The following is a 110,809-nucleotide window of genomic DNA, read 5'->3' as shown; positions in this document are numbered from 1 at the left end:
GCCGCTCGCCCACCCGTACCGCATGATCGCCCACAACGGCGAAATCAACACGGTCAAGGGCAACTTCAACTGGCTGCGCGCCCGCGAAGGCATGATGCAGTCGGCCGTGCTGGGCGAGGACCTGAAGAAGCTGTATCCCATCGTCTATGAAGGCCAGTCGGACACCGCCACGTTCGACAACTGCCTGGAACTGCTGGTGAATTCGGGCTATTCGCTGGCCCACGCCATGATGATGATGATCCCGGAAGCCTGGGAACAGCACACGCAGATGGACGAAAGCCGCCGCGCTTTCTACGAATATCACGCCGCCATGATGGAGCCGTGGGACGGCCCGGCCGCGGTCGCGTTCACCGACGGCCGCCAGATCGGCGCCACGCTGGACCGCAACGGCCTGCGTCCCGCCCGCTACCTGGTCACCGATGACGACATGGTCATCCTGGCCTCCGAAGCCGGCACGCTGTCGATCCCCGAGAACCGCATCGTCAAGAAGTGGCGCCTGCAGCCGGGCAAGATGTTCCTGATCGACCTGGAACAGGGCCGCATCATCGACGACGCCGAAATCAAGCTGCAACTGGCCAACAGCCGCCCGTACCGTCAGTGGATCGAGCGCCTGCAGATCAAGCTGGAATCGCTGCCCGCCCCGCGCCAGGTCGCCGTGGCGACGCAATCGGCCGTGTCGCTGCTGGACCGCCAGCAGGCGTTCGGCTGGACCCAGGAAGACTACAAGTTCATCCTGGAGCCCATGGCGTCCAGCGGTGAAGAAGTCATCGGCTCAATGGGCAACGACGCGCCGCTGGCCGTGCTGTCGGACCGCGCCAAGCCGTTCTACAACTACTTCCGCCAGTTGTTCGCGCAGGTCACGAACCCGCCCATCGACCCCATCCGCGAACAGCTGGTGATGTCGCTGGTGTCCTTCATCGGCCCCAAGCCGAACCTGCTGGACATCAACAACGTCAACCCGCCGCTGCGCCTGGAAGTCTCCCAGCCGGTGCTGGATTTCGCCGCGATGGCGCAGATCCGCGACATCGACCAGGTCACGGGCAAGAAATTCCGCAGCTTCGAGCTGGACATCACGTATCCCGCCGCCTGGGGTCCCGAGGGCATCGAAGCCCGCGTGGCGGCCCTGTGCGCGCGCGCCGTCGATGCGGTGCGCAGCGGCTACAACATCCTGATCGTGTCGGACCGCCTGGTCGATAGCGAGCGCGTGGCCATCCCCGCGCTGCTGGCCACCTCGGCCGTGCACCAGCACCTGATCCGCGCCGGCCTGCGCACCAATACCGGCCTGGTCGTGGAAACCGGCTCGGCCCGCGAAGTGCACCACTTCGCGCTGCTGGGCGGCTACGGCGCCGAGGCCATTCACCCCTACCTGGCGCTCGAATCGCTGGGCAAGATGAATGACCCCGAAAAGGCCGTCAAGAACTACATCAAGGCGATCGGCAAGGGCCTGAACAAGGTCATGTCCAAGATGGGCATTTCCACGTACATGTCCTACACCGGCGCGCAGATCTTCGAAGCCGTGGGCCTGCAGAGCGCCCTGGTGAACAAGTACTTCACCGGCACCGCGTCCAACATCGAAGGCATCGGCATCTTCCAGGTGGCCGAAGAAGCGCTGCGCCAGCATCGCGCCGCGTTCAGCGCCGACCCGGTGCTGGCCAACGACCTGGACGCCGGCGGCGAATACGCCTACCGCGTCCGCGGCGAAGAGCACATGTGGACGCCGGATTCGATCGCCAAGCTGCAGCATGCTTCTCGCGCCAACAACTACCGCACGTACAAGGAGTACGCGCAGATCATCAACGACCAGAGCCGCCGCCACATGACGCTGCGCGGCCTGTTTGAATTCCGCTTCGAGCCGTCGCGCGCCATTCCGCTGGACGACGTCGAGCCCGCCAAGGAAATCGTCAAGCGCTTTGCCACCGGCGCCATGTCGCTGGGGTCGATCTCGACCGAAGCCCACTCGGTGCTGGCCATCGCCATGAACCGCATCGGCGGCAAGTCCAACACGGGCGAAGGCGGCGAAGACGAACTGCGCTACCGCGCCGAAATGCGCGAAGGCAAGAGCACCATCAAGGACGGCGACACGCTGGCCTCGGTGCTGGGTTCGGACCGCATCGAAGCCGACGTCGCGCTCAAGAAGGGCGACTCGCTGCGCTCGAAGATCAAGCAGGTGGCGTCGGGCCGTTTCGGCGTGACCGCCGAATACCTGTCGTCCGCCGACCAGATCCAGATCAAGATGGCGCAGGGCGCCAAGCCCGGCGAAGGCGGCCAGCTGCCCGGCCACAAGGTGTCGGAATACATCGCCAAGCTGCGCTACTCGGTGCCGGGCGTGGGCCTGATCTCGCCCCCGCCGCACCACGACATCTACTCGATCGAAGACCTGGCGCAGCTCATCCACGACCTGAAGAACGTCAATTCCAAGGCCTCGATCTCGGTCAAACTGGTGTCCGAAGTGGGCGTGGGCACGGTGGCCGCGGGCGTGGCCAAGGCCAAGGCCGACCACGTCGTGATCGCCGGCCATGACGGCGGCACGGGCGCCTCGCCGGTGTCGTCCATCAAGCACGTGGGCACGCCCTGGGAACTGGGCCTGGCCGAAACGCAGCAGACCCTGGTGCTGAACCGCCTGCGCAGCCGCATCCGCGTGCAGGCCGACGGCCAGATGAAGACCGGCCGCGACGTCGTCATCGGCGCGCTGCTGGGCGCCGACGAATTCGGCTTCGCGACGGCTCCGCTGGTCGTCGAAGGCTGCATCATGATGCGCAAGTGCCACCTGAACACCTGCCCGGTGGGCGTGGCCACGCAAGACCCCGTCCTGCGCAAGAAATTCCAGGGCAAGCCCGAACACGTCGTGAACTTCTTCTTCTTCATCGCCGAGGAAGTGCGCGAAATCATGGCCCAGCTGGGCATCCGCAAGTTCGACGACCTGATTGGCCGCGCCGACCTGCTCGACATGCGCTCGGGCGTCGAACACTGGAAGGCGCAGGGCCTGGACTTCACCCGCGTGTTCCACCAGACGCAGTCGGACGCCGAAGTGCACCAGACCGAAGAGCAGGACCACGGCCTGGCGGGCGCGCTGGACCACCTGCTGATCGAGCGCAGCAAGCCCGCGCTGGAACGCGGCGAGAAGGTGTCGTTCATCGTGCCGGTGCGCAACCGCAACCGCACCATCGGCGCCATGCTGTCCGGCGCCGTGGCCGCGCGCTACGGTCACGACGGCCTGCCCGACGACACCATCCACATCCAGTGCAACGGCACCGCCGGCCAGAGCTTCGGCGCGTTCCTCGCGCACGGCATCACCATGGACCTGGTGGGCGAAGGCAACGACTACGTCGGCAAGGGCCTGTCGGGCGGCCGCATCATCGTGCGCTCGCCCAACGACTTCCGCGGCTTCGGCCCCGACCACATCATCGCCGGCAATACCGTGCTGTACGGCGCGCTGGCGGGTGAAGCGTTCTTCAACGGCGTGGCCGGCGAACGCTTCGCGGTGCGCAACTCGGGCGCGGCGACCGTGGTCGAAGGCACGGGCGACCATGGCTGCGAATACATGACCGGCGGCACCGTCGTCGTGCTGGGCGCCACGGGCCGCAACTTCGCGGCGGGCATGTCCGGCGGCGTGGCCTACGTCTGGGATCCGGACCGCACGCTCAAGCATCGCGTGAACCTGTCCATGGTGGAACTGGAATCCGTGGTGCCGCATGCCGAACAGCAGTCGCAGAACAACATCGACATCTGGCACAGCGCACAGCGCGGCGGCGAGCGCGAGACGGACGAGACGATCCTGCGCCGTCTGGTGGAAGACCACTTCCGCTACACCGGCAGCTACCGCGCCCGCGAAATCCTGGGCGACTGGGAAGCCTCGCGCGGCAAATTCGTGAAGATCATGCCGACGGACTACCGCCGTGCATTGGGTGAAATGTGGCGTGCAGCCAACCCGCAACAACTGGCTGCGTGAGGGATACCATGGGAAAGATCACTGGCTTTATGGAATACCAGCGCCTGCAGGAGGCCTCCGAGGCCCCGCAGAAGCGGCTGAAGAACTGGCGCGAATTCGTGCTGCACCTGACTGACGACCAGGCCAAGCAGCAGGCGGCGCGCTGCATGGACTGCGGCATCCCGTTCTGCAACAACGGCTGCCCGGTCAACAACATCATCCCGGACTGGAATGACCTGGTGTACAAGCAGGACTGGCGCCGCGCGCTGGACGTGCTGCACTCCACCAACAACTTCCCGGAGTTCACGGGCCGCATCTGCCCGGCGCCGTGCGAAGCCGCCTGTACCTTGAACATCAACAGCGACGCCGTGGGCATCAAGTCCATCGAGCACGCGATCATCGACAAGGGCTGGGCCGAAGGCTGGGTCGCGCCCCAAGTGCCGGCGCGCAAGACGGGCAAGAAGGTCGCCGTCGTGGGCTCCGGCCCCGCCGGCATGGCGTGCGCGCAGCAATTGGCGCGCGCGGGCCACTCCGTGACCCTCTTTGAAAAGAGCGACCGCATCGGCGGCCTGCTGCGCTACGGCATCCCCGATTTCAAGCTCGAAAAGCACCAGATCGACCGCCGCATCTCGCAGATGGAAGCCGAGGGCGTGGAGTTCGCACCGTCGACCTACGTCGGCAATCCGAAGGATCCGGTGGCCGATGGCCTGACCGTGCGCACCCCGCAATCGCTGATGGCCGAGTTCGATGCCGTCGTGATGAGCGGTGGTTCGGAAACGCCGCGCGACCTGCCGGTGCCGGGCCGCGAGCTCGAAGGCGTGTACTTCGCCATGGACTTCCTGCGCCAGCAGAACAAGGCCGTGGCGGGCGACCGCCTGGCCAACCAGACGCTGGCCAAGGGCAAGCATGTCGTGGTCATCGGCGGCGGCGACACGGGTTCCGACTGCGTCGGCACCAGCAACCGCCATGGCGCGGCCTCGGTCACGCAGTTCGAACTGATGCCCCAGCCGCCCGAGTCCGAGAACAAGGACATGACCTGGCCCTACTGGCCGCTGAAGATGCGCACCTCGTCCTCGCACGAGGAAGGCTGCGACCGCGACTGGTCCGTGACCACCAAGCTGCTCAAGGGCGCCAACGGCAAGGTCGAGAAACTGGTCGGCGCGCGCGTCGAGTGGTTCAAGGACGAGGCCACCGGCCAGATGAAGATGCGCGAGGTCGAAGGCTCCGAGTTCGAGATCAAGGCGGACCTGGTGCTGCTGGCCATGGGCTTCGTGTCGCCGGTGCAGAACGTGCTGGACGCGTTCGGCGTGGATCGCGATGGCCGCGGCAACGTGCGCGCCAACACCGACGACTACCGCACCAACGTGGAAAAGGTCTTTGCCGCCGGCGACATGCGCCGCGGCCAGTCCCTGGTGGTGTGGGCCATCCGCGAAGGCCGCCAGTGCGCGCGTTCGGTCGACGCCTACCTCATGGGCAGCAGCGACCTGCCGCGCTGATAGCGCCCGCTTCATCAACGCCGCCGAGCGCCCCGCGCCGGCGGCGTTTTTTTGCGCGCCGGCTGGACTGACCCGCGTGTTGCGGCATAACCACTTTTTGAAAGCGGTCTTTTCAAGATTTGACACACGTCAAGTTGGGGGACGGGGCGGTCTGCGAATCTGTCGGCTCACCCCCCACGGAAAGATCGGAGAAGAAAATGTTTTCGCTGAATGGGCGTATCCGCGCCACCGCCATTGCCGGTTTGATCGCTGCCGGCGCATTTGCCGCTCCCGCCCATGCCCACGAAGCCGGCGACGTGCTGTTCCGCGTCGGCGTGACGCAAGTGCGCCCCTCGCAGAACAATGGCTCGGTGCTGGATGGCGCCGTCAAGCTGGATGTGAGCAACAACGTGCGCCCCAGCTTCACCCTGGCCTACATGGCCACCCGCAACATCGGTATCGAGCTGCTGGGCGCCTGGCCCTTCCAGCATGACGTCAGCGGCAGCGGCGGCCTGGGCAAGATCGGCTCCACCAAGCAGCTTCCCCCCACGCTGAGCCTGCAATGGCACATCCTGCCCGACAGCATGATCCAGCCCTACATCGGCGTCGGCATCAACTACACGCACTTCTTCGACACCAAGGCCGAAGGCGCGCTCAAGGGCTCGGACCTGAAGCTGGGCGACTCCTGGGGCGTGGCGGCGCAACTGGGCGCGGACATCAAGATCAATGACCGCTGGTTCATGAACGCCGACATCCGCTACATCGACATCAAGTCCAAGGTGAAGCTGGACGGCGAACGTGTCGGCACCGCGCGGATCGACCCGTGGGTGGCCACGGTGGGCGTCGGCTACCGCTTCTGAGTGCGGCGCTGGACGATGCGCGCGGACACCGCGCGCATCGATTCATTCCTGCGGCGCCTGCAGCCGGCTACGCAGGGCCTGCAATGCGGGCGTGTCATCGTCGGCGCGCCACACGAGCTGGGTCAGGGCCTGCCCATGCGGTCCGGACAGGGCGCCCACGCGCACCGTGTTCTCCGCCCCCAGCACCGCCAGCACCGACCGCGGCACGATCGCCACGCCCGTTCCCGCGGCCACGCACGCCACGATGGCGTGATACGACGCAAACTCCATCACCTTGCCGGGCGCGATGCCCTCCTGGTTCAGCCACGATTCCAGGATGCGCCGGTATGAGCACCCCGCCGCGAACGCGATGACGCTGCGGCTGCCCAGGTCCTTCGCGCCGCCGATCGGATCCCAGGCCAGCGGCGAGATCAGCGCGAGTTCCTCCTTGAAGGCATCCATCGTCGCCAGGCCGTCCGCCGGAAAGGGCTGCGCGACGAAGGCGGCCTCGATCTCGTAATTGCGGACCTTGGCGGCCAGGGCGCCCGAGGTGCCGGTAACCAGTTCGATGCGCACCTGCGGCCACGCCGCGTGATAGGCCGCCAGGATGGGCGGCAGGCGGGCGGCGGCCGTGCTTTCCATGGTGCCGATGCGCAAGACGCCCTGCAGCGCGCCTTCGCGCACCGCGGACTGGGCCTCGTCGGACAGGCGCAGCAGCCGGTCCGCGTAGGACAGCAGCACGCGCCCCTGGTCCGACAGCACCAGGCGGCGGTTCTGGCGCCGAAAAAGCGGCGTTCCCAGCGAGGTTTCCAACTGCTTGAGCCGGGTCGACACGTTGGACTGCACCCGGTTCAGGTGCGCGGCGGCGCGCGCAACGCCGCCCTGGTCCGCCACGGTCTTGAATATCTGCAGCGCGTCGAGGTCCAAGTTTCTCATTTAGGGAACTCACGTTCTTAATAATTCACTATTCAAGATATTAGTACAGCCGTAGAGTGGGGCCATGTCAACGCCTGCTTACCCTTCCCTCGACCCCACCGCCAGCGCCGCGCGCCTGGCGTGGCCCGCCGCCCTTGCGCTGGCGGCCGCCATGGGCATCGGCCGTTTCGCCTTCACGCCGGTATGGCCGCTGATGGCGCAGGAGTCCGGGCTGTCGCTCGCGCAGGGCGGCTGGATGGCGTCGGCCAACTATGCCGGCTACCTGCTCGGCGCGCTGGCCGCGATCGCCTGGCCCGTGCGCCGGTTGCGCGCGACGCTGGCGGCCAGCCTGGCCGCCGTCGCGGCGCTGACGCTGGCCATGCCGCTGCTGGACAGCGTGGCGGGCTGGTCGATGCTGCGGCTGGCCGCCGGTTATGCCAGCGCCAGCGCCTTCATCTGCGTGGCGGCCTGGCGCCCGGTTCCTCCCGGAGACCCGCGCGAGCCCTCCGCGTCGGCGGTGACGTACGCAGGCGTGGGCGCCGGGATCGCGCTGACGGGGCTGGCCTGCCTGGTCCTCATGGCCTGGGGCGCGAGCGCCAACCTGACCTGGATCGTGCTGGGTGCGCTGGCCTTGGCGCTGTCGGCGGCGGCCTGGCCCGGCCTGAGCCGGCAGTCGCCCCCGGTCCGGCGTGCCGCCGCGGGCGGTCCGTCCGCCGGACTGCCGCGCGGCATCGCCGCGCTGTCGCTGCACTATGGCGTCTTCGGCGTCGGTTACATCATTCCCGCCACCTTCCTGCCGGCGATGGCCAAGGAGGTCCTGCCCGATCCGGCCATCTTCGGCTGGGCCTGGCCCCTCTTCGGCCTGGCGGCGGCGCTGTCCTGCCTGCTGGTGCCCCGCCTGGCGCGCGGCCGCGACGACCGGCAGGTCTGGCGCGGCGCGCAGGCCCTGATGGCCGCCGGCATGCTGGCGGTGGCCCTGTGGCATCACATTGCCGCCGTGATCCTGGCGTCGCTCCTGGTCGGGGGCACGTTCATGGTGATCACGCAGGCGGGCATGCTGACCGCCCGGCGCCTGTCGGGCGCGGCGGCCCCGCGCGCGGCCGCCATCATGACGGCGGCATTCGCGGCGGGACAGATCCTGGGACCGCTGCTGGCGTCGTGGGCCGAGCACTGGGGCGCGGGGCTGCCGCAGGTGCTGGCGGGCAGCGCGGCGCTGCTGGCCGCGTCGGCCTGGGGATTGGGAAAAGTCACGACAGATGGCAATGGCGCTGGGCATAATGCCATCGGCCCTTCGGGCCCATCACACAGCAATTAGAAAGCAGGAAGAGGAGTCCCAGCATGAAAGCATTGCGCCCCCTGATCGCCGCCCTCGCGGCCGCCACCGCCTTCGCAGGCGCCGCCCAGGCCCAGACCGGCGACTGGCCCGCCAAACCCGTAACCATGATCGTGCCCTACGCGCCCGGCGGCTTTGCCGACACCCGCGTGCGCCTCCTGGCGCGCAAACTGGGCGAATCGCTGGGCCAGCCCATCGTGGTGGAAAACAAGGCAGGCGCGGGCGGGGTGGTCGGCACCAACCTCATCGCCAAGGCGGCCCCGGACGGTTACACCATCGGCACGGGCAACCTGGCCCCCATGGCGGTCAACCCGTCCTTGATGAAGGAAATGCCCTACAACCCGCAAAAGGACCTGGCCCCGATCATCCTGATCGAAAACAGCCCGCTGGTCCTGAGCGTGAACAATGAACTGCCGGTCAAGACGCTGGCCGACCTGATCGCGCTGGCCAAGAAGGAACCCGGCAAGCTGACCTTCGGTTCGTCCGGCGTGGGCGGCGCGCACCACCTGTCGGGCGAGATGTTCCGCGAGCAGGCCAAGATCGACATCGTCCACGTCCCCTATAAAGGCGGCAGCCTGGCCGCCACCGACCTGATGGGCGGCCACATCGCCATGATGTTCGAAATGGGCTATTCCGCGCTGCCCGCCATCCAGGGCAAGAAGATCCACCCCATCGCCGTCACGTCCGCCAAGCGCCTGGCCGTGCTGCCCGACGTGCCGACCATGGCCGAATCCGGCCTGCCGGGTTTCGAGTCGTACAACTGGCAGGGCATCGTCGCGCCCGCCGGCACGCCCGCGCCGATCATCGCCAGGCTCAACGCCGAGTTCAACCGCATCCTGAAGGATCCGGATGTGCAGAAGGCCATTGCCGACACGGGCAGCCAGGCCGGCGGCGGCACGCCCGAGGAGTTCGCCGCGTTCATCAAGAACGAAAGCGAAAAGTGGGCGCACGTCATCAAGGCTGGAAACATCCAGCTTCAATAACCTCCCAGGAGTTTTCCCATGGCTACCCCTTTGATTGAATTGCTCAAGCTGGACCACCCCATCATCCAGGCGCCCATGGCGGGCGGCGCGACCACGGTGGAACTGGTGTCCGAGGCATCGAAGGCGGGCGCCCTGGGATCGCTGGGCGCGGCCTACCTGAGTGGCGAACAGATCGAGGCGGCGGCCAGCGCGATCCGCGCGCGCACGGACCGCCCGTTTGCCATCAATCTGTTCGCCCCCGTGCCGCAGGAAGCCGCGACCGGCGACGGCGCGCGAATGCTCGCCCTGATGGCGCGCTACCACGCGCAACTGGGCCTGCCCGCGCCGCAAGCCCCCGGTCCGCAGGCCGATCCGCTGCCGGAACAACTGGAGGCCACGCTGCGGGCGCGTCCAGCCGTCCTGAGCTTCGCCTTCGGCCGCCTGCCGGCCGCGACGCTGGCCCGCTGCCGCGAACTGGGCATCCTGACCATCGGCACGGCCACGACTGTCCGCGAGGCCCAGGTGCTGGAGCAGGACGGCGTGGACGCGGTCGTCGCGCAGGGCGCCGAGGCCGGCGGCCACCGCAGCACGTTCCTCGACGCCTTCGAAACGTCCATGATCGGGACCCTGGCCCTGGTGCCGCAGGTGGCGGACGCCGTCTCGATCCCGGTCATCGCGTCGGGCGGCATCATGGATGGGCGCGGCATTGCCGCCGCCCTGGCGCTGGGCGCCGACCTGGCGCAAATGGGGACGGCCTTCCTGACCACGGATGAATGCGGCATCAGCGACGCCTACAAGGCGGTCCTGCCCGCCTCCCGCTCCGAACAGTCCCGCGTGACCCGGGCCTTTTCCGGCCGCCCGGCCCGCGGCATCGCCAACGCCTTCATGCGGGACGCGGATGCGATCGCCGCGGACATACTGCCGTATCCGCTGCAGAACGCGCTGACGCGGCCCATGCGGACCGCGGGCGGCAAAAGCGGCAACATCAACGTCCTGTCCCTGTGGGCGGGCCAGGGCGCGCCGCTGGCGCGGCGGGAAACCACGGCCGACCTGATCCAGCGCCTGGCCCGGGAAACTGAGGCCGCGCGGACGCGGCGCAACTGAATGGGTGTCTGATACCCGGGTGAGGTCGCCTATGCATGCACCAGTGTTCCGGGGGTGTCAGACACCGGACCGGCGGCGGCATCGCACAGGGAGCGGTCCGGGGATTGTTCCTGGAACCGAAAACACTGTTCCACGCACAGCCACTCGAATTGTGATTGCACAGCGTCGGGCTACAATGGCGCCTCGCCGCCGGGAGCCGATGCTCGAGCTCGTCCCCGGCATCTGAGTAACAGGGCGCTTCCCGACGCAGCCTGTCTTGCCCGCGCCGGCCAGGTTCTCTGCCCAGCGTGTCGACAGGACAGCGGGGCAAGCTCCGCCGCCGAAACTCCCTTTCGTTGCCCATGCCCGCTCAATCAAGCAGCACCCCGGAATTCGCCCTGCGCCTGGAAGGTGTGGCGCTAGGCTACGGTGATTTCACCGTCTTGCGCGACATTTCCATGGACGTCCGGGCAGGCCAGGTGGTGGCGGTCATGGGCGGTTCGGGTTCCGGCAAGACCACGCTGCTGCGCGCGGCGACCGGCCAGATCACCGCCCAGCAAGGCCGGGTGCTGGCATTCGACCAGGACATCGGCCAGACCTCGAGCACCGGCCTGCAGTCCCTGCGCAAGCGCATGGGCGTGCTGTTCCAGCAGGGCGCGCTGTTCACCGACCTGAACGTATTTGAAAACGTGGCCTTCCCGCTGCGTGAGCACACCAAAATCGACGAAGCCGAGCTCACCGACCGTGTGCTGGACAAGCTGGACGCCGTCGGCCTGCGCGCCGCCGCCCACCTGAAGGTGTCCGAGATTTCCGGCGGCATGGCCCGGCGCGTGGCGCTGGCGCGCGCCGTGGTGCTCGAACCCGAGCTCATCCTGTACGACGAGCCCTTCGCCGGGCTGGACCCGATCTCGCTGGGCATCACCGCCCGCCTGATCCGCAACCTGGCCGACCGCCTGGGCTGCGCCTCGGTGCTGATCACGCACGACGTGCAGGAATCCTTCGCCATCGCGGACCAGGTCTATCTGGTGGGCCGCGGCACGCTCGCCGCCGCCGGCACGCCGCAGACGCTGGCGGCCTCGCAGGACCCCTACGTGCAGCAATTCCTCAAGGGCCAACCCGACGGTCCCGTCGCGTTCCAGTATCCCGAAACGCCCGCCTTCCAGAAGTGGCTGTCCCAACAGAAAGGGCGCAAAGCATGAGCGGCTCCAACAACGCCATCGCCGTGCTGGGCCACTGGGTACGCTCCCGCGTCGCGGCCATCGGCTATTTCACCCGGTTCTTCGGCGCCATGCTGGCGCGCAGCGGCATCGCGCTGTCGCGGCCGCGCCTGGTGTCGCAGCAGGTCCATTTCATCGGCAATTATTCGCTGCTGATCATTGCCGTTTCCGGCATGTTCGTCGGCTTCGTGCTGGGCCTGCAGGGCTATTACACGCTGAACCGCTACGGCTCCGAAGAGGCACTGGGCCTGCTGGTCGCCCTGTCGCTGGTGCGCGAGCTGGGGCCGGTGGTCACCGCGCTGCTCTTTGCGGGCCGCGCCGGCACCTCGCTCACGGCCGAAATCGGCCTGATGAAGGCGGGCGAACAGTTGTCGGCCATGGAAGTCATGGCCGTGGACCCCATCCGCCGCGTGCTGGTGCCGCGCCTGTGGGGCGGCATCATCGCCATGCCCATCCTGGCGGCGGTGTTCTCGATGGTGGGCATCCTGGGCGGCTGGGTCGTGGGCGTGCTGCTCATCGGCGTGGACGCCGGCGCCTTCTGGTCGCAAATGCAAAACGGCGTCGACGTCTGGAAAGACGTCGCCAATGGCGTCATCAAGAGCGTGGTCTTCGGCGTCACGGTGACGCTGGTCGCGCTCTACGAGGGCTGGCAGGCCAAGCCCACCCCCGAAGGCGTCGCCCGCGCCACCACGCGCACCGTGGTCATGGGCTCCCTGGCGGTGCTCGGGCTGGACTTCCTGCTCACCGCCCTGATGTTTGGAAATTGATACGGATCGATCATGTCTCGCGAAAAAACCGACTTCTGGGTAGGCCTGTTCGTATTGCTGGGCGCGATCGCGCTGGCATTCCTGGCGTTGCGCGCCGGCAACTTGAGCACGTTTTCCTTTGCCCCGACCTATACGGTGACAGCCAACTTCGATAACGTAGGCGGCCTCAAGGTGCGCGCGCCGGTCAAGAGCGCCGGCGTGGTGGTGGGACGGGTCGCGGGCATCTCCTTTGACGACAAGACCTACCAGGCGATCGTCTCAGTCAACCTGGAGACGGCCTACCAGTTTCCGAAGGACTCCTCGGCCGCCATCCTGACCTCGGGCCTCCTGGGCGAGCAGTATCTGGGCCTGACCGCCGGCAGCGAAGAAGAGAACTTTACCGACGGCGGAAAAATCCGCTATACACAAAGCGCCGTGGTCCTGGAACAACTGATCAGCCAGTTCCTGTACGGGTCGGCGGAAAAGCAAGGCTCGACCGCCGCGCCGGAACCTGCCGCCAAGGCGCAGGATTAAGGCGCGGCTCATTCAGGCCGATACAACGCAGGCCGTTACAACGACAACGCTGTGCCTTGCCGTCGCAATAACATAAGAAATGTTGATAGGGATACCCGGATCATGAACAAGAAAGCAATTTCCCGCATTGCCACCGTCGCAGCGGCAGGCGCGCTGATGGCCGGTTGCGCCGCCCCGAAGAATCCGGATCCGCGCGACCCCTGGGAAGGCTTCAACCGCGGCGTCTACCAGTTCAACGACACGGTGGACCGCGCGGTGTTCAAGCCGGTCGCCCAGGCCTACACGTTCGTGACGCCGCAGCCGGTTCGCAGCTGCATCCACAACATCTTCAGCAACGTCGGCGACCTCTGGTCCGGCACCAACAGCTTCCTGCAGGGCCGCGGCCACGACTTCGTCAACACGCTGGGCCGGTTCCTCTTCAACACCACCATGGGCGTGGGCGGCTGCTTTGACGTCGCCTCGGCCAATGGCGCGCGCAAGATCCCCAACGACTTCGGCACCACGCTGGGCGTCTGGGGCTTCAGCCAGGGTCCGTACCTGGTGCTGCCGTTCTTCGGCGCGTCCAGCGTGCGCGACGGCGTCGGCCTGGTGGGCGACCTCTACGGCACGACCTACGGTTACATGGGCGTGGACTCTATCGACAACGTGCGCCTGCGCAACTCGCTGTGGGGCCTGCGCATCGTCGATACGCGCGCCAACCTGCTCGACACCACCGATACGATCGACCGCGTGGCGCTGGACCCGTACAGCTTCGTGCGCGACGCCTTCCTGCAGCGCCGCGCCGCAATGGTGCTGGGCCACCGCGTGGACGAAGAATCGGCCCTGCCCAACTACGAAGACGACGGCGAGGACGCCGCGCCGGCCGCGCCAGCGCCTGCGCCGGTCCCCGCGACCAAGTAAGCTGTCGGATTGCGCTTACGGTACTGAAGGAGTTTTGATGCGATTTTCCGTTCCCTCCCTGCTGCAGCGACTGGTGTTCACGGGCCTGCTCGGCCTGGCGGCCGCCACGGCCGCGCAGGCCAAGCCGGACCCCAATGGCCCGCCCGAACAGTTCGTGCTGGCCGCCGCCACCCAGGCCCTCGATGTCCTGAAGGCCGACGGCGCGGTGCGCGCCGGCAACATCGCCCGCGTCAACGAGGTCGTCGACCAGTACATCCTGCCGTACGTCAACTTCCAGAAGACCACGCGCCTGGCCGCCGGCCGCTACTGGCGCCAGGCCAGCGACCAACAGAAGACGGCGCTGGCCGAGGCCTTCCGCGGCACGCTGATCCGCACCTACAGCGGCGCGCTGACTCGCGTCACGTCCAGCACCAGCATCACCGGCCTGCCGTTCCGGGGCGACCCCAAGGCCGACGACGTCGTGGTGCGCACACTGATCAGCCAGTCCAACAGCCAGCCCGTCGGCGTGGACTACCGCCTGGAAAAGACGCCCCAGGGCTGGAAGATCTATGACATGAACGTCGAGGGCATCTGGCTGATCGAGAACTACCGCAACCAGTTCGCCCAGCAGATCAACCAGAACGGCATCGACGGCCTGATTCAGGCGCTGAACCAGCGCAACAAGTAAAGATCGGTCCCGCCTTGCATCGGCCCGGCGCCCCCCTTCGGGGGGCCGCCGGGCCGATTGTTTTGGGGACGCAACAATGCGCCGCCCACACCGCCCCTGGGGCCTTACGGGGTGGCTGTCACCTCGCGCTTATATAATGGTCAATTCGCTCTTTTCGGGCCCCTTACCCCCGTCATGTCCGCCGTCAGCCTAGAAAACGTCTCAAAGATCTACTCGCCGCGCCAGCGCGGCTGGCAGAAGCTGCTCGGGCGCACGCCCCGTCCCGGCTTCCAGGCGCTGGACAACGTCAGCCTGAATATCGAGCACGGCGAATTCTTCGGCCTGCTCGGGCCCAACGGCGCAGGCAAGACCACGCTCATCTCCATCCTGGCCGGCCTGGCCCATGCCACCGCGGGCCGCGCCACGGTCTGTGGCTACGACGTCGTGGCCGACTACAAGTCGGCGCGGCGCGCATTGGGCGTGGTGCCGCAGGAACTGGTCTACGACCCGTTCTTCACGGTCCGCGAGACGCTGCGCATCCAGTCCGGCTATTTCGGCCTGCGCAAGAACGACGACTGGATCGACGAAATCCTGTTCAACCTGGGCCTGGCCGACAAGGCCAATTCCAACATGCGCGCGCTGTCAGGCGGCATGAAGCGGCGCGTGCTGGTGGCGCAGGCGCTGGTGCACCGGCCGCCGGTCATCGTCCTGGACGAGCCCACCGCGGGCGTGGACGTGGACCTGCGCCGCACGCTGTGGGAGTTCATCTCGCGCCTGAACAAGGCCGGCCACACCATCATGCTCACCACCCACTACCTGGAAGAGGCCGAGGCCCTCTGCAACCGCATCGCCATGCTCAAGGGCGGGCGCATCGTGGCGCTGGACACCACCCAGGCCCTGCTGGCGCGCGTGGGCGGGGTGGACCTGGAAGACGCCTTCGTGCGCATCATGCACCAGGACGACGATGCCGCCCCCCGCGCCCTGCAACCCGAAGAGATCTCCTCATGACCCAGCCCGCCACGCCCGCCGGCCAGCCGCTGGTGCAGCCCCGCCTGGACGCCGGTTCCGGCTTTCCGACCCTGCTGCGCAAGGAACTGCTGCGCTTCTGGAAGGTCAGCTTCCAGACCATCGCCGCGCCCGTCATCACGGCGCTGCTGTACCTGCTGGTCTTCGCACACGTCCTGGAAGGGCGCGTCACGGTGTACGGCACCGTGCCCTACACGTCCTTCCTGATCCCCGGGCTCATGATGATGAGCATGCTGCAGAACGCGTTCGCCAACCCGTCCTCGTCGCTCATCCAGAGCCGCATCACCGGCAACCTCGTCTTCATGCTGCTGCCGCCGCTGTCGCACCGGGACATTTTCGGCGCCTACGTGCTGGCCGCCGTCGCGCGCGGCCTGGCGGTCGGGCTGTGCGTGTGGGCCGTGGCGCTGTTCTTCGTGCCGCTTGCGCCCGCCCATCCGCAGTGGGTCCTGGTCTTTGCCGTGCTGGCCTGCGGCATCATGGGCGCGCTGGGCCTGATCGCGGGCCTGTGGTCCGAGAAATTCGACCAGCTCGCGGCCTTTCAGAACTTCCTGATCATGCCGGCCACCTTCCTGTCCGGCGTGTTCTATTCCATCCATACGCTGCCGCCGTTCTGGCAAAGCGTCTCGCACTGGAACCCCATCTTCTACACCATCGACGGATTCCGCTACGGCTTCTTCTCGGTGTCGGACGTCTCGCCCTGGCACAGCCTGGCGGTGGTGACGGGGGTGTTCCTTGCGCTCTCGACTTACGCGCTGCGGCTCCTGGCCAGCGGCTACAAACTCAGGAACTGACGTCCATGCTTCCCACTCCCGCGCAAGTCCGCCAATACATCGCGGACGGCCTGCCCTGTGAACATCTCGACGTGCAGGGCGACGGATCGCACTTTGACGCCGTCATCGTCAGCACGGCCTTCGAAGGCAAACGCCTGATCCAGCGCCACCAGCTCGTCTACGCCGCGCTGGGCGACCGCATGAAAGCCGAAATCCACGCCCTGTCGATGCGCACCCTGACCCCCGCCGAATACCAGAAAGCGGGCGAATGATGGACAAGCTACGCATCACCGGCGGCGCGCGGCTGCACGGCGAGATCTCGATTTCCGGCGCCAAGAACTCGGCCCTGCCGATCCTGTGCGCGGGCCTGCTCACCGCCGACACGCTGGTCCTGTCCAACGTGCCGCGCCTGAACGACACCGGCACCATGCTGCGCCTGCTCGCCCGCATGGGCGTGCGCGCCGAGCGCGGCGACGACGGCGTGGTCACGCTGCAGGCGGGCAACATCGACAACCTGGAAGCGCCCTACGACCTGGTCAAGACGATGCGCGCCTCCATCCTGGTGCTGGGCCCGCTGGTCGCGCGCTTCGGCGAGGCCCGCGTCAGCCTGCCGGGCGGCTGCACCATCGGCCAGCGGCCGGTCGACCAGCACATCAAGGGACTGGCCGCGCTGGGCGCGGAAATCAGCATCGAGCACGGCTTCGTCGTGGCGCGCGCCAAGCGCCTGAAGGGCGCCTCGATCCGCACCGACATGGTCACCGTCACCGGCACAGAAAACCTGCTGATGGCCGCCGTGCTGGCCGAAGGCCGGACCGTCCTGGAAAATGCGGCGCGCGAACCTGAAGTCGTCGACCTGGCCGAGCTGCTCATCAAAATGGGCGCCCGCATCCAGGGCCACGGCACCGACCGCATCGTCATCGACGGCGTGGACCGCCTGCATGGCGCCGAGCACCGCGTCATCTCGGACCGCATCGAGGCCGGCACCTTCCTGTGCGCGGTCGGCGCGGCGGGCGGCGACATCCTGCTCAAGAACGCCGACGCCGGCATCCTGGGCGCTACCCTGGACAAGCTGGCCGAAGCCGGCCTGACCATCGAGACCGGCCCCGACTGGATCCGCGGCGCGATGGACAAGCGTCCCAAGGCCGTGGGCTTTCGCACGCACGAGTACCCGGGTTTCGCCACCGACATGCAGGCCCAGCTGATGGCGCTGGACGCCGTGGCCGAGGGCACGTCGGTCATCGTCGAAACCATCTTCGAAAACCGCTACATGCACGTGCAGGAGCTGCGCCGCATGGGCGCCCAGATCGACATCGACGGCCACACCGCCATCGTGCGCGGCGTGCCGCGCCTGTCGGGCGCCAGCGTCATGGCCACCGACCTGCGCGCGTCGGCCAGCCTGGTCATCGCCGGCCTGGCCGCCGACGGCGACACGCTGATCGACCGCATCTACCACCTGGATCGCGGCTACGACCAGATGGAAGTGAAACTGCGCGCCCTGGGCGCGGATATCCAACGCGTTACCGGCAAGGAACAGGCTCGATGAGCAATGCCCCCGTCACCCCCCTGACCCTGGCGCTGTCCAAGGGCCGCATCTTCGAAGAAACCATGCCGCTGCTGGCGGAAGCCGGCATCGAGGTCCCCGAGAATCCGGAAAGCTCGCGCAAGCTCATCCTGCCCACCAGCGATCCCGGCCTGCGCCTGATCATCGTGCGCGCCTCCGACGTGCCCACGTACGTGCAGTACGGCGCGGCGGACCTGGGCATCGCGGGCAAGGACGTGCTCATCGAGCACGCCAAGGAGCAGCCCGGCGGCCTGTACCAGCCCATCGACCTGAACATCGCCAAGTGCCGGCTGGCCGTGGCCGTACGCAACGGTTTCGACTACGAGGCGGCCGTCCACCAGGGCGCGCGTCTGCGCGTGGCCACCAAGTACGTGCAATCAGCCCGTGAACACTTCGCGGCCAAGGGTGTGTACGTCGACATCATCAAGCTGTATGGTTCGATGGAACTGGCGCCGCTGGTCGGGCTGGCCGACTGCATCGTCGATCTGGTGTCCACGGGCGGCACGCTGCGCGCCAACGACCTGGTCGCCGTGGAAGACGTCATGCCGATCTCCTCGCGCCTGATCGTCAACCAGGCCGCCCTGAAGACCCGCGGCGACCGCCTGCAACCGCTGCTGGACGCCTTCGCAAGAGCCGCCTCCCGCAACGTCTGACTCCCGCCCGCCGCGCCCGGCGCGGCGGCCGTTACCGTTACCTGCTTTGCTCCATGACGCCATGGCCCTGATCAATCGTCTCGACTCCCGCGATCCCGGATTCAAATCCGCCCTGTCCAAGCTGCTGGCCTTCGAGGCCACCGAGGACGAATCCATCGACCGCGCCGCCGCCAGCATCCTGGCCGACGTGCGCGCGCGCGGCGACGCCGCGCTGGTGGAATACACGCAGCGCTTTGACCGCATGCCGGACGCGACGGCCCATACGCTGGAAATCCCCAAGGCCGACTGGCATGCGGCCCTGGCCGCGCTGCCGGCCGCCCAGCGCAACGCGCTGGAAGCCGCCGCCGACCGCGTGCGCGCCTACCACGAGCGCCAGCGCGCCGAGACCTGGACCTACACCGAAGCCGACGGCACCCTGCTGGGCCAGCAGGTCACGCCCCTGGACCGCGTGGGCCTTTACGTGCCCGGCGGCAAGGCGGCCTACCCGTCATCGGTGCTGATGAACGCCATCCCGGCCAAGGTCGCGGGCGTGCAGGAGCTGATCATGGTCACGCCCACGCCCGACGGCGTGCGCAATCCCATCGTGCTGGCCGCCGCCGCCATCAGCGGCGTGGACCGCGTGTTCGCCATCGGCGGCGCGCAGGCCGTGGGCGCGCTGGCCTACGGCACCGACACCGTGCCCGCCGTCGACAAGATCGTCGGGCCGGGCAACGCTTATGTCGCCGCCGCCAAGCGCCGCGTCTTCGGCGTGGTCGGCATCGACATGATCGCCGGCCCCAGCGAAATCCTGGTCATCTGCGACGGCAAGACGCCGGCCGACTGGATCGCCATGGACCTGTTCTCGCAGGCCGAGCACGACGAACTCGCGCAATCCATCCTGCTGTGCCCCGACGCCGCCTTCATCGAAGAGGTCGAAGCGTCCATCGCGCGCCTCCTGCCCACCATGCCGCGCGCCGACATCCTGCGCGTCAGCCTGGCCAACCGCGGCGCGCTGATCCAGGTCCGCGACCTGGAAGAGGCCTGCCAGATCGCCAACGACATCGCCCCCGAGCACCTGGAGATCTCCACCGAGCAGCCCGAGGTCTGGACCGCCCGCATCCGCCATGCCGGCGCCATCTTCATGGGCCGCTTCAGCTCCGAAGCCCTGGGCGACTACTGCGCCGGCCCGAACCACGTGCTTCCCACCTCGCGCACGGCGCGGTTCTCGTCGCCGCTGGGGGTCTATGACTTCCAGAAGCGCTCCAGCCTGATCCAGGTCTCGCACGCCGGCGCCCAGACGCTGGGCCGCATCGCCGCCGAACTGGCGCTGGGCGAGGGCCTGCAGGCGCACGCCGCCAGCGCCCAGTACCGGGTCGACAAACCATGAGCCTGCCGGGCCGCCCCAAGGGCGAATACCGGAGTGCGCAGCACGAAGGCGGTCCAGTGCGCGCGGTTCCGGCGGCGGGCGTCGCCGGCCGCATCACCGGCACCGTCCGGGCCGACATCCTCGAACTGGCGGCGTATCCCGTCGCCCACGCCGAAGGCTGCATCAAGCTGGACGCGATGGAATGCCCGTACGAGCTGCCCGAGGCCGTGCGCGACGAGATCGCGCGCGCCGTCCGCGACACCCCGCTGAACCGCTATCCGTCCGCCGACCTGTCCGGGCTGCAGGCCGCCGTCAAGACGGCCTTCGGCATACCCGATGCGGCGGACGTGCTGTTCGGCAACGGCTCGGACGAGCTCATCCACATCATGGTGCAGGCCTGCTGCAACCCCGGAGATGTGGTCCTGTCGCCCTGGCCGTCGTTCGTGTATTTCGACATGGCGGCGCGCTTCGATCACGCCCGCTTCGTGGGCGTCCCGCTGGCCGATGATCTGACCCTGGATCTGCCGGCCATGCTGGCGGCCATCCGCGAACACCAGCCCAAGCTCGTGTTCCTGGCCACGCCCAACAATCCCACCGGCGGCCTGTGGTCGCCCGAGGACGTGGACGCCATCATCGACGCCGCGCCGGGGCTGGTGGTGATCGACGAGGCCTACCAGCCGTTCGCCGGCTACACCTGGATGCCGCAGGTGCTGGACGCGCCCAACGTGGTGGTCATGCGCACCGTGTCCAAGATCGGCCTGGCGGGCCTGCGGTTCGGCTACCTGGCAGGCCATCCTGCCTGGATCGCCGAGCTGAACAAGGTGCGCCCGCCCTACAACCTGAACGTGCTGACCCAGGCCACGCTGCATGCCGTGCTGCGCCACAAGCCGGTGCTGGACGAGCAGGCCGCCCGGCTGCGCGCCGACCGCGAACCGCTGGCCGCGGCCCTCGTGCAACTGCCCGGCGTCAGGGTATTCCCTTCCGCCGCCAACTTCATACTTGTTCGCTTTTCCGGCAAGCTGGACGGCAACGCCGTGCATCTGGCGCTGAAAGCGCGCAAAATATTGATTCGCAACTTCTCCAACGCCCACCCGCTGCTGGCCGACTGCCTGCGCATCTCGGTGGGCGCCCCGGCCGAGAACGCCGCCTTGCTATCCGCCCTGCAAGAGATCTTGAGTGCTTAACATGCGTACCGCAGAAATCACCCGCAACACCAACGAAACCCGCATCCGCGTGGCCATCAATCTGGATGGCACCGGCAAGCAGACGATCGACACGGGCGTGCCCTTCCTGGACCACATGCTGGACCAGATCGCGCGCCACGGCCTGATCGACCTGGACATCAAGGCCGAGGGCGACCTGCACATCGACGCGCATCACACGGTGGAAGACGTGGGCATCACGCTGGGCATGGCCATCGCCAAGGCGGCGGGCACCAAGGCCGGCCTGCGCCGCTACGGCCACGCCTACGTGCCGCTGGACGAAGCGCTGTCGCGCGTCGTGGTGGACTTTTCCGGCCGTCCCGGCCTGGAATACCACATCCCCTTCACGCGCTCGCACATCGGCAGCTTCGACGTGGACCTCACCCGCGAATTCTTCCAGGGCCTGGTCAACCACGCGCTCATCACGCTGCACATCGACAATCTGCGCGGTTTCAATGCCCACCACCAGGCGGAAACCGTCTTCAAGGCCTGTGGCCGCGCGCTGCGCATGGCCCTGGAAGTCGACCCCCGCATGGGCGACGTCGTGCCCTCCACCAAGGGCGTGCTGTAAGGTACGCCCCCCAGGTACGCAATCAACTCCGCACCGCACCAGGCAGACAGAAGTGACCACTATCGCCATCGTCGACTACGGAATGGGCAATTTCCACTCCGTCGCACGCGCCCTGAAATACGCCGCGCCTGACGCCGACATCCGCATCTGCAACCAGCCCCAGGAGATCGCCGCGGCCGACCGCGTGGTGTTCCCGGGCCAGGGCGCCATGGCGGACTGCATGCGCACGCTGAACGAATCCGGCCTGCGCGACGCCGTCGTGCGCGCCGCCCGCGAAAAGCCCCTCCTGGGCGTCTGCGTCGGCGAACAGATGCTGTTCGAGGCCAGCGAAGAAGGCGCCACGACCTGCCTGGGCCTGTTCCCGGGCGTCGTGCGCCGCTTTTCCGGCCCGCGCTTCGCGGACCTGATCCCCGCCGACGACGAGGCCTGCCTGGCCGACACCGGCGCCGCGGGCCTGGCCGACACCCGCCCCGAGCGCCTGAAGGTGCCGCACATGGGCTGGAACAAAGTCCGCCACACGCGATCTCATCCCATCTGGGACGGCATTCCGGACGACTCGCACTTCTATTTCGTCCATAGTTATTACGCCGATCCGGCCGATTCCGCACTGACAGTTGGTGAAACCGATTACGGCGTCACCTTTACCTGCGCGGTGGCGGCAGCTAACATTTTCGCGGTGCAGTTCCACCCCGAAAAGAGCGCCGAGCACGGTTTGCGCCTGTATCGCAATTTTGTAGACTGGCAGCCGTAGGCCCCGAGCCCGCGTGCGCCAGCCCGTTCAACCCCATTATTTTTCTTGCTGCCAACCATGCTGCTGATCCCCGCCATCGATCTCAAAGACGGGCGTTGCGTGCGCCTGCGCCAGGGTGACCTGGACGATGCAACGGTGTTCTCCGAAGACCCCGCCGCCATGGCCAACCGCTGGCTGGACCAGGGCGCGCGTCGCCTGCACCTGGTCGACCTGAACGGCGCCGTCGCCGGCAAACCCAAGAACGAAGCCCCCATCAAGGCGATCCTGGAGGCCGTCGGCGACGACATCCCCGTCCAGATCGGCGGCGGCATCCGCGATCTCGACACTATCGAACGCTATCTCGACGCCGGCATCTCCTACGTGATCATCGGCACCGCCGCGGTCAAGAACCCGGGCTTCCTGCAGGACGCCTGCGGCGCCTTCCCCGGCCAGATCATCGTCGGCCTGGACGCGCGCGACGGCAAGATCGCCACCGACGGCTGGAGCAAGCTGACCCGCCACGACGTGCTGGATCTGGCCAAAAAGTTCGAAGACTACGGCTGCGAAGCCATCATCTACACCGACATCGGCCGCGATGGCATGCTGTCGGGCGTCAACGTCGAAGCCACGGTCCGCCTGGCCCAGCACGTGCGCATCCCCGTGTACGCATCGGGCGGCATCGCCGGCATCCAGGACATCGAAGCCCTGTGCGCCGTCGAAGAAGAAGGCGTCGAAGGCGCCATCCTGGGCCGCAGCATCTACGAAGGCACGCTCGACTTCCAGGCCGCGCAGGCGCGCGCCGACGAACTGGCAAAATGACCACATCAAGCAGCACCCCCGGGGCCGGCGCACCTGTGCAGAACGCGCTGACCCGCCGCATCATTCCCTGCCTGGACGTCACGGCCGGCCGCGTCGTCAAGGGCGTGAACTTCGTCAACCTGCTCGACGCGGGCGACCCCGTCGAGATCGCCCGCCGCTACAACGAACAGGGCGCCGACGAACTCACGTTCCTGGACATCACGGCCACCAGCGACGGCCGCGACCTGATCCTGCCCATCATCGAGCAGGTCGCCTCGCAGGTGTTCATTCCGCTGACGGTGGGCGGCGGCGTGCGCCAGGTGTCCGACATCCAGCGCCTGCTCAATGCCGGCGCCGACAAGATCAGCATCAATAGCGCGGCGGTCGCCAATCCCGACCTCGTCCGCGCCGCCTCCGACTACCACGGCTCGCAATGCGTGGTGGTGGCCATCGACGCGCGTCGCGTCTCCGCGCCCGGCGAACCGGCACGCTGGGAAGTCTTCACCCATGGCGGCCGCAAGGCCACCGGCCTGGATGCCGTGGCCTGGGCGCGCCGCATGGCCGCCTATGGCGCGGGCGAAATCCTGCTCACCAGCATGGACCGCGACGGCACCAAGTCGGGCTTCGACCTGGAACTGACCCGCACCGTCTCCGACGCCGTGCCGGTGCCCGTCATCGCCTCCGGCGGCGTGGGCAACCTGCAGCATCTGGCCGACGGCGTCACCACCGGCCGCGCCAGCGCGGTGCTGGCCGCCAGCATCTTCCACTTCGGCCAGCATACCGTCGGCGAGTGCAAGCGCTTCATGGCCGAACAAGGTATCGCAGTACGATTGGACTGATTATGAGCAACGAACCCGCCTGGATGGCCGATGTCGTCTTCGACGAAAACGGCCTGATCCCCGCCATCGCCCAAGACGCCGAAAACGGCCAGATCATGATGGTGGCCTGGATGAATCGCGAATCCCTCGCCGAGACGGCCGCCACCGGCCGCGCGGTCTACTGGTCGCGCTCGCGCCAGCGCCTGTGGCGCAAGGGCGAAGAGTCCGGCCACGTCCAGGAAGTGCATGAACTGCGCCTGGATTGCGACGGCGACGTGGTCCTGCTGAAGGTCCACCAGGAAGGCGGCATCGCCTGCCACACCGGCCGCGCGAGCTGCTTCTTCCGCCGCCTGGAAGGGCAGACGGACCACGCTTCCTGGGTCACGGTGGATCCGGTGCTCAAAGACCCGGAACTCATCTACAAATGACCGATCAAACCCTGAGCGCGGCCGAGGTGCTGGCCCGCATTGCAGACACCCTGGAATCCCGCCGCCCCCAGAACGGCGGCGACCCCCAGGCCTCCTACACGGCCAAGCTGCTGGCCAAGGGCCCCGATGCCTTCCTGAAGAAAATCGGCGAAGAAGCCACGGAACTGGTGATGGCCGCCAAGGACGGCGTGCCCGAACGCATCGTCAGCGAAACCGCCGATCTGTGGTTCCATTGCATGGTGGCGCTGACGCATTTCAACCTGCGACCCGAAGACGTGCTGGCCGAACTGGCACGCCGCGAAGGCCTGTCGGGTCTGGCCGAAAAGGCCAGCCGCCCGCAAGACTGACCCCGGACCCCGAACTCATGAGCGACAACTGCCTGTTTTGCAAGATCGCCGCCGGCGACATCCCGTCCAAGAAGGTCTATGAAGACGAGGACTTTGTTGCATTTCACGATATCAATCCCGCCGCGCCGGTACATTTACTGCTGATCCCTCGACGTCATGTCACATCCATGCAGGATATTACGGGCGAGGACGCAGATTGGTTGGGTAGAATGATGTCGTTGGCGCCGCGGCTTGCCGCCGAGAACGGTTGCCGTCCGGGCCCTGATGGCGGATTTCGCATCATGATCAATTCTGGCGTCGAAGGCGGCCAGGAAGTCCCGCATCTGCATTTCCACATCATCGGCGGCTCGCGTCCCTGGAAAGGGCGCGTGGCTCCCACTGCGTAATTCGGAGAAACATCATGGGTAGTTTCAGCATTTGGCACTGGTTGGTCGTTCTGGTCATCGTTGCGCTGATTTTCGGCACCAAGAAGCTGCGCAACATTGGCGGCGACCTGGGCGGCGCGGTCAAGGGCTTCAAGGAAGGCATGAAGGACGCCAACAGCGACAAGCCCTCCGAACCCATCGCGCAACAGCGCGTGAGCGGCGACACCATCGACGTGCAGGCCAAGGAAAAATCCAACTCCTGAGCGCCAGCCAGCCTCCCTCCGGGCCAGCCCTGAACGGGCCGGCCCTCATTGCTTCAATTCCCGAGCGGCCGTCGAATGTTTGATGTCAGCCTCACTGAACTGATGGTGGTCGGCGTCGTCGCCCTGATCGTCATCGGCCCCGAACGCCTGCCCAAGGTGGCCCGCACTGTCGGCCATCTGCTGGGGCGCGCGCAGCGTTACGTCAATGACGTCAAATCCGATATCCAGCGCGAAATCGAGATCGACGAACTTCGCAAGTTCAAGTCCGAGATGGAAGACGCCGCCCAAGGCGTGCAGCAATCGCTGAACGAAACGCAGGCCTCGCTGCAGGAACCCGTGCAGCAGTTCCGCGCGGAACTCGACGAAGTCGCCCGTGAAGCCAGCGGCAAGGCCGCGCCGGCCGCCGCCGCCGCCACGCCCGCCGACGCCACGCGCACCATCGCCCCGCCGGGCCAGAATCAGAATCTGGACCTGGACCTGCCCGCCACGGAACCCGCGCCCGTTCCGGCAGCCGCCCCCCAACAACCCGCCCCGGCGCCCCTGGCGCCCAAGGCTGACGACGCCGCGCCCGCCGCCAAGCCCGTCTCGCCCTCCGGAACCCCGTCGTGACCCAGGACGCATCCCAAGAAGAAGGCCAGCAGGAGACGTTCATCTCCCATCTGGTCGAGCTGCGCACCCGCCTGCTGCGCGCCGTCGGCGCGGTGGTGGCCGTGTTCATCGTGCTCTTCATCTATCCCGGCGCCTCCGCCATCTATGACGTGCTGGCCGCGCCCATGCTGGCCTCGCTGCCGGAAGGCACGCGCATGATCGCCACGGGCGTCATCACGCCGTTCATGGTGCCGGTCAAAGTCACGATGATGGCCGCGTTCATCCTGGCGCTGCCCGTGGTGCTGTACCAGGCCTGGGCCTTCGTGGCGCCCGGTCTGTACCGGCATGAAAAGCGCCTCGCGCTGCCGCTCATCGTTTCCAGCACCTTCCTCTTCATCGCGGGCATGGCGTTCTGCTATTTCGTGGTGTTCCGCACGGTGTTCCACTTCATCGCGACGTTCGCGCCGCAGTCCATCACCCCGGCGCCGGACATCGAGGCCTACCTGAGCTTCGTCATGACGATGTTCCTGGCGTTCGGCATCACTTTCGAAGTGCCCGTGGCCGTGGTGCTGCTGGTGAAGATGGGCGTGGTCGAACTCTCCAAGCTCAAGTCCGCGCGCGGCTACGTGGTGGTGGGCGCCTTCGTCATCGCCGCCGTGGTCACGCCGCCGGACGTGGTCAGCCAGTTCATGCTGGCGGTGCCGCTGTGCCTGCTGTATGAGGTCGGGCTGATCTGCGCCCGGATGGTCACCCCGAAAGCGGGCGCGCCCGAAGAAGACGCCGCCTCCGGCTCCCTGACCGAACGTCACTGACGCCACCCGGGAAGCGGTTGGACGGCCTGGACGGTCTGCGCAAAATCAGACCGTTTCACCCTTGTCGACCCATGGCTGCAATCCTACATTGCAGTCATGTCGCTCTCCCAAAGACTGCGCACCCTCATGCGGTGGCGCGGCATCCATAGCCAGAACCAGCTCGCCCGCCTGTCCGGCGTGCCGCAGTCCTGCATCCATCGCATCCTCACCCGAGAAGACCGCTATTCGCCGTCCCGTCACACGGTCGTACGCCTGGCGCAGGCCCTGGACACCAGCGTGCCCTGGCTGACAGACGGCGTCGTGCCTGCCGCCGCGCCCGGGTCCGCTTCCACGCCCCGGCTGCAGGACGCCGCCACCGCCCGCCTCGACGGCTATTGCGCCGAAATCTGCGCGCGGCTGGGCCCGCAGCCCGACAGCACCAAAAAGCTGATCCTGGCCCTGGTGCGCGAAATCTCCGACAAGCAGGACGGCCGCGCCGCGCCCCCGCCGCTGCGCAAGCGTCTCTAGCGCGGCTTGCCCGGCCGCGTGCCCACCACGACCGCCAGCTCCGCCGGCTTGCCGGCCCGCAGCACGCCCAGCGTGGCGCGCTGACCCGGCGGCAGTTGCGCAATTTCCGACAACAGCGCCGTGGTGTCCGTTACCCGCTTGCCATTGACCGACTGGACGATATCGCCCACCCGCAAGCCGGCGCGCGCGGCCGGACCGTCGCGCATGATGCCGGCAATGATCACGCCCGTGGTGTCGCGCGACAGCTCAAAGGCCCGCGCCAGTTCCGGCGTTACGTCCTGCGGCTCGACGCCGAGCCACCCGCGCTTGACCGAGCCGGTCTTGACGATGTCATCCATGACCTTGCGGGCGATCTCAATGGGCGTTGCAAAGCCGATGCCCATCGATCCGCCCGATTCCGAATAGATCGCCGTGTTGATCCCCACCAGGTTGCCGTAGGCATCGACCAGCGCGCCGCCCGAGTTGCCGGGATTGATCGCCGCGTCGGTCTGGATGAAGTTCTCGTAGGTGTTCAGGCCCAGGCCATTGCGGCCCAGCGCCGAGACGATGCCCTGCGTGGTGGTCTGTCCGACGCCGAACGGGTTGCCGATCGCCAGCACCACGTCGCCCACGCGCAAGCCCTTGTCCGGCGCCAGCGTCGCGGCCGGCAGGGACCGCAGCTTTTCCAGCTTGAGAACCGCCAGGTCGGTGTCCGGGTCCGCGCCCACCACCTTGGCGGTGTCGCGCCGCCCGTCGCGCAGCGCCACCTCGATGGCGTCCGCGGCCTGCACCACGTGGTAGTTGGTCAGCACGTAGCCGTCCTGGTTCACGATCACGCCGGAACCCAGGCTGGTCGAGGCCTCGCGGCGGCTTACCCCCGGCACCTGCCCGAAAAGCTGGCGCAGCACCGGATCGTCGGGCAGCGGAATCAGCGGCACGTTCACATGCTTGGTGGTAAAGACATTGACGACCGAGGGCGCCGCCTTCGCCACGCCGTCGGCGTAGGACACCGCGCCCACGTCGCCCGCAGGCGGCCGCCCGCCCGCTACCGCGGCCTGCTGGACCGCGCCCGGTCCGTTCACCCGCAGCAGGTCGGGCCGCAACGTCGTCACCACGAATAGAATAGCCAGGCAGACCGTGACGGCCTGAGCAAAGATCAGCCAATATCGGCGCATGATTCTGATAGGACTAGCAATGAATAAAGTGGACTCCCGCGTCCTGGCCAACTGGCTGGACGACACCCTGCAGGCGGCCCGTTTCAAGGACTACTGTCCCAACGGGATGCAGGTGGAAGGCCGATCCGAGGTCGGACACATTATCACCGGTGTCACGGCCAGCGAAGCATTGCTGCGCGCCGCCGTCGAACGCGGCGCGGATGCGGTGCTGGTGCACCATGGCTGGATGTGGCGCAACGAAGACCGCCGCGTCATCGGAACGCGCCGCACGCGCATGGCCCTGACCCTGAAGAACGACCTGAACCTGTACGCCTACCATCTGCCCCTGGATGCGCATCCCACCCTGGGCAACAATGCCCAGCTCGCGCGCGTGCTGGGCTTGGCGCCCGCGCGGCGCGAGGACGGCGCGCCGCTGACCTGCGGGCAGGATGGACTGATCTGGCTGGGCCAGGCGACCGGCGTGCAGACGCTGGGCCAGCTTGGCGAGCGTGTCGCGCAGTCCCTGGGCCGCCAGCCGCTCGTCGTGGGAGACCCGGACCTGCCGCTGGGGCAGATCGCCTGGTGCACCGGCGGTGCGCAGGGCATGATGGGCGACGCCGTCGACGCGGGCGCCAGCGCATACATCACCGGCGAAGTCTCGGAATCCACCGTGCACCTGGCGCGCGAGACGGGCGTGGGCTTCATCGCGGCCGGCCACCACGCCACCGAGCGCTACGGCGTGCAAGCCTTGGGGCAGGCGGTGGCCGAACAGTTCGGCATCAAGGTCGAATTCGTGGATATCGACAATCCGGCCTGAAGCGGGCGTTGACCCGGCCCGAATCCGGCCCACGCAATAAACAAAGCGCCCGACGGGCGCTTTGCTGTTTTACGGCTGCGGCCGCTTGAGCAGGTCGCGGATCTCACGCAGCAGGGCCACGTCTTCCGGCGTCTTGGCCGGCGCCGGCGCTTCCTCCGCCTTGTTGCGGGCCTTGTAGATGGCCTTGACCATCCAGAAGATCACAAAGGCCAGCAGCACGAAATTGATGATGATGGTGACGAAGTTGCCCCAGGCGAACACGTTGGCGCCGGCCTTGGTCAGATCCGCGTAGGTCATCGGTCCGGCATAGCCTTCGGGCATCGACAGCACGAGGAACTTGTTTGAAAAGTCGACCGATCCGCCAAGCAGGAAATTGACGAGAGGCATGATGATGTCGCGGACCAGCGAGTCGACTATCCTGCCGAAAGCGGCGCCAATGATGACGCCGACGGCCAGATCAACCGCGTTGCCCTTGACTGCGAAATCTCGAAATTCTTTGACGAAACCAGTCGCTTTGCTCATAAAAGCACTCCATTCGTGATACGCCTGAGGGTAGGCTGGCCTATAATACGCGGTTGCTATGTTGTTACATATTCCCGCGAACCCGATGCCGCAGAAGTGATGCTACTCGTAGAGCGGGCGCATCAACAAGGATAGGAAGATGAGTCAGGATACGCTGGTGCATGATGATGACGGTGCGGTTGATCCCAACCTGCCACCTGATCCTTCGCGACGTTTCTGGGTTACCACCGCCTGTGCTGTGGGTGGCGTAGCAGGAGTCGCAACCGCAGTACCGCTTGTGAGCACGTTTTCCCCCTCCGAAAAAGCCCGCGCGGCCGGGGCGCCCGTTGAAGTGGATGTCGGCGACATTCCTGTCGGCTCCATGAAAACGGTCGAATGGCGCGGCAAGCCGGTGTGGATCATGCACCGCTCTCCCGAGCAGCTCGCCGGCCTGAAGACGCTGGACCCCCTGCTCGCCGACCCGCAATCCAAGCGGCCCGGCTTCACTCCTCCCTATGCCGAAAACGAAGGCCGCTCGCGCAAGCCCGAGCTCTTCGTCTGCGTCGGCATCTGTACCCACCTGGGCTGCTCGCCCACCGCGCACTTCGAAACGGGTGGCGGCGGCGGCCTGGGCGCGGATTGGCAAGGCGGATTCCTCTGTCCCTGCCACGGCTCCACGTTCGACCTGGCTGGCCGGGTCTTCAAGAACAAGCCCGCTCCCGATAATCTCGAAGTCCCGCCGTACCAGTACCTCACCGATACCCGCATCATCGTGGGCGTCGATGAAGACAACAAGGCCTGACGCTCGCGTCGCGCTTTTTTCCCGATCTACGTAAGTAAAAACAATACGCCACGTATTAGAGAAGGAGCCGTTACATGGCTGGCGAGAAAACCGTCGAGACGACAGGCCTGTTGGGCTGGCTGGACCGGCGCTTTCCGGTGACCTCCACCTGGAAAGCCCATCTGTCCGAGTACTACGCACCCAAGAATTTCAACTTCTGGTATTTCTTTGGCTCGCTGGCGCTACTGGTGCTGGTGCTGCAGATCGTGACCGGCATCTTCCTGGTCATGCACTACAAGCCGGACGCCGAGCGCGCGTTCCAATCCGTCGAATACATCATGCGCGAGGTCCCGTGGGGCTGGCTGGTGCGCTACATGCACTCGACCGGCGCGTCCATGTTCTTCGTCGTCGTGTACCTGCACATGCTGCGCGGCCTGCTTTACGGTTCCTACCGCAAGCCGCGCGAACTGGTGTGGATCTTCGGCGTGGCGATCTTCCTCTGTCTGATGGCCGAAGCGTTCTTCGGCTACCTGCTTCCCTGGGGCCAGATGTCGTACTGGGGCGCCCAGGTGATCGTCAACCTGTTCGCGGCCATCCCGTTCATCGGCCCTGAACTGTCGATCTGGATCCGCGGCGACTACGTCGTGTCCGACGCCACCCTGAACCGCTTCTTCGCCTTCCACGTCATCGCCATTCCGCTGGTGCTGATCGGCCTGGTGGCGGCGCACCTGGTGGCGCTGCACGAAGTCGGCTCAAACAACCCGGACGGCATCGAGATCAAGCAGGGCCCCAAGGACAAGTACGGCCGCCCCAAAGACGGCATCCCGTTCCATCCCTTCTACTCGGTGCATGACCTGGTGGGCGTGGCGGGCTTCCTGCTGGTGTTCGCGGCGATCGTGTTCTTCGCGCCGGAAATGGGCGGCTACTTCCTGGAGTTCAACAACTTCATTCCCGCCGATTCGCTGAAGACGCCTCCGCACATCGCGCCGGTCTGGTACTTCACGCCGTTCTACTCGATGCTGCGCGCCACCACCGACGAATTCACCTGGGTGCTGGCGGGCGCGGCGGTGCTGGGCGCCATCGTGCTGTTCGCCAAGAGCAACCTCAAGGGCTTCCTGCGCGTCGCCGTCCCCGGCATCCTGATCGTCGTCGCGGTGCTGCTGCGCGTCATCGACGCCAAGTTCTGGGGCGTGGTGGCCATGGGCGGCACGGTCGTGATCCTGTTCTTCCTGCCCTGGCTCGACCATTCGCCGGTCAAGTCGATCCGCTACCGCCCCACGTGGCACAAGTGGATCTACGGCATCTTCATGGTCAACTTCCTGGTGCTCGGCTACATCGGTACGCAGCCGCCCAGTCCGCCGTTGAACCTGACCTCGCAGATCGGCACGCTGCTGTACCTGGCCTTCTTCTTCCTGATGCCGGTATGGAGCCGCCTGGGCACCTTCAAGCAAGTGCCCGACCGCGTCACGTTCCACGCCCACTGAGCCCACGAGAATAACGGACTAACCATGATCAAGAAGCTGATTGGTGCCGTGGCCTTGATGCTCACGTGTACCGCTACATTTGCCGCCGGAGGCGGATTCCCGCTGGACAAGGCGCCTTACCGCGTCAACGACATGGCATCGCTGCAAAACGGCGCGAAGCTGTTCGTCAACTACTGCCTGAACTGCCATAGCGCATCCTCGATGCGCTACAACAAGCTCAAGGACATCGGGCTGACCGACCAGCAAATCAAGGAAAGCCTGCTGTTCACGGGCGACAAGATCGGCGACATGATGCACGTCGCCATGACGCCCAAGGACGCCAAGGCTTGGTTCGGCACGACGCCGCCGGACCTGTCCGTGATCGCCCGCGCCAAATCCGTGAACGCCGGCCCCTCGGGCTCGGACTACCTGTACACGTACCTGCGCACCTTCTATCGCGACACCTCGCGCGCCACGGGCTGGAACAACCTGGTTTTCCCGTCGGTCGGCATGCCCCACGCCCTCTGGCAGGAACAAGGTCCGCGCGAGCTGACCACCGTCGCCATGCACGAGGTCGAAGGCAAGAACGGCGCCCCCAAAACCTGGGAACGCGTCACGACGGTGTACGATTCGCAGGGTTTTGCCACGGTCAAGGCCGAACCGGTAGCCAACTACCACGGCCATGCCACCTTCGATGCCAAATTCAAGGCCGCCAACCCGGCCCAAACCGCAACATACGACAACGACGTCGCTGACCTGACCGCATTCATGTCCTGGATGGCTGAACCCGTCCAGACACTGCGTGTCCGCATCGGCGTCGGCGTCATGTTGTTCCTGCTCCTGTTCTTCTTTGTAACGTGGCGCTTGAACGCCTCGTACTGGAAACACGTGCGCTAACCGCAACGCCCCGCCAGGTTCCCCAGCCGCCTCCCTTTTTCTATCGGGGACGGAAGAGGCGGATAGGGCTGTACGCCTATCCCGCCTGGCAATTGGGGCCAGCGCCTGCTAGATTTAGGCGCTGGCCTTTCGTTTTTCATAAAGGACTTACCGCCATGATGGTGCTCTATTCCGGAACCACGTGTCCGTTTTCGCAACGCTGCCGCTTCGTGTTGTTCGAAAAGGGTATGGATTTCGAGATCCGCGACATCGACCTGTACAACAAGCCCGAAGACATCTCGGTGATGAACCCGTACGGTCAAGTGCCCATTCTGGTCGAACGCGACCTGGTGCTGTACGAATCGAACATCATCAACGAGTACATCGACGAACGCTTCCCGCACCCGCAGCTCATGCCCGCCGACCCGGTCATGCGCGCCCGCACGCGCCTGTTCCTCTACAACTTCGAGAAGGAACTCTTCGTCCACGTCTCGACGCTGGAAGACCGCAGCGCCAAGCCGGACGAAAAGAAGCTCGCCAACGCCCGCCAGAACATCCGTGACCGCCTGGCCCAGCTGGCGCCCATGCTGCTCAAGAACAAGTACATGCTGGGCGAGGAATTCTCCATGCTCGACGTGGCCGTCGCCCCGCTGCTCTGGCGCCTGGACCACTACGGCATCGAACTGCCCAAGAATGCGGCCCCGCTGCAAAAGTACGCCGAACGCATCTTCTCGCGCCCGGCCTACATCGAAGCGCTGACGCCTTCGGAAAAAGTGATGCGTCGTTGAGGCTGGCTGTGTGATGGGTGAAACTTCGACCAAACCGTATCTGATCCGCGCACTGCACGAATGGTGCACCGATAACGGCTACACGCCGTACATCACCGTGCAGGTCGACGAGCACACCATGGTGCCCGTCGCCCACGTGCGCGACGGCCAGATCACGCTGAACGTGGGCACGCTGGCCACCAACCGCCTGGTGCTGGGCAACGAATTCATCGAATTCCAGGCCCGCTTCAGCGGCGTGACCGAAAACGTCTACGTTCCCGTGGGCGCCGTCAGCGCCATCTACGCGCGCGAAACCGGCGCCGGCATGGGCTTCGAGGTCCAGCCCTACGAGCCTCCGGAAGCGGGCGCCCAGGGCGTCACGCCGGACACCGCCGCCCCCGAGGGCTCCGACGCCAATCCCGCCCCGGGTGGCGACGATGGCGACGACGACGAACCCAAGCGTCCGCGCCTGACCATCGTCAAATAACGTCCCCACAAGAGGGCCTGCATTTTTTTCATTACAATGCAGTCCCTGCGCGTGCCCCGGCACGCCGCGCCGGTGTAGCTCAGTTGGTAGAGCAGCTCACTTGTAATGAGAAGGTCGAGGGTTCGATTCCTTTCACCGGCACCAATGAAATACCCATGAAAAGGCCGATTCCGCGTGAATCGGCCTTTTTTTCATCACTGCCGCATCGCGCCTTTCAGTGCTGCGATGGACAGGTGGCAACGGGGCGCTCCGCCGTCTGATTTGGAGATCACCAAGCGTTCGAGCCGCCTTCGTTTGCACGGCCGCGAGCTAGAATCCTGCCTTCTCAGACCTGTGGAGGCCGGGCGGCATGAATTCCTCTCATCTTCCTGGCGCACAACGAAAGCGCTTCTGGCAAAAGAAGTGGCCGCGCGAAATGCTATTCAATGGTCCCCCGATAATCGTGGCCGGCTCAGCCGCAATAATGAGTTTTTTGAACGCGACGATGTGGTGGAAATTGTTGGTGCGGGCACCAAAGCTATCAGCGACTTCGTCACGAAAAGGTATTGATATGAAGACTGTCACCAAGCGCCCCGCCGACGCCTTCGTCAAAGAGTCCAAGCTCGTATCCAAACCGGGCGCGTTTATGAAGGTCAGGGAGCTTACGCTTACCGAATTCGGCCTGCAGGCGATTACTACCGGTAGCGCCGGCATCAGGCAAGGGGCGCGCGAAGATGCGGGTCCGCCTTCACCGCTGAACAGAATGGTTCCGGCGGGAAATTGAAAAAGGGAAGTCCTGGGACTTCCCTTTTTCGTTCCGCTGAGCAAATCAGACGTGCGTGTCTTGCCCCACGCCCGCTCGCCCATTACCCCAGCGGCGGCAACATATCAAACCCCAGCACCATCACTAGCCCCACGACCGCCACGATCGACTGCACCACCGAGATCGTCTTCGTCGCTTCGCCCATGGTCATGCCGAACGATTCTTTCACCATCCAGAAGCCCGCGTGGTTGGCGTAGTTGAAGAAGAGCGATCCGCAGCCGATCGACAGGGCGAGCAGCGGCAGGTTCAGGCTGGGGTCGGCGCCCGCCAGCGGCGCCAGCAGGCCCGCGGCGCCGACGATGCCGACGGTGGCCGAGCCGGTGGACACGGACAGCAGCATCGCGATCAGCCAGCCCAGGATCAGCGGCGGGAACGCAAACTGATGGGTCAGGTGCACGATGGCGTCGCCGACCTTGGCGCTCGTCAATACCTGCTGGAATGCGCCGCCGCCCGCGATGATGAGCATGATGCCGGCGATCGGCTTGAGGCTTTGCCCTAGCGCGCCGCGCAGCTTTTCCGGATCGCCGCCGCGCATGAAGACCAGCGTCACGGCCGCGAACAGCACGCCGAGCAGCATCGCGACCACCGGGTTGCCCAGGAAGGCGGCCACGTGCGTCACGCTGGAATCCTTGGGCAGCAGCATCTCGGCCAGCGCGTGCACCAGCATCAGCAAGGCAGGCAGCAGGGCCGCCAGGACGCCCAGGCCCACGCTGGGCGCGTCCTGGCCCGCGCCGCGTTCAGTGCCGGAGGTGAACTGTTCCAGCAGCGCCTCGTCCGGGCGCGTCGTCATGCGCGGCGCGATGAATGCGCCATACAGCGGTCCGCCGAAGATCATGGCGGGCAGCGCGGCGATGAAGCCGTAGATCATGGTCGGCCCGACCGTGGTCTTCAGCGTGGCGATCGCGGTCAGCGGACCGGGATGCGGCGGCACCATGCCGTGCATCGCAGCCAAGGCCGAGATCACCGGCACGCCCACATAGACATAGGCGGACCCCTTGAAGCGTTCCTGGCTTTCCAGCTTGCGCGCCACGCTGAAGATCAGCGGCAGCATCACCACCAGGCCCACTTCGAAGAACATCGGAATGCCGATGACGAATGCCACCAGCGTCATCGCCCAGGGAATCATGCGGGGCGAGGTGTGGCGCAGGATCGCATTGGCCAGGCGCTCGGTCGTGCCGGAATCCGCCAGGATCTTGCCCAGCATGGCGCCCAGCGCAATCACCACGCCGACGGCGCCCAGCGTCTTACCGGCGCCGTCCGTCAGATTCTTGACGATGGCAACCGGAGCCATCCCGGTTGCGAAGCCGACGCCGATGGACACGATCAGCAGCGCCAGCAAAGGATGCATGCGGATACGGGAGACGATCAGCCCGACCAGGACCAGAACGCTCACCAAGGCGGTGAGCAGCAATTGAATGTCGAACGAAGACATGGTTGAACCCAGAAAAATCGAGAGAGGTCGCGAGCCTTTCCGGGGCCATGATACGGGATCAGCTTGACGCCCGGCTGGCAAGCGCGGGGGCCGAAGCATCGGGGCGGGTCTGCGCAGGCGCATCGCGCCTGTTCCCTACAGACAACTGAACGCGACGCCGTCGTTCGCGGGTCGTCGCGTGCGCGGTTTGCCTATTCGCGCGCCTCAGTCCGGCTTGATCCCCGCGGCCTTGATGATCGCCACATTGCGCTCGAGCTCGGATTCCACCTTGCGGCGGAACGTGGCCGGGTCGGAAAAGGTGGCGTCAAAGCCCAGATCCCGCAGCTTGGCGCGCGTGTCGGGTTCGGCCATGACCGCTTCGATCTCCTTGGACAGCCGCGCCACGACGGGCGCCGGCGTGCCGTGCGGCATGACCACCCCGAACCACGTCTCGAAGTCGTAGCCCGCGACGCCGCTTTCGGCGACCGTGGGCACGTCCGGCACCAAGGACGAACGCACGTTGCCCGTCAGCGCCACCGCGCGCGCCTTGCCTGCCTTGATCTGCGGAAGACTGGCCACCAGCGTGTCGATCGACAACGGAATCTGGTTGCCGATCAGATCCGTCATCGCGGGTGCGCTGCCGCGGTAGGGCACGTGCAGCAGCTTGGCGCCCGTGCGCTGGGCCAGGGATTCGCCCGCGATGTGCGGCGTGGATCCGTTGCCGAAGGACCCGAAGCTGAGCGGCTGCGACGCCGATTTGCTGGTGATGTCGGCCACGGTGCCGATGCCGGTCTGCGGATTGGTCAGGATCACGAACGGCGTGCTGCCCGCAATCGCGACGTACTCGTAGCTCTTGAGCGGGTTGTAGTTGAGGTTGGAGTAGAGCAGCGGATTCAGCGTGAAGGTGGGCGCGCCCGTGATCATGAACGTATAGCCATCGGGTGCGGCGCGGGCGACGGCCGTTGCGCCGATGCTGGTGTTGGCGCCCGGCTTGTTCTCGACCACCACGGTCTGGCCCATTCGCGCGCCCAGCTTGGCGGCGAACAGGCGGCCGATGACGTCCGTCGATCCGCCCGGCGGGAAGGGCACGACCATGGTGATCGGCTTGCTGGGATAGTCCTGCGCCAGGGCCAGCACCGGCGCGGCGGCCAGTGCGCACAGCGCGATCGCGCGAGCGATGGGTTTGCTCATTGAAATTCCCCTTGTGTGGTTTGTCAGGTGTTCAGTTGGGCAGCACGGGCGCCTGGCGCCAGTACTGCGTGGCCTGTTCGAATGCGTGGGCCAGTTGCAGCAGGGCGCGCTCTTGCCGATAGCGGCCGACGATCTGGATGCCGACGGGCAGGCCGGTCTCGGTAAAGCCACAGGGCACCGAGATCGCGGGGTGGCCCGTCAACGACAGGTAATAGCCCGAACGCATCCAGTCGATGTAGTTCTGCATCGGCGTGTCTTCGATGCGATGCACGGTTTCCTGCTCCACCGGGAAGGGCAGCACCTGGCTGACCGGCCCGATCATGAACTCATACGTCTGCATGAACGCGTGCATGCGGGCAAACAGGGCGGCGCGGTCGCGCTCGGCCTGCACGACGGCGGTTGCCGGCTGCGTGAGCCCCAGTTCGATGTTCCAGATCACCGAGTCCTTGAGCAGATGACGATGCTCGCGCAGCGCGGCCTCGTAGCCCACGGCGAAGGTCTGCGCGCGCAGCGCCTGAAACGACGCGTCCGCGCCGGTGAAGTCGGGGCAGGCGGGTTCCACCACGGCGCCCAGGTCGGCAAAGACCGGCAGATGGCGCTCCAGTGCGCGCTCGACGGCGGGCTCGACGGGCAGGCCGCCCCATGTCGGCGCGTAGGCGATGCGCACGCCCTTGAAATCGCGCGCCAGGCTGTCCAGGAATCGATTTGGGTCCTGGTCGATGGCCAGCGGGTCGCGCGCGTCGACACCGGCCGTGGCGGAGAGCAGGAGCGCCACATCGGCAACGGTACGCGCCATCGGCCCGGCGACCGTCAGGGTGTTGTACGGGCTGGCGGTGGGCCATTGCGGCACGCGTCCCGGAGACGGGCGCAGGCCCACCACGTTGCAGAACGAGGCCGGATTGCGCAGGGACCCGCCCATGTCCGTTCCGTCGGCCAGCGGCGCCATGCGTGCGGCCAGGGCGGCAGCCGCGCCGCCGCTGCTGCCGCCGGCGGTCATGCGCGGATCGTAGGGGTTGCGCGTGGGCCCGAAGACCGTGTTGAAGGTTTGCGAACCGGCCCCGAATTCCGGCAGGTTGGTCTTGCCCAGCGTGATCGCGCCAGCCGCGCGTTCACGGCTCACGATGAGGCTGTCGCGGTCCGGCACGAAATCGCGGTAGAGCGGCGACCCATAGGTAGTGCGCATGCCGGCGGTCAGGAACGAATCCTTGTGGACGATGGGCAGGCCGTGCAGCAGGCCCAGCGGACGGCCGGCGGCCTGGTGCGCATCGGCCTGCGCGGCGCGTGCCATGGCGCCTTCGGCGTCCAGCGTGACCACGGCGTTCACCGCGGGATTCCAGGCCGCGATGCGGTCCAGGTGCGCGGCCATCACGTCTCGGGCACTGACGCGGCCGGCGGCGATGTCATCGCGCAGCGCGACAGCGCTGAGGTCGCAAAGCGTCGACGTCGCGGGCCGGGTGGGGGTCAAAAAGTCCATGTGTATTGCCATGCGATACAAAGTATTGAATAATCAACTTTATAGTTGGTATTCCCCGCGCCAACAATCCGGGGAAACTAGCGCTTCCCCGTGGGCCGGTGGCATCGCCGGCCGCCCGATTCCTCGCCACGAGCCGCCATGACAACGCCCTCGCCAGACAATCCAGCCGCCTCATCGCAGGACGCCCCCGACCCCGCGGACGACCCGCTGTTCGTCGCATCGCTGGAGAAGGGCATGCGCGTGCTGGAGGCGTTCCGCGACGCCACCGACACGCTGGGGTTGACGGAGATCGCCGCGCTGACCCGCCTGGGCAAGAGCGCCGCGCAGCGCTTCGTGCACACCTGGGAACGGCTGGGCTACCTGAGCAAGGACGCCGCCTCGCGCCGCTACCGGCTCGGTCCGCGCGTCGTCGAGCTGGGTTACTTCTTCCTGCGCACCGACCGCCTGGTGTCCATGGCCGCCCCGCATCTGGTCGCGCTGCGCGACCGCTGCGGCCTGGCGGTGCATATGAGCGTGCTGGCGGGCGGCGACATGATCTACCTGCTGCGCCTGCCCAGCCGGCAGCTCACGCTGGCCGAAATGCTGCCGGGTCGCCGCATGCCGGCCTGGTGCAACAGCGGCGGCCGCATGCTGCTGAGCCAGCTCGACGACGACGCGATTCGCCAGACGCTGCTGCGCGCGCCCCCGCGCGCCTTCACCCCGCGCACCGTGATCGAGCCACAGGCGCTGCTGGCCCTGATTCAGCAGGCTCGCGACGAGGGCTACGCGCTGACCGAGGACCAGGTGCTGCAGAACCAGGTCGGCGCCGCCGTGCTGCTGCGCGACGCGCGGGACGTGCCCCTGGCCGCCATCAGCGTCAGCGCCCCACGCCACGACTATCCCGCCGACCGCCTGCTGCGCGACATCGTGCCGCAGCTGTTCCGCACCGCGCATGCGATCCAGCACGGGTGACCGCACAATTTATCGACCCGTTTTGCATTCTTTCGATTTTTTGTGCATAATTCGGCCCCTCTACCTGTTCCCCGATAGCTCAGTCGGTAGAGCGACGGACTGTTAATCCGCAGGTCGCTGGTTCGAGCCCAGCTCGGGGAGCCAAGAATTTGCAGTACCGCAGTACCCTTAAAAAAGCCCGCAACGTGTTTGCGGGCTTTTTGCATTGGCGCCCGCGCAGCCGGATGGGCGTTCACCCGCATGGCGTAGCATGGCCAGGTCCGCTTCAACCCGATGCCCGCCATGCATTCCACCCGATCCCTGCCGCCCCTGATCTCCCTGCGCGCCTTCGAGGCGACCGCGCGGCGCCTGAGCTTCTCGCAGGCTGCAGAGGAGCTCTACGTCACGCAGAGCGCCGTCAGCCATCACATCCAGCGCCTGGAATCGGAACTGGGCATCGCGCTCTTTGAGCGGCGCACGCGCGCCATTGCGCTCACCGCCCAGGGCCAGGCCTATTACGAACGCGTGCATGCGGCGTTCGAACTGCTGCGCCAAGGCACGGACGAGGCCCGCGCGCATGATCCGGCCCGCAAAACGCTTCAGAAACCGCTGCGGATCGGATTGCTGGCGTCGTTTGCCACGCGTTGGCTCGCCCCGCGCCTGCCGGACTTTGCCGCCGCGCATCCCGGCATCGATCTGCAGCTGCAGCCCGATATCGCGTTGGCGGACGTGGCGGGCGGCGAGGTCGACGCCGCGATCCGCTATGGGCGCGGCGGCTGGCCCGGCGTGCGGTCCACGCTGCTGATGACCGAGCGCCTGTCCGTCGTATGCGCGCCCGCGCTGGTCGCCGGCCGGAAGCGGCCGAGGTCGGCAGGCGATCTGCTGCGTCACCCGCTCCTGGTCTCGCACGCCAAACAACCCTTTGAATGGGACGCGTGGGCGCGCCTGCAGGGCCTGGACTTGAGCCGCGCAGGGACGGTGCGCCTGCACGACTACAACATCGTCGTGGAAGCCGCGCTCGCGGGGCAGGGGCTTGCCATGGGCCGCGAGCGCCTGATCGCCGCGCATCTGGCCAGCGGCGCGCTGGTGCAGGCGCTGCCGGGCGCCGTGCTGGAGGATCCGCGCATCGGCTGGTGGTTCGTCACGCCGCGCGGCGTGTCCAGCGAGCCTGTCCAGGCCTTGCGCGACTGGCTGGCGGAAACGGCGGCCCAGGCGACCCGCCGCCCCATCGGCACGCATTAGTTTTACTCATACGTGCAATGCAAGAATTGATTGGTCACGCGACGCCGCGACCGATAGCATCGATAGCATCGGGGTAGCTTCCCGAATCGCTTCTCATCAACTCTCAGGTGATCCGATATGACCCGCAGCATTTCCGCCCGCGTTGCCGAACTTGGCTTGACCCTGGACGCCGCCGCCGCGCCGGCCGCCAATTACGTGCCCTTCGTCCTGGAAGGCAACCTGCTTTATATCTCCGGCCAGATTTCCCGCAAGGACGGCAAGGCGGCGTACCTGGGCCGGCTGGGCGACCAGGTGTCGGATGCCGACGGCGTGGCGGCCGCGCGCGCCTCGGCGCTGGGCATCCTGGCGCAGATCGCCGCCGCCACGGGCGACCGCCTGGACCGCGTGGCCCGCGTGGTCCGGTTGGGCGTGTTCGTGGCCAGCGCCCCCGACTTCAACCGCCAGAGCGCGATCGCGAACGGCGCCTCGGACTTGATGGTCGACGTGTTCGGCGACGCCGGCCGCCATGCGCGCAGCGCCGTCGGCGTGGCGTCCCTGCCGCAAGGCGTGGCGGTGGAGGTCGAAGCCGTCATCGCGCTGACCCAGGCCTGATCCCGGCCGCCTGAAAGGAGCCGCCATGACTGCCCCCCTCCCGCCGAGCACCGTACAGGCGCTGCGCGCCATGGCGCCCGGCACGCAAAGCTCGGTGCACTTCAACCATGCCGGCGCGTCGTTGCCGTCCACCGCCACGCTGCAGGCGATCCATGCGCATCTGAAGCGCGAAGCGGCGCAAGGTCCGATGGAGGCCGGCGTCGCGGCGCGCGATCTGACCGAAGCGGCGCGCACGCTGGCGGCGCAACTGCTCAACGCCCAGGTCGATGAAATCGCGCTGACGGGAGGCAATTCGGCCGGGTGGGGCGCGGCTTTCGCGGCGCTGCCGGCGTGGCGGCCCGGCGACCGCATCCTGGTCGGCCGCCACGAATGGGGCGGCAACCTGGCCACCATGCGGCTCCATGCGGCGCGCGCCGGCGCCACGCTGGAGACCATTGCGTCGGACGACAGCGGATGCGTGGACGCGCAGGCGCTGGAGGCCATGCTGGACGATCGCGTGCGGCTGATCGCGCTGACCTGGCTGCCCGCCAACGGCGGTCTCATCAACCCGGCCGCCGCCATCGGACAGGTCGCGCGCCGGCACGGCATTCCCTATTTCGTCGATGCCGCGCAGGCAATCGGGCAGATCCCCATCGATGTGGAGCAGGTCGGCTGCGACGTGCTCAGCGGCCCGGGCCGCAAGGCCTTGCGCGGGCCGCGCGGAACCGGAATCCTGTACGTGCGGCGCGCCTTCCTGGACCGCCTCACGCCCGCCTTCGTCGATACGCATTCCGCGCCGCTCGACGCGGATGGCCAGCCCGTCCTGCGCCCGGATGCCGCGCGCCTGGAGTCCGCCGAGAACTCGCTGGCGCTGCGCTGTGGCCTTGCCAACGCCTTGCGCGAGGCGCTGGATCTGGGGCTGGACACGATCCGAGCCAGCATCGACGCCAACGCCCAGGCGCTGCGCGCCGAACTGGCGGCGATTCCCGGCGTCACCGTGCTGGACCAGGGCCGCGAAAAATCCGGGCTGGTCGCGTTCAACGTGGCAGGCCAGGACGCCGCGGACGTGCAGCGCAGGCTGTCGGCGCAGGGCATCACGATCGGCAGCAACGGCGTGCCCTACACGCCGCTGGACATGCAGGCCCGCGGCCTGGACCGGATCGCGCGCGCGTCGGTCAGTTACCTGACGAGCAGCGCCGAGATCGACCGCTTGCTGGAAGCCTTGCGCGCGCTGGCCGGCCAAACCTGCGCTGGGCGCGAAGCAGCGGGCTAGGCCCGCCCCGCCATCGCGCCGCGCCTGGCAAACGGCGACCACTTCGTGAAGACGAGCAGGTTGCCCAGCATCACCAATGCCAGCCCCGACAGCGCCTGGGGCGTCCACCGGTATCCCTCGACGACGGTGGAAACGCTCAGCGCGACGACCGGGAACAACACCGTGCAGTACGCCGCCCGGGCGGGTCCCATGCGGCCCACCAGGGTCAGGTAGGCGGTGAAACCGACGATGGACCCCGCCACGGCCAGGTACAGCAGCGCGCCCACGTAGGCCGGCGAAGGATCGAAGTCGAACGGCAGCCCCGTGGCCACGCAGCCGGCCAGCAGGATCGCCGCGCCGTAGAGCATGCTGTAGGCGTTGCCGGTGAGCGGCCGGATGCCGGCGCGCTGCTGCAGCGACGACAGCATGTTGCCCGTCGAAAAGCACAGCGTGCCCAGCAGCGCAAACCCCAGGCCCAGCAGGGTTTCATGGCTGGCCTCCTGGCTCGCCAGCTCCGGCCAGAACAGCAGCGCCAGGCCGCAAAACCCCAACGCCCCCGCCGCCATGACGCGCGCCGTGATGCGGGTGCCGAACCACAACCGCGCATTGACGGCGTTCCAGAGCGTCGCGGCGGAAAACACCACCGACACCAGCCCGCTGGGAATCCACTGCGTGGCCGAATAGAAGCACAGGAAATTCAGGCAGAACAGGCACAGGCCCTGGCCCACGCACAGCCAATGGCCGCGCCGGTCCAGCTTCTGCAGTTTGCGCATCAGCCGCAGCGCCGCGAACAGCAGCAGCCCCGCCAGCGCGAAGCGGTAGAAGATCGACACGGGAATGGCGACCACGCCGAGCTGCAGCTTGATGGCGATCCAGGTCGTGCCCCAGATCAGGACGGTGAGCAGGTAGAGGGAAAGATTCATGATGCGGCGTGCGCCGGGCTGCTGCGCAAAGATCGAATACGGACGCCGGCGGCCGCCCCGGTCGCCGGGCATCCAGTGTGCGCCGGGCCGCCGCGCCGCGATTGCCGGTTCTTGCGCTTTTGTCCGAATCGGGCGCGTCGCGCGCGCGGGATCGCAGTAGCATTCCTTCCCATGGGCAACACCGCTACGGCCCCGGCCGATTTCTCCGTCTTTCGCACCCTGTCGCGCTCCACCGCGACGCTGCAGCGCGCCGCGTCGCTGGGCGAAGGCATGGCGATCTCGCAATGGTCGCGCACCGCCCGCGAAACGCTGGCCTACGACACGCCCGGCCATCACACGCTGTCGCTCTACCTGCAAGGCGGCGACAAGTCGTTCCGGGTCGGCCAGGACGCGCTGCATGGCGGCGCGGACAAGTTCTGCGTGCTGCCCGCCGAGCACCATTCGCGCTGGTGCATGAACGACAACGTGCATTTCCTGCACCTGTACATCGCGCCGCAGCGCCTGGCGCGCGAAGCCGTCATGCGGCTGGACTGCGAACCGCGCACGCTGGAGCTGCGCGACCGCACCTACATCCACGATGACTCGCTGATCGACGTCTGCCGCCGGCTGCTGGGCACCGACTGGAGCCAGCCGGCCGACCGCCTGGCCGCGAGCAGCGCGGCCGAGACCGTGCTGCACCACCTGCTGGGGCAGGGCGTCGCGCGCAAGACACCGCAGCCCGCCCGCGGCGGGCTCGCCCCCGGCGTGCGCCGCCGCGTCATGGACTACGTGGACGCCCATCTGGCCGATCCCCTGACGCTGGACGAACTCGCCGGCGTCGCGGCGCTGTCCACCTATCATTTCGCCCGCATGTTCCACGCCTCGTTTGGCGAGCCGCCTCACGCCTGGGTGCGCGGCCGGCGCCTCGCCCGCGCCAGAAGCCTGCTGGCGACGGGCAAGGGCGACCTGGCGGGCATCGCGCAAGCCTGCGGCTTCGGCAGCGCCAGCCACCTCGCGCGCGTCTTTCGCGACGCCATCGGCGTCACCCCAGGCCAGTACCGCAGCGCGCGCGCCGGCCACTGATACGGCGCGCTGGCAGGCCGTGTGCCGCACCGCGCGGTCTACAATGGCGCATCGCCCTAGCGGCCTCACTCGGCCTGATCCTGCCTGCACCGACGCGATGCCGTCCCCGACCTCTCGCGAACCTTCCCCCCTCGCCGATAGCGCCAGCCAGCGCCGCCTGGGCGCGCACTGGCTGGCCGAACTGATCCGGTTGCGCGAAGCGCACTGGGGCCCGCTGGAGGACGCGCAGGCGGTGCGGCAGGTGCGACAGCTCGATGCCGACCTGCCATCGCGCATCCTGGCCCGCGCCACGCTGCTGGCCCAACGGGAAAACCTGATCCCGCTCGTCGAAGCCTGGCGCCGCAGCGCCACGGCCATGCTGGTCGTTCTCTTCCTGCTGGCGCTGGTCTCCGGCGCGGGCGCCGCCCTGGGCGCGCTGGGCGACGGCACGCGCCCGGTCAATGTGCTCTGGGCCATGGGCGCGCTCCTGGGCCTGCATGCGCTGACCTTCCTGGTCTGGCTGGCGAGCTTCCTGCTGCGGCCCTCGGCCGTCACCGGGCTTGGCCGCCTCTGGCTCTGGGCCACGCGCAAGCTGGCGCGCGGCCCGGACGGCGCGTTGGTGCCGCAGGCCTTCCTGAATCTGCTGACGCGCGCGGGCGCCTTGCGCGGCCTCTTCGGCAGCATCAGCCATCTGCTGTGGCTGACGGCGCTGTGCGCCGCGCTGGCGACCCTGCTCGTGGTGCTGTCCACCGCCAGCTACCGCTTCGTCTGGGCCACCACGCTGCTGGCGCCCGACACCTTCGTCTGGCTCACGCAGGCCATCGGCTGGCTGCCGGCCCATCTGGGCTTTCCCATGCCCGACGCCGCCACCATCCGCGCCAGCGACGGCACGCAAGTCCTGCCCGCCGCCGCGCAGGCGCAATGGTCGCTGTGGCTGATCGGCGTCGTGGTGGTCTACGGCATCGTGCCGCGCCTGATCGCCGGCGCGCTGTGCGCGGCGGCCACGCTGCGCGCGCTGCGACGCGTGCGCATCGATCCCGCGCTCGCCGGCTTCTCGACGCTGCGCGACAGGCTCGAACCGCCCGCCCTGTCCACCGGCATCGACCGTCCGGTCGATCCTCTGCACGAACCGCGCGTGCACGCGCCGGCGCTGGACGGGCTGGGCGGCCAGCCCGTGCTGCTGGGACTGGAATTGCCCGCGGACCTGGCCTGGCCCCCCGCGGACCTGCCTGACGGCATCCGCCAGGCAGGCAACCTGGATACGCGCGTCGAGCGCAACCGGGTGCTCGATGCGCTGGCCCAGTCCGCCGCCTCGCGCCTCCTGATCGCCTGCGACGCGCGCCAGACGCCCGACCGCGGCACCCTGTCGCTCATTGCGGACCTGTCCGCGCATGCGGGGCAGACCCGCGTCTGGCTGATCCTGCCTCATGCCGGCGCCGACACGCGCGCCGACCTCTGGCGCGACCGGCTGCTGGCGCTGGGCCTGCCCGCCGCCGCCATCCTGCAAACGCCCGTCGCGCCGCTGGACTGGCTGGAGACCGGCCATGGCTGACCCCCTCATCAAGATCGCTCTCGTCGGCCACACCAACACCGGCAAGACCTCGCTCCTGCGCACGCTGACGCGCGACACCAGCTTCGGCGAAGTGGCCGACCGCCCCGGCACCACGCGCCACGTCGAAGGCGCGCGCCTGCGCCTGGATGGACGGCCCGTGCTCGAATGGTTCGATACGCCGGGCATGGAAGACAGCATTGCCTTGCTGGAGTACCTGGAGCGCCTGGACCGTCCCGGCGAACGGCTCGACGGTCCCGCGCGCATCCGCCGCTTTTTGGACACGCCCGAAGCGCACGGCCGCTACGAGCAGGAAGCGCGCGTCCTGACCAAGATGCTGGACTGCGATGCGGCGCTGTACGTCATCGACGCGCGCGATCCGGTGCTGGGCAAGCATCGCGATGAACTCGCCATCCTGGCCGCTTGCGGACGGCCCCTGCTCCCGGTGCTCAACTTCGTGAACGCGCCGGCGCACCGCGCCGACGAATGGCGCGACGCCATGGCGCGGCTGGGCCTGCATGCGGTGGTGGAATTCGACACCGTGGCGCCGCCGCTCGATGGCGAACAGCAGTTGTACGCCAAGCTCGGCGTGCTGCTGGACCGCCACGCCGGCGCGCTGGCGCGGCTGTCCGACAGCCTGGCCGCGCAGCGACGCGAGCGCCACGCCGCCGCCTACGAACTGCTCGCAGACCTGCTGATCGACGTCGCCGCGCTCCATCTGTCCAGCCCCAGCGACGACGGCGCGCTCGCCGCCGCTTCCGGCCTGCTGCGCGACCAGGTTCGCCAGCGCGAACAGACCTGCGTGAACGCGCTGCTGGCGCTCTACAACTTCCGCGCGGCGGATTACGCCGACGACGCGCTGCCGCTGCAAGGCGAACGCTGGGGCATGGATCTCTTCCATCCGCAGGCGCTCAAGGACATGGGTGTGCAGGTCGGCATGGGCGCCGCCGCGGGCGCCATGGCCGGCGCCGCGGTTGATCTGATGAGCGCGGGCTTGAGCCTGGGAACCGGCATGCTGATCGGCGCCGCCGCGGGCGGGCTGTGGCAGGGCGTGGAAAAGCTCGGCAAGCGCGTCGCGGGCAAGCTGCGCGGCTGGCGCGAAATCAGCGTGGACGATGCCGTGTTGCGCCTGCTTGCGTTGCGCCAGCGGCAGTTGATCGAAGCGCTGGAACGACGCGGCCACGCCGCGCGCGAGCCATTGCGGCTAGACCTCCCGGCCGATGATGCATGGCGCAAGGGCCCTTTGCCGGAAGCCCTGAAGGAAGCGCGCAGCCGGCCCGAATGGTCGGCCCTGGGTAAACACTATGAAGACAGCGACCGCCGCAAGCGCGTGCTGCATGAATTGGCGAAAACCCTCGCATCCACGCCGCTGCCGGCCGATTGACCGGCAGCCCGCATGCCCCGCCGAACGCACCATTCAACGCATACGGCAAGCGCGTAATAACCCCAATCCAAACCGATTGACGCTTAAACGAATGCGTCGATAAGATTCGATCTGCATCGACGCGGGTCCGTCCCCGTCATGTCAATCACAAGGGGTTGGATCTATCGTGAAGTCGAAGTCCTGCGCAGTGATTCCCGGCATCGCCGTCCCCGGCCCGTGCGCAGTTTGCGCCGCGCGCCGCCCGGCTCCCCCCCTTCCTTCGTCTTAAGCAGCAACGCCATGCCCCGGATCCCCATGGGGCCGGGGCCCTGTCACTTCTGTCGCGCTATCCGCGCACCACACGGAGCATGAGGGCTATGCGTACTTTTCACCACTTCAAGCAGGCGGCGCTTGCCGCTGCCGTGGCCGCCTCGCTGGCATTCAGCGCCGGCGCGGCCGCCAAGACCCTGCATTGGTCGTATCAGGGCGACGCCACGTCGATGGATCCGATGGCCCTGAACGAAACCTTCACGCTGGGCTTCCAGGGCAACATCTACGAAACGCTGGCCGGCTACGACGGCGACCTGAAACTCACGCCGCTGCTGGCCGAAAGCTGGGAAAACCCGGAACCCACCAAGTGGGTCTTCAAGCTGCGCAAGGGCGTGAAGTTCCATGACGGCTCGCCCTTCACCGCCGACGACGTGATCTTCTCGTGGAAGCGCAGCCTGACGCCGGGCTCCGACATGAAGGGCTACGGCGCCAAGGCCACCGACATCAAGAAGGTGGATGACTACACCATCGAAGTCACCACGCCCACGCCCAACCCCATCCTGCCGCGCGAATGGGTGTTCCTGTACATCATGAGCAAGAACTGGGCGGAGAAGAACAAGACCACCGAGGCGACCAACGTCAAGGGCGACAACCAGGGCAACTACGCCAACCTGCACGCCAACGGCACCGGCCCGTTCATGCTGACCGAACGCCAGCCCGACGTGAAGACCGTGCTCAAGCGCTACGACGGCTACTGGAACAAGAACATCAAGACCAACATCGACGAGGTCATCTTCCAGCCGATCACGCAGGAAGCCACGCGCGTGGCCGCGCTGATCTCGGGTGAAATGGACGTCGTGCAGCCCGTGCCGGTACAGGACTGGAAGCGCCTGGAAGACGCCAAGGGCGTCAAGCCGCTTACCGCGCCCGAAGCCCGCGCCATCTTCATCGGCATGGACCAGGACCGCGACGAGCTCCTGTTCTCCGACGTGAAGGGCAAGAACCCGTTCAAGGATATCCGCGTGCGCGAGGCCGTCGTGCTGGCCGTCGACACCAAGGCCATCAACGAAAAGATCATGCGCGGCGCGGCCAAGCCGCTGGGCTCGCTCATCGCCACGTCCATCAACGGCTACGACGAATCCTTCGGCGCGCCGTACAAGCCCGATCCTGAACGCGCCAAGAAGCTGCTGGCCGAAGCCGGCTATCCCAAGGGCTTCACCGTCACCATGGACTGCCCGAACGACCGCTACGTCAATGACGAAAAGGTCTGCCAGGCCGTGGCCGGCATGCTGGCGCGCGTCGGCATCAAGATCAACCTGCTGGCGCAGACCAAGTCCAAGTACTTCGGCAAGATCCTGCTGCAGGCCGGCAACCAGACCAGCATGTACATGCTGGGATGGACGCCCAGCTCGACCGACGCGCACAACACCCTGCTGAACCTGACCTCGTGCCGCGACGCCAAGACGGCCGCGGGCCAGTTCAACCTGGGCGGCTACTGCAACAAGAAGGTCGACGAGCTGACCAACAAGATCGGCGTCGAAACCGATCAGGCCAAGCGCAACGCGATGATCAAGGAAGCCTTCGGCATCGTGCGCACCGACTTCGGCTACCTGCCGCTGCACCAGCAACCCATGTCCTGGGGCGTGAAGGAAAACGTCACCGTCACGCAGCGTGCCGACGACGTGCTCGATCTGCGCAACGTCGTGCTGCCGTAGCGCGGCGCTTGATGCAACCCCGGGCGGCTCGCGCCGCCCGGACGCACCCGGCCCAGCCCCCATTCCCGCCTTGCGCGCGGAACGCGGCCCGGTGCCATCCGAACAAGAGGGCTTCCTGAGATGCTTTCCTTTATTGCGCAGCGGCTGTTCCAGTCGGTGCTGGTGATGCTGACGGTGGCGCTGATCGCGTTCGCCATGTTCCGCTACGTGGGCGACCCGGTCGCCAGCATGGTCGGCCAGGACACGACGCCCGAGCAGCGCGCCCAGTTGCGCGAACAGCTCGGCCTGGACGATCCCTTCATCGTGCAGTACGCCCACTTCGTCGCCAACGCGGTGCAGGGCGACTTCGGCATGTCCTACCGCCATCGCCGGCCGGTCAGCGAACTGCTCGAAGAGCGCATGCCCGCCACGCTGGAATTGTCATTCGTGTCCGCCGTCATGGCGCTGGCGCTCGGCATTCCCATGGGCATCTACACCGCGCTCAAGCGCCACGGCGTGCTGTCCAAGGCCTTCATGGCGATCTCGCTGGCGGGCATTTCCCTGCCCACCTTTCTGATCGGCATCCTGCTCATCCTGTTCTTCGGCGTGCAACTGCGCTGGCTGCCCAGTTTCGGGCGGGGCGACGTCGTGAGCCTGGGATGGTGGACCACCGGCTTTCTCACCAAGTCCGGCTGGCTGGCGCTCATCATGCCCGCCATCACGCTGGCGCTCTTCCAGATGACGCTCATCATGCGCCTGGTGCGCGCCGAGATGCTGGAGGTGCTGCGCGCCGACTTCATCAAGTTCGCGCGGGCGCGCGGCCTGCCGGAAAGGCTGATCAACTTCCGCCATGCGCTCAAGAACACGATGGTGCCCGTCATCACCATCACCGGCCTTCAGCTGGGTTCCATCATCGCCTTCGCCATCATCACCGAGACGGTGTTCCAGTGGCCCGGCATGGGGCTCCTGTTCATCCAGGCCATCAGCATGGTGGACATCCCGGTCATGGCCGCCTATCTGGTGCTGATCGCCTTCATGTTCGTGGTCATCAATCTGATCGTCGACCTGCTGTACTTCGTCGTCGACCCGCGCCTGCGCGTGCAGAGCAAGTGAATGGCGGTAAAAAAGGAAATCGCATGATCGCTCGCATCGCCCCCTTCTTCACGCGCGCCGCCGACAGCGACCTGTGGCACAGCTTCAAGCGTTCGCCCGGCGCCATCGTCGCCGCGATCGTCACGCTGGTCATCGTGCTCGGCGCGTTGTTCGCGCCGGTCGTCGCGCCCCACAATCCCTTCGATCTCGCGTCCCTGAGCATCATGGACGCCAACACGCCCCCGGCCTGGGAAGAGGGCGGCAGCCCCGACTTCCTGCTGGGCACGGACGACCAGGGCCGCGACATCCTGTCGGCAGTCATGTACGGCTCTCGCGTGTCGCTGCTGGTCGGCTTTGCCTCGGTGCTGTTCTCGATGGTGCTGGGCGTGACGCTCGGCCTCATCAGCGGCTACGCAGGCGGGCGCGTCGACAGCTTCATCATGCGCATCGCCGACGTGCAGCTCTCGTTTCCCGCGATCCTGGTCGCGCTGCTGATCGACGGCGTGGCGCGCGGACTGCTGCCGCGCGACATGCACGACCAGCTTGCGCTCTATGTGCTGATCTTCGCCATCGGGATTTCGGGCTGGGTGCAGTACGCGCGCACCGTGCGCGGCTCCACGCTGGTCGAGCGCAACAAGGAATACGTCCAGGCGGCCAAGCTGATCGGCATCGGACCCATCACCATCCTGCGCCGCCACATCCTGCCCAACGTCATGGGACCGGTGCTGGTGATCGCCACCATCCACCTCGCGATCGCCATCATCACCGAAGCCACCCTGTCGTTCCTGGGCGTGGGCGTGCCGCCCACCGCGCCGTCGCTGGGCACGTTGATCCGCATCGGCAACAGTTACCTGTTCTCGGGCATGTGGTGGATCTCCATCTTCCCCGGCATCGCGCTGGTTGCGCTGGTGCTGTCGGTCAACCTGCTGGGCGACTGGCTGCGCGACGCGCTCAACCCCAAGCTGCGCTGAGATTGCCATGGCCTTGTTGAACATCGAAGACATCCGTATCGAATTTCCCAGCCGCCGCGGCACGATGGTGGCGGTGGACGGCGTATCGCTGTCCCTGGAAAAAGGCGAGATCCTGGGCGTGGTGGGCGAATCCGGCGCGGGCAAGTCCACCATCGGCAATGCCGTCATCGGCCTGCTCGAAGCGCCGGGACGCCTGGCCGGCGGGTCGGTGCTGCTGAACGGCGAACGCATCGACACGCTCACGCCGGCGCAACAGCGCAAGGTCCGGGGCCGGCGCATCGGCATGATCTTCCAGGATCCGCTGACCTCGCTCGACCCGCTGCAGACCGTGGAAAGCCAGCTCGTCGAAACGATGCTGGTCCACCTGGACCTGTCGCACGACGCGGCAAAGAAGCGCGCCGTGCAGCTCCTGGCGCAGGTCGGCATCGACCAGCCCGAGCTGCGCGTCCAGCAGTATCCGCATCAATTCTCGGGCGGCATGCGGCAGCGCGTGGTGATCGCGCTGGCGCTATGTTGCAAGCCCGAGGTCATCATCGCCGACGAGCCCACCACCGCGCTGGACGTGTCGATCCAGGCGCAGATCCTGGACCTGCTCAAGAAGCTGTGCCGCGAAGAGCAGGTCGGCATGATCATCATCACGCACGACATGGGCGTGATCGCGGACGTGACGGACCGCGTGGCGGTGCTGTACCGCGGCAAGCTGGTGGAGCAGGGTCCCACCGCCAAGATCCTGGGCGACCCCGACCATGCCTACACGCGCAGCCTCATCTCGGCCGTGCCGCGGCCCGACATCAAGCTCAAGCGTTTTCCGCTGGTGACCTACATCGAATCCGTGAGGACGCCCGCGCAGCCGCTGGACCTGGCCACGCACTGGCTGGGGCAGCGCCGCGACTTCGGCAAGCGCACGGACGGCCCGCTGGTCCAGGTGCGCGACCTTTCCATGCGCTTCGTGCTCAAGAGCGCCTTTTTCAAGCGCAACCAGCGCACGCTGGACGCGGTCAAGCGCGTCAATCTGTCGATCGGCGAGGGCGAGGTCTTTGGCCTGGTCGGCGAATCGGGATCGGGCAAATCCACCGTCGCGCGGCTGATCTCGGGCCTCTACACGCCCAGCGAAGGCTCGGTCACGTTCGGCGGGACCGACCTCACGGCGCTCAAGGGCGAGAAGGAACTCAATCCCTTCCGGCGGCAGATCCAGATGATCTTCCAGGATCCCTTTTCGTCGCTGAACCCGCGCATGCGCGTGCTGGACATCGTGGCCGAGCCCATCCGCTTCCACAAGCTCGCGGCCAACGAGGCGGAAACGCGCCGCATCGTGGCCGACCTGCTGGACGTGGTGGGCCTGGCCGACCGCGCCGCGGAACGCTTCCCGCACGAATTCTCCGGCGGCCAGCGCCAGCGCATCTGCATCGCGCGCGCGCTGGCCACGCGGCCGCGTTTTCTGATCTGCGACGAGCCCACGTCGGCGCTGGACGTGTCCATCCAGGCGCAGATCCTGAACCTGCTCAAGGACCTGCAGGAAGAGCTGGGCCTGACCATGCTCTTCATCAGCCACGACCTGCCGGTGATCCGCCAGATGTGCGATCGCGTCGGCGTCATGCGCCACGGCGAACTGCTGGAAGTGGCCGAGACGGAAGCCCTGTTCGAACATCCGCAGCACCCCTACAGCCAACATCTGCTTGGCCTCATGCCTCGCCTGCAGTCCATGTCCCGCGAAGGGCTGGACGTGGTGGGCTGAGACCCCGCGCAACCGGAGCCCTCCTGACATGACCGCGACACGACAGACCCTCTTCATCGGCGGCAAGGTATTCGACGGAATGGGGCGGATGCTGCCCGGACACGGCGTGCTGGTCGAGGGCGCCCGCGTGGCGCGGGTGGCGCCAGCCGGCGAGTTCTCCGGCTACGCGGGCGCGCGCGTGGACACCACGGGCATGACGCTCATGCCCAGCCTGGCCGACTGCCATGTGCACCTGGTCTACACCGGCGGCGCGGATCCCAACGCGCAATTGAGCAAGCAGGGCCCGGCGCAGATCACGCTGACCGCGCTGGAGAACGCGCAGGCCAGCCTGCGCGGTGGCGTCACCGCATTGCGCGACTGCGGGGGCAAGGACTACCTGGAGTTCGGCGTGCGCGACGCCATCGCGCGCGGCGTTTTTCCCGGCCCCACCATCAAGGCGTCGGGCCGCATCATCTGCATGACGGGCGGCCACGGCAACCGGATCGGCCGCGTGGCCGATGGCTGCGAGGAAGTGGTCAAGGCGGTGCGCGAACAGGTTCACGCGGGCTGCGACCTCGTGAAGATCATGGCGACGGGCGGGGTCATGACGCCCGGCGTCAGCCCGATGGACGCGCACTACAGCTTTGACGAGATGAAGGCGGGCGTGCACGAGGCCAAGCGCTTTCGCAAGAGCACGGCCAGCCACGCGCAAGGCACGCAGGGCATCCTGAATGCCGTGCGCGCCGGCATCGATTCCATCGAGCATGGCATCTTCATGGACGACGACTGCCTGCGCGAGATGCTGGAGGCGCAGACCTATCTGGTGCCCACCATCGCCGCCGTGCGCAACATCATCGCCAACGCCGACAACGGCATTCCCGCCTACGCGGTGGAAAAGGCCCGCGCGGTGGAACAGCGCCATCGCGAGTCCTTCCAGATGTACTACAAGGCCGGCGGACGCATCGCGCTGGGCACGGACGCGGGCACGCCCTTCAACCTGCATGGCGAAAACGCCATGGAGCTGGCTTACATGGTGGAGTTCGGCATGACGCCGGTGGACGCCCTGATCGCCGGCACGTCGCGCGGGCACGACCTGATGGGCCTGGTTGACCACGGCGTCGTCGCCGACGGCAAGGTGGCCGACCTGCTGCTGGTGAAGGGCGATCCCACCGAAGACATCATGCAGGCAGCCGACAAGCGCTTCCATGTGGCCGTGCTGCGCAACGGCGAACTCGCGGCGGGGGCCTTGCCGTCCTGAGCACGGCGGGAAATGAAAACGGGCTGTCGTCATGACAGCCCGCCGCGGGTGCGCCCAGTCTTGCGGCGCACCGGTACGAAGTTCCAGCCGGTTTAGCGCGCGCCGCCCAGGACGCCACCCATGACCATCATCATGAACTGTTCCAGCGGCATCTTCTTGCCGTTGAAGTCCACCTGGCCGTCAGCGTAGTTCAGGTAGGTCACGATGCTGTCGTTCTCCAGCTTGCCCAGGCCCATCGCGATAGCCATGGTGCCCACCATTTCAGCCTGACCCTTGGCGGTCTGCGCGGCCTGGTCGGCCGGCACGCCACGCGTCTGCGGCTCGATGGCCATCAGGTCGGCCAGGTTGGCCTTGGACAGCACCAGCTTGGCGTCCAGCTTGCGCAGGGCCTGCACCAGCATGTCGGAAAACTCGCCGTCCAGCGCGGCCGGCTTGGCCAGCGCCAGGTTCAGGTTGAACATGGACGTGCCGTTGGCGGTGCGCACTTCAAGCGGCGCCACGGCCAGCGTCGGATTGCCGGCCAGCAGTTGCTCCAGGTTGGTCTTGAGCACGGCGCGCTCTTCGTCCGTGAATTCCGGCGTCGTCTGTTCGCCCTGGCTTTGCAGCATGCGGCGCGAGGCGGCCTCGTAGACGTCGTTCAACGCCTTCAGCGCCTTGGAATCCAGGTTCTGCGCGTCGATGACGAGCTTCATGCCGGCCATGTCCTTGGCCTGCACGTTGATCATGCCGAAATCAACGGCCATCTTGGCGCCCATGGCCGGGCCGGCTTCCGTCAGGTCCACGGCAATGCTCGTGTCCTTGAACTGGACCGGAGGCTTTTCCTTGGACGTGATCGTCCAATCCTTGAACGTCACCTTCTGGCTGCCCACGTACATGTCGTTGGCAGCCGGCTTCATGTCGCTGGTCAGGGTGATGCCCTTGACCGCCATGGCGGTGATGTCGCTGTCCTCGGACGGACCGGACAACACCAGGCTGTCGGCGGCCACGTTGAACACGCCGCGCTTGGTGGACGTGGCGTACTCGAAGTCGCCCTTCATGCCCGAGAAGGCGAGCTTCGAGGCGTCCTTGGCGATTTCCACGGGCGCCATGTCGAAGTTGCCGGTGATGTCTTTGCCGTAGCTGACGCTGTAGTGGCCCGACAGCGGCACCGCGCCCTTGGCGGCGGCGAACCATTCCTTGACGGTCGGCGTCTCTTCCAGCGCGAAGTCGCTGGCGACCATGGCCGGCACGAACTTGCCCGACTTCAGGTTGGACAGCGGCAGGGGGCCGTGGCTCAGGTGTTCGACGAACAGGACCTCATGTTCCTTCGCGGGCGCACCGCTGGTCGCGGGATCGGTGAACTTGATGCGGTAGCGCGCCACGGAGGAGAACACGCCGCGCTCGAACGACGCCAGCTCGGCGACCGCATTGATGCCCCACTTGTCGCCAGCCTTCTTGAGCTCGACGTTCGAGTCCTCGATGGCCTGCTTGACGAAGGCTTCGGCCTTTTGGCCCGTGTACCAGGCCGTGCCGGTCCAGACCGCGCCGAGCGCGACGACGATGCCAACTATTGCCGATTTCTTCATTGCATCCCTTTAGGTTCGATAGGTGAAAGCGGACGGATTATAGGGAGGGTCGCCTAGGGAAAACACTTATTTCGTTCTGATTTGATGCGAATTGTTGCTGAACAATACGAACAACACCCTGCGCCGTATGCCGCACCGCCACATCAGCTACAATCCTTTCGTGCGCTATGCCAATCTGCGCACGTCCGCTAGGCCCTTCGCTGCCAAGCTTCGCCCAACAGGGCGCTTCCCTTTTCTCCTTATTCGACCGCCTGGATTGGAGTCTCTCGACTAGAGCGACAGGCTGCCGCTGGAGTTGTTTTGACTACCTCTTCCCCTTTTGCCGACCTCGGGCTGGCTGATTCGCTATTGCGCGCCATCGCCGACACCGGCTACACCGCGCCCACGCCCATCCAGGCCCAGGCCATTCCGCAAGTGCTCAAAGGCGGCGACCTGCTCGCGGCCGCCCAGACGGGCACCGGCAAGACCGCCGGCTTCACCTTGCCCATTTTGCATCTGCTGTCGCAGAAAAAGCCCGAGGCCCGTAAGCCCGGCCGCCCCCGCTGCCTGATCCTGACCCCCACGCGTGAATTGACCGCGCAGGTCGCCGAATCGGTGCAGACCTATGGCAAGTACACCGCGCTGACCTCCATGGTGATGTTCGGCGGCGTCAACATCAACCCCCAGATTTCCGCACTGCGCAAGCCGCTGGACATCCTGGTGGCCACCCCGGGCCGCCTGCTGGATCACTGCGGCCAGAAGACGATCGACCTGTCGGGCGTGGAAATCCTGGTGCTGGACGAAGCCGACCGCATGCTGGACATGGGCTTCATCCGCGACATCCGCAAGATTCTCGCGCTGCTTCCCAAGCAGCGCCAGAACCTGCTGTTCTCGGCCACGTTCTCGGACGAGATCCGCACGCTCGCGCGCGGCGTCCTGAACAACCCGGGCGAAGTGTCCGTCACCCCGCGCAACACCGCCACCGAGCTGGTCACCCAGACGGTGCACATGGTGGAACAGCATCACAAGCGCGACCTGATCAGCCACATCATCCGTGAAAGCGGCTGGCACCAGGTGCTGGTGTTCACGCGCACCAAGCACGGCGCCAACCGCCTGGCCGAAAAGCTGGTCAAGGACGGCCTGACCGCCGCGGCCATCCACGGCAACAAGAGCCAATCGGCCCGCACGCGCGCGCTGGCCGGCTTCAAGGACAGCACCGTGACCGTGCTGGTCGCGACCGACATCGCGGCCCGCGGCCTGGACATCGACCAGTTGCCCCAGGTGGTGAACTTCGAGCTGCCCAACGTGCCGGAAGACTACGTGCACCGCATCGGCCGCACGGGCCGCGCCGGCGCCACCGGCGCCGCGGTCTCGCTGGTCGACAACAGCGAGATCAAGCTGCTCAAGGATATCGAGCGCCTGATCAAGAAGACGATCGAACGCAAGCCGGTCGAAGGCTGGACGCCTCCGGCCACCAGCGCGGCCGCCTTCGAACGCCAGGAACGCGACGAGGACTCCCGCAACCAGCGCGGCGGCCCGCGCAATGGCGGCGGCGGCCGCGGCGGCAACGGCGGGGCGGGGCGTTCGCGTCCCGGCCAGGGCCAGCCGCGCGCAGCGGCTGGCGGCCGCGCGCCCGCGCCGGCCCGCGCCGGCGAAGGCCGCGCCAACGCCGGTCCGCGTGACGGCAAGCCCACCGACCGTCCGGCTCACGCTGGCCGCGCCGAGGCCCGTCCGCAGCAGAACCACCGCCGCCCAGAAGGCTCGGCGCGTCCGGCCGGCAATGCCGCGGCAGGCCGCCCGTCCGAAGGACGTCCGGCGCAGGGGCGTTCCGGCGCTCCCCGCGCCGCGCTGCTGAGCAAGTAACAGCAAGCAGGTAATATCACCGGCAATCCCAATCCTGCGATCCACGACCCCGCGCCATCATGCCCTTATCCACCTGGTTGACGTTCTTCCTGGCCTCCTGGGCCATTTCGTTCTCACCGGGCGCGGGCGCGATCTCGGCCATGTCGTCCGGCCTGAAATACGGCTTTGCGCGTGGCTACTGGAACACGGCGGGCCTGATCCTGGGCATCCTGTTCCAGTTCGTCGTGGTGGCCGTGGGATTGGGCGCCGTGCTGGCCACGTCCGAAATGGCCTTCAACGTGGTCAAGTACCTGGGCGTGGCCTACCTGATCTACCTGGGCGTGCGCCAGATCCGCACGGACGCCGCGCCGGTCGCGGTGGACGCGGGCGATCCCAAGAAGGCGTCCATCCGCGAACTCGTCATGCGCGGGTTCCTGATCAACACCATGAACCCCAAGGGCACGGTGTTCCTGCTGGCGGTGGTGCCGCAGTTCGTGGACCCCGCGCTTTCGCTGACCCCGCAGTACGCGGCGCTGGCGGCCACGCTGGCCTTCACCGACCTGGTGGCGATGGGCGTGTACACGCTGCTGGCGGCGCGCGTGCTGCGCCTCTTGCGCGACGCCAAGCACATCCGCTGGATGAACCGGACCTTCGGGTCGCTCTTCATCCTGGCCGGCGTGTTTCTGGCGACGTTCCGCCGCCATTCCTGAATTTGAAGCGTGGGGCACGCGCCGGCAGCGGCGCGTGCCCTACATGTTTTCATGCACGACACCGGACCGCGCCGGCCTGAAAATGCCGCGTTAAGTAGAATCCTCCGATCATGAGCATTTCCAACGAAGTCGCACGGCGCCGTACGTTCGCCATCATTTCCCACCCCGACGCGGGCAAGACCACGCTGACGGAAAAGCTGCTGCTGTTCGCAGGCGCGATCCAGATCGCGGGCAGCGTCAAGGCGCGCAAGGCGTCGCGCCACGCCTCGTCCGACTGGATGGAGATCGAAAAGCAGCGCGGCATTTCCGTGGCGTCCTCGGTGATGCAGATGGAGTACCGCGAGTGCGTCATCAACCTGCTCGACACCCCGGGCCACCAGGACTTCTCCGAAGACACCTATCGGGTGCTGACGGCGGTCGATGCCGCGCTGATGGTCATCGACGCCGCCAACGGCGTCGAGCCGCAGACCATCCGCCTGCTGCAGGTCTGCCGCGCGCGCAACACGCCCATCATCACGTTCATCAACAAGATGGACCGTGAAGTGCGCGAACCCCTGGAACTGCTGTCCGAGATCGAAGGCCATCTGGGCATGGACGCGGTGCCGTTCTCGTGGCCGGTGGGCATGGGCAAGTCGTTCGGCGGCGTGTTCGACATCCGCCGCGACCGCATGCGCGTCTTCCGCCCCGGCCAGGAGCGCCGTTCCGACAACGACGACTTCATCGAAGGCCTGACCAACCCCGAAATCGCCAAGCGCTTCGGCTCGGCATTCGACCAGGCCAGCGGCGAGATCGAACTCATCAACGAAGCCGCCCCCGCCTTTGATCGCGACCAGTTCCTGGCCGGCAAGCAGACGCCCGTGTTCTTCGGATCGGCAATCAACAACTTCGGCGTGCAGGAAGTGCTGGACGCCCTGGTTGACCAGGCCCCGCCTCCCGGCGCGCGCGTCGCCCTGCAACGCGAGGTGCAGCCCGAAGAGCCCAAGTTCACCGGCGTGGTGTTCAAGGTGCAAGCCAACATGGACCCCGCGCACCGCGACCGCGTCGCGTTCGTGCGCGTGAGCTCCGGCCGCTTCGAGCGCGGCATGCGCCTGAAGGTGGCGCGCACCAACAAGGAAATGCGCCCGAACAACGTCGTGTCCTTTCTGTCGCAGCGCCGCGAATTGCTGGACGAGGCGTATGCCGGCGACGTGATCGGCATTCCCAACCATGGCGTGCTGCAACTGGGCGACGTGCTGACCGAGGGGGAAACCCTGCAGTTCACCGGCCTGCCGTTCTTCGCGCCCGAACTGTTCCAGGCGGTCGAAGTGAAAGACCCGCTGCGCACGAAGCAACTGCGCACCGGACTGACCCAGCTGGGCGAGGAAGGCGCGATCCAGGTGTTCCGTCCCGAGGCCGCCGGCGGCTCGCTGCTGCTGGGCGCGGTCGGCCAACTGCAGTTCGAAGTCGTCGCCCACCGTCTCAAGACGGAGTACGGCGTGGATGCCCGGATGCTGCCGTCGCGCTACACAATGGCACGTTGGATTACGTCTGAAAACCCCAAGGCGCTGCGCAAGTTCATGGATGCCAATGCCGCCCATATCGCCTATGATGTGGTGGATGCTGCGGCGTTTTTGATCGGTTCTCCCGCGCAGTTGCGCGTCGCCGAGGAACTGTATCCCGATGTGAAATTCCACGCCATGCGCGAGCACGGCGGCAAGGTTTTCGGAGACAAAGCGTAAACCCGTTCGGGTTCCGCACGGCAGATTGAGGGTAGCAATGTCTTGGCGTTTTTTATTTGCAACGCTCCTGATCGCGCTCGGCGCGTCGGCTTGGGGCGGGCTTCAACTGGGTGATTGGCTTGTGGCGCATGCGCCCGCGGCGTCACCCGCTCCCGGGCAGGATGCGTCCGCCTCCCAGCAACCGGTGCTGGATGCCAACGGTCGCCCGTATGTCGCGCAGCCGCCCCAGCCGCGCATCGACGGCACGCTGGGCGTGCCGGACAAGCCGGCCGACCGCGAATGGCAGGTCAACACCGTGTCGCTGTTCGACACGGTCAGCGATCCCGCCGTGCAGATCTCCCGCGAACGCATCAGCCCCGAACAGGCGCGCGAAATCGCGGCTGCCTCGCAAGTGCCGCTGCCTTCGGGCACCTCGGACGTCAGCACGATGGATCTGCTGGTTCCCGGCACGTCCACCGCCATCAACGGCGGCGTGGCCGCCGGCGGCAGCTACGGCACGCCGCAGATGGTGCAGGCGCCTCCGCCGCCGCCCAACACCGCCCCGGCGGCCGGTGCGCAAGGCTGGCAGGATGCGCTCAAGCGCGAGCTGGCCCACTGCGCCACGCAAGGCTTCTTTGAGCGCCCCTCGTGCTCCTGGAACGCGCGCAACAAGTACTGCGCGCCCAACCGCGCCTGGGGCACCATGGCCGAATGCCCGGCCCGTCCGCAATAGTCCCAACGCTCGCAGCCTGCAGGCGCAGGCGCGCGGCATGAAAAATGGCGCCCCGTGGGGCGCCATTCTTTTTGCAGCCAGCCGCCTTATTCGGGCACGGACATCTGGCTTTGCAGGTAGTTCTGGATGCCGACCTTGTCGATCAGGTCGATCTGCGTTTCCAGGTAATCGATGTGTTCTTCGGTGTCGTCCAGGATGTCCTGGAACAGATCGCGCGAAACGTAGTCGCGCACCGATTCGCAGTAGGCAATGGCTTCCTTGACGGTCGCCTGGGCGCCTTGCTCGAGCTTGAGGTCACAGGCCAGCAGCTCGGGCACGTCTTCGCCGATCAGCAGCTTGTGCAGGTCCTGCAGGTTGGGCAGGCCGTCCAGCATGAAGATGCGGGCGATCAGACGATCGGCATGCTTCATTTCGCCGATGGATTCTTCGTACTCGTGCTTGCCCAGCTTGTCGAAGCCCCAATGGTTCAGCATGCGGGCATGCAGGAAATACTGGTTGATGGCCGTCAGCTCGTTGGTCAGTTGCTTGTTGAGAAACTGGATGACGGTTTTGTCGCCTTTCATGATGGACTCCTTGCAGTCAGGCGCGACGCGAGCGCATCGCGACAAAGGAGCGCACGATGCCGCGCGTACGCAACCCGTGCAGACTACCATTTGGCGCGGTCCCGCGACTAGCTTTGGGCTGCATTTGGTAAACGGCTTTACGAGCGCAACAAGAAAGCGACACGCCAATGAGAATGAGTATGCATGCTTGATGCCTTGCACACTGGACGACGCATTCAAGCGGGCTGAGCCGGACATCCCGCGCCAAAAGCGCCGCCCGTGCGCTGGACGCGCGCGCCGCCCGCGGTCCCTGACAACGCCGCCATGGGCATGGAACGCAGACGGGCGGCGCGTTGCGTATCGGCAACCGGATCAGAGCCCCTCGCGTCTCGCGTTCCCCAACACGCTCGCCCATCCCGCTCGCCCGTCAGGCTCACGGCGCGCGCCGCGTGGCGAGCCAGATGCCGAACGCGATGGGAATGATGCCCAGCAGGTCCAGCCACGAGACGGGTTCGCTCAGCACCAGCCAGCCGAACAACAGGCCCAGCGGCGGCATCAGGAAATGCAGCGCGCTGGCCGACGTGGCGCTGGCGCGGCCAAGAATCATGAACCACAGGTAATAGCCCCCCATCGACACGGCGACGATCATGTAGGCCATGCTCCAGAAGAGGCTCGCGGTCAGGCGCGCATCGCCGATGTTCTCGCTGGCCAGCGCAAACGGCAGCAGCGCCGCGGCGCCGGCCAAGGACTGGATGCCGGTCGAGGTCCACAGTCCCGACGTCGGTTTGAGGCGCTTGTAGAGCAAGGTGCCCGCCACCAGCGCCACCAGCCCGCCCGTCACGAGCAACGTGCCGTGCACGTCTTCCTGCATGCCGGTCAGCCGCGATCGCAGCACCAGCGCCACGCCCGCCAGCCCCAGGCTCAACCCCAGCAGCTTGCGCCAGCCCAGGCGCTCGCCCAGCAGCGGACCGGCCAGCACCCCGATGAGCAGCGGATTGGTGCTGATCAGCACCGCCGTGAAAGCCGACGACACGGTAATCATGCCCGACCAGCTCAAGCCCAGGTACAGCGCGTTGTTCAAGACGCCCAGCAGGATGAGGGAGGCAAGGTCGCGGCCGGCGGGCAGCTTCCAGCGTCCGCTGGCCGCCGCCAGGCCCAGCATCAGCGCGCCGGCGATCAGAAAGCGGACGGTCAGGAGCGTGAGCGGCGGGCAGTCGCGCACCGCGATCTTGGCAGCCGCGAACGCCGAACTCCACAGGAAGCAGAACGCGGCGATGGGCGCCAGGCTGACGCCCGGACCGCCGGTCGCGGGCAGGGCGCAGGCAGGGGTTGAAAGAGCCTTCATGCAAGATCCGGCTAGAGTCGCAAGCCGCAGGCGCGGCGGGATGAGGGCATTCTCCGCGCCGCTCGATCCATTGACAAACTCTTTATTCAGATCGAAAGTATTTGAAAATCAAATGGATGTAGCGGCCGCCATGCTCGATCTCGATCTTTTGCACAGCTTTGTGTCGGTGGTGGAAGCCGGCGGTTTTACTGCGGCGGGCGAACGCGTGCACCGCAGCCAGTCCACCGTCAGCCAGCAGATCCGCAAGCTCGAGGAGACGCTGGAGTGCCCGCTCTTCGTGCGCGAAGGGCGCCAGGTCCAGCTCACCGAAGAGGGCGAGCGTCTGCTTGGCTACGCGCGCAGAATGCTTGCGCTGTCCACCGAAGTGCGCGAAGCCGTCAGCGGCCGCAAGCGCGTGGACGTGATCCGCCTTGGCATTCCGGACGATTTTGCGGTGGACGCGCTGACGGGCGTGGTGGCCGCCTTCGCCCGGGCCAGGCCGGCGGTGCAGTTGTCGGTGCGCTGCGACCTGACCGCCGTGCTCACCCGCGGCCTGGAGCGCGGGGACCTGGACGTGGCGCTGCTCAAGCGCGAGCCTGGCGCCGGGGCGTCCCTGGCCGCCTGGCCGGAACGGCTGCACTGGCTGGGCAGCGCATCCGCGCCGGTGCCGCTGCCGCCTGACGCGCCCGTGCCCCTGGTGGCCTTCCCCCAAGGCTGCGTCTACCGCAACCGCGCGATCCATGCCCTGGAGTCCGCCGGACGGCGCTGGCGCATCGCCTACGAAAGCCCGAACCTGTCCGGCGTGCAGGCCGCGCTCGCGGGCGGCCTGGGAATTGCCTTGCTGGAGCGGCGCTGCGTCGCGGCGGGCCATCGGATCCTGGACGTGGGTCTGCCGGCCGTGCCGCCATCTGAACTGGCGTTATGCGTGGCCGGGTCCGCGCGCGAACCCGCGCGTCAGCTTGCGATGAATATCAGGGATTTTTGCGAGAAGGAAATGACGCGGCTCGCCGCATGAAGGCAGCGAGCCGGTAACGCAGGCCAATGCTCAGGCGATGGCAACCAGGGGGATCGGGAAGCTGCTGTTGGCAGCCGGCGTGTCCGATTCCACCAGGGCGGCGGGCGCATTGACCGGAACGGCGATGGAGCGCACGTCGCAAACGCTGGAGCAGCGGCCGCCCGGCAGGTATTCGGCGGCGGTTGCCGCGCAGCAGCCGCAGCACGTGGCCACGCCCAGCTCGAACTGCAGGTCGGAAAGCGTCGTCGCGCCGGCGTCCACGGTAGCGCGGACTTGGCGTTCGGTGATGGCATTACATACGCAAATGTACATGCGAATGATTATCGAAAAATATTCGGACCCTGGCAAGCCCCGCGCGCAAATAAATTTGCAACAGCAATGTCACGCAAGCCATTGAAAACAGGGACGAATTTCCCGGAAACGCGTCCCTTATTTCAGCGTGCCGATGCCTGCGCCTTGCGCAGCGCCGCGGGGGCAATCCGCAGCGCTTCGCGGTACTTTGCCACCGTCCGCCGCGCAATCACTATCCCCTGATCGGCCAGTTTTTGCATGATCTGGCTATCCGACAAGGGCTTGGCGCGGTTCTCGTCAGCCACCATCTGGCGGATGTACGTCTGCACCGCCGTGGCCGACGTCGCATCGCCGCCCTCGGTCGACACCCCCGTTCCAAAGAAGCGTTTGAGTTCCAGCGTACCAAACGGAGTGAGCATGTACTTCTGTGTTGTGGCGCGCGAAATCGTCGATTCGTGCAGACCCAGTTCCCCGGCGATGTCCTTCAGGATGAGCGGCCGCATGGCCGCGGGGCCTTGGCTGAAAAAGGCGGTCTGGCGTTCGACGATGGCCTGCGACACGCGCAGGATGGTGTCGAAGCGCTGCTCGACGTTGCGGATCATCCATTTGGCCTGCTGGAGCTGGGCCTGCAGCCCCGCGTGCGCGGACTCTTTCTGATTGCCCAGCATCTGCGCGTACAGCCCGTTGATCTGCAGGCGAGGCACCGCGGCGCTGTTGAGGGTGGCCTGCCAGCCGCGCCGGGTCTTGCGCACGATGACGTCCGGCACGGCATATTCGGCGGCCGGCACGGTCCAGGCGCGCCCCGGGCGGGGCTCCAGGCGCAGGATCAGCGAATGGGCCGCGCGGAACGTCGGCTCGTCGCATCCGGCCGCCGCGCACAGGCGCGCCGCGTTGCCGGTGGCCAGCAGCGGCAGGTGTTCGGCGCAGATCCGCCGGGCACATGCCAGCACGACGGGGTCGGCCGCTTCCGGCTGCCGCGTGAGGTCCGGATTGCGCAATTGAAGCTGCAGGCATTCGGCCATGTCGCGCGCCCCGATGCCGACCGGGTCGAACGACTGCAGCAGCGACAGCGCGGCGCGCAGCTCGTCGATGTCGGGCTCCATCTCGGCCGGAAGCCAGCCCAGGATCTCATCCAGCGGCGATCCCAGGTAGCCGTTTTCGTCCAGTTCGTCGATCAGCAGGGACGTCAATGCCGCGTCGCGCGGCGCCGCGCGGGTCAGGGCCAGCTGACCCAGCAGGTGCTCGCGCAAGGTATCCGGCCGGGCCGCCTCGGGCAGGCTGGAGTCATCGTCGGGGTAGACGCCGCCGGAGCCCGGCATCTCATCGACCGGGGACTCGCGTTCAGCCGCCGGCTCGTCGTCCTGCACGGAGGACTCGCGCTCGGATTCGGCCCGCGCCTCCGCCGTCGACGGCTCATCCTCGCGGTCCAGCAGCGGATTCTCGGCCAGCACTTGCGAGATCTCCGCTTCAAGATCGAGCGTAGACAACTGCAACAATCGGATCGATTGCTGGAGTTGTGGGGTCAGCGTCAGGTGCTGGCCAGGCCGCAGTTCTAAAATTGGACGGGTCATAGGTACAATATTTTGCATGATGAATCTGACTTCGCCCGCAAGCGTTCGCCAGGACTGCCGACTGATCGGCCAGACCCTGCTCAAACTGGCGCTTCCCCGACTCGTTTTGCGCGCGATTGTCATCGCCGTCGCCCTCGTTGTCTGGTATCTCGTTGCCACCTGGATACTGGATTTCGGCAAGCGCATGAACTACGACTTCCTGCACACCCTGGGCCAGCCGACCATGGACATGGCGCAGCGGATCAACCCCTACCTCTGGTGGGTGGTCGCCGGCATCTGGTCCCTGATCGTGTTTTTCCTGGTGCGCGCCTGGTTCTACGCCAGCCTGGCCGCCGGCGCCGCAACGCCCGTCGGCACGGACGTGCTCGCTGAACTGGCGCCGAACCTGTCCGAGGAATCGCTGGGCGTCCTGCGCTGGACCTGGGGCGACCGCCAGGAACCTTTCACGGTGGGCGACCTGCGCCGCTCCCTGTCCGAATTGCGCCACAACCGCGTCGGCAAGATCGACATGGTCGCCGAGCAAGCCAGGATCCTGGAAGGAAACGCCAATCGCCCCTCGCGCGATCCGCGCGACGACGGTCGCCGCGAACCCCGCGCGGACCGCTACATCGAACCCCGCATCGGCCCGGCCCGCTAGATCAACCCACGCCCGCACAAGGCCGCCGCAAGGCGGCCTTGCTGCTTCCTGGGCCTGCGTCCAGAGACTACTTCCTGGGCCTGCTTCCGGGGCCAGACTTGCCCGGCCTGCTTGCTGGCCTGCTCCCATTGACCGGCTTTCTCAGCACCCCAGCCCTTGATCCGTCCCCAGCAGTTTACGTTTGCGCTTTCCAAAAAAGTATGTTTGACTAGCAACCTATGGCCGCTTACCGCACCTTCTCCGCGATTGACACCGGACGCTTCGACGCCCCGGTTGCCGGCCTGAGCGCTCGTTCCTCCTTCATCGCGCTATCGCTACTGCTACCGATCGGTTGCCGGGCCTAGTGTCCCCGTGGTAGCTCGGCAGCCACGCTTGCCACACGCGATTTTCCCCTTTTATTCCTGAATCCAGCCGGACAACCCCGGCAAACCCTGGCACAAGACCGCCATCCGGTCGCGATGCCGTCGAGCGCCCAAGGCGCCGGGATTCATAAGAAACCGATCGAGGTGTAGTGATGATGCTTGCCAACCCCGCCACCAAATACGTCCCCTTCGCGCCCTTTGCCCGCGATTTCTCCGAACGCACCTGGCCCAGCCGCCGCATCACGAAGGCGCCGATCTGGATGAGCACGGACCTGCGCGATGGCAACCAGGCGTTGATCGAGCCGATGAGCGTGGAGCGCAAGGTCCGCTTCTTCGAACAGCTCGTGAAGATCGGCTTCAAGGAAATCGAGGTCGGCTTCCCGTCGGCGTCGCAGACCGACTTCGACTTCGTGCGCAAGCTCATCGACGAAAAGCGCATCCCCGACGACGTGACCATCATCGTGCTGACGCAGTCGCGCGAAGACCTGATCAGCCGCACCGTGGAAGCAGCCGCGGGCGCCAAACAGGCCATCGTCCACATGTACAACGCCTGCGCGCCGGCCTTCCGCAAGGTCGTGTTCAACATGTCCAAGGACGAGATCAAGAACATCGCCACCACCGGCACGCGCCTGATCAAGCAATACACCTCGCAGCGCCCCGAGACCCAGTGGCGCTACGAATACTCGCCCGAAGTCTTCAGCACGACCGAACCCGAGTTTGCGCTGGAAGTCTCGGACGCCGTGGCAGACGTCTGGCAGCCCACGCCTGACAACAAGATGGTGTTGAACTTGCCCGCCACCATCGAGGCCACCACCCCCAACCTGTACGCCGACCAGATCGAGTGGATGCACAAGAACCTGGCCCGCCGCGACAGCATCGTACTCAGCGTCCACCCGCACAATGACCGCGGCACCGCCGTCGCCGCCGCCGAATTCGCGGTGATGGCCGGCGCCGACCGCATCGAAGGCTGCCTCTTCGGCAGCGGCGAGCGCACTGGCAACGTCGACCTCGTCACGCTGGCCCTGAACCTCTACACGCAGGGCGTGCATCCGGGCCTGGACTTCTCGGACATCGACGAAGTGCGCCGCTGCGCCGAATACTGCAACCAATTGCCGGTGCATCCGCGCCATCCGTACGCGGGCGACCTGGTCTTCACGGCGTTTTCGGGTTCGCACCAGGACGCAATCAAGAAGGGCTTTGCGCTGCAACAGCCGGACGCCGTCTGGGAAGTGCCGTACCTGCCGATCGACCCGGCCGACCTCGGCCGCAGCTACGACGCCGTGATCCGCGTGAACAGCCAGTCGGGCAAGGGCGGCGTGTCGTACCTGCTTGAACAGGAACACGGCCTGGTGTTGCCGCGCCGCCTGCAGATCGAGTTCAGCCGCGCCATCCAGCGCGTCACCGACGAAACGGGCCGCGAAGTCACCGCGGACGACGTGCACACGATCTTCAGCAGCGAATACCTCGAACAGAAGTCGCCCTGGACGCTCATCCGCCATCGTATCGACGGCGATCCGTCGGCCGGCGAAGGCCAGCACTTCAGCATCGAAGCCGAGCTCGAATTCAACGGCGAACGGCGCATCGTGCGCGGCAAGGGCGACGGCGCGATTTCCGCCTTCGTGGCCGCGCTGGACGTGCCCGTGCGCATCATGGACTACCACGAGCACGCCATCGGCACCGGCACCGGCACGCGCGCCGCTTCGTATGTCGAGCTGCGCGTGGGCGAGTCCGGCACGGGCTTTGGCGTGGGCATCGACCGCGACATCGTGACGGCCTCGTTCCAGGCCGTGCTGAGCGCCGTGAACCGCCACATCAATTCGGGCGCCATCGCCACCACCGAACAGGAAGCCGCCGAAACCGTGTGATCCACGGCAAGGCCGGAGCCCCCCGACAAAGGGGGCCAACGACAAAGCCCGCCTTACCCCGGCGGGCTTTTTCATTGCAGCCGTGGATTCAGCCGCGCGGCCACATGTCCGAGGCGCCGATGTCCGGCGCATGCGCTTCCAGCAGGCGCGCGTGGATCCACGCGCCGATGGCAAGCACGCGATGGTCTTCATGGCGCGCGCCGACCAGTTGCAGGCCCACCGGCAGGCCTTGCGGGCCGGTGGCAAACGGCAGGTTCAGGCACGGCACGCCGAACATCGTCCAGGCGCGCGAGAACTGCGGATCGCCCGTGCCCAGGTCGGCAAAGGGCGCTTCGCCGCTGGCGCTGGGCGCGAGCAGCACGTCGTAATTCTGGAACCACCCGTCCACGCGCGCACGCGACTCGGCGGCGCGGGCGAGGTTCTTGATGTGCTGCTCGGCGCTGATCTGCGCGCCGGCTTCAAGAATGGCCTGCAGCTTGGGACTGAGATGCGCGGCGTGTTCCAGGCGTTCATAAGCGAGCGCCTGCGAGGCCTCGAACGCCATGATGTCCGCATGGAGCTGCACCAGCACGCAATGCTCGGGCGGCAGCGGCACCTCTTCGACTTTGGCGCCCGCGCGCGACAGGATCGCGGCGGCCTGCGCGAAGGCTTCCTTGGTTTCGGGCTGCGCATGGCGCCACTGCAGGCTGCGATACATGCCGACGCGCGGCTTGTCGTGGTAGGACAGGTCGAGCATGCGCGGATCGCGCATCAGGACCGAGGCGAACAACGCCATGTCCGGCACCGATCGGGTGAAGCCGCCCACGGTGTCCAGGGACTCGGCGAGGCTTTTGACGCCGGCGCGGGAAATCCCGCCGAAAGTGGGCTTGTAGCCCACGACGCCGCAATACGAGGCCGGCCGGATGATGGAGCCCGCGGTCTGCGAGCCCAGCGCGAAGGGCACCATGTCGTCGGCCACCGCGGCCGCGGAGCCGCTGGACGAGCCGCCGGGCGTGTAGGCCTCGTTGCGCGGGTTGCGGGTGGGCCCCGCCTGGTAGGTCGCGAATTCGGTGGTGACGGTCTTGCCGATGACGATGGCGCCCGCGCCGCGGCACAGCGCCACCGAGGCGGCGTCCAGGCCGGGACGATGGCGGTCGTAGATGGGCGATCCGTAACGGGTGGGAAGGTCGACGGTGTCGAACAGGTCTTTCACGCCGATGGGCAGGCCATGCAGCGGGCCGCGCACCGGGCCGCGGTCGAGTTCTTCGGCCCGTTCGATCGCGGCCTGCTTCTGCAGGGCGGTCCAGGCGTGAACGGCATTTTCGCGCTGCTCGATGCGCGCGAAGCAGGCCCGCACCAGTTGCACTGCGGTCAGTTCGCGCCGTTGCAGCTTGTGCGCGGCTTCGACCGCGCCAAGTCTGTTCAAGGCAGTAGACATGTAGCTTTCCTCTTTGCCGGTGCCGCGCGCAATGCGCGGGAACATATTCGCACCCGGTCCCCTTGACCGGGGGGCCCGTCCGGCGCTGCATGGCGTGACCCGCCTGACGCGCCGGAATAAGCCGACCCTTGCCACTGTGCGCATCGCGTCAATTGGGAAAAACACCGAAATTGCCGGGTTTTTCCGCGGAAAACGCAGTACGCCGTGGCTTTGTGTTGTTGCTTCGCCACCAGCATAGCGCAAACCCGTGCAATACAAAGGTCATATTCCTCAAGTAAGATGAAATCGTTTTCAGCAAACTTGCAGCGGCTCACCAATGGCTACGCGCCCCTCGTCCCGCTTTTCCATTATCGAAGTGGCTCGCAAGGCCGGCGTATCGCCGGCGACGGTGTCGCGCGCGTTCAACCAGCCGGAGATTGTGCACCCGGATACGCTGGCGCACATCCGCAACGTCGCCAAGCGCGCGGGCTTTCGGCCCAACCGCGTCGGCCGCAGCCTGCGTTCGGGCAGCACGCGCACCATCGGGCTGATCCTGCCCACGCTGTCCAATCCCGTATTCGCGGAGTGCTTTGAAGGCGCGGAACGCCGCGCCCGCGAATCGGGCTACAGCGTCATGCTGACCGCCACGGGCTACGACCCGGCCGTGGAATCGGCCGCCGTGCAGGGGCTGATCGATCATCAGGTCGACGGCCTGATCCTGACGGTGGCCGACGTAAGCAAGAGCGCCACGCTGGACGACCTGGACCGCAGCGGCATTCCCTATGTGCTGGTCTACAACGAGTCCGCCGATCACCCGTTCGCGTCGGTCGACAATCGCGCGGCCGCCAGCGACATGGTGGCGCACCTGGCCGCGATGGGTCACAAGCGCATCGCGCTGGTGACCGGCCCGCTGACCGCGTCCGACCGGGCCCGCCGGCGCCTGATGGGCGCGCGCGCCTGCGCCAAGAGGCTGGGCCTGGACGCCATCCAGCACATCGCCATGGGCTCGCACACCGGCAGCGACGTGGACGCGCTGAAGGCCGCGCTGCGGGGCAAGCAGGCGCCCACGGCGCTCTTTTGCTCCAACGACCTGCTGGCCACCGCCGTCATCGCCGACCTGGTGGGGCTGGGCCTGTCCGTGCCGGCCGACATCTCGGTCTGCGGGTTCGACGGCATGCGCTTTGGCGCCTTGCTGACCCCACCGCTCACCACCGTCGCGCAGCCCAGCGACGGCATCGGCCAGACGGCCTGCTCCAACCTGCTGGCGCAGATCCACGGACAGCCGCCGCAATCGAACCGCCTGCCGCATTGCATCGTCGTGGGCGGCACCGCGGCGTCCGTGCGCCGCTAGCCAACGCCTCTCATCAATCCGACCACTCCTCGATTCTTACGCGTCATGCTCATCGCACAAATCACCGACCTGCATATGCGCACCCCTGGCGACAAAGCCTACGGCATCATCGACCCGGCGGCCTTCATGACCCCGGCGGTGCAAGCGCTCAATGCCCTGACGCCGCGCCCCGACTGCGTGCTGATCACGGGCGACCTGACCGACCTGGGCAAGCCGGTGGAATACCAGGCGCTGCGCGATCACCTGCAAGCGCTGCAAATCCCATACTTTCTGCTGCCCGGCAACCACGACGACCGCGCCGAGCTGCGCGCCGCCTTCCCCGACCATGCATACCTGCAGGAAGGCGGACCGTTCATCCAGTACGCGATCGAGACCTACCCCTTGCGCATCCTGGCGCTGGACACCGTGGTGCCGATGAAGAGCCACGGCGAACTCTGCCAGGAACGCCTGGACTGGCTGGCCGCGCGCCTGGCCGAGCAGCCCGGCCGCCCCACGCTCGTGCTGATGCACCATCCGCCGTTCCTGACCGGCATCGAACACATGGACGACATCGGCCTGCTGGCCGGCGGGCCGGAACTGGAGCGCATCATCGCGCGGTATCCCAACGTGGAGCGCGTGCTGTGCGGCCACCTGCACCGCACAATCTTCCAGCGCTTCGGCGGCACGATCGCCTCGACCTGTCCCGGCACGGCCCACCAGCTCGCGCTGGAACTCGGCCCGCGCCCGACGCTGCAGTACATCATGGAACCGCCCGGCTACCAGTTGCATTGGTGGCAGGGCGGCAACCTCGTCACGCATCACGCCGTCATTGGGGATTACCCCGGCCCATATCCGTTCGGCTGAGCCCTGAACGACGAAACCCCGCATTGCCACGAATCCGTCATGTTTGCGCTGCACAATGAAAAGGTTTTCATAACAGGCAACAATGCGGATCTAACAATTAGATCTACGAGACAGCATGTCATCCATCGTTCTGGATAACCTCACCAAACAGTACGCAGGCGCGGCCGCGATCCAAGGCGTGAGCTTCACGGTCCCGGCCGGCAGCTTCACGGTCCTGCTGGGGCCTTCCGGCTGCGGCAAGTCGACCACGCTGCGCATGATCGCCGGGCTGGACACGCCGACGTCCGGCACCATCCGCATCGGCGATCGCGACGTCACGCAGCTACCGCCGGCCAAGCGCCGCATCTCCATGGTGTTCCAGTCGTATGCGCTGTTTCCGCACCTGTCGGTGCGCGAGAACATCCTGTTCGGCCTGAAGGTGCGCAAGGAACCCGCAAAGGACTACGACCGGCGCCTGAAGCGCGTGGCGGACCTGCTGGGCCTGTCCCACCTGCTGGACCGCAAGCCGTCGCAATTGTCCGGCGGCCAGCAACAGCGCGTCGCGCTGGGCCGCGCCGTGATTTCCGAAGCGCCGGTCTGCCTGATGGATGAACCCCTTTCCAATCTGGACGCGCAACTGCGCCACGAGATGCGCCGCGAAATCCGCGCGCTGCAGCAGAGCCTGGGCATCACCATGGTGTATGTGACGCACGACCAGACCGAAGCCATGAGCATGGCCGACCAGGTGGTGCTGCTGCGCGGCGGGCAGATCGAACAGCACGACACGCCCGATGGGCTGTATGCGCGGCCCGCCAGCGAATTCGCGGCGCGCTTCATCGGCACGCCGCCCATGAACCTGATCAATCTGGCGCCGCAGGCGGGCGCCACGGTGATCGCCGGCACGCAGGGCCCCGCCATCGCAAACGCGCCTGCGGGCGCCGTGAAGCTGGGCGTGCGTCCGGAACACATCCGCATCGACGGCGACGGCATCGCGGCCACCGTGGAAAGCGTGGAGTACTTCGGCGCGGACTCCATCGTGGTGTGCCGCATCGGCGACACGGGCGGCGTGGCCGTTCGGGTCGGCGGCCATCTGCGCGCCAGCGCCGGCGAGTCGCTGCGCTTGTCCTGGCCGGACGGGCAACAGCATTTCTTTGCCGCCGATTCGGCGGTCATCAACACCGACGGGCGCTAAGAAAAATGGCCCCCACGCTGCGCCTTCGGCTTGCTGCCCCCCGAGGGGGCGGTTCTTACCTTGGGACGGCCCGGCGGTAAAAACGCCCATTACACAGAAAAGGAAACACAACATGCGACGCATCGTACTGAAGACCCTGGCCGCCAGCCTGGCCGCCGCCTGCCTTTCTCTGCCTGTGCAGGCGCAGAACAAGCCCGTCGAGGTGGAGTTCTACTACCCGGTCGCCGTCGGCGGTCCGATCACCAAGATCGTGGACGACATGGTGACGGAGTTCCAGAAGGAAAATCCGAACATCAAGATCAAGCCGATCTACGCCGGCTCGTACCAGGACTCCATCGCCAAGGCGCTGACCGCACTGAAGGGCGGCACCCCGCCCCAGCTCGCGGTGCTGCTGTCGACCGACATGTTCACGCTGATCGACGAGGACGCCATCGTTCCCATCGACAGCCTGGCCAAGAGCGACGCCGACAAAAAGTGGCTGGGCGGCTTCTATGACGCCTTCATGCAGAACAGCCGCTCCGGCGGCCACACCTGGGGCGTGCCGTTCCAGCGTTCGACGATCGTCATGTACTACAACAAGGACCTGTTCAAGGCCGCCGGCCTGGATCCCGAGCAGCCGCCCAAGACCTGGGCCGAGCTGGTCGAGTACGGCAAGAAGCTGACCAAGCAGGACGCCTCGGGCAACACCACCCAGTGGGGCATCGAGATCCCGTCGGGCGGCGCGTTCGCCTACTGGCTGTTCCAGGCCCTGACCACGCCCAACGGCGCGATCCTGATGAACGAAGCCGGCAACGAGGTCTACCTGGACAAGCCGGAAGTGGTGGAAGCCGCGCAGTTCTGGCGCGACCTGTCGGCCAAGCACAAGATCATGCCGACCGGCACGATCGACTGGGGCACCACGCCCAAGGACTTCCTGGAAAAGAAGGCGGCCATGGTGTGGACCACCACCGGCAACCTGACCAACATCCGCAAGAACGCGGACTTCCCGTTCGGGGTGGCCATGATGCCCAAGCAAAAGCGCGGCGGCAGCCCCACCGGCGGCGGCAATTTCTACATCTTCAAGAGCGGCACGCCGGAGCAGCAGCAAGCGGCGCTGAAGTTCGCGCAGTGGGCCACCACGCCCGAACGTGCGGCCGACTGGAGCATCGCCACGGGCTATGTGGCCGTGACGCCGGCCGCCTGGCAAACCGAGAAGATGAAGAAGTACGCGCAGGAAGTGCCGGCGGCCACCGTCGCGCGCGACCAGCTGGAAGTCAGCGTGGCGGAATTCTCGACGCATGAGAACCAGCGCGTCACCAAGACCCTGAACGACGCGCTGCAGGCGGCGCTGACGGGTTCCAAGACGCCGCAGCAGGCCCTGACCGACGCGCAGCGCGAATCCGACCGCATCCTGCGTTCCTACAAGTAAACCGACCCCAAGCACGATGAGCCGCTCTTTGAATGCGCTTTATGGCTGGCTGCTGTTGCTGCCAGCCATCGTGCTGCTCGCCGCCTTCACGCATTACCCGGCGGTGGCGACGCTATGGCACAGCTTTTTCTCCACGCCCAAGGGCGCGCGCCCGGCCCGCTTCGTCGGGCTGGAGAATTACGCGGTCATGCGCGACGACCCGGTGTTCTGGCAGTCGTTGTGGAACAACCTGTGGTTCGCCCTGGGCACCATTCCCACCTCGATCGGGATCGCGCTGGTCATGGCGTTGTGGGTGAACCGCAACCTCGCCGGGCGCGGGTTCCTGCGCATGGCGTACTTCACGCCGACGGTGCTGCCCATGGTGGCGGTGGCCAACATCTGGCTGTTTTTCTACACGCCGCAGTACGGGCTGATCGCGCAGGTGATGGGCTGGTTCGGCGCGCCGGGCCCCAACTGGCTGGGCAACCGCGAGACGGCGCTGCCCGCGCTGATGCTGGTGACCGTGTGGAAAGAGGCCGGGTTCTTCATGATCTTCTACCTGGCGGCGCTGCAGACGGTATCGCCGTCCCTGCGTGAAGCAGCCATGCTGGAAGGCGCATCGCGCTGGCAGTATTTCCGCCGCATCCTGTGGCCGCTCCTGATGCCCACCACGCTGTTCGTGCTGATCAATGCCCTGATCAACGCGTTCCGGCTGGTCGACCACGTGGTCGTCATGACGCGCGGCGGGCCCGACAACGCCAGCACCTTGCTGCTCTACTACATCTACCAGGTGGGATTCAGTTTCTGGGACACGGCCTATGCCGCGACCCTGACCGTCGTGTTGCTGGTGGTGCTGGCGCTGACGGCGCTGGTCAAGTTCCGCTGGCTGGACCGCAGGACGCACTATCAATGAAAGACAAGCTCGATACCCTGGGCGCGTGGGCGCTGGGCCTTCTGTGGATCCTGCCGCTGGCCTATGCGGTGTGGGCGGCCTTCCATCCGCCTGCCTACGCGACCCGTTTCGACCTCTTCGCCCCGCTGACGCTGGACAACTTCGTGCGCGCCTGGAATGCGGCGCCGTTCCCGCGCTACTTCCTGAACACCTTCGTGCTGGTCACGATGGTGCTGGCCGCGCAACTGGTGCTGTCGACCCTGGCGGGCTACGCGTTCGCGCGCTTCGAATTCCGGGGCCGCGACTTCGTCTTCATGCTGGTGCTGCTGCAGCTCATGATCATGCCGGACGTGCTGCTGGTGGAGAACTACCGGTCGATGAGCCTGCTGGGCGTGCGCGACACGGTGTTCGCCATCGGCCTGCCGTACTTCGCGTCGGCCTTCGGCATCTTCCTGTTGCGCCAGACCTTCAAGACGGTCCCGCGTGAACTGGAAGAAGCGGCCCGCATGGAAGGCGCAAACGCGCTGCAGGTGCTCTGGAAAGTGTACGTGCCGCTCGCCAAGCCGATCTACGTCGCCTACGGGCTGGTGTCGGTGAGCCACCACTGGAACAACTTCCTGTGGCCGCTCATCATCACCAACTCGGTCGAATCCCGGCCGCTGACGGTAGGCCTGCAGGTGTTTTCTTCCACCGACCAGGGCATCGACTGGTCTGTGATCACCGCGGCCACGCTGATGTCGGCCGCGCCGCTGCTGATTGCATTCCTGCTGTTCCAGCGCCAGTTCGTGCAGTCGTTCATGCGGGCGGGGATCCGGTAGGCCGGTTTCCTGCGCCGTCGCAGCGCACAAAAAAACCCGCCGAGGCGGGTTTTTGCGTTTCAGGCGGGACCGGGCATCAGTACCCCACGGTGAGTCCGGGCAGATCCACGGTGATGCGCGGCCGCTCCAGCGCCAGCGCTAGGTGCTCGGCGAATTCCCCGGCTTCCTTTTCGTCGGTGGACAGGACGTCGTAGCCCAGCGCATCGGCCACGCCCAGCACCTTGTCCAGCAGCAGGACCTTGCCGCTGGGACGCAGCGGCTCGCAGCCCAGGGTTTCCCAGGCGCCGTCGAACCAGTCGCGCGCCTCGGCCTGGCGTTGGGGAGAGGGCTCGACGTTCGCTGAAAGGTCCAGCGAACGCCGGGCGTCGAAAACGATGGTGATGTCGCTGCGCATGGAAAGCTCCGTCAGATGGCGTCAGGCCAGTAGGGTAGGCAAAAAACGCCGGACAGATTGTCCGTCCGGCGACATATCCCTACCAGCCCCGCGACACTTCCCAGGTGACCTCGGCCCCCGCGGCCTGCGACTGGCGCATCATGTCCAGCAGGGGAAAGGCCCGTTCCTTCAAGCCCACCATGCGCGCCATCGGGGCGACCGGGGCCTTGTCGTCGTTTTCCTCGTCGGCGCCTTCATGGGCGTGCTGGTACTCGTCGATCGCGCGTTCGATGCCGCTGATGGCCGGCCCGAGCTGCTCCACGGTGAACACGCCGCGCTCCGGGATCTTGTCGCCGACCGGTTTGCCGGCCGCCTGCAGCAGCGCGCCGGCGTGGTCGGTCAGCATCAGGACTTCGGCCACGACCTTGGAGTGAAAAGTGATCAGCATATTTCAGTCTCCCACATTGATTACCTTACTTACATACACTACCGCAACGCCCCCGTGATGCCAACTGGCGCCCTCAAATCAACTATGATTCAGGGGATTCCCGTGACAGCAGGACCCGCGCCGGGCCTGAATCCGGCATGAGCGCGCCGGTTTGCCGGCCGCCTTCGGCCCGGACCCAGCGCCAGCCTGCGGGCGCGGCGCGTAATGCCGGCAAGCCGCAAGCGCCGTGCCGCCTTCGTCACTCACTCAAGAACCACGCCAGACGCCCATGCTCCTCGAGCAACAAAAACAGCTTATCTCCCTGATCCAGGCCGCCGTCCTGCAAAGCCTGCCTGACGCCCAGCCCAACGTGCTGCTGGAGCGCCCCAAGGTTGCCGCCCACGGCGACGTCGCCACCAACGTGGCCATGCAGCTTGCCAAGCCCGCGCGCCGCAATCCCCGCGAACTGGCCCAGGCCATCGTCGACGCCGTGATGGCCAACCCGGACGCCGCCGCGCTGGTCGAGAGCGCCGAAGTGGCCGGTCCCGGCTTCATCAACCTGCGCATCACCCCGGCGGCCCGCCAGGCGGTGATCGCCGCGGTGGCCGAGCAGGGCGATGCCTTCGGGCGCGCCCCGCGCCTGGGCGACAAGATCCTGGTCGAGTTCGTCTCGGCCAACCCCACCGGCCCGCTGCACGTGGGCCATGCCCGCCAGGCGGCCCTGGGCGACGCCCTGTGCCGCCTGTACGACGCCGTTGGCTGGGACGTCACCCGCGAGTTCTATTACAACGACGCCGGCAACCAGATCAACAATCTGGCCATCAGCGTGCAGGCCCGCGCCCGCGGCCTGAGCACCGATTCCCCCGAATGGCCCGAAGACGGCTACAAGGGCGACTACATCGTCGACATCGCCCGCGACTTCCAGGAAGGCAAGACCATCCAGGCGTCCGACGGCGAGCCCGTCACCGCCACCGGCAACATCGACAACCTGGACGACATCCGCGCGTTTGCCGTGGCCTATCTGCGCCGCGAGCAGGATCTGGACCTGCAGGCTTTCGGCCTGGCGTTCGACAACTATTACCTGGAAAGCTCGCTCTACACGTCCGGCCGCGTCGAAGAGACCGTCAAGGCGCTGATCGCGGGCGGCCACACCTACGAGGAAGGCGGCGCGCTGTGGCTGCGCACCACCGAACTGGGCACGGGCGACGACAAAGACCGCGTCATGCGCAAAAGCGAGGGCGGCTACACCTACTTCGTGCCGGACGTGGCCTATCACAAGGCCAAATGGGAACGCGGCTTTCACCGCGCCGTGAACATCCAGGGCAGCGACCATCACGGCACCGTGGCGCGCGTGCGCGCCGGTCTGCAGGCGCTGGAAGAGGGCATCCCGAAGGACTACCCGTCCTACGTGCTGCACAAGATGGTCAAGGTCATGCGCGGCGGCGAAGAGGTCAAGATCTCCAAGCGCGCCGGCAGCTACGTCACCATGCGCGACCTGATCGACTGGGTCGGCCGCGATGCGGTGCGCTACTTCCTGATCCAGCGCCGCGCCGACACGGAATTCGTCTTCGACGTCGACCTGGCCCTGTCCAAGAGCGACGAGAACCCCGTCTATTACATCCAGTACGCCCACGCGCGCATCTGCTCGGTCATCAACAATGCCGGCATGCCGGCCGCCGACGTGGCCCAGGCCGACGCCGCGCTCTTGACCGCCCCGACGGAATTTGCGCTGATGCAGCGCCTGGCCGAGTTTCCCCAGGTGGTGGCGCTGGCCGCCCAGGACCTGTCGCCGCACCACATCGCGTTCTGGCTGCGCGACTGCGCGTCGGACTTCCACGCCTGGTACGGCGCCGAGCGCGTGCTGGTCGACGACACCGCGCTGAAGCTGGCCCGCCTGCGCCTGGCCGCCACCACCCGCCAGGTGCTGGCCAACGGCCTGGCCCTGTTGGGCGTCTCCGCGCCCGAGCGGATGTAACATCGGTTCATGGCAACCAAGCGCAAACCTACCCGCCGTTCCTCCGGCGAAAGCGGCAGCACCCTGTACGGGGCGCTGGCCGGCCTGCTGATCGGCCTGATCGTCGCCGCCGTCGTCGCGTTCTACGTCACCAAGGCCCCCGTCCCCTTCGTGGACCGGGCCAGCCGCCAGGGCGATACGGGCAAGCTGCCCGATCCGCGCAACGCGCCAGACCCCAACGCCGGCCTGTACGGCCGCGACGGGGCGGCGGGCGCACCGCCCACCGGCCCCACGGCCACCGCCCCGGCGCCCCTGCCGGGCGCAGGCGCCCCGGCCAAGGGCGACGAGACACCCGCCAAGCTGGACGACCTGGGCGCGCTGATCGCCACCCTGCCCACCTCCCGGGCGCCAGCCGCCGCCCCGTCCGCACCGCCGGCCAACGCCTCCGGCTCGTCGCCCACGCCCATCTCGAAGGCCGCCCCCGCCCCCGCAGCCAGCAAGCCCGCCCCCGCAGCGACGGGCACGTACTACCTGCAGGCAGGCGCCTTCCGCGGCGAAAGCGACGCCGAATCGCTCAAGGCCCGCATCATCCTGCTGGGCCTGCCGGTGGCCGTTCAAAAGGCCGAACTCAACGGCAAGCCCATCAACCGCGTGCGCGTGGGGCCGTTTGCCCGCCTGGACGACATGAACCGGGCCCGCGGCCGCCTGGGCGAGAACAAGATCGAAACCGCCGTGGTGCGCCAGTAGGCGCGTCCGGCGGATGGTGTTGCATTGAACTAATCCGGCCCCGGCCCTGTCTGTAGCCTTTTATTCAGGAACCTCATCCATGCTGTCCCCCAAGCTCATCCGCATCCTGGCAGCCGCCGCGCTGACCGCCACGGCGTTCTTCAGCCCGGCCAGCCACGCGCAAGGCGCCCAGCAGTACGTGCCGATCAATCCGCCGCTGCCGTCGGACACCCCGGGCAAGGTCGAGGTCCTGGAATTCTTCGCCTACACCTGCCCGCACTGCGCCGCCATGGAACCCATGGTCGAAGACTGGGCCAAGACCGCCCCGTCCGACGTCGTGCTCAAGCAGGTGCCGATCGCCTTCAATGCCGGCATGAAGCCGCTGCAACAGCTCTACTACACGCTGCTGGCCCTGGACCGCCCGGACCTGCACCCCAAGGTCTTCACGGCCATCCACGGCGAGCACAAGCGCCTCTTCGACAAGAAGGCCATGGGCGAATGGATCGCCACGCAGGGCGTGGACCGCGCCAAGTTCGATTCCGTGTTCGACTCGTTCAGCGTGCAGACCCAGGTGCAGCGCGCCAACCAGCTGGCCGACGCCTACCGCATCGAAGGCACCCCGTCCTTCGCCGTGGGCGGCAAGTTCATGACCTCGCCGGTCATGGCGGGCAACAGCTACGAAGGCGCCTTGAAGGAAGTGGACAAGCTGATCCCGATGGCGCGCGCCAAGTAATCCGCGCGCAGGATTTGCATTCCAGAAGCCCCGAGCCTCCCGGCTCGGGGCTTTTGCCTTTCTGAACGAGAGGATGCCATCAGCCCACGCCGCGCAGACCTCAGGGCTGGGCCTGGACCTGGGCCTGCGCCTGGAACGCCGCGGCCTTTTCCAGCGCCTGGGTCAGGTCGGCGATGATGTCTTCGGGTGATTCCAGTCCGATGTGCAGGCGCACCACCGCGTTGTCGCCTTCGCCCCAATAGCGGTGCTTGGACAGGTCCTTGGGCGACACGAGCTGCACCAGGCTTTCATACCCGCCCCACGAAAAGCCGATGCCGAACAGGGTCAGCGCATCGACGAACGTGCGCGCCGCATCCGGCGACAGGCGCAGCTCCACGGACAGCATGCCGTTCGAGCCGGTGCAGTCGCGCTGCCACAGCGCATGGCCCGGGTCCGCCGGCCACGCGGGATGGAACAGGCGCACGGTCTCGGGACGGTTCTTGAAGAATTCGCACACCTGCATGGCATGGCGCGCGTGCTGTGCCATGCGGATCGGCATGGTGCGCACGCCGCGCAGCGCGAGCCACGCGTCGTCCGCGCTGATGGAATAGCCCATCGCATACTGCGTGCGGTTGAGCTTGCGGGCGATGGCTTCGTCGTTGGTGACCACCGCGCCCAGCATCAGGTCGGAATGGCCGCCCACGTACTTGGTGCCCGCAATGACCGAGACCTGCGCGCCGAGCGTGAGCGGACGGTAGATATAGCCCGACCCCCACGTGTTGTCGGTGGCCAGCACCAGCCCGTGTTCCTGGGCAAACGCGGCCATCGCGCCCATGTCCAGCATTTCAAAGAGCAGCGAACCCGGCGATTCCACGTACAGCAGCGTGGTGTTCGGCTGCACCAGCGCCTGCAGGTCGTCGTCCGCGGAGAAATACGTGATGGAGATGTTCATGCGCTTGAGGACGGCGTCGTCCAGCTCGCGCATCGGGCCATACACGCAGTCGGAGATCAGCGCGTGGTCGCCCGCCGAGCACAGCGCCATCATGACCATGGTCATCGCCGACAAGCCCGAGGGCGCCAGGTAGCAGTGCGTGCCGCCTTCCAGCTGCGTGAACACCTCTTCGAGCGCCGCGTGCGTGTCCATGCCCATGCGGCCATAGGTCGTGGCGCGACCGCCCGCCGCCTTGCTGCGCTGGGCATTTTCCAGGGCGGCGATGTTGGCAAAGCGCACCGTGCTGGCCCGCATGGGCGGCAGCGGCACCGGGGCCGTGCCGGTCTCGGGGTTGAACGGAGCGGTGCCGGCGTGCTGGAGGACCGTATCGATGTGTTTGGTAGGCATCTTGTGGGGCGCGACGAATTCGGGGAAGTCAAACCATATCAGGTGCCGGCGGGAATTTCAGCCTATCCAGCGCACGGTCTCGGACAACTCCGCGCGCCGGGTGCGGTAGCTATTGGCCGGATGCGCCCTGTCTTCAAAGCCGAACGAGATGCCGCAGACCACGCGCCGGTCCGCTCCGATGCCCAGGACCTCGCGCAGCACTTCCGGATACATCGCCAACGACGCCTGCGCCACGGTGGCCACGCCATTGGCCTGGGCCGCCAGCAGGAAATTGGCGACGTACCCGCCGCAGTCCATTGCGCCGTATTCGCCGAGCGCCTCATCGGTGGTGACGATGGCGACGTGCGGCGCGTCGAACAGCGCAAAGTTGCGCATTTCCTGGCGCCGGTAGGCCTCGCGGTCGCCGCGCGGCACGCCGACGGCGCCGTAGAGCTGAAAACCCGATTCGCGGCGGCGGGCAAGGTAATCGCCGCGGTATTCGCGCGGGAAGGGAAAGTCGGGCGTGGACCCCGGGACCTCTGCGCGCTGCTGCAGCGCGTCGCGCAGCCGCTGCGTGCCCGCGCCCTCGGTGATGGCCACCTGCCAGGGCTGGCAGTTGCACCAGGACGCCGTGCGCTGGGCCAGGCTCAGGATGCGTTCGATGGTGACGCGCGGCACGGGCTGCGGCTGGAAGGCGCGGCAGCTGTGGCGCGCAAGCAGCCAGTCTTCGAGCGCGGCGTCGGCAGGCGCCCTGGCGGCGTCAAGGGAGTGGGCGGCAACGGTCATGGTCGGTATGTCTCCTGTCATGTTCGGCTTTGACCTTATGATGCCACTAGCCGCGCGCGTCTGTCCGCACACCGCCGGCCGCGCCCTTGTCCGACCCGCCGCCTGGCGGGTCCGTTACGGAAAAGAACTCATGCTGCCCCTGGACACCCTGATCGCATTTTTCGGCATTGCCGTGCTGCTGGCGCTGACGCCGGGGCCGGACAACCTCTTCGTGCTGATGCAGTCGGCCATCTGGGGACGCAAGGCGGGCATGTTCGTGGTGCTGGGCCTGTGCACCGGACTGCTGGGACACACGGCGGCCGTCGCGGTGGGACTGGCCGCCGTCTTCGCCGCATCGCCCGTGGCGTTTACGGTGCTCAAGCTGGCGGGCGCGGCGTATCTCGCATGGCTGGCCTGGCAGATCCTGCGCGCCCCCGTCGAATCCGAAACCGGCAAGCGCCCCGAGCCCATGCGGCCCGGCGCGCTGTACCGGCGCGGCATCGTCATGAACCTGACCAATCCAAAGGTGCTGCTGTTCTTCTTTGCCTTCCTGCCGCAGTTCACCTCGCCCCGGCTGGGCCCGGTGGGCCTGCAGACCATGCAGCTGGGCGCGGTGTTCATCGTGTCGACGCTGCTGGTGTTCGGGGCCATCGCGTTCTTCTCGGGTGCGTTCGGCGAACTGCTGCAACGCTCGGTGACGGCCAAGCGCTGGCTGAACCGCATCGCGGCGCTGGTGTTCGTGGGCCTGGCCGTGCGGCTGGCGACGGCCTCGCGCTAAAGCGCGGCGCCCCGGCATCAAGGCCGTGGCCAAGGGGCCGGGGCCCAGCCTGCTGGCGCTCAGGCGGCCTTGAACCGCACGATGCCGTCCGCGTCCTGCGCGCGCGTCAATTTGCCTTCGAAATACAGCGCATGCAGATGCGCCAGCGCTTCGCCCATGGCGAACGTGAGCTGGTGCAGGTCCAGCTTGCGCTTGAACAGCACGGGCACGATATCGGAGGTGGACTGGGGCTGGGCCGCACAGGCTTCCAGCACCTCGGCCAGCCGGTCGCGGTGATGCTCGTGCTGCTGCGCGATGCGCTCGTGCAGCCCCGTGAACGGACGGCCGTGCGACGGCAACACCAGCGTGTCGTCCGGCAGGCCGTCGTAGCCATCCAGCGAACGCAGGTACAGGGGCAGGGGATTGGCGTCGGGTTCGTAGTCGAACACGCTGACGTTGGTGGAAATGCGCGGCAGCACCATGTCGCCCGAGATCAGCACGCCCAGGTCGGGCGAAAACAGCGACGCATGTTCCGGCGCGTGGCCATAGCCCACGATGACGCGCCAGTCGCGTCCACCGATGCGCACCTGATCGCCGTCCATGATGCGCGTGTAGCGCGACGGCACGGCGGGCACCAGGTTGGGGTAATAGCTGGCGCGCTGACGGATCTGCTCCTGCGCGTCGGGGTCCGTCAGGCCGTGGCGGGCGAAGTGCTCGACCGCCGATTGCCCGCCCGGGCCCGCGCCAGCGTCATTGCGGCGCGACGACCACAGCGAGGCCACCATGAAATCGGTCATCGTCATCCACAACCGGGCATTCCAGCGTTCGCACAGCCAATGGGCCAGGCCGATGTGGTCCGGGTGCATGTGGGTGACGATCACGCGCAGCACGGGCAGGCCGTCCAGCTCGTTCCTGAACACGTCTTCCCACAGCGTCTTCACTTCGTCGCGCGAGATGCCGCAATCGACGATGGTCCACCCGTCCTTGCCGTCGATGCGGTCGCGCAGCAGCCAGAGGTTGATATGATCCAGCGCGAACGGCAGCGGCATCCGGATCCACTTGACGCCTTCCGCCACCGCATGCGCGCGGCCGGCCTCGGGCTGGAAATCGGCCCAGGGATACTGCAGCTTCTGTTCGTTGGGGTTCATTGCCTCTCGCTCCACGCTTGACGATCTGGTCAAGTCATCATAATTTACGTTTACGTAAACTGCCACACGTCGCATGCCCCCGTCAACCTGGACCATCTCTGAACTCGCGCGCGAGTTCGACGTCACGCCCCGCACGATCCGCTTCTACGAAGACCAGGGGATCGTCAGCCCGGCGCGCGAGGGCCGCAACCGCATCTTCGGGCCGCGCGACCGCACGCGCCTGAAACTGGCGTTGCGCGGCAAACGCCTGGGCCTGCAGCTCTCCGAGATCCTGACGCTCATCGACATGTACGACGGGCCCGGCGACACCGAGGTGCAACTGCGCCAATACCTGTCCGTACTGGAACAGCACCGCGTCACGCTGGAGCAGCAGCGCCGCGACATCGACGACACGCTCCAGGAAATCAGCGAACAGGAGCGCCAGTGCCGCGTCCTGCTGGCGCAACAAAAGTCTTAGGCGCGCATGGCAGTCCTGCACACCGTCGGGCTTTTCATCCTGACCGCCCTGGCCGAAATCATCGGCTGCTACCTGCCGTATCTGTGGCTGCGCAAGGGCCACTCCATCTGGTTGCTGGCGCCCGCCGCAATCAGCCTCGCGTTGTTCGCGTGGCTGCTGACCCTGCATCCCACCGCGTCGGGACGCGTCTATGCCGCCTACGGCGGTGTGTATATCGGCATGGCGCTATTGTGGCTGTGGGCGGTGGACGGCGTGCGCCCCAGCGCCAGCGATTTCATCGGCGTGGGGCTTTGCCTGGCCGGGATGCTGGTGATCATGTTCGGCCCGCGCGGCACCTGATCCGGCCCGCCTGCCCAGCAGCGCATGAAAAAGAAAAGCGCGCGTACCCAGGAAGGGACGCGCGCTTATTCATGCGGTGGATCGTTCGCCGGTCATCGCCGGCCCCGGTCACTCGGCCTTGATATTGCCTTCCTTGATGATGCGGGCGTTGTTCGTGAACTCGGCCTGCACCTGCTTGGCGAAGGCTTCGCCCGATGCCGTGCCCGGCTGCAGGAACGACTTGGCCAGCAGGTCCTGGAACTCGGCGCTGCCCACGGCCTTCGCCAGCGCGGCCTGCAGCGGCTGCGACACGGCCGGCGGCAGGTTGGCCGGCGCGAAGATGCCGAAGTTCGAGTAGTACTGCGCCTGCGGCAGCTTCAATTCGGCCATCGTCGGCACGTCGGGCCATGCCGGCAGGCGCTGCGGCGCCATCACCGCCAGCGGCTTGAGCGCCCCGTTGGCCACGTGCGGCAGCACGACGTCGCTGTTGACCACCAGCAGTTCCACCACGCCGCCCAGGCCGTCGGTCAGCGCCTGGCTGTTGCCGCGGTAGGGCACGTGCAGCATCCGGGTGCCCGTCTGCGCGGTGACCGCGGCCATGCCCAGGTGCGCGACCGTGCCCTGGCCCGGCGTGCCATAGCGCACGCCGTCGGGATGCGACTTGGCGTAGTCGACCAGGCCCGCGAAATCCTTCACCGGCAACGCCTTGGTCGCCACGATGGCGACCGGCGCCACGGCCACGCTGGCCACCGGCGTCAGGTCCTTCATCGGGTCGTAGTTGGTCTTGGTCAGGTGCGGAAAGATCGTCAGCGGGCTGGTCGAGGCCAGCAACAGCGTAGTGCCGTCCGGCTGCGCGCGCGCCACGAAGTCGGTGCCCACAGAGGCCCCCGCGCCCGGCTTGTTCTCGACGATGACCGTCACGTTCGCTTCCTTGCGCAGCGCGTCGGCCAGGCGGCGCCCAATCGCATCGGCGCTGCCGCCGGCGGTGTAGGGCACGACCACGGTGACAGGCTTGGCCGGCCAGCTCTGGGCCATCGCGCCGCTTGCCATGATTGCCAGGGCCGCCCCCGCGGCCTTGGTCAGCAATGTCTTCTTTTTCATATCGTCCTGGTGATGTTGCGTAGCACTGCGTTGGTGAAACGAACTGCGGAAAACCCCATCAGGCGAGATAGCGCTGCGCCAGGCGAACCCAGTACGACGCGCCCGCCGGAATCAAGGAATCATTGAAGTCGTAGCTGGCGTTGTGCAGCATGCAGGGACCGAGCCCGTGGCCCGCCATGCGGTGCTCGCCGTCGCCGTTGCCCAGGAACACATAGCAGCCCGGCTTTTCCTGCAGCAGGAACGCGAAATCCTCCGAGGCCATGGCCGGTTCGATGGTCAGCGCGCGGTCCTCGCCCACGACCTCGCGCATCACGTCCATGCAGAACTCGGTCTCGGCCGCGGTGTTGATCAGCGCGGGATAGCGGCGCTCGAAGTACACCTCGGCCTCGCAGCCATGCGCGGCGGCGATGCTGCCCGCGATCTCCTGCATGCGCCGCTCGATCAGGTCCACCACGTCGGTACGATAGGCGCGCACCGACCCGCCCAGCCACGCGGTATTGGGGATCACGTTGATGACGCTGCCGCCCGCCTGCACCTGGGTGATGGACAGCACCGCCGCGTCCAGCGGACGCTTGCTGCGCGTCAGGATCGTCTGCAGCGACTGGCCGATGGCAAAAAGCGCCGGCACCGGGTCGTTGCAGGCCTGCGGGGCGGCGGCGTGGCCGCCCTTGCCCTTGACGGTGATCTTGAAGCCGTTGGCCGCCGCCATCATGGGGCCGGAACAGACGCCGAACGATCCGGCCGGCAGGCCCGGCCAGTTGTGCATGCCGAACACGGCCTCGCACGGAAAGCGGGTGAAAAGGCCGTCCTGGATCATGGCCCGGCCGCCCGCGCCGCCTTCGCGGTATGGCCATCGTGGCCGCAGCCGTGCATCTTGCCGTCGTGGCGCGAGCGGTGTTCGAACTGGTTCTCTTCCTGCATGGGCAGGGCGTCCATATCGGCGCGCAGCATGATGGCCCGATCCGACGTGCCGCGCTTGATCACCCCGACCACGCCCGTCTTGGCGATGCCGGTATGCGTGTCGATGCCCCAGCCGCGCAGCGCGTCGGCCACCACCTTCGCCGTGCGGTGCTCTTCGTAGCAAAGCTCCGGATGCATGTGGATGTCGCGGCGCAGCGCCACGATATCGTCCAGGTTGGAAAGTTCAAGCAAGGCGTACTCCATCGGGTGAATCGGGATTCAAGGGCCGGATGAATACTACCCATCGCGACTGTCCGTGGCGCCCACGAATGGCTAGGGATAACCCGAATCCAATTTACGTTTACGTAAACGTAATATTTGCACTGCATCATTGCGCGGCGCTGGTCGATCGGCGCATCATGGATCACCCCGAGCCTGCGCCCACGCCCCCTCGTGCGGGCCTATGAATGTAAGTACCTACTATCACGGAGACATCGATGAATCTTCCCGGCCTGAACTTCGACCTGGGCGAAGACCTGGACATGCTGCGCGACGCCGTACGCAATTTCGCGCAGGCCGAGATCGCGCCGCGCGCCGCGGAAGTCGATCGCAGCGACCAGTTCCCCATGGACCTCTGGCGCAAATTCGGTGACCTCGGCGTGCTGGGCATGACCGCCGACGAGGAATACGGCGGCGCCAACATGGGCTACCTGGCCCACATGGTCGTGATGGAGGAAATCTCCCGCGCCAGCGCCTCCATCGGCCTGTCGTACGGCGCGCACTCCAACCTCTGCGTGAACCAGATCAATCGCAACGGCACGGCGGCCCAGAAGGCCAAGTACCTGCCCAAGCTGATCTCGGGCGAGCACGTGGGCGCGCTGGCCATGAGCGAACCGGGCGCGGGCTCCGACGTGGTCAGCATGAAGCTGCGCGCCGACAAGAAGGGCGACCGCTACGTGCTGAACGGCACCAAGATGTGGATCACCAACGGCCCGGACGCCGACACGCTCGTCGTCTACGCCAAGACCGACCCCGAGGCCCACCAGCGCGGCATCACCGCCTTCCTGGTCGAAAAGGGCTTCAAGGGATTTTCCGTGGCGCAGAAACTGGACAAGCTGGGCATGCGCGGCAGCCACACCGGCGAACTGGTGTTCCAGGACTGCGAAATCCCCGAAGAAAACGTGCTGGGCCAGGTCAACGGCGGCGTCAAGGTGCTGATGAGCGGCCTGGACTACGAACGCGCCGTGCTGTCCGGCGGCCCGCTGGGCATCATGCAGGCCGTGATGGACGTGGTGGTGCCGTATATCCACGACCGCAAGCAGTTCGGCCAGGCCATCGGCGAATTCCAGCTCATCCAGGGCAAGGTCGCCGACCTGTACACCACGCTGCAGGCCAGCCGCGCCTTCTGCTACCAGGTCGGCAAGAACCTGGACAAGCTGGGCGCCGAGCACGTGCGCCAGGTGCGCAAGGACTGCGCCGCGCTGATCCTGTACACGGCCGAGAAGGCCACGTGGATGGCGGGCGAGGGCGTGCAGATCCTGGGCGGAAACGGCTACATCAACGAATACCCGGTGGGTCGCCTGTGGCGCGACGCCAAGCTGTATGAGATTGGCGCCGGCACCAGCGAAATCCGTCGCATGCTGATCGGCCGCGAACTCTTCAACGAAACCGCCTGACCGCCTTATCCACAGGCCGCGCCGCCATGATCCGCACGTCCGATCTCCAGCACATCGAGCAAGCCCCCGCGCCGGGCCCCTCGCCGCTGGACGTGGCGCGCCTGATCCTGGCGGGCTTTGACCGCCACTACGCGCTGTTTCGCTACAGCGCGCAGCGCGCCAAGGCCTTGTTCGAATCCGGCGACTGGCACGGCATCCAGCACCTGTCGCGCGAACGCATCGAGTACTACGACATGCGCGTGCGCGAGTGCGCCACGCAGCTCGAAGGCGTGCTGCGCGGGCGGCCGGAAGGCGCGGTGGGCGCTTCGGGCGCCAATGGCGGCAGCAACGGCGGCGGCAACGGCGCCGCCGCGCCGTCCCTGACCGACGCGCAGACGGCCTACTGGCAACAGATCAAGCAGGAATTCGTCGGGCTCCTGGGCGAACACCGCCAGCCGGAGTGCGCGGAAACCTTCTTCAACTCGGTGTCGTGCCGCCTGCTGCACCGGGATTACTTCCACAACGATTTCCTGTTCGTGCGGCCGGCAGTGGCCACCGACTACCTGGACAGCAGCCTTCCGTCCTACCGCGTGTACTACCCGGTGACCGACGGGCTGGAAAAAAGCCTGATCCGCATGGTGGCCGACTTTGGCCTGGCCCTGCCGTTCGAGGACCTGCCGCGCGACACGCGGATGCTGGCGCGCGCCGCGGTTGCCAAGCTGCGCGCCGTGCTGCCGCGCCACGTCGGCCGGCGCATCGCCACCGACTGCCAGATCCACGCGCTGGGCTCGCTGTTCTTCCGCAACAAGGGCGCCTACATCGTCGGCCGCCTGATCAACCAGACCACCGTCTATCCCTTTGCCGTGGCGCTCACGCGCAACCCGGCGGGACAGGTGGTGCTGGACGCGCTGCTCTTGGGCGCGGACGACCTGAGCACGCTTTTCAGCTTCACGCGCGCGTATTTCCTGGTCGACATGGAAACGCCCGCCGCCGTGGTGAACTTCCTGTCCAGCCTCTTGCCGCGCAAGCCCAAGGCCGAGCTCTACACCATGATCGGCCTGCAAAAGCAGGGCAAGACGCTGTTCTACCGCGATTTCCTGCACCACCTTGCGCATTCGCGCGACGCCTTCGACATCGCACCGGGCATCAAGGGCATGGTGATGTGCGTGTTCACGCTGCCGTCCTATCCCTACGTGTTCAAGCTCATCAAGGACCGCATCGACAAGGACGGCATGGACCACGCCACCGTGCGGCGCAAGTACCAGATGGTCAAGCTGCACGACCGCGTGGGCCGCATGGCCGACACCTGGGAATATTCGCAGGTCGCGCTGCCGCGCGCGCGCTTTGCGCCCGCGCTGCTGGACGAACTGCGCCGGCTGGTGCCCAGCCTCATCGAGGAAACCGGCGACACGGTCGTCATCCGCCACGTCTACATCGAACGCCGGATGACCCCGTTGAACATCTATCTGCAGCAGGCGCCGGACGCGCTGCTGGAGCCGGCGGTGCGCGAATACGGGGACGCCATCCGGCAGCTTGCCGCGGCCAATATCTTCCCCGGCGACATGCTCTACAAGAACTTCGGCGTCACACGACTGGGCCGCGTCGTCTTTTATGACTACGACGAAATCCAGCGCATGACCGAGATGAACTTCCGGCGCATCCCGCCGGCCCCCAACGAAGAAGCGGAGATGGCCTCCGAGCCCTGGTACGCCATCGGCCCGAACGACGTCTTCCCCGAGGAATTCGGCCGCTTCCTGCTGGGCGATGCGCGCGTGCGCAGCGCCTTCATGCGTCACCATTCCGACCTGCTGGAACCGGACTGGTGGCAGGCCTGCCGCGCCCACGTGGCGCAAGGCCGGATCGAAGAATTTTTCCCTTACGATACGGACAGACGCCTGCGCGCTGAACGCCGTTCAAGCGGCAACGCGGTGTTGTAACCGAAACGCTGTCCCGACCCTCACAGGAGCTAGTCATGTCAGATCCCATCGTTATCGTTTCCGTCGCCCGCACGCCCATGGGCGGCATGCTGGGCAGCCTGTCCGGCCTGGCCGCGCACGAGCTGGGCTCGGTGGCCATCAAGGCCGCCGTCGAACGCGCCGGCATCAAACCCGAACAGGTCGATGAAGTCATCATGGGCAACGTGCTGCAGGCCGGCCAGGGCCAGGCGCCCGCCCGCCAGGCCGCGCTGGGCGCGGGCCTGCCGCTGGGCGTCGCGTGCACCACGATCCACAAGGTCTGCGGCTCGGGCCTGAAGGCCGCGATGTTCGGCCACGACCTGCTGGCCTCGGGCAGCGCCGAGATCGTCGTCGCCGGCGGCCAGGAAAGCATGAGCAACGCGCCCTACCTGCTGCTCAAGGGCCGCCAGGGCTACCGCTACGGCCACAACACCGTGTACGACCACATGGCGCTGGACGGCCTGGAAGACGCCTACGACAAGGGCAAGGCCATGGGCGTGTTCGCCGAAGACTGCGCCTCCAAGTATTCGTTCACGCGCGAACAGCAGGACGCGTTCTCGCTGGAATCGCTGCGCCGCGCCCGCGCCGCCTCGGAGGACGGCAGCTTCAAGTGGGAAATCGCCCCCGTCACCGTCGCCGGCCGCAAGGGCGACACCGTGATCGACACCGACGAAGCGCCCACCAAGGCCATGCCGGAAAAGATCCCCACCCTCAAGCCCGCGTTCAAGAAGGACGGCACGGTCACCGCCGCCAACTCGTCGTCGATCTCCGACGGCGCTGCCGCCATGGTGCTGATGCGCGCGTCCACCGCCGAAAAACTCGGCGTCAAACCGCTGGCCCGCATCGTCGCGCACTCGCAGCACTCGCAGGAACCCAACTGGTTCACCACCGCCCCCGTCGGCGCCCTGAAGAACCTGTTCAACAAGACCGGCTGGAAGGCCGAGGACGTGGACCTGTACGAGATCAACGAAGCCTTCGCGGTGGTCACCATGGCCGCCATGACCGACTTCAAGCTCCCGCATGAAAAGGTCAACATCCACGGCGGCGCCACCGCGCTGGGCCACCCGATCGGCGCCTCGGGCGCGCGCCTGATGGCCACCCTGATCGGCGCGCTGCGCAAGACCGGCGGCAAGCGCGGCGTGGCCACGCTGTGCATCGGCGGCGGCGAAGCCGTCGCAATGGCCATCGAAATGGTCTAAGCAGTTGCCTGCTTGAGACACGGGCTTCGGCCCGTGTCCCGAGCAGGATTTCGCTGCGCCTTTCTGGCATTGCAATCACCGCGACGGGTCGGTCGCGGGCCATGCAGGAAAGGCGCAACGAAATCCTTGAATCCAAATCGACAAGAATGCCCGGCCCACCGGGCAGCGAGACAACCCGCTCTCTTTTCGAGCGCCTTCAAATTCCAATCAAGCAGGACGGGTGGTACCCCATGCCCATCATCGAATCCCGCATCAATCCGCGGTCGCAGGACTACATCGACAACGCGAGCGCCATGCAGGCCCAACTGGACGACCTGAACCAGCAGCTGGCGCAGACGGCCCTGGGCGGCAGCGAGTCCGCCCGCGCCAAGCACACCGCGCGCGGCAAGCTCCTGCCGCGCGACCGCGTGGAAAACCTGATCGATCCGGGCACCCCGTTCCTGGAACTGTCGCCGATGGCGGCGCACGGCATGTATGGCGGCGACGCGCCCGGCGCGGGCGTCATCACCGGCATCGGCCGCGTGTCCGGCACCGAGTGCGTGATCGTCTGCAACGACGCCACGGTCAAGGGCGGCACCTACTATCCGATGACGGTCAAAAAGCACCTGCGCGCGCAGGAGATCGCCGCGCAGAACCATCTGCCCTGCGTGTACCTGGTGGACTCCGGCGGCGCCAACCTGCCGCAGCAGGACGAAGTCTTCCCGGATCGGGAACACTTCGGCCGCATCTTCTACAACCAGGCGCAGATGTCCGCGCAAGGCATCTCGCAGATCGCCGTGGTGATGGGATCGTGCACCGCCGGCGGCGCCTACGTGCCCGCCATGAGCGATGAGTCCATCATCGTCCGCAACCAGGGCACCATCTTCCTGGGCGGCCCGCCGCTCGTCAAAGCCGCCACCGGCGAAGAAGTCAGCGCCGAAGACCTGGGCGGCGGCGACGTGCACACGCGCCTGTCCGGCGTCGCGGACCACCTGGCCGCCAACGACATGCATGCGCTGCAACTGGCGCGCAACGCCGTCGCGCGACTGAACCGCAAGAAGCCGCAGCCGCTGGCCACGATTTCCGTGCGCGAACCGCGCTACGATCCCAGCGAACTGAACGGCATCATCCCCGCCGACACCCGCAAACCCTACGACGTGCGCGAAGTCATCGCGCGCATCGTCGACGGCTCGGAGTTCGACGAATTCAAGTCGCGCTTCGGTCCCACGCTGGTCACGGGCTTTGCGCACATCCACGGCATGCCCGTCGGCATCGTCGCCAACAACGGCATCCTGTTTTCCGAATCCGCGCAGAAGGGCGCGCACTTCATCGAACTGTGCGCGCAGCGCAAGATTCCGCTCGTGTTCCTGCAGAACATCACCGGCTTCATGGTCGGCCGCAAATACGAAAACGAAGGCATCGCGCGCCACGGCGCCAAGATGGTGACGGCCGTCGCCACCGCCAACGTGCCCAAGTTCACCGTCCTGATCGGCGGCTCGTTCGGCGCCGGCAACTACGGCATGTGCGGCCGCGCCTATTCCCCGCGCATGCTCTTCATGTGGCCCAACGCCCGCATCTCGGTGATGGGCGGCGAGCAGGCCGCCAGCGTGTTGGCCACCGTCAAGCGCGACGGCATCGAGGCGCGCGGCGGGCAGTGGTCGGCGGATGAAGAGAATGCGTTCAAGGCGCCCATCCGCGAACAGTACGAACGCGAAGGCCATCCGTACTACGCGACGGCGCGGTTGTGGGACGACGGCATCATCGCCCCGGCCGACACGCGCCGCGTGCTGGGGCTGGCGTTGTCTGCGGCGCTGAATGCGCCCATCGAAGACACCAAGTTCGGCGTGTTCCGAATGTAGGTCGCCCACAACTTCTACGCGCTTCGCGCCCCTTCCGAACACTTCAGCTTGGATAACGCAATGTTCGATACTGTGCTGATTGCCAACCGCGGCGAAATCGCCTGCCGCGTCGCCGCCACCGCGCGCCGCATGGGCCTGCGCACCGTCGCCGTCTATTCCGACGCGGACGCCAACGCCCGCCACGTCGCCGCGTGCGACCAGGCCGTCTACATCGGCGGCTCCGAGCCGCGCGCCAGCTACCTGCGCGCCGACGCCATCCTGCAGGCCGCGCGCGACACCGGCGCCGGCGCCATCCACCCCGGCTACGGCTTCCTGTCCGAGAACGAAGCCTTCGCCCAGGCCGCCCAGGACGCCGGCATCGCTTTCGTCGGCCCGCCCGCATCGGCCATCGCCGCCATGGGCAGCAAATCCGCCGCCAAGTCCCTCATGGAAAAAGCCGGCGTGCCGCTCGTGCCCGGTTACCACGGCGACAACCAGGACCCGCAGTTCCTCAAATCGCAGGCCGACGCCATCGGCTATCCCGTGCTCATCAAAGCCAGCGCGGGCGGCGGCGGCAAGGGCATGCGCATCGTCGAATCGTCCGGCGCCTTCCTGGATGCATTGGCCTCGTGCCAACGCGAAGCCGCCTCCAGCTTCGGCGACGACCGCGTCCTGATCGAACGCTATCTGCAAAAGCCGCGCCACATCGAAATCCAGGTCTTCGCCGACACGCACGGCAACTGCGTGTACCTCTTCGAACGCGACTGCTCCGTGCAGCGCCGCCACCAGAAAGTCATCGAAGAAGCCCCGGCCCCCGGCATGACCGAAGAACGCCGCCGCGCCATGGGCGAGGCCGCCGTCGCCGCCGCGCGCGCCGTCGGCTACGTGGGCGCCGGCACCGTCGAGTTCATCGCCGAACCCGACGGCCGCTTCTACTTCATGGAAATGAACACGCGCCTGCAGGTCGAGCACCCGGTCACCGAAATGATCACCGGCCACGATCTCGTCGAATGGCAACTGCGCGTCGCCGCCGGCCAGCCGCTGCCCGCGCGCCAGGAAGACCTGCGCATCAACGGCCACGCCATCGAGGCCCGCATCTACGCCGAGAACCCCGAGAAGGGCTTTTTGCCGTCCATCGGCACGCTCGCCTACCTGGGCCTGCCGCCGCACACCGCATTTACCAATGGCGACGTCCGCGTCGACGGCGGCGTGCGCATGGGCGACACCATCACCCCGTTCTACGACCCGATGATCGCCAAGCTCATCGTGCACGGCGCCGACCGCGACCAGGCCCGCGCCCGCATGCTGCAGGCCCTGGCGCAGACGCAGGCCGTGGGCGTGCAAACCAACGTCGCCTTCCTGTCGCGCCTGATGAAGGACAGCGCCTTCGCCGCCGCCGACCTGGACACCGGCCTCATCGAGCGCCAGCGCGCCACGCTGCTGCCCGACCCCCAGCCCGCCGACGACGACGCCCTGGCGCTGGCTACCGCCGCCGTGCTGGTGCGCCAAGGGCTGGCACAGCCGGGCGCACAGGGCGCGGGTAAAGGCCCCACCGACCCGTGGGACGCGCGCGACGGCTGGCGGCTGGGCGGTCAGTATCGGCGTCAACTGCAATGGACCGACAACGGCGAAGCCCGCCACGTCATCGTCGCGCGCCAGGGCGGTGCCTGGACGCTGGACACCGGCGAGGGCGCGCGGCCCTTCCTGTGGCGCTCGCACGCCAGCGCCAACCCCAACCTGGCCTACGGCCTGCGCATCACCCTGCAAGGCCACGAGAGCGCCGGCACGGTCGTCCTACACGGCGACCGCGCCTACGTCTTCCGTGAAGACGGCTCGCACGTCCTGGACCTCTACGACGCGCTGACCCACTCGCAGGACACGCAGGGCGAACACGGCGCGGGCCTCGCCGCCCCCATGCCCGGCAAGATCATCTCCATCTCGGTCAAGCAGGGCGACAAGGTCGAAAAGGGCCAGCCGCTGCTTGTGATGGAAGCGATGAAGATGGAACACACCATCTCCGCCACGGCCGACGGCACGGTGGGGGAAGTGTTCTATGGGGTGGGCGATCAGGTGACGGAAGGCGCCGAGCTCGTCTCGATCGAGTAACGGCTGTTTGAACGAGCCCGACGGCTTCCGGCGATATTGCCGGGAGCCGTTTTGTTTATGAGGGTTCATAACAATTCGGGTGACGCGCCGGCATTCAATGCCACGTATTGGCTGCGCGCCTGGACGCCCGGCGCTTACTTCTCGAGCGCTTTGACGGATTGCCACATGGTTGCGACCATTTCGGCTCCGGGAACCACCGCTTGCGGTCCGCGTCGGTTTAGCTGCGCGTCAGCGCCCCGCGCCTAGAATCGGCTCTTCCCCCGCGCCACGCCCACCATGTCCGCCCCCGACACGCCCAGTCCGCTTTCCAGTCCGCCGTTCCTGCATTTCCTCTGCGGCCGCGTCGCCGCGTCGCTGGCGTTCCAGATCGTCTCCGTCGCGGTGGGCTGGCAGATCTACGCGCTGTCCGGCAGCGCGCTGGACCTCGGCCTCATCGGCCTCGCCCAATTCCTGCCCATGGCCGCGCTGACGCTCGTCGTCGGCCACGTCGCCGACCGCTACGACCGCCGCAAGATCGTCGCCACCTGCATGGCGCTCGAAGCCGTCGCCACGCTGGTGCTCGCCATTGCCGCGCTGCACGGCGTGGGCGGCAAGACGCTCATCTACGCCACCATCATCATCATGAGCTCGGCCCGCGCCTTCGAGGCGCCGACCCTGTCCACGCTGATCCCCGCCGTCGTCCCGCGCGAATGGCTGCCGCGGGCCACCGCGCTGTCCTCGTCCGGAGGGCAGATCGCGCAGATCGCCGGGCCGGCGCTGGGTGGGGTCGGCTACAGCCTCGGAGCAGGGTGGATCTACTGCGTCGCCGCGGCGTTGTATCTGACGGCCTTCATCGCCATCGCCACCCTCGTCATCGACCGCGCGCCGCCGCGCAAAGAGCCGACCACGTGGCGCACGCTGTTCGGCGGCATCACCTTCATCTTCCAGCGCCGGTTGTTGCTGGGCACGTTGTCGCTGGACCTGTTTGCGGTGCTGCTGGGCGGGGCGACGGCGTTGCTGCCGATCTTTGCGAAGGACATCCTTGATGCGGGTCCGTGGGCGCTTGGCGCCTTGCGTGCCGCGCCCGCCTGCGGCGCGGCGTTGATGTCGTTGACGCTGGCGCGCTTGAGCCTGGGTGAGAACGTCGGGCGGCTGCTGTTCGGCTCGCTCATCGTCTTCGGATTAGCGACCACGGTGTTCGGGCTGTCGACGTCGATTCCGCTGTCGGTCGCCGCGCTGGTCGTGCTGGGCGCCGCCGACGCCGTCAGCGTTGTCGTGCGTTCTTCACTCGTGCAGTTGAATACGCCGGACCACATGCTGGGCCGGGTCAGCGCGGTGAACACCTTGTTCATCGGCGCGTCCAACCAGCTCGGGGAATTCGAATCCGGCCTGACGGCGCAGCTATTCGGCGCGGTGCCGGCGGTGGTGATCGGCGGACTCGGGACCATCGCGGTGGCCGGTCTGTGGATGCGGTGGTTCCCGGAACTGAGACGGCTGCGGACGCTGCAGGGGAACGAGGTCGCGCAATCGTAGATCGTGGCGGGTCAGGTCGGCGCGGTAGATGCCTCTTGGTCACGCGCCCTCTTGCGGGCCGACCGCCGCACGCCCAGATTTTCCGCAACGCTCCGCGCTCCAGATCGCCACGCCCATGATCGCGATCCCCGCCAGTTGCAGCGCGTCGAAGCGCCGGTCGAAATACAGCCAGTCGATCAGGATCGCCACGGCCGGATAGACAAACTGGAACACGGCGATCCGGCCCGTCGTCAGGCGCGCCATTCCCTTGTAGATCAACGTGTAGGCCGCGGCAGTGTGGATCAACCCCAGGCCCGCGAGCCAGATCCATGAAACGCCCCAAGCCGGCCAACCCTGCTGCATGGGCCAGACCCACAACACCGCCGTCCCCAAGGCGCATTGCCACCATGCCAGGACGCCTGCCGGCCTGTCGCCCAGGCGCCGCGTCATGACGGTCGCAAAAGCCATGCATATCGAACCGATCGCGCAGAACGCAATGGCCCACCAATAGCCGGCCCGCGACGCTGCCGACAGCGCCGACGCATCGTGCTCCAGCACGCCGGTCGCCAGCACCAGGCCGATCATCGCCACGAACACCGATACCATGCGCTGCCGGCTGCTACGCTCGTGCAGCCACACCGCACCCAGCAACAGCACCCACATCGGCTGAATGTGGAACAGCACCACCGCCATTCCCGCCGACGTGCGCTCGATCGCCGCGAAGAACAGCACCCAGCTCAACACCATCAGCGTACCGGCCCCCAGCACCAGCGGCGCGCTGGACTTAGTCAGCCGCAACGCGCGCGCCTGCCCACGAACCGCCATCCATACCGTCAGCCCGGCAAGACCGAAGGCGCACCGGAACCACGCCGTCGTCAGCGCCCCCGCGTCCGCCAAATGCACGAACACGCCTATCGTTCCCAGCAGCGCCGACCCCAGCAAAAAAGGCAGGGCGCTTGTGATTGCGCCCCCGTGCGAGGTGGCAGGCGCTTTCGGGGAAAAGTCGGTGTGCAAGGGCTGATCCGTATTCATGCGGCCAGTTTGCCGCGCACCGCCACGGCCGAAAAGCGCATAATTCCTCTATCTTCCATTCGAAAATCGAAACATCATGAGCGCCTCGGCACGCGATCTCCAGATGGACTGGCTGCGCTCTTTCGTCGCCGTCATCGACGCGGGCTCCCTGTCTCGCGCGGCAGGCGAAGTGCACCGATCCCAGTCCGCCGTCAGCATGCAGCTCAAGAAACTCGAAGCGGCGCTCGGGCACAGGCTGATCGAGCGCGACACCCGAACGCTGGAACTCACCACCGAAGGCCAAAAGCTGCTGGGCTATGCGCGCCGCATCCTGGACCTGCAAGCCGAAGCCCACGTCGCCTTGGGCGCGGAAGCACTGCGCGGCGTCGTGCGCCTGGGCGTTCCCGACGACTACGCGGCCAAATACCTGACGCCCGTGCTAAAGCGCTTTGCCCCGCGCCACAGCGGCGTGGAAATCGTCTTGAGCTGCGAGCAATCGACCTCGCTGATCCCGCGCGTGGCCTCGGGCGACCTGGACTTGGCCCTGGTGTCGCGCGACCACGCGCGCCGCGGCACCTTGCTGTTCCATGAACCCATGGTGTGGATCGGCTCGGAAGAATTCGCACTGTGGCGCCGCGATCCCCTACCCATCGCCATGTACGAAGAATCCAGCCTCGCGCGCCGCAGCGCGCTGAACGCGTTGGCGCTGCAGGGGCGCAAGCACCGGCTCGTGTACAACAGCTCAAGCCTGGCGGGACAGATCGCCGCGGTCGAAAGCGGCCTGGCGGTCGCGGTGCTCACGCAGTGCAGCGTTCCCCCGCACTTGCAGATACTGGGCAGCCAGCATGGGCTTGGGCCGTTGGAGCCCATGCAGGTGGCGGTCTATCGGAGCAAGGCGTCGCGCGGGTCGAAGGCGGTGGATAGCCTGCATGGGTTGCTGGTCAACACGTTGAGGCTGGTTGACGGGGTTTGAACCCGGTATGGACTGATCGCATCCCTGGCGACTATGTATCGGACGGATCTGATGGCGACGCGCTGCCATTGGCTCGAAACTCTTACTTTATGCGTCCAGGTTCCGTAATACTTCAAGCCATGCTGGCTCTAGCACCGCTAACCGACACCATGGCTGCCGACGGTGTGCAGACCGAACAGGAGCTGTACGCGACATGCTCCGCGGATTCGCAGGCTGGAATGCGGGATTGCCTGTCGCGCGCCGCCGAGGGAAGCGGCAAGGCGCTGGCGGCAGCGCAAAGGGAAGCTACCGCAGCCCTGGACGAGTGGGACGAGGAAACCCGATACGTCGACCAGACCAAGGCGCGGCTCGCGGCCTCGAATCGGGCATTCGCGGAATACCGTTCGGCGCAATGCGAGTGGTCCGCATCGTTGAGCGGCGGTGCGGCGGGCAACGCACACGACATGGGCAAGCTGGCCTGTGTGGCCGAACTCAATCACCGCAGGGCCAGGCAATTGCGCGAGGCGGTGGAGGATCTGCCGTTGAAATAGCCTGCGCCCTCGCGCTACGAGCGCATGACAAGGCTGACCGCAAGAATGCGTGCAAGCACGCTCTTAGGTCAACTGATGCGACGTCAGCCAGTCTTTCAGCGCATTATTGATGCGCGTCTGCCAGCCCCGCCCTGTCCCCTTGAAAGCAACCGGGATATCTTCATTGATACGAATGGTGGCGGCAGACTTTCGACTTGCGGCAGTGCTACCTACGGAACGCCCACGCCGCCGCACGATATCGTCAGGCTTGTGCACGCAAGCATATTGGCATCGCGCAGCCTGCTTCGCGCTACGAAGCAGTCCGACCTCAAACTCGGTCATCTCGGCATCAGGTTTCCTGGCCATCAAGGCACTCCTTCATTTTGACGAGGAACGAGGCTGGAAGATTGTCGACCTCGGCTGCCTACCACTAACGAGTCTCCCCGTTCCGCTCAAGCGTGAGAATGCGAGCTGCGTGTCTACGCACACTCAGATTTTCGAATGAGATCACCGCTGCTTGCTAGGAGATCTATTGTGACAGTGCTGATCCGGCCTTCCCCGTAGCGGAACCTGAAAGCAGACGAAGAGAGCACAGAGAGACTCTTCGCCAATTTGACCACTTCCGATTGCATGAGCGAATCTGCGACGGAACGGTTGCCGTCTCGGTAACGGATGCCGACGCTAATCGCATTCGCGTTCCCGCACGCTTATCACGTCAAGCGATGCGTCTTCAACCAGTCTCTCAACGCGTTGTTGATCCGCGTCTGCCAACCCTGCCCAGTTGCCTTGAAAGCTGTCAGGATCTCCTCATCAAGACGAATGGTGGTTGCCGACTTTCGCGTTGCAGCGGTGCTGCCCACGGGCCGGCCACGGCGACGCACAATGTCGTCAGGCTTGTGCACACGAGCGTATTGGCCTCGCGCAGCCTGCTTCGCGCTTCGCAGCAGAGCCGCCTCAAATTCGGCAATCTCGGGATCAGGTTTCTTGGCCATCAAAGCTCTCCTTGAGTTTGGCTAGGAACGAGACAGGAAGATTGTCGAATTTGGCTTTGGCGTACACGATCAGAAGCACCACCTCACCATGGGTCAATCGAAGGTAATAGATCACGCGGGCGCCGCCGCGCTTTCCCACACCGCTGCGCGACCACCGCACCTTTCTACATCCGCCAGAACCGGGTACAACGTCCCCCGCTTCAGGGTTCTCCGCGATCCAGTCAACGAATGCCTCGCGTTCGGAGTCGCTCCACACCTTAGCCGCCCAAACACCAAATTCGCCCGTCTCAATAACGGTTAGCACGATTTAATTGTACTAACAATTTATTGAGAGACGCAAAGTAGATTGAAGCGCCGTAGCCCAGACTTTTGACCTCAAGTCGATACACCCGCCATCGACCAACCACGCGATGCAGTTTTCGCCCCTTCACTTACTAAACTCCCTGTTCAAACGCGGCAGTGCGAGCTGCGTTTTTGCGAGCACTCAGCGTGTCGAACGAGATCAACGCTACTCGCTAGGAGATGTAGTGTGACGAAGCCGAGCTGGCCTTCCCACTTGCCGAAGCCGAAATCAGACGAAAAGAAGCTCAGCGTGGTCGCTCAGCGCTCATACCTCATCTCATCAGTAGACAGCTTCGAATACAGCACAAAGTCCCCTGGCGTTCCTCGGACCATTCGGTAAGAGCGTAGAAGTCCTTCGCGGCGAAAGTGACATTGCTTAAGAACGCGCTCGGACCGCACGTTGGTGTGCAAGACCGTGGCCTGCACACGGATAAATCCGTATGTAGAGAAGGCCCATCGGGTAACAGCGTCGCATACCGCGCCCGCGATACCCAATCCCCAATGTGATGGAGCGACGTCGTAAGCGATTTCAGCAGTTTTGTTGGCGTTCGATATGGTGTGAAAACCGATTGTCCCGATGAGCCGATCGTCAAGTCTGTCGACGATAGCTAGCCGTCGGTCCGAATCGCCAGAGGTGGAATCGAACAAGTCGAACAAGCGGGAAAGGTCTCTGACTGAATCCAGATTCCAGCTCGTATGCTGGAACACCTCCGGCAAGGAAAGATAAGAATACCAATCGTCCGCGTCGGATCGTTCCAGCTGCCGTAGCACGACCGCCGGGTGGCCAGAGCTTGGCCGCCGTGATTCGCATCAATCGCTCCCTTGTTGAGCCGTCCTGCCCTTAATTCGTACCAGGAAATTCTAAATGCAGCGGTAGTGCCTTAGATGGAGCGCGTTGCGCATCACAAAGGGCGATTTCCGATCCAAGCCGAAAAGCGCAACAGGTAGCCATCAGGGTCTTGCACTAGAAACTGTTGCACGCCAATCTCGATTTCCCCGCTTCTGTACCATCGCCCCTCCGGCTCCCGGTACAACGGCCAATCGGCGTCGCGTAACGTTCTGCACAGTGCGTCGATCGACTTCACCTTGATCTCGAAATTCACGCCACGACCCAACGGCGCTTCAAGCGGTGCCGTGACCCAGCCACCGTCCCCTCGGACCTCTTCAAGCATGAACTGTGCGCCCTCGCGGTCAAGGAAAACAAACCCCTCCTCTTCGCGCTGATAGACGACCTCGAAGCCGCACAAGTCGATCCAGAATTGCCGACTACGCGCGAGATCTCTGACCATCAGCTCAGGGACCATGCGTGCTCGGTACGATTTATCTTCCATCGTCTCTCCTTTTTATTGGGGCCATCGTAACGTCCTTGATTCCAGTTGGCCATGGAAGCCCTTACTTGGCCGAAAGAGCTGAGTAGGGGACCCGCAGGCGCACTGCATCTTATGGAACTCGACTGGGCTCCGCGCTGATCACGAAGCAACTGCAACCGGCTTTATTTCCAGCTTTCTTTACTCATCTCAAACCGATTCGGCGCCCCAGCCGCCGGATCGAAGTAATACTTAGGTTCCCGATAGACCAGCTCTTGCAACGCGGCATCCAGCTTTGGCAGCTGGAAACTGGCAGCAGAAGGCGCCTTCCGAAAATCCTCAATGCTGGCGGGCAGACGCTCCAATGTCATCGACTCCACCAAACACACCCATTCCCGCGCCAGCACCCCGCACGAATCCTTGACCATCTTGGGCTGGTCGTCCGGCAATTTGAACCCATCCATCAAGACCACGTCACCCGCTTTCAGCGTGATCGTCGCCAACGGCGTAAACAGCAGCTCTATGTCAACGCCCGCAACCGGCAACATCTCTGCCTCGCGATTGTGGAAGGCGCGCCTGGCCCCCTCCACCCAGCGATACTCCCGGGCTGCCTCATTGCAGCCGTCCCCATAGCGCAACGTGACCTCGCAGCCGGAGCCCAGCCCATCTTCGCTCGGCGAAAGCGGCGTCCACGGTCCGTCCTTCTTGAAGTCGATATCCGCCGTCTCGGTCAGCGTCGCCATGCCGAGATCCTTCAGATAGTCCATCGATTTCGCGCGCACCGTCGAGTCCGGCAACGCCGTCCGCGGCTGGTGGTAGGTAATGCGATTGAGCCGGTATTCGCCGGGCCAGACCGGAATCACCTGATACGCGACCGCGCCGTGCGTCGTCTGGAACATCGGACCCGTGTCGGAGAAAACAAACTTGTGCTTGCCTTGCCCCACCGTGATCGCGAATCCCTTCTCGGTCTTATGTTGCCAGTGCAAGAGCACGCTGCTCTGGCGGGTAAATTGATCCCGCGTGGCCGCATCATCGAAATCGCGCGGCGGTTGCGCATCGAAATTGACGGTCGGGACCACCACCAGCGCCATGTCCTGGAGCGCGTCACCGAGCAACTTGTCCGTGGTCCCGCGATGCCGGTCCCGCGCCGCTGCCGCGTCGGCCGCCAGCTTTCCATCGTTTGTCGACTGTGCCCAAGCCGCGGCCGGGGCGAGCAGGGCAGACACGCATACAAGGGCAAGCACGCGGCGAGACAGCGTCATCGGTCTTCGTTCCTTTATGAGTTCGGATGTTGAGCAAATCTGTGCATCCCGCTGAATCCTGCCAGCGGGATGCGGGCGAGGCGCCAGGGCATGATATCGCGGCAAGCGTGATGGCATGCGCCAAGCCGCTTGCGCTTCCTGACCGCGCCCCGCAAGCGCCCATGCCGCCGCACAGGGTAGACTGGCAGCCTCTCTCAACCTTCCGAGTCCACATCCATGCTCGTCAAAGCTCTACGTGTCGGCCTGGGTCAAATCATTGTCCTGGGCGACGCACTGACCCGTCCGCGTCCGCAGAGGCGCTCGCCGCAAGGCCAAGCCACCGTCAATGCCGACGCGACCGCGCTCTCGCTGTATCAATTTCAGGCCTGCCCCTTCTGCGTGAAGACACGCCGCGCCATGCACCGGCTCAACGTGCCGGTCGCGTTGAAGGATGCCAAGAACGACGCGGAAGCGCGCGCCGCATTGCAGGCGGGCGGAGGCAAGGTGAAGGTGCCTTGTTTGCGCATCGAAGACGCCGAAGGCACGCGCTGGATGTACGAATCCAACGACATCATCGCGTATTTGGAAAAGCGCTTCGCCAACGTCGCCTGACCGCGCGAAAAGCAAACGGCCTGCCGAAGCATCCGGCAGGCCGTTTTCAATTGCGTAAAGAACGCGTCAGAACCTTCCCCGCAGCGTCAGCAGCACGCTGCGCGGCGCGCCGTAGTTGTTGCGGTTCTCCAGATAGCCCGGGTACTCGTAGTAGACCTTGTCGAACAGATTGTTCACGTTCACCGCCGCAGTCCAATGCGAAGTCAGGTCATACGCAACGCGCGCATTCCACACGCTATACGAAGGGCGCCGCACATTTGAAATCGTATTGGTCAACGCGCTCTGCCAATTGACGCCCGCGCCCACGCTCAACCGATTCAGGTCACCCGGCAGGCGGTATTCGCTCCACACGCGCAGCATGTGCCGCGGCGTTTCCTCACTGAAGGTCTGGCCCTCGCGCTCGGGGTCGCTCAGATACTTGTTGTTGTTGAACGTATAGCCTGCGGCCACTTGCAGGCCCGGCGCCAGTTCGCCGCTCATCTCGGCCTCGAAGCCCTGGCTGCGCACCTTGCCCGCCGCGCGCGAGCAATAGCCGCCGTTGCAGACCGGCCCGGCCTCGTAATCCTGCACCGCACGATTCTTCTGGTCGATGCGGTAGACGGCGAACGACGTGTTCAGCCTGCCGTCCATCAACTCGCCCTTGATGCCCACTTCATAGTTCGCGCCCACGATGGGCTTGAGAACGCTGCCGTCCAGCGTCGTCGCGGTCTGCGGTTCGAAGATATCTGCGTAGCTGGCATAAGCCGACCACTGCGGCGTCAGCGCGTACACCAGGCCCAGGAACGGTGTGAACTCGGCGCTGGCTTTCGCGGTGCTCACGTCGCTCCACGTCGCGGCCTGCGTCGTATAGCGGCTTTCGAACCAACTGAATCGCCCGCCGGTGACCAGCGTCAGGTCATCCGTCAGGCTGCTGCGCAACTGCGCATAAATGCCCTTCTGCACATGCGGGTCATAGCGGGACAGCCGCTGCGAATCCGGAAAGCTGTCGGGCTTGGGTACATGCGGATCCGGATGGAACACATCCAGCGGCAGGTAGTTGGACGCGTACTCGATCCGGTCGCTGGACTTCAGGCGCGACATGCTCACACCCACCGTCAGGTCCTGCGCCATGCCCCACGTCGTGAAGCGGCCATTCACATTGGCATCAAATCCAAAGTGCTCGGCGGACTTGTCGTAGTTCCAGGCATTGCGCATCGGTCCCATCAACGTCACCGGGTCCACCGCGCCCGTCGCATCCAGTGCCGACGTCAGGCTGCTTTCCTTCACGTACGTGCCTGCGACGTTCAGGCGCCAGTCGCTGTTGAAGCGATGCGTCAGGTCGGCAAACACCTGGGTCTCGTCACGGTCCCACTGGTTCCAGTCCGCACCCAGAAAGGTTGAACGCTTCAAGTCCAGCGAGCGGCCGTCGCTGTAACGCGGCAGCCCGCCAAAGAAGGGCGTGGATCGAACGCGCGACACCAGCACGCCAGCGCCCACCGTCGTGCGAGGCGACACGTCGTAGTCCAGCGCAAAGTACAGATTGGTGTTGCGTTCCTTCACCACGTCGATGAACGAACCCTTGGTGTCGTAGTCCAGCACCGCACGCGCCCGCAAACTGCCGTCGGCGTTCAGCGCGCCGCCCGCGTCCAGCATGCCGCCTACGTGATCCCACGAGCCCGCGCGCGCTTCCATCAACACCTGCGTCTCGGCGGTGGGGCGCTTGCGCACCAGGTTGACCGATCCGCCCGGCTGGCCCGCGCCTTCCATCAGGCCTTGCGCACCCCGCAGCACTTCGACGCGATCTAGATACGCCGTGCTGCCCGTGAAACTGTTGCCCACCGCGTAGAAGCTGCGCGACAGCGGCACGCCGTCGTACTGGATGTTCGTGATCTTGAAACCGCGCGAATAGAAATTGCGGCCGCCGTCGGCCACTTCGCTGATCGTCACGCCCGTCGTGTTCTCCAGCACCTCGCTGATGGTCGAGAGGTTCTGATCGTCCATGCGCCGGCGCGTGATCACCGTGACGGACTGCGGAATGTCCTTGAGTGCTTCCTCGGTCTTTCCGATGGTCGCCGCCCGGGCCGCGTAGGAGTTCGTGTTCTCGGTGGTCGCATTGAAGACGCCCGTCACCAGCACCGGCGCCAGCGTGCTGGCCGCGGACTGCGGCTCGGCCTCGATGCGGATGCCGCCATCCACATTGACGGCGCGATAACCCGTGCCCGACAGCAGCGCGCGCAAGCCGTCCGCCACGCCATACTGGCCATTCAGGCCCGCGCTACGCGCACCGTTCAACTGCGCGGACGAGTACGCCAGCGAAATGCCGGCCTGCCTGGCGAATTCCGCCAGCGTGTCATTCAAGGGGCCCGGCGCGATGGCATAGCCGCGCGACGCGGCAGCGGGTGCGTTCGCGGCGGGCGCCGTCTGGGCACGAACGGTCGTCGGGCTGGCGGACAACGCGGCCAGACCGAGCGCCGCCGCCAGCGGCAGCAGCACTGCAAGGGAAGGGGTGGGGCAGGCGCGCAAGCAAGCCCGGGCGCCCGGCGCCGCAGCGGCCGGGTGTCGGTAGGTCTTCACGAAAGGGTTACTCCAATGAGGGTCGGTCCATCTTGGGCAGTGCGCACTGCTTCAAGCGGTATGACGAACGAGTTCGCCGATCCCCTCAAATATTTTCTGCGGGGCTTTGCCCATCACGCGCGCGCCCGCACCCGGGTCACGCGTCCGCCCCACCACATGCGGCCAGCTTGCGGCTCGATCGGCAGGATCTGGCGCAGCAGCGCCAGCACCTTGCGCGTGTCGTCCAACTGGAACACGCCAGAGACGCTAAGTCGCGCCACGGCGGGGTCGCATTCGATTGCGCCGTGATAACGCGACAGTTCCTGCAGGAATGCGGCGAGCGGCATATCTCGCACCGACAGCGCGCCTTCGACCCACGCCCTGCCATCCATCACGCGCACGTCGGTTGGCCCCGCACTGAATACCTTCTGACGCGTCATCCGCGCGGATTCGCCTGCCCGCAGTGTCTTTCCGGCTGCGTCGCCGCCATCGCGCGGCAGCATGGCAACCATGCCTTCGTCCACCGACACTTCGCTGGCGTCGTCCCATTGACGCACCCGATAGCGCGTCCCCAACGCTCGCGCGTGGCCATCGCGCGTTTCCACAAACAGCGGACGCGACAGCGGGTCGCTGCCGGAGATCAGGTAGACCTCGCCGGCCAGCAACGTGATCCGGCGCGATTGATCGCCATAACGGATGTTGACCGCCGTGTCCGTGTTCAGCACCAGCGTACCGCCGTCCGGCAACACGACCCGCCGCCGCTCGCCGCGCGACGTGGCCACATCCGCCAGCGCATGCTGAACCAACTGCGCATCGCGCGCCTGCCACGCCATCCAGCCCCCCGCCGCCAGCACGCCCAGCGACATCAACGCCTTGCGGCGCGAACGCAGCGCCTGCGCCGTTCCCGTCTGCCGAAGAATCCGCGCCGCAGCTTCCGGCGGCATGTCCATCGCGGGCCGCTGCAAACGCGCGCTGAGCGCCTGCAACCGCTCCCACACGAGCGCATGCGCCGGGCTGGCGCCCAGCCACACATCGAACGCCCGCCACGCCGACGCGTCCGCCGTGTTGTATTGCAGCTTGATGCGCCAACGGATGGCGGCGTCCAGCACCGCCGCATCGCCCGCGCCGTTCAGGGTGGAGTCCGCACCCGCACCGGGCTTTGCCGACGCCACGCGATCAGCACTCATAGACCAGGCGATAGCAGTGTTGCAAGGCCTGCGCCACATAGCGCTCCACCGTCGCCACCGACTTGCCCACCTGCCGCGCGATCTGCGGGCAGGTATGGCCCTCCATCTGCGCCAGCAGGAACACCTCGCGCACCTCGGGCTTCAACCGGCCCAGCATCTGCGCGATCTGCTCCAGCGATTCCAGGATCAGCAGGCGCGACTCCTCGGACGGCCAGTGTTGTTGGGGATAGGTCTGCAGCACCGCCAGGTAATTGCGCTCGATTTCCTGGCGGCGCCAATGGTCGACCAGAAGGCGGTTGGCGATGGTGCGCAAGTAAGCGCGCGGTTCGCGCAGGGCGGTTTCGGTCTGGGTGGAGGAATTGGCCGAGAGCAGGCGGACAAACGTGTCCTGCGCCAGATCCGCCGCGCGATGCGCGTCGCCGAGTTTCAGGCGCAGCCAGCCATGCAGCCAAGAATGGTGGTCACGGTAAAGCGTCGAAATACCGGCGTCGGGACTGGCGCTGGGGTTGGCTGACATCGGACGGGCTTTGTTAATGGGAATGGTTCCCATTATAGGGGTGAAGGCGAAACGGGTCGGATTCGATGATGCGGGGGGGCTTCGGGATGGGTTCTTCGCTTTGCGGCTCTCGGTCTGGCGTGAGTTTGGTACTTGAGGCCTAAGATGTCGCCCAAGGAGCGAGTATGGCCACCAAGAGAACGACACCATCGCTGAAGCATTCCGCCCGCCGCGTCGCAATGACGCTATGCGCGACCAGCCTGCTTGCCGCATGCGAACCCCAGCTGCCGCCACCGCCGGTCGGGTCGAAGCTCACCGCTGAAACCATCGCCACGCGTGAAGCGCCAGCTGAACATCAGTTCAAGGGCGTGCTCGCGGGAAAGCCTATTCATCTGCTTGCGCACAACTGCAAGGTGTATCGGGTTGACCCAGCCGAAGGCGAGAACGTGAGCTGGACGCTGGTGCTGGAAGGCGATTTCTATCCCTTGCCGACGTCATGCTTGAGTCAATCGCTGACGGAAGAGAAGGGCGGCGTGACGGCGTTCATCGGGCGGCAGGCGCTTGGGGCTGGCGGGTGTTGCACGGGAACGCCGAAGTATCGGACGAAGGATGGCGTGACGTGGAAGCCGAATTGAATTCGTGTCACCCCCTTTGCGCTTCGATCGCACGGGCCATGGAGGATGCCTCACATGGCCCATTCCTCACGTTAGCGCGATGACACCGGACGCCCCCGCGTCATCGATTCCAGCACGCCATCCCGTCGTATCCAGCCATGGAACAGGGCAGCGGCCAGATGCAGCAGCACCGTCGCAAACAGCAGCAAGGCCAGATAGCGATGCGCACCCCGCAGCCAACTGAACACCGCCGCATCCGCAGGCGCAATGGACGGCAACTGCCAACCGCCCGCCACGACCGGATAGCCACCCGCCGACAGCATCGCCCAGCCGATCAGCGGCATCGCGAACATCAGCGCGTACAGCAAGACGTGCGAGGCCAACGCCGCGTGACGTTGCCAGGCTGGCAGATCCGCCGGCAACGCAGGCGCGCCCTTGAACACACGCCTCGCCAGCCGTATGCACACCAGCGCCAGCAGCGCCAAACCCAACGGCTTATGGATCTGCACCAGCCACTGATGCCGCTCGGACACCGACGCCACCATGCCCACGCCGATGAACAGCATCGCGAGTATGCCGGCCGCCATCGACCAATGCAGCACGCGTGCGAATAGGCTGAACGTGGCGGGAGGGCGGCGGGTTTGATTGGGCTGCATGTTCATTGGGCGCGCTCCGGTTGGGTCGAATGGGATGACGCAGCGGCGGCTTGAGGCGGCCCTTCGCCCGTGCGGCGTTCATAAGAGGCGGCATACGCCGCGGATCGCGCCGCCAGCAGTGGGTCGTCGGAAACAGCGATGCCTTGCGGCAACACCGTCGGGTCGTAGTTCACGTCGCGGCAGGGACCATCGCTTTGCGGGGCGCTGCTGGTTATCACCACGATGCCGGCGTC

The 110,809-nt window shown here is 66.4% G+C and carries 108 protein-coding genes, 2 tRNA genes and 1 pseudogene (2 of these 111 running past the window's edge); 79 read left to right on the top strand and 32 right to left on the bottom strand.

The features are described 5' to 3' along the window. The 3 genes from ACZ50Q_RS01090 to ACZ50Q_RS01080 all read left to right on the top strand — a co-directional run. Positions 1-3,949, top strand: partial view of a glutamate synthase-related protein gene (locus ACZ50Q_RS01090; protein ID WP_076517912.1) — the 3' portion only. The gene continues 791 nt to the left of window position 1, outside the view; only the last 3,949 of its 4,740 coding nucleotides appear in the window; its start codon lies off the left edge, out of view; it ends in the stop codon at positions 3,947-3,949. An 8-nt stretch (positions 3,950-3,957) separates the two neighbouring features. Continuing rightward, positions 3,958-5,424, top strand: coding sequence for a glutamate synthase subunit beta (locus ACZ50Q_RS01085; RefSeq protein ID WP_092576874.1), 1,467 nt, complete (start codon positions 3,958-3,960; stop codon positions 5,422-5,424). Positions 5,425-5,621: 197 nt separating this feature from the next. Continuing rightward, a complete protein-coding gene (locus ACZ50Q_RS01080; RefSeq protein WP_076517917.1) occupies positions 5,622-6,263 on the top strand; it encodes an OmpW/AlkL family protein in 642 nt (213 codons plus the stop codon). 42 nt (positions 6,264-6,305) lie between these two features. Here ACZ50Q_RS01080 and ACZ50Q_RS01075 read toward each other — a convergent pair whose 3' ends face one another. Beyond that, positions 6,306-7,178 (bottom strand): LysR family transcriptional regulator, encoded by an 873-nt coding sequence (locus tag ACZ50Q_RS01075; RefSeq protein ID WP_092576878.1) that lies wholly within the window; start codon positions 7,176-7,178, stop codon positions 6,306-6,308. A 64-nt stretch (positions 7,179-7,242) separates the two neighbouring features. Between ACZ50Q_RS01075 and ACZ50Q_RS01070 the strand changes: the two genes are divergently transcribed. The 26 genes from ACZ50Q_RS01070 to ACZ50Q_RS00945 all read left to right on the top strand — a co-directional run bounded on the left by ACZ50Q_RS01070 (position 7,243) and on the right by ACZ50Q_RS00945 (position 27,362). Further along, positions 7,243-8,472, top strand: a complete 1,230-nt coding sequence (locus tag ACZ50Q_RS01070; protein ID WP_464080257.1) for a YbfB/YjiJ family MFS transporter — start codon at positions 7,243-7,245, stop codon at positions 8,470-8,472. A gap of 23 nt (positions 8,473-8,495) precedes the next feature. Then, positions 8,496-9,473 carry a Bug family tripartite tricarboxylate transporter substrate binding protein gene (locus ACZ50Q_RS01065; RefSeq protein WP_076517925.1) on the top strand — a complete coding sequence of 326 codons (978 nt, stop codon included), beginning with the start codon at positions 8,496-8,498 and terminating at the stop codon, positions 9,471-9,473. Between the two features lie 18 nt (positions 9,474-9,491). After that, positions 9,492-10,556, top strand: a complete 1,065-nt coding sequence (locus ACZ50Q_RS01060; protein ID WP_464080256.1) for an NAD(P)H-dependent flavin oxidoreductase — start codon at positions 9,492-9,494, stop codon at positions 10,554-10,556. A 341-nt stretch (positions 10,557-10,897) separates the two neighbouring features. Beyond that, a complete protein-coding gene (locus ACZ50Q_RS01055) occupies positions 10,898-11,734 on the top strand; it encodes an ABC transporter ATP-binding protein (protein ID WP_092576886.1) in 837 nt (278 codons plus the stop codon). Continuing rightward, complete coding sequence (gene mlaE, locus ACZ50Q_RS01050) at positions 11,731-12,519, top strand: lipid asymmetry maintenance ABC transporter permease subunit MlaE (RefSeq protein ID WP_076517933.1); 789 nt, start codon at positions 11,731-11,733, stop codon at positions 12,517-12,519. Before ACZ50Q_RS01055 ends, mlaE begins: the two co-directional genes overlap by 4 nt. Positions 12,520-12,531: 12 nt before the next feature. Next, positions 12,532-13,032 (top strand): outer membrane lipid asymmetry maintenance protein MlaD, encoded by a 501-nt coding sequence (mlaD, locus tag ACZ50Q_RS01045; RefSeq protein WP_464080255.1) that lies wholly within the window; start codon positions 12,532-12,534, stop codon positions 13,030-13,032. Positions 13,033-13,134: 102 nt separating this feature from the next. Continuing rightward, complete coding sequence (locus ACZ50Q_RS01040; RefSeq protein WP_092576891.1) at positions 13,135-13,932, top strand: MlaA family lipoprotein; 798 nt, start codon at positions 13,135-13,137, stop codon at positions 13,930-13,932. Positions 13,933-13,969: 37 nt separating this feature from the next. Further along, the gene (locus ACZ50Q_RS01035; protein WP_464080254.1) at positions 13,970-14,599 is read left to right on the top strand and encodes an MlaC/ttg2D family ABC transporter substrate-binding protein; all 630 of its coding nucleotides are present in this window, start codon (positions 13,970-13,972) and stop codon (positions 14,597-14,599) included. A gap of 174 nt (positions 14,600-14,773) precedes the next feature. Further along, positions 14,774-15,586 carry an ABC transporter ATP-binding protein gene (locus tag ACZ50Q_RS01030; protein WP_092576897.1) on the top strand — a complete coding sequence of 271 codons (813 nt, stop codon included), beginning with the start codon at positions 14,774-14,776 and terminating at the stop codon, positions 15,584-15,586. After that, entirely contained in the window at positions 15,583-16,395 is an 813-nt protein-coding gene (locus tag ACZ50Q_RS01025) for an ABC transporter permease (RefSeq protein WP_464080253.1), read from the top strand. Before ACZ50Q_RS01030 ends, ACZ50Q_RS01025 begins: the two co-directional genes overlap by 4 nt. A gap of 5 nt (positions 16,396-16,400) precedes the next feature. Continuing rightward, entirely contained in the window at positions 16,401-16,646 is a 246-nt protein-coding gene (locus tag ACZ50Q_RS01020; protein ID WP_056320382.1) for a BolA family protein, read from the top strand. Beyond that, entirely contained in the window at positions 16,646-17,917 is a 1,272-nt protein-coding gene (murA, locus tag ACZ50Q_RS01015) for a UDP-N-acetylglucosamine 1-carboxyvinyltransferase (protein WP_464081934.1), read from the top strand. Before ACZ50Q_RS01020 ends, murA begins: the two co-directional genes overlap by 1 nt. Then, positions 17,914-18,588, top strand: a complete 675-nt coding sequence (gene hisG / locus ACZ50Q_RS01010; RefSeq protein ID WP_076517951.1) for an ATP phosphoribosyltransferase — start codon at positions 17,914-17,916, stop codon at positions 18,586-18,588. Before murA ends, hisG begins: the two co-directional genes overlap by 4 nt. Before the next feature lie 61 nt (positions 18,589-18,649). Further along, positions 18,650-19,954 carry a histidinol dehydrogenase gene (gene hisD / locus ACZ50Q_RS01005; RefSeq protein WP_464080252.1) on the top strand — a complete coding sequence of 435 codons (1,305 nt, stop codon included), beginning with the start codon at positions 18,650-18,652 and terminating at the stop codon, positions 19,952-19,954. Continuing rightward, complete coding sequence (hisC, locus tag ACZ50Q_RS01000) at positions 19,951-21,117, top strand: histidinol-phosphate transaminase (RefSeq protein ID WP_464080251.1); 1,167 nt, start codon at positions 19,951-19,953, stop codon at positions 21,115-21,117. Before hisD ends, hisC begins: the two co-directional genes overlap by 4 nt. 1 nt (position 21,118) lies before the next feature. Further along, positions 21,119-21,706, top strand: a complete 588-nt coding sequence (gene hisB / locus ACZ50Q_RS00995; protein ID WP_076517955.1) for an imidazoleglycerol-phosphate dehydratase HisB — start codon at positions 21,119-21,121, stop codon at positions 21,704-21,706. Between the two features lie 52 nt (positions 21,707-21,758). Next, positions 21,759-22,457 (top strand): imidazole glycerol phosphate synthase subunit HisH, encoded by a 699-nt coding sequence (gene hisH, locus ACZ50Q_RS00990; RefSeq protein WP_464080250.1) that lies wholly within the window; start codon positions 21,759-21,761, stop codon positions 22,455-22,457. Positions 22,458-22,514: 57 nt separating this feature from the next. Next, entirely contained in the window at positions 22,515-23,255 is a 741-nt protein-coding gene (gene hisA / locus ACZ50Q_RS00985; RefSeq protein ID WP_076517960.1) for a 1-(5-phosphoribosyl)-5-[(5-phosphoribosylamino)methylideneamino]imidazole-4-carboxamide isomerase, read from the top strand. After that, a complete protein-coding gene (hisF, locus tag ACZ50Q_RS00980; protein WP_092576902.1) occupies positions 23,252-24,073 on the top strand; it encodes an imidazole glycerol phosphate synthase subunit HisF in 822 nt (273 codons plus the stop codon). The genes hisA and hisF overlap by 4 nt, the downstream gene beginning before the upstream one ends. Before the next feature lie 2 nt (positions 24,074-24,075). Continuing rightward, positions 24,076-24,480 carry a phosphoribosyl-AMP cyclohydrolase gene (hisI, locus tag ACZ50Q_RS00975; protein WP_076517966.1) on the top strand — a complete coding sequence of 135 codons (405 nt, stop codon included), beginning with the start codon at positions 24,076-24,078 and terminating at the stop codon, positions 24,478-24,480. Next, positions 24,477-24,827 (top strand): phosphoribosyl-ATP diphosphatase, encoded by a 351-nt coding sequence (locus ACZ50Q_RS00970; protein ID WP_092576905.1) that lies wholly within the window; start codon positions 24,477-24,479, stop codon positions 24,825-24,827. The genes hisI and ACZ50Q_RS00970 overlap by 4 nt, the downstream gene beginning before the upstream one ends. Positions 24,828-24,844: 17 nt before the next feature. Then, positions 24,845-25,213 carry a histidine triad nucleotide-binding protein gene (locus ACZ50Q_RS00965; protein WP_056320402.1) on the top strand — a complete coding sequence of 123 codons (369 nt, stop codon included), beginning with the start codon at positions 24,845-24,847 and terminating at the stop codon, positions 25,211-25,213. 14 nt (positions 25,214-25,227) lie between these two features. Further along, positions 25,228-25,455, top strand: a complete 228-nt coding sequence (gene tatA / locus ACZ50Q_RS00960) for a Sec-independent protein translocase subunit TatA (protein WP_076517970.1) — start codon at positions 25,228-25,230, stop codon at positions 25,453-25,455. 75 nt (positions 25,456-25,530) lie between these two features. Further along, positions 25,531-26,064, top strand: a complete 534-nt coding sequence (gene tatB, locus ACZ50Q_RS00955; protein ID WP_092576908.1) for a Sec-independent protein translocase protein TatB — start codon at positions 25,531-25,533, stop codon at positions 26,062-26,064. Further along, positions 26,061-26,855 carry a twin-arginine translocase subunit TatC gene (tatC, locus tag ACZ50Q_RS00950; RefSeq protein ID WP_076517975.1) on the top strand — a complete coding sequence of 265 codons (795 nt, stop codon included), beginning with the start codon at positions 26,061-26,063 and terminating at the stop codon, positions 26,853-26,855. Before tatB ends, tatC begins: the two co-directional genes overlap by 4 nt. Positions 26,856-26,951: 96 nt before the next feature. Then, positions 26,952-27,362, top strand: coding sequence for a helix-turn-helix domain-containing protein (locus ACZ50Q_RS00945; protein WP_076517977.1), 411 nt, complete (start codon positions 26,952-26,954; stop codon positions 27,360-27,362). Here ACZ50Q_RS00945 and ACZ50Q_RS00940 read toward each other — a convergent pair. Continuing rightward, entirely contained in the window at positions 27,359-28,516 is a 1,158-nt protein-coding gene (locus ACZ50Q_RS00940) for a trypsin-like peptidase domain-containing protein (protein WP_464080249.1), read from the bottom strand. The genes ACZ50Q_RS00945 and ACZ50Q_RS00940 overlap by 4 nt on opposite strands. Before the next feature lie 19 nt (positions 28,517-28,535). Between ACZ50Q_RS00940 and ACZ50Q_RS00935 the strand changes: the two genes are divergently transcribed. Next, on the top strand, positions 28,536-29,312 hold the full coding sequence (locus ACZ50Q_RS00935) for a Nif3-like dinuclear metal center hexameric protein (RefSeq protein ID WP_464080248.1): 777 nt from the start codon (positions 28,536-28,538) through the stop codon (positions 29,310-29,312). A gap of 69 nt (positions 29,313-29,381) precedes the next feature. Here ACZ50Q_RS00935 and mscL read toward each other — a convergent pair whose 3' ends face one another. Next, positions 29,382-29,834, bottom strand: coding sequence for a large conductance mechanosensitive channel protein MscL (gene mscL, locus ACZ50Q_RS00930; protein ID WP_076517984.1), 453 nt, complete (start codon positions 29,832-29,834; stop codon positions 29,382-29,384). A 139-nt stretch (positions 29,835-29,973) separates the two neighbouring features. On the opposite strand from mscL, the gene petA reads away from it, so the two are divergent. The 7 genes from petA (at position 29,974) to ACZ50Q_RS00895 (ending at position 34,950) form a co-directional block, all read left to right on the top strand. Beyond that, positions 29,974-30,615 (top strand): ubiquinol-cytochrome c reductase iron-sulfur subunit, encoded by a 642-nt coding sequence (gene petA, locus ACZ50Q_RS00925; protein WP_464080247.1) that lies wholly within the window; start codon positions 29,974-29,976, stop codon positions 30,613-30,615. A gap of 74 nt (positions 30,616-30,689) precedes the next feature. Further along, positions 30,690-32,078 carry a cytochrome b gene (locus ACZ50Q_RS00920; protein ID WP_076517988.1) on the top strand — a complete coding sequence of 463 codons (1,389 nt, stop codon included), beginning with the start codon at positions 30,690-30,692 and terminating at the stop codon, positions 32,076-32,078. A 24-nt stretch (positions 32,079-32,102) separates the two neighbouring features. Next, a complete protein-coding gene (locus ACZ50Q_RS00915) occupies positions 32,103-32,954 on the top strand; it encodes a cytochrome c1 (protein WP_076517990.1) in 852 nt (283 codons plus the stop codon). A gap of 155 nt (positions 32,955-33,109) precedes the next feature. Then, complete coding sequence (locus ACZ50Q_RS00910) at positions 33,110-33,721, top strand: glutathione S-transferase N-terminal domain-containing protein (RefSeq protein ID WP_006388039.1); 612 nt, start codon at positions 33,110-33,112, stop codon at positions 33,719-33,721. 13 nt (positions 33,722-33,734) lie between these two features. Continuing rightward, the gene (locus tag ACZ50Q_RS00905; protein ID WP_076517992.1) at positions 33,735-34,187 is read left to right on the top strand and encodes a ClpXP protease specificity-enhancing factor; all 453 of its coding nucleotides are present in this window, start codon (positions 33,735-33,737) and stop codon (positions 34,185-34,187) included. Positions 34,188-34,255: 68 nt separating this feature from the next. Next, positions 34,256-34,331 (top strand) — tRNA-Thr (locus ACZ50Q_RS00900). A 205-nt stretch (positions 34,332-34,536) separates the two neighbouring features. Then, entirely contained in the window at positions 34,537-34,950 is a 414-nt protein-coding gene (locus ACZ50Q_RS00895) for a hypothetical protein (protein WP_464080246.1), read from the top strand. Positions 34,951-35,032: 82 nt separating this feature from the next. Here the strand turns inward: ACZ50Q_RS00895 and ACZ50Q_RS00890 are convergent, their stop codons facing one another. From ACZ50Q_RS00890 to ACZ50Q_RS00880, 3 genes are all read right to left on the bottom strand, one after another. Beyond that, positions 35,033-36,421 (bottom strand): GntP family permease, encoded by a 1,389-nt coding sequence (locus ACZ50Q_RS00890; protein ID WP_464080245.1) that lies wholly within the window; start codon positions 36,419-36,421, stop codon positions 35,033-35,035. A 204-nt stretch (positions 36,422-36,625) separates the two neighbouring features. Beyond that, entirely contained in the window at positions 36,626-37,591 is a 966-nt protein-coding gene (locus ACZ50Q_RS00885) for a Bug family tripartite tricarboxylate transporter substrate binding protein (protein WP_464080244.1), read from the bottom strand. Between the two features lie 31 nt (positions 37,592-37,622). After that, a complete protein-coding gene (locus ACZ50Q_RS00880) occupies positions 37,623-39,065 on the bottom strand; it encodes an amidase (RefSeq protein WP_464080243.1) in 1,443 nt (480 codons plus the stop codon). A 138-nt stretch (positions 39,066-39,203) separates the two neighbouring features. On the opposite strand from ACZ50Q_RS00880, the gene ACZ50Q_RS00875 reads away from it, so the two are divergent. The 5 genes from ACZ50Q_RS00875 to ACZ50Q_RS00855 all read left to right on the top strand — a co-directional run bounded on the left by ACZ50Q_RS00875 (position 39,204) and on the right by ACZ50Q_RS00855 (position 43,080). Next, positions 39,204-40,016: an IclR family transcriptional regulator gene (locus ACZ50Q_RS00875; protein ID WP_464080242.1), complete on the top strand. Its 813-nt coding sequence runs from the start codon at positions 39,204-39,206 to the stop codon at positions 40,014-40,016. A gap of 68 nt (positions 40,017-40,084) precedes the next feature. Continuing rightward, a tRNA-Asn gene (locus ACZ50Q_RS00870) sits at positions 40,085-40,160 on the top strand. 138 nt (positions 40,161-40,298) lie between these two features. After that, positions 40,299-41,237 carry a LysR substrate-binding domain-containing protein gene (locus ACZ50Q_RS00865; RefSeq protein WP_464080241.1) on the top strand — a complete coding sequence of 313 codons (939 nt, stop codon included), beginning with the start codon at positions 40,299-40,301 and terminating at the stop codon, positions 41,235-41,237. A 117-nt stretch (positions 41,238-41,354) separates the two neighbouring features. Beyond that, positions 41,355-41,828, top strand: coding sequence for a RidA family protein (locus tag ACZ50Q_RS00860; protein WP_076518007.1), 474 nt, complete (start codon positions 41,355-41,357; stop codon positions 41,826-41,828). A 25-nt stretch (positions 41,829-41,853) separates the two neighbouring features. After that, positions 41,854-43,080, top strand: coding sequence for an aminotransferase class V-fold PLP-dependent enzyme (locus tag ACZ50Q_RS00855; RefSeq protein ID WP_464080240.1), 1,227 nt, complete (start codon positions 41,854-41,856; stop codon positions 43,078-43,080). Here ACZ50Q_RS00855 and ACZ50Q_RS00850 read toward each other — a convergent pair. Further along, the gene (locus tag ACZ50Q_RS00850) at positions 43,077-43,982 is read right to left on the bottom strand and encodes a DMT family transporter (RefSeq protein WP_092577340.1); all 906 of its coding nucleotides are present in this window, start codon (positions 43,980-43,982) and stop codon (positions 43,077-43,079) included. The genes ACZ50Q_RS00855 and ACZ50Q_RS00850 overlap by 4 nt on opposite strands. 171 nt (positions 43,983-44,153) lie before the next feature. Between ACZ50Q_RS00850 and ACZ50Q_RS00845 the strand changes: the two genes are divergently transcribed. The 8 genes from ACZ50Q_RS00845 to ACZ50Q_RS00810 all read left to right on the top strand — a co-directional run bounded on the left by ACZ50Q_RS00845 (position 44,154) and on the right by ACZ50Q_RS00810 (position 54,934). After that, positions 44,154-45,044 (top strand): helix-turn-helix domain-containing protein, encoded by an 891-nt coding sequence (locus ACZ50Q_RS00845; protein WP_464080239.1) that lies wholly within the window; start codon positions 44,154-44,156, stop codon positions 45,042-45,044. Positions 45,045-45,141: 97 nt separating this feature from the next. Continuing rightward, positions 45,142-46,575: a DUF2868 domain-containing protein gene (locus ACZ50Q_RS00840; RefSeq protein ID WP_464080238.1), complete on the top strand. Its 1,434-nt coding sequence runs from the start codon at positions 45,142-45,144 to the stop codon at positions 46,573-46,575. Continuing rightward, on the top strand, positions 46,568-47,956 hold the full coding sequence (locus ACZ50Q_RS00835) for a GTPase/DUF3482 domain-containing protein (protein ID WP_464080237.1): 1,389 nt from the start codon (positions 46,568-46,570) through the stop codon (positions 47,954-47,956). Before ACZ50Q_RS00840 ends, ACZ50Q_RS00835 begins: the two co-directional genes overlap by 8 nt. A 356-nt stretch (positions 47,957-48,312) precedes the next feature. Further along, complete coding sequence (locus ACZ50Q_RS00830; RefSeq protein ID WP_092576948.1) at positions 48,313-49,920, top strand: ABC transporter substrate-binding protein; 1,608 nt, start codon at positions 48,313-48,315, stop codon at positions 49,918-49,920. Positions 49,921-50,040: 120 nt separating this feature from the next. After that, the gene (locus ACZ50Q_RS00825) at positions 50,041-51,012 is read left to right on the top strand and encodes an ABC transporter permease (protein WP_092576951.1); all 972 of its coding nucleotides are present in this window, start codon (positions 50,041-50,043) and stop codon (positions 51,010-51,012) included. A gap of 23 nt (positions 51,013-51,035) precedes the next feature. After that, a complete protein-coding gene (locus tag ACZ50Q_RS00820; RefSeq protein ID WP_076518021.1) occupies positions 51,036-51,962 on the top strand; it encodes an ABC transporter permease in 927 nt (308 codons plus the stop codon). A 7-nt stretch (positions 51,963-51,969) separates the two neighbouring features. Next, positions 51,970-53,697: a dipeptide ABC transporter ATP-binding protein gene (locus tag ACZ50Q_RS00815; protein ID WP_464080236.1), complete on the top strand. Its 1,728-nt coding sequence runs from the start codon at positions 51,970-51,972 to the stop codon at positions 53,695-53,697. A 28-nt stretch (positions 53,698-53,725) separates the two neighbouring features. Beyond that, positions 53,726-54,934: a metal-dependent hydrolase family protein gene (locus ACZ50Q_RS00810; protein WP_092576957.1), complete on the top strand. Its 1,209-nt coding sequence runs from the start codon at positions 53,726-53,728 to the stop codon at positions 54,932-54,934. Positions 54,935-55,026: 92 nt separating this feature from the next. Here ACZ50Q_RS00810 and ACZ50Q_RS00805 read toward each other — a convergent pair whose 3' ends face one another. Beyond that, positions 55,027-56,499 (bottom strand): YdgA family protein, encoded by a 1,473-nt coding sequence (locus ACZ50Q_RS00805; protein ID WP_464080235.1) that lies wholly within the window; start codon positions 56,497-56,499, stop codon positions 55,027-55,029. Between the two features lie 300 nt (positions 56,500-56,799). Between ACZ50Q_RS00805 and ACZ50Q_RS00800 the strand changes: the two genes are divergently transcribed. The 4 genes from ACZ50Q_RS00800 (at position 56,800) to ACZ50Q_RS00785 (ending at position 61,460) form a co-directional block, all read left to right on the top strand. Beyond that, positions 56,800-58,341, top strand: a complete 1,542-nt coding sequence (locus ACZ50Q_RS00800) for a DEAD/DEAH box helicase (protein WP_464080234.1) — start codon at positions 56,800-56,802, stop codon at positions 58,339-58,341. A gap of 59 nt (positions 58,342-58,400) precedes the next feature. Next, a complete protein-coding gene (locus ACZ50Q_RS00795) occupies positions 58,401-59,030 on the top strand; it encodes a LysE family translocator (protein WP_076518031.1) in 630 nt (209 codons plus the stop codon). Positions 59,031-59,140: 110 nt separating this feature from the next. After that, a complete protein-coding gene (locus tag ACZ50Q_RS00790) occupies positions 59,141-60,748 on the top strand; it encodes a peptide chain release factor 3 (RefSeq protein WP_464080233.1) in 1,608 nt (535 codons plus the stop codon). Between the two features lie 37 nt (positions 60,749-60,785). Continuing rightward, positions 60,786-61,460, top strand: a complete 675-nt coding sequence (locus ACZ50Q_RS00785) for a hypothetical protein (RefSeq protein WP_076518035.1) — start codon at positions 60,786-60,788, stop codon at positions 61,458-61,460. 86 nt (positions 61,461-61,546) lie between these two features. On the opposite strand, the gene bfr is transcribed toward ACZ50Q_RS00785, so the two are convergent. Then, positions 61,547-62,023: a bacterioferritin gene (gene bfr, locus ACZ50Q_RS00780; RefSeq protein ID WP_057286114.1), complete on the bottom strand. Its 477-nt coding sequence runs from the start codon at positions 62,021-62,023 to the stop codon at positions 61,547-61,549. Positions 62,024-62,435: 412 nt separating this feature from the next. Next, on the bottom strand, positions 62,436-63,347 hold the full coding sequence (locus ACZ50Q_RS00775) for a DMT family transporter (protein ID WP_464080232.1): 912 nt from the start codon (positions 63,345-63,347) through the stop codon (positions 62,436-62,438). 130 nt (positions 63,348-63,477) lie between these two features. Here ACZ50Q_RS00775 and ACZ50Q_RS00770 point away from each other — a divergent pair, with 130 nt between their 5' ends. Continuing rightward, positions 63,478-64,341 carry a LysR substrate-binding domain-containing protein gene (locus tag ACZ50Q_RS00770; protein ID WP_464081933.1) on the top strand — a complete coding sequence of 288 codons (864 nt, stop codon included), beginning with the start codon at positions 63,478-63,480 and terminating at the stop codon, positions 64,339-64,341. Positions 64,342-64,371: 30 nt separating this feature from the next. Here ACZ50Q_RS00770 and ACZ50Q_RS00765 read toward each other — a convergent pair whose 3' ends face one another. Together ACZ50Q_RS00765 and rpoN are read right to left on the bottom strand one after the other, a co-directional pair. Beyond that, positions 64,372-64,653, bottom strand: a complete 282-nt coding sequence (locus ACZ50Q_RS00765; protein WP_076518037.1) for a (2Fe-2S)-binding protein — start codon at positions 64,651-64,653, stop codon at positions 64,372-64,374. Positions 64,654-64,775: 122 nt separating this feature from the next. Beyond that, positions 64,776-66,203 carry an RNA polymerase factor sigma-54 gene (gene rpoN, locus ACZ50Q_RS00760; protein WP_464081932.1) on the bottom strand — a complete coding sequence of 476 codons (1,428 nt, stop codon included), beginning with the start codon at positions 66,201-66,203 and terminating at the stop codon, positions 64,776-64,778. A gap of 16 nt (positions 66,204-66,219) precedes the next feature. Here rpoN and ACZ50Q_RS00755 point away from each other — a divergent pair, with 16 nt between their 5' ends. Beyond that, on the top strand, positions 66,220-66,840 hold the full coding sequence (locus ACZ50Q_RS00755; protein ID WP_092576974.1) for a hypothetical protein: 621 nt from the start codon (positions 66,220-66,222) through the stop codon (positions 66,838-66,840). Between the two features lie 514 nt (positions 66,841-67,354). Continuing rightward, the gene (leuA, locus tag ACZ50Q_RS00750) at positions 67,355-69,067 is read left to right on the top strand and encodes a 2-isopropylmalate synthase (protein WP_464080231.1); all 1,713 of its coding nucleotides are present in this window, start codon (positions 67,355-67,357) and stop codon (positions 69,065-69,067) included. Positions 69,068-69,155: 88 nt separating this feature from the next. Here leuA and ACZ50Q_RS00745 read toward each other — a convergent pair whose 3' ends face one another. Beyond that, positions 69,156-70,484, bottom strand: a complete 1,329-nt coding sequence (locus ACZ50Q_RS00745) for an amidase (RefSeq protein WP_464080230.1) — start codon at positions 70,482-70,484, stop codon at positions 69,156-69,158. Positions 70,485-70,800: 316 nt separating this feature from the next. Between ACZ50Q_RS00745 and ACZ50Q_RS00740 the strand changes: the two genes are divergently transcribed. The 6 genes from ACZ50Q_RS00740 (at position 70,801) to ACZ50Q_RS00715 (ending at position 76,925) form a co-directional block, all read left to right on the top strand. Next, the gene (locus ACZ50Q_RS00740) at positions 70,801-71,814 is read left to right on the top strand and encodes a LacI family DNA-binding transcriptional regulator (protein ID WP_464080229.1); all 1,014 of its coding nucleotides are present in this window, start codon (positions 70,801-70,803) and stop codon (positions 71,812-71,814) included. Between the two features lie 45 nt (positions 71,815-71,859). Beyond that, positions 71,860-72,657: a phosphodiesterase gene (locus ACZ50Q_RS00735; protein WP_464080228.1), complete on the top strand. Its 798-nt coding sequence runs from the start codon at positions 71,860-71,862 to the stop codon at positions 72,655-72,657. A 115-nt stretch (positions 72,658-72,772) separates the two neighbouring features. Next, entirely contained in the window at positions 72,773-73,828 is a 1,056-nt protein-coding gene (locus ACZ50Q_RS00730) for an ABC transporter ATP-binding protein (RefSeq protein ID WP_464080227.1), read from the top strand. 112 nt (positions 73,829-73,940) lie between these two features. After that, on the top strand, positions 73,941-75,236 hold the full coding sequence (locus tag ACZ50Q_RS00725) for an ABC transporter substrate-binding protein (protein ID WP_076518051.1): 1,296 nt from the start codon (positions 73,941-73,943) through the stop codon (positions 75,234-75,236). A gap of 16 nt (positions 75,237-75,252) precedes the next feature. Then, a complete protein-coding gene (locus ACZ50Q_RS00720; protein ID WP_076518053.1) occupies positions 75,253-76,128 on the top strand; it encodes a carbohydrate ABC transporter permease in 876 nt (291 codons plus the stop codon). Next, positions 76,125-76,925 (top strand): carbohydrate ABC transporter permease, encoded by an 801-nt coding sequence (locus tag ACZ50Q_RS00715; RefSeq protein ID WP_092576982.1) that lies wholly within the window; start codon positions 76,125-76,127, stop codon positions 76,923-76,925. The genes ACZ50Q_RS00720 and ACZ50Q_RS00715 overlap by 4 nt, the downstream gene beginning before the upstream one ends. Positions 76,926-77,001: 76 nt before the next feature. On the opposite strand, the gene ACZ50Q_RS00710 is transcribed toward ACZ50Q_RS00715, so the two are convergent. Beyond that, positions 77,002-77,319: a hypothetical protein gene (locus ACZ50Q_RS00710; RefSeq protein ID WP_092576984.1), complete on the bottom strand. Its 318-nt coding sequence runs from the start codon at positions 77,317-77,319 to the stop codon at positions 77,002-77,004. A gap of 79 nt (positions 77,320-77,398) precedes the next feature. Then, positions 77,399-77,746: a DUF1840 domain-containing protein gene (locus ACZ50Q_RS00705; RefSeq protein WP_464080226.1), complete on the bottom strand. Its 348-nt coding sequence runs from the start codon at positions 77,744-77,746 to the stop codon at positions 77,399-77,401. A gap of 268 nt (positions 77,747-78,014) precedes the next feature. Here ACZ50Q_RS00705 and argS point away from each other — a divergent pair, with 268 nt between their 5' ends. The 3 genes from argS (at position 78,015) to ACZ50Q_RS00690 (ending at position 81,138) form a co-directional block, all read left to right on the top strand. Beyond that, positions 78,015-79,700 carry an arginine--tRNA ligase gene (gene argS / locus ACZ50Q_RS00700; RefSeq protein WP_464080225.1) on the top strand — a complete coding sequence of 562 codons (1,686 nt, stop codon included), beginning with the start codon at positions 78,015-78,017 and terminating at the stop codon, positions 79,698-79,700. 9 nt (positions 79,701-79,709) lie between these two features. Continuing rightward, positions 79,710-80,426: an SPOR domain-containing protein gene (locus ACZ50Q_RS00695; RefSeq protein WP_464080224.1), complete on the top strand. Its 717-nt coding sequence runs from the start codon at positions 79,710-79,712 to the stop codon at positions 80,424-80,426. 79 nt (positions 80,427-80,505) lie between these two features. Then, positions 80,506-81,138: a thiol:disulfide interchange protein DsbA/DsbL gene (locus tag ACZ50Q_RS00690; RefSeq protein WP_076518067.1), complete on the top strand. Its 633-nt coding sequence runs from the start codon at positions 80,506-80,508 to the stop codon at positions 81,136-81,138. 100 nt (positions 81,139-81,238) lie between these two features. On the opposite strand, the gene metC is transcribed toward ACZ50Q_RS00690, so the two are convergent. Together metC and ACZ50Q_RS00680 are read right to left on the bottom strand one after the other, a co-directional pair. Further along, complete coding sequence (gene metC / locus ACZ50Q_RS00685) at positions 81,239-82,456, bottom strand: cystathionine beta-lyase (RefSeq protein ID WP_076518073.1); 1,218 nt, start codon at positions 82,454-82,456, stop codon at positions 81,239-81,241. Positions 82,457-82,513: 57 nt separating this feature from the next. Continuing rightward, entirely contained in the window at positions 82,514-83,221 is a 708-nt protein-coding gene (locus ACZ50Q_RS00680; protein ID WP_092576993.1) for a nitroreductase, read from the bottom strand. Positions 83,222-83,351: 130 nt separating this feature from the next. Here ACZ50Q_RS00680 and ACZ50Q_RS00675 point away from each other — a divergent pair, with 130 nt between their 5' ends. After that, positions 83,352-83,978 (top strand): LysE family translocator, encoded by a 627-nt coding sequence (locus ACZ50Q_RS00675; RefSeq protein ID WP_076518077.1) that lies wholly within the window; start codon positions 83,352-83,354, stop codon positions 83,976-83,978. Between the two features lie 59 nt (positions 83,979-84,037). Here the strand turns inward: ACZ50Q_RS00675 and ACZ50Q_RS00670 are convergent, their stop codons facing one another. Continuing rightward, positions 84,038-85,105, bottom strand: a complete 1,068-nt coding sequence (locus tag ACZ50Q_RS00670; protein ID WP_464080223.1) for an MBL fold metallo-hydrolase — start codon at positions 85,103-85,105, stop codon at positions 84,038-84,040. Between the two features lie 73 nt (positions 85,106-85,178). Between ACZ50Q_RS00670 and ACZ50Q_RS00665 the strand changes: the two genes are divergently transcribed. Together ACZ50Q_RS00665 and ACZ50Q_RS00660 are read left to right on the top strand one after the other, a co-directional pair. Beyond that, positions 85,179-85,562, top strand: a complete 384-nt coding sequence (locus tag ACZ50Q_RS00665; protein ID WP_076518081.1) for a MerR family transcriptional regulator — start codon at positions 85,179-85,181, stop codon at positions 85,560-85,562. Positions 85,563-85,568: 6 nt separating this feature from the next. Next, on the top strand, positions 85,569-85,901 hold the full coding sequence (locus ACZ50Q_RS00660) for a YnfA family protein (protein ID WP_092577010.1): 333 nt from the start codon (positions 85,569-85,571) through the stop codon (positions 85,899-85,901). Positions 85,902-86,009: 108 nt separating this feature from the next. Here ACZ50Q_RS00660 and ACZ50Q_RS00655 read toward each other — a convergent pair whose 3' ends face one another. Both ACZ50Q_RS00655 and ACZ50Q_RS00650 read right to left on the bottom strand, forming a co-directional pair. Further along, entirely contained in the window at positions 86,010-86,981 is a 972-nt protein-coding gene (locus ACZ50Q_RS00655; protein WP_092577012.1) for a Bug family tripartite tricarboxylate transporter substrate binding protein, read from the bottom strand. A 58-nt stretch (positions 86,982-87,039) separates the two neighbouring features. Then, positions 87,040-88,133 (bottom strand): annotated as a pseudogene (locus ACZ50Q_RS00650) (M20 aminoacylase family protein). A 245-nt stretch (positions 88,134-88,378) separates the two neighbouring features. On the opposite strand from ACZ50Q_RS00650, the gene ACZ50Q_RS00645 reads away from it, so the two are divergent. The 6 genes from ACZ50Q_RS00645 to ACZ50Q_RS00620 all read left to right on the top strand — a co-directional run bounded on the left by ACZ50Q_RS00645 (position 88,379) and on the right by ACZ50Q_RS00620 (position 98,125). After that, the gene (locus ACZ50Q_RS00645; RefSeq protein ID WP_076518085.1) at positions 88,379-89,557 is read left to right on the top strand and encodes an isovaleryl-CoA dehydrogenase; all 1,179 of its coding nucleotides are present in this window, start codon (positions 88,379-88,381) and stop codon (positions 89,555-89,557) included. Positions 89,558-89,583: 26 nt separating this feature from the next. Next, the gene (aceK, locus tag ACZ50Q_RS00640) at positions 89,584-91,473 is read left to right on the top strand and encodes a bifunctional isocitrate dehydrogenase kinase/phosphatase (RefSeq protein WP_464080222.1); all 1,890 of its coding nucleotides are present in this window, start codon (positions 89,584-89,586) and stop codon (positions 91,471-91,473) included. A 35-nt stretch (positions 91,474-91,508) separates the two neighbouring features. Then, complete coding sequence (locus ACZ50Q_RS00635) at positions 91,509-92,690, top strand: acetyl-CoA C-acetyltransferase (protein WP_464080221.1); 1,182 nt, start codon at positions 91,509-91,511, stop codon at positions 92,688-92,690. A 230-nt stretch (positions 92,691-92,920) separates the two neighbouring features. Then, positions 92,921-94,528 (top strand): carboxyl transferase domain-containing protein, encoded by a 1,608-nt coding sequence (locus tag ACZ50Q_RS00630; protein WP_464080220.1) that lies wholly within the window; start codon positions 92,921-92,923, stop codon positions 94,526-94,528. Between the two features lie 60 nt (positions 94,529-94,588). Further along, on the top strand, positions 94,589-96,613 hold the full coding sequence (locus ACZ50Q_RS00625) for an acetyl/propionyl/methylcrotonyl-CoA carboxylase subunit alpha (protein ID WP_464080219.1): 2,025 nt from the start codon (positions 94,589-94,591) through the stop codon (positions 96,611-96,613). Positions 96,614-96,889: 276 nt separating this feature from the next. Beyond that, the gene (locus ACZ50Q_RS00620) at positions 96,890-98,125 is read left to right on the top strand and encodes an MFS transporter (protein WP_464080218.1); all 1,236 of its coding nucleotides are present in this window, start codon (positions 96,890-96,892) and stop codon (positions 98,123-98,125) included. Between the two features lie 39 nt (positions 98,126-98,164). Here ACZ50Q_RS00620 and ACZ50Q_RS00615 read toward each other — a convergent pair whose 3' ends face one another. Continuing rightward, complete coding sequence (locus tag ACZ50Q_RS00615) at positions 98,165-99,136, bottom strand: DMT family transporter (RefSeq protein ID WP_092577025.1); 972 nt, start codon at positions 99,134-99,136, stop codon at positions 98,165-98,167. 76 nt (positions 99,137-99,212) lie between these two features. On the opposite strand from ACZ50Q_RS00615, the gene ACZ50Q_RS00610 reads away from it, so the two are divergent. Together ACZ50Q_RS00610 and ACZ50Q_RS00605 are read left to right on the top strand one after the other, a co-directional pair. Continuing rightward, on the top strand, positions 99,213-100,088 hold the full coding sequence (locus ACZ50Q_RS00610) for a LysR family transcriptional regulator (protein WP_092577027.1): 876 nt from the start codon (positions 99,213-99,215) through the stop codon (positions 100,086-100,088). A gap of 149 nt (positions 100,089-100,237) precedes the next feature. Beyond that, positions 100,238-100,618 carry a lysozyme inhibitor LprI family protein gene (locus tag ACZ50Q_RS00605; RefSeq protein ID WP_254791933.1) on the top strand — a complete coding sequence of 127 codons (381 nt, stop codon included), beginning with the start codon at positions 100,238-100,240 and terminating at the stop codon, positions 100,616-100,618. Positions 100,619-100,681: 63 nt separating this feature from the next. On the opposite strand, the gene ACZ50Q_RS00600 is transcribed toward ACZ50Q_RS00605, so the two are convergent. The 6 genes from ACZ50Q_RS00600 to ACZ50Q_RS00575 all read right to left on the bottom strand — a co-directional run bounded on the left by ACZ50Q_RS00600 (position 100,682) and on the right by ACZ50Q_RS00575 (position 104,500). Continuing rightward, the gene (locus ACZ50Q_RS00600) at positions 100,682-100,963 is read right to left on the bottom strand and encodes a BrnA antitoxin family protein (protein WP_092577033.1); all 282 of its coding nucleotides are present in this window, start codon (positions 100,961-100,963) and stop codon (positions 100,682-100,684) included. Positions 100,964-101,307: 344 nt separating this feature from the next. Then, complete coding sequence (locus tag ACZ50Q_RS00595; protein ID WP_464080217.1) at positions 101,308-101,589, bottom strand: BrnA antitoxin family protein; 282 nt, start codon at positions 101,587-101,589, stop codon at positions 101,308-101,310. Continuing rightward, a complete protein-coding gene (locus tag ACZ50Q_RS00590; protein ID WP_464080216.1) occupies positions 101,573-101,893 on the bottom strand; it encodes a transcriptional regulator in 321 nt (106 codons plus the stop codon). The genes ACZ50Q_RS00595 and ACZ50Q_RS00590 overlap by 17 nt, the downstream gene beginning before the upstream one ends. 296 nt (positions 101,894-102,189) lie before the next feature. Next, on the bottom strand, positions 102,190-102,702 hold the full coding sequence (locus tag ACZ50Q_RS00585; RefSeq protein ID WP_464080215.1) for a GNAT family N-acetyltransferase: 513 nt from the start codon (positions 102,700-102,702) through the stop codon (positions 102,190-102,192). A gap of 131 nt (positions 102,703-102,833) precedes the next feature. Further along, a complete protein-coding gene (locus tag ACZ50Q_RS00580) occupies positions 102,834-103,262 on the bottom strand; it encodes a bleomycin resistance protein (RefSeq protein WP_092577047.1) in 429 nt (142 codons plus the stop codon). A 161-nt stretch (positions 103,263-103,423) separates the two neighbouring features. Continuing rightward, entirely contained in the window at positions 103,424-104,500 is a 1,077-nt protein-coding gene (locus ACZ50Q_RS00575; RefSeq protein WP_464080214.1) for a hypothetical protein, read from the bottom strand. A gap of 216 nt (positions 104,501-104,716) precedes the next feature. Between ACZ50Q_RS00575 and ACZ50Q_RS00570 the strand changes: the two genes are divergently transcribed. After that, a complete protein-coding gene (locus ACZ50Q_RS00570; RefSeq protein WP_464080213.1) occupies positions 104,717-105,091 on the top strand; it encodes a glutaredoxin family protein in 375 nt (124 codons plus the stop codon). Between the two features lie 66 nt (positions 105,092-105,157). Here the strand turns inward: ACZ50Q_RS00570 and ACZ50Q_RS00565 are convergent, their stop codons facing one another. From ACZ50Q_RS00565 to ACZ50Q_RS00555, 3 genes are all read right to left on the bottom strand, one after another. Then, the gene (locus tag ACZ50Q_RS00565; protein WP_464080212.1) at positions 105,158-107,644 is read right to left on the bottom strand and encodes a TonB-dependent siderophore receptor; all 2,487 of its coding nucleotides are present in this window, start codon (positions 107,642-107,644) and stop codon (positions 105,158-105,160) included. Positions 107,645-107,757: 113 nt separating this feature from the next. Beyond that, on the bottom strand, positions 107,758-108,810 hold the full coding sequence (locus ACZ50Q_RS00560; RefSeq protein ID WP_464080211.1) for a FecR domain-containing protein: 1,053 nt from the start codon (positions 108,808-108,810) through the stop codon (positions 107,758-107,760). Next, on the bottom strand, positions 108,800-109,327 hold the full coding sequence (locus ACZ50Q_RS00555; RefSeq protein ID WP_464080210.1) for a sigma-70 family RNA polymerase sigma factor: 528 nt from the start codon (positions 109,325-109,327) through the stop codon (positions 108,800-108,802). The genes ACZ50Q_RS00560 and ACZ50Q_RS00555 overlap by 11 nt, the downstream gene beginning before the upstream one ends. A 164-nt stretch (positions 109,328-109,491) precedes the next feature. On the opposite strand from ACZ50Q_RS00555, the gene ACZ50Q_RS00550 reads away from it, so the two are divergent. Continuing rightward, on the top strand, positions 109,492-109,941 hold the full coding sequence (locus ACZ50Q_RS00550; protein WP_464080209.1) for a hypothetical protein: 450 nt from the start codon (positions 109,492-109,494) through the stop codon (positions 109,939-109,941). A gap of 71 nt (positions 109,942-110,012) precedes the next feature. On the opposite strand, the gene ACZ50Q_RS00545 is transcribed toward ACZ50Q_RS00550, so the two are convergent. Together ACZ50Q_RS00545 and ACZ50Q_RS00540 are read right to left on the bottom strand one after the other, a co-directional pair. Continuing rightward, a complete protein-coding gene (locus tag ACZ50Q_RS00545) occupies positions 110,013-110,576 on the bottom strand; it encodes a cytochrome b (RefSeq protein ID WP_464081931.1) in 564 nt (187 codons plus the stop codon). A 2-nt stretch (positions 110,577-110,578) separates the two neighbouring features. Beyond that, a protein-coding gene (locus ACZ50Q_RS00540; RefSeq protein ID WP_464080208.1) for a catalase family peroxidase crosses the window boundary here: on the bottom strand, positions 110,579-110,809 show its final stretch. 993 nt of this gene lie beyond the right edge of the window; the window shows 231 of its 1,224 coding nt (coding positions 994-1,224); its start codon lies beyond the right edge, outside the window; its stop codon occupies positions 110,579-110,581.

The organism is Achromobacter sp. T5-5, assembly GCF_055397965.1.
This window is presented reverse-complemented; position numbering and strand designations above follow the sequence as displayed.

Bases quoted from the DNA above. Each gene is read 5' to 3' on its own strand.
- ACZ50Q_RS01065 (WP_076517925.1), top strand. From the start codon at position 8,496: ATGAAAGCATTGCGCCCCCTGATCGCCGCCCTCGCGGCCGCCACCGCC.
- ACZ50Q_RS00575 (WP_464080214.1), bottom strand. From the start codon at position 104,500: ATGACGCTGTCTCGCCGCGTGCTTGCCCTTGTATGCGTGTCTGCCCTG.
- ACZ50Q_RS00875 (WP_464080242.1), top strand. From the start codon at position 39,204: ATGACAACGCCCTCGCCAGACAATCCAGCCGCCTCATCGCAGGACGCC.
- aceK (WP_464080222.1), top strand. From the start codon at position 89,584: ATGATCCGCACGTCCGATCTCCAGCACATCGAGCAAGCCCCCGCGCCG.
- ACZ50Q_RS00550 (WP_464080209.1), top strand. From the start codon at position 109,492: ATGGCCACCAAGAGAACGACACCATCGCTGAAGCATTCCGCCCGCCGC.
- petA (WP_464080247.1), top strand. From the start codon at position 29,974: ATGAGTCAGGATACGCTGGTGCATGATGATGACGGTGCGGTTGATCCC.
- hisG (WP_076517951.1), top strand. From the start codon at position 17,914: ATGAGCAATGCCCCCGTCACCCCCCTGACCCTGGCGCTGTCCAAGGGC.
- ACZ50Q_RS00745 (WP_464080230.1), bottom strand. From the start codon at position 70,484: ATGTCTACTGCCTTGAACAGACTTGGCGCGGTCGAAGCCGCGCACAAG.
- hisA (WP_076517960.1), top strand. From the start codon at position 22,515: ATGCTGCTGATCCCCGCCATCGATCTCAAAGACGGGCGTTGCGTGCGC.
- ACZ50Q_RS00665 (WP_076518081.1), top strand. From the start codon at position 85,179: ATGCCCCCGTCAACCTGGACCATCTCTGAACTCGCGCGCGAGTTCGAC.
- ACZ50Q_RS00695 (WP_464080224.1), top strand. From the start codon at position 79,710: ATGGCAACCAAGCGCAAACCTACCCGCCGTTCCTCCGGCGAAAGCGGC.
- ACZ50Q_RS00765 (WP_076518037.1), bottom strand. From the start codon at position 64,653: ATGTACATTTGCGTATGTAATGCCATCACCGAACGCCAAGTCCGCGCT.
- mscL (WP_076517984.1), bottom strand. From the start codon at position 29,834: ATGAGCAAAGCGACTGGTTTCGTCAAAGAATTTCGAGATTTCGCAGTC.
- ACZ50Q_RS00940 (WP_464080249.1), bottom strand. From the start codon at position 28,516: ATGCGCCGATATTGGCTGATCTTTGCTCAGGCCGTCACGGTCTGCCTG.
- ACZ50Q_RS00645 (WP_076518085.1), top strand. From the start codon at position 88,379: ATGAATCTTCCCGGCCTGAACTTCGACCTGGGCGAAGACCTGGACATG.
- mlaD (WP_464080255.1), top strand. From the start codon at position 12,532: ATGTCTCGCGAAAAAACCGACTTCTGGGTAGGCCTGTTCGTATTGCTG.
- ACZ50Q_RS00825 (WP_092576951.1), top strand. From the start codon at position 50,041: ATGCTTTCCTTTATTGCGCAGCGGCTGTTCCAGTCGGTGCTGGTGATG.
- ACZ50Q_RS00680 (WP_092576993.1), bottom strand. From the start codon at position 83,221: ATGACCGTTGCCGCCCACTCCCTTGACGCCGCCAGGGCGCCTGCCGAC.
- ACZ50Q_RS00920 (WP_076517988.1), top strand. From the start codon at position 30,690: ATGGCTGGCGAGAAAACCGTCGAGACGACAGGCCTGTTGGGCTGGCTG.
- ACZ50Q_RS00635 (WP_464080221.1), top strand. From the start codon at position 91,509: ATGTCAGATCCCATCGTTATCGTTTCCGTCGCCCGCACGCCCATGGGC.
- ACZ50Q_RS00810 (WP_092576957.1), top strand. From the start codon at position 53,726: ATGACCGCGACACGACAGACCCTCTTCATCGGCGGCAAGGTATTCGAC.
- ACZ50Q_RS00600 (WP_092577033.1), bottom strand. From the start codon at position 100,963: ATGGCCAGGAAACCTGATGCCGAGATGACCGAGTTTGAGGTCGGACTG.
- ACZ50Q_RS00710 (WP_092576984.1), bottom strand. From the start codon at position 77,319: ATGCGCAGCGACATCACCATCGTTTTCGACGCCCGGCGTTCGCTGGAC.
- ACZ50Q_RS01030 (WP_092576897.1), top strand. From the start codon at position 14,774: ATGTCCGCCGTCAGCCTAGAAAACGTCTCAAAGATCTACTCGCCGCGC.
- hisB (WP_076517955.1), top strand. From the start codon at position 21,119: ATGCGTACCGCAGAAATCACCCGCAACACCAACGAAACCCGCATCCGC.
- ACZ50Q_RS00785 (WP_076518035.1), top strand. From the start codon at position 60,786: ATGTCTTGGCGTTTTTTATTTGCAACGCTCCTGATCGCGCTCGGCGCG.
- ACZ50Q_RS00555 (WP_464080210.1), bottom strand. From the start codon at position 109,327: ATGTCAGCCAACCCCAGCGCCAGTCCCGACGCCGGTATTTCGACGCTT.
- ACZ50Q_RS00740 (WP_464080229.1), top strand. From the start codon at position 70,801: ATGGCTACGCGCCCCTCGTCCCGCTTTTCCATTATCGAAGTGGCTCGC.
- ACZ50Q_RS00595 (WP_464080217.1), bottom strand. From the start codon at position 101,589: ATGGCCAAGAAACCTGATCCCGAGATTGCCGAATTTGAGGCGGCTCTG.
- leuA (WP_464080231.1), top strand. From the start codon at position 67,355: ATGATGCTTGCCAACCCCGCCACCAAATACGTCCCCTTCGCGCCCTTT.
- ACZ50Q_RS00805 (WP_464080235.1), bottom strand. From the start codon at position 56,499: ATGAAGAAATCGGCAATAGTTGGCATCGTCGTCGCGCTCGGCGCGGTC.
- ACZ50Q_RS00605 (WP_254791933.1), top strand. From the start codon at position 100,238: ATGGCTGCCGACGGTGTGCAGACCGAACAGGAGCTGTACGCGACATGC.
- ACZ50Q_RS00815 (WP_464080236.1), top strand. From the start codon at position 51,970: ATGGCCTTGTTGAACATCGAAGACATCCGTATCGAATTTCCCAGCCGC.
- ACZ50Q_RS00835 (WP_464080237.1), top strand. From the start codon at position 46,568: ATGGCTGACCCCCTCATCAAGATCGCTCTCGTCGGCCACACCAACACC.
- ACZ50Q_RS01035 (WP_464080254.1), top strand. From the start codon at position 13,970: ATGCGATTTTCCGTTCCCTCCCTGCTGCAGCGACTGGTGTTCACGGGC.
- ACZ50Q_RS00965 (WP_056320402.1), top strand. From the start codon at position 24,845: ATGAGCGACAACTGCCTGTTTTGCAAGATCGCCGCCGGCGACATCCCG.
- ACZ50Q_RS01060 (WP_464080256.1), top strand. From the start codon at position 9,492: ATGGCTACCCCTTTGATTGAATTGCTCAAGCTGGACCACCCCATCATC.
- ACZ50Q_RS00615 (WP_092577025.1), bottom strand. From the start codon at position 99,136: ATGAATACGGATCAGCCCTTGCACACCGACTTTTCCCCGAAAGCGCCT.
- ACZ50Q_RS00895 (WP_464080246.1), top strand. From the start codon at position 34,537: ATGAATTCCTCTCATCTTCCTGGCGCACAACGAAAGCGCTTCTGGCAA.
- ACZ50Q_RS00860 (WP_076518007.1), top strand. From the start codon at position 41,355: ATGACCCGCAGCATTTCCGCCCGCGTTGCCGAACTTGGCTTGACCCTG.
- ACZ50Q_RS00730 (WP_464080227.1), top strand. From the start codon at position 72,773: ATGTCATCCATCGTTCTGGATAACCTCACCAAACAGTACGCAGGCGCG.
- ACZ50Q_RS00795 (WP_076518031.1), top strand. From the start codon at position 58,401: ATGCCCTTATCCACCTGGTTGACGTTCTTCCTGGCCTCCTGGGCCATT.
- hisC (WP_464080251.1), top strand. From the start codon at position 19,951: ATGAGCCTGCCGGGCCGCCCCAAGGGCGAATACCGGAGTGCGCAGCAC.
- metC (WP_076518073.1), bottom strand. From the start codon at position 82,456: ATGCCTACCAAACACATCGATACGGTCCTCCAGCACGCCGGCACCGCT.
- ACZ50Q_RS00580 (WP_092577047.1), bottom strand. From the start codon at position 103,262: ATGGAAGATAAATCGTACCGAGCACGCATGGTCCCTGAGCTGATGGTC.
- ACZ50Q_RS00865 (WP_464080241.1), top strand. From the start codon at position 40,299: ATGCATTCCACCCGATCCCTGCCGCCCCTGATCTCCCTGCGCGCCTTC.
- ACZ50Q_RS00775 (WP_464080232.1), bottom strand. From the start codon at position 63,347: ATGAAGGCTCTTTCAACCCCTGCCTGCGCCCTGCCCGCGACCGGCGGT.
- ACZ50Q_RS00840 (WP_464080238.1), top strand. From the start codon at position 45,142: ATGCCGTCCCCGACCTCTCGCGAACCTTCCCCCCTCGCCGATAGCGCC.
- ACZ50Q_RS00790 (WP_464080233.1), top strand. From the start codon at position 59,141: ATGAGCATTTCCAACGAAGTCGCACGGCGCCGTACGTTCGCCATCATT.
- hisI (WP_076517966.1), top strand. From the start codon at position 24,076: ATGAGCAACGAACCCGCCTGGATGGCCGATGTCGTCTTCGACGAAAAC.
- ACZ50Q_RS00625 (WP_464080219.1), top strand. From the start codon at position 94,589: ATGTTCGATACTGTGCTGATTGCCAACCGCGGCGAAATCGCCTGCCGC.
- ACZ50Q_RS00570 (WP_464080213.1), top strand. From the start codon at position 104,717: ATGCTCGTCAAAGCTCTACGTGTCGGCCTGGGTCAAATCATTGTCCTG.
- ACZ50Q_RS00620 (WP_464080218.1), top strand. From the start codon at position 96,890: ATGTCCGCCCCCGACACGCCCAGTCCGCTTTCCAGTCCGCCGTTCCTG.
- ACZ50Q_RS00675 (WP_076518077.1), top strand. From the start codon at position 83,352: ATGCTGCCCCTGGACACCCTGATCGCATTTTTCGGCATTGCCGTGCTG.
- ACZ50Q_RS00880 (WP_464080243.1), bottom strand. From the start codon at position 39,065: ATGGACTTTTTGACCCCCACCCGGCCCGCGACGTCGACGCTTTGCGAC.
- tatB (WP_092576908.1), top strand. From the start codon at position 25,531: ATGTTTGATGTCAGCCTCACTGAACTGATGGTGGTCGGCGTCGTCGCC.
- ACZ50Q_RS00850 (WP_092577340.1), bottom strand. From the start codon at position 43,982: ATGAATCTTTCCCTCTACCTGCTCACCGTCCTGATCTGGGGCACGACC.
- ACZ50Q_RS00715 (WP_092576982.1), top strand. From the start codon at position 76,125: ATGAAAGACAAGCTCGATACCCTGGGCGCGTGGGCGCTGGGCCTTCTG.
- ACZ50Q_RS01085 (WP_092576874.1), top strand. From the start codon at position 3,958: ATGGGAAAGATCACTGGCTTTATGGAATACCAGCGCCTGCAGGAGGCC.
- ACZ50Q_RS00915 (WP_076517990.1), top strand. From the start codon at position 32,103: ATGATCAAGAAGCTGATTGGTGCCGTGGCCTTGATGCTCACGTGTACC.
- ACZ50Q_RS00545 (WP_464081931.1), bottom strand. From the start codon at position 110,576: ATGCAGCCCAATCAAACCCGCCGCCCTCCCGCCACGTTCAGCCTATTC.
- bfr (WP_057286114.1), bottom strand. From the start codon at position 62,023: ATGAAAGGCGACAAAACCGTCATCCAGTTTCTCAACAAGCAACTGACC.
- rpoN (WP_464081932.1), bottom strand. From the start codon at position 66,203: ATGACCCGTCCAATTTTAGAACTGCGGCCTGGCCAGCACCTGACGCTG.
- ACZ50Q_RS00725 (WP_076518051.1), top strand. From the start codon at position 73,941: ATGCGACGCATCGTACTGAAGACCCTGGCCGCCAGCCTGGCCGCCGCC.
- murA (WP_464081934.1), top strand. From the start codon at position 16,646: ATGGACAAGCTACGCATCACCGGCGGCGCGCGGCTGCACGGCGAGATC.
- tatA (WP_076517970.1), top strand. From the start codon at position 25,228: ATGGGTAGTTTCAGCATTTGGCACTGGTTGGTCGTTCTGGTCATCGTT.
- ACZ50Q_RS01020 (WP_056320382.1), top strand. From the start codon at position 16,401: ATGCTTCCCACTCCCGCGCAAGTCCGCCAATACATCGCGGACGGCCTG.
- ACZ50Q_RS00910 (WP_006388039.1), top strand. From the start codon at position 33,110: ATGATGGTGCTCTATTCCGGAACCACGTGTCCGTTTTCGCAACGCTGC.
- ACZ50Q_RS01070 (WP_464080257.1), top strand. From the start codon at position 7,243: ATGTCAACGCCTGCTTACCCTTCCCTCGACCCCACCGCCAGCGCCGCG.
- ACZ50Q_RS00770 (WP_464081933.1), top strand. From the start codon at position 63,478: ATGCTCGATCTCGATCTTTTGCACAGCTTTGTGTCGGTGGTGGAAGCC.
- ACZ50Q_RS00905 (WP_076517992.1), top strand. From the start codon at position 33,735: ATGGGTGAAACTTCGACCAAACCGTATCTGATCCGCGCACTGCACGAA.
- mlaE (WP_076517933.1), top strand. From the start codon at position 11,731: ATGAGCGGCTCCAACAACGCCATCGCCGTGCTGGGCCACTGGGTACGC.
- ACZ50Q_RS00845 (WP_464080239.1), top strand. From the start codon at position 44,154: ATGGGCAACACCGCTACGGCCCCGGCCGATTTCTCCGTCTTTCGCACC.
- ACZ50Q_RS00945 (WP_076517977.1), top strand. From the start codon at position 26,952: ATGTCGCTCTCCCAAAGACTGCGCACCCTCATGCGGTGGCGCGGCATC.
- ACZ50Q_RS00610 (WP_092577027.1), top strand. From the start codon at position 99,213: ATGAGCGCCTCGGCACGCGATCTCCAGATGGACTGGCTGCGCTCTTTC.
- ACZ50Q_RS00885 (WP_464080244.1), bottom strand. From the start codon at position 37,591: ATGAGCAAACCCATCGCTCGCGCGATCGCGCTGTGCGCACTGGCCGCC.
- ACZ50Q_RS01040 (WP_092576891.1), top strand. From the start codon at position 13,135: ATGAACAAGAAAGCAATTTCCCGCATTGCCACCGTCGCAGCGGCAGGC.
- argS (WP_464080225.1), top strand. From the start codon at position 78,015: ATGCTCCTCGAGCAACAAAAACAGCTTATCTCCCTGATCCAGGCCGCC.
- ACZ50Q_RS00720 (WP_076518053.1), top strand. From the start codon at position 75,253: ATGAGCCGCTCTTTGAATGCGCTTTATGGCTGGCTGCTGTTGCTGCCA.
- ACZ50Q_RS00735 (WP_464080228.1), top strand. From the start codon at position 71,860: ATGCTCATCGCACAAATCACCGACCTGCATATGCGCACCCCTGGCGAC.
- ACZ50Q_RS00935 (WP_464080248.1), top strand. From the start codon at position 28,536: ATGAATAAAGTGGACTCCCGCGTCCTGGCCAACTGGCTGGACGACACC.
- ACZ50Q_RS00705 (WP_464080226.1), bottom strand. From the start codon at position 77,746: ATGCTGATCACTTTTCACTCCAAGGTCGTGGCCGAAGTCCTGATGCTG.
- ACZ50Q_RS01055 (WP_092576886.1), top strand. From the start codon at position 10,898: ATGCCCGCTCAATCAAGCAGCACCCCGGAATTCGCCCTGCGCCTGGAA.
- hisF (WP_092576902.1), top strand. From the start codon at position 23,252: ATGACCACATCAAGCAGCACCCCCGGGGCCGGCGCACCTGTGCAGAAC.
- ACZ50Q_RS00660 (WP_092577010.1), top strand. From the start codon at position 85,569: ATGGCAGTCCTGCACACCGTCGGGCTTTTCATCCTGACCGCCCTGGCC.
- ACZ50Q_RS00890 (WP_464080245.1), bottom strand. From the start codon at position 36,421: ATGTCTTCGTTCGACATTCAATTGCTGCTCACCGCCTTGGTGAGCGTT.
- ACZ50Q_RS00630 (WP_464080220.1), top strand. From the start codon at position 92,921: ATGCCCATCATCGAATCCCGCATCAATCCGCGGTCGCAGGACTACATC.
- ACZ50Q_RS00820 (WP_076518021.1), top strand. From the start codon at position 51,036: ATGATCGCTCGCATCGCCCCCTTCTTCACGCGCGCCGCCGACAGCGAC.
- ACZ50Q_RS01025 (WP_464080253.1), top strand. From the start codon at position 15,583: ATGACCCAGCCCGCCACGCCCGCCGGCCAGCCGCTGGTGCAGCCCCGC.
- ACZ50Q_RS00560 (WP_464080211.1), bottom strand. From the start codon at position 108,810: ATGAGTGCTGATCGCGTGGCGTCGGCAAAGCCCGGTGCGGGTGCGGAC.
- ACZ50Q_RS01075 (WP_092576878.1), bottom strand. From the start codon at position 7,178: ATGAGAAACTTGGACCTCGACGCGCTGCAGATATTCAAGACCGTGGCG.
- ACZ50Q_RS00690 (WP_076518067.1), top strand. From the start codon at position 80,506: ATGCTGTCCCCCAAGCTCATCCGCATCCTGGCAGCCGCCGCGCTGACC.
- hisD (WP_464080252.1), top strand. From the start codon at position 18,650: ATGGCCCTGATCAATCGTCTCGACTCCCGCGATCCCGGATTCAAATCC.
- ACZ50Q_RS00755 (WP_092576974.1), top strand. From the start codon at position 66,220: ATGATGAATCTGACTTCGCCCGCAAGCGTTCGCCAGGACTGCCGACTG.
- ACZ50Q_RS01080 (WP_076517917.1), top strand. From the start codon at position 5,622: ATGTTTTCGCTGAATGGGCGTATCCGCGCCACCGCCATTGCCGGTTTG.
- ACZ50Q_RS00855 (WP_464080240.1), top strand. From the start codon at position 41,854: ATGACTGCCCCCCTCCCGCCGAGCACCGTACAGGCGCTGCGCGCCATG.
- ACZ50Q_RS00670 (WP_464080223.1), bottom strand. From the start codon at position 85,105: ATGAACCCCAACGAACAGAAGCTGCAGTATCCCTGGGCCGATTTCCAG.
- ACZ50Q_RS00970 (WP_092576905.1), top strand. From the start codon at position 24,477: ATGACCGATCAAACCCTGAGCGCGGCCGAGGTGCTGGCCCGCATTGCA.
- ACZ50Q_RS00830 (WP_092576948.1), top strand. From the start codon at position 48,313: ATGCGTACTTTTCACCACTTCAAGCAGGCGGCGCTTGCCGCTGCCGTG.
- ACZ50Q_RS00655 (WP_092577012.1), bottom strand. From the start codon at position 86,981: ATGAAAAAGAAGACATTGCTGACCAAGGCCGCGGGGGCGGCCCTGGCA.